This is a genomic window from Novosphingobium nitrogenifigens DSM 19370 (genome assembly GCF_000192575.1).
GTDB classification, from domain to species: Bacteria; Pseudomonadota; Alphaproteobacteria; order Sphingomonadales; family Sphingomonadaceae; genus Novosphingobium; species Novosphingobium nitrogenifigens.
The window spans coordinates 401796-515083 of record NZ_GL876933.1 but is presented as its reverse complement, the minus strand read 5'-3'; the positions used below and the strand labels follow the sequence as shown (position 1 = coordinate 515083).

106 protein-coding genes, 1 tRNA gene and 1 riboswitch (1 of these 108 only partly in view) are annotated in these 113288 nt (G+C 63.4%); of the genes, 47 read left to right on the top strand and 60 right to left on the bottom strand.

Translation table 11 applies throughout. The annotated features are described in order from the left end of the window. From Y88_RS12340 to hisN, 10 genes are all read right to left on the bottom strand, one after another. Nucleotides 1-1061, bottom strand: partial view of a peptide chain release factor 3 gene (locus Y88_RS12340; protein ID WP_008069760.1) — the 5' portion only. The gene continues 466 nt to the left of window position 1, outside the view; only the first 1061 of its 1527 coding nucleotides appear in the window; its start codon is at nucleotides 1059-1061; the stop codon falls past the left edge of the window. Nucleotides 1062-1114: 53 nt separating this feature from the next. Further along, nucleotides 1115-1444, bottom strand: a complete 330-nt coding sequence (locus tag Y88_RS12335; protein ID WP_018075519.1) for a hypothetical protein — start codon at nucleotides 1442-1444, stop codon at nucleotides 1115-1117. Continuing rightward, entirely contained in the window at nucleotides 1441-2325 is an 885-nt protein-coding gene (locus tag Y88_RS12330) for an aldose 1-epimerase family protein (protein WP_008069758.1), read from the bottom strand. The genes Y88_RS12335 and Y88_RS12330 overlap by 4 nt, the downstream gene beginning before the upstream one ends. An 11-nt stretch (nucleotides 2326-2336) precedes the next feature. Next, nucleotides 2337-4736 carry a phenylalanine--tRNA ligase subunit beta gene (gene pheT / locus Y88_RS12325; RefSeq protein ID WP_008069757.1) on the bottom strand — a complete coding sequence of 800 codons (2400 nt, stop codon included), beginning with the start codon at nucleotides 4734-4736 and terminating at the stop codon, nucleotides 2337-2339. Further along, nucleotides 4733-5821, bottom strand: a complete 1089-nt coding sequence (gene pheS / locus Y88_RS12320) for a phenylalanine--tRNA ligase subunit alpha (RefSeq protein ID WP_008069748.1) — start codon at nucleotides 5819-5821, stop codon at nucleotides 4733-4735. Before pheS ends, pheT begins: the two co-directional genes overlap by 4 nt. Before the next feature lie 159 nt (nucleotides 5822-5980). Then, entirely contained in the window at nucleotides 5981-6343 is a 363-nt protein-coding gene (gene rplT, locus Y88_RS12315; RefSeq protein ID WP_008069746.1) for a 50S ribosomal protein L20, read from the bottom strand. Between the two features lie 12 nt (nucleotides 6344-6355). Next, on the bottom strand, nucleotides 6356-6559 hold the full coding sequence (gene rpmI, locus Y88_RS12310; protein ID WP_008069742.1) for a 50S ribosomal protein L35: 204 nt from the start codon (nucleotides 6557-6559) through the stop codon (nucleotides 6356-6358). A 152-nt stretch (nucleotides 6560-6711) separates the two neighbouring features. Then, the gene (locus Y88_RS12305) at nucleotides 6712-7629 is read right to left on the bottom strand and encodes a homoserine O-succinyltransferase (RefSeq protein WP_026166866.1); all 918 of its coding nucleotides are present in this window, start codon (nucleotides 7627-7629) and stop codon (nucleotides 6712-6714) included. Nucleotides 7630-7707: 78 nt separating this feature from the next. After that, nucleotides 7708-7826: riboswitch (SAM-I-IV-variant riboswitch) on the bottom strand. 60 nt (nucleotides 7827-7886) lie between these two features. Next, nucleotides 7887-9173 (bottom strand): Xaa-Pro dipeptidase, encoded by a 1287-nt coding sequence (locus Y88_RS12300; RefSeq protein ID WP_008069738.1) that lies wholly within the window; start codon nucleotides 9171-9173, stop codon nucleotides 7887-7889. Between the two features lie 107 nt (nucleotides 9174-9280). Next, nucleotides 9281-10060 carry a histidinol-phosphatase gene (gene hisN / locus Y88_RS12295; protein WP_018075521.1) on the bottom strand — a complete coding sequence of 260 codons (780 nt, stop codon included), beginning with the start codon at nucleotides 10058-10060 and terminating at the stop codon, nucleotides 9281-9283. 149 nt (nucleotides 10061-10209) lie between these two features. Here hisN and Y88_RS12290 point away from each other — a divergent pair, with 149 nt between their 5' ends. Continuing rightward, nucleotides 10210-11235 (top strand): helix-turn-helix domain-containing protein, encoded by a 1026-nt coding sequence (locus Y88_RS12290; protein ID WP_018075522.1) that lies wholly within the window; start codon nucleotides 10210-10212, stop codon nucleotides 11233-11235. Here Y88_RS12290 and Y88_RS12285 read toward each other — a convergent pair. Then, the gene (locus Y88_RS12285; protein ID WP_008069731.1) at nucleotides 11216-12151 is read right to left on the bottom strand and encodes a ribose-phosphate pyrophosphokinase; all 936 of its coding nucleotides are present in this window, start codon (nucleotides 12149-12151) and stop codon (nucleotides 11216-11218) included. The genes Y88_RS12290 and Y88_RS12285 overlap by 20 nt on opposite strands. 277 nt (nucleotides 12152-12428) lie before the next feature. Here Y88_RS12285 and Y88_RS12280 point away from each other — a divergent pair, with 277 nt between their 5' ends. The 3 genes from Y88_RS12280 to gltX all read left to right on the top strand — a co-directional run bounded on the left by Y88_RS12280 (nucleotide 12429) and on the right by gltX (nucleotide 16094). Then, complete coding sequence (locus tag Y88_RS12280) at nucleotides 12429-14096, top strand: NAD+ synthase (protein ID WP_008069729.1); 1668 nt, start codon at nucleotides 12429-12431, stop codon at nucleotides 14094-14096. 114 nt (nucleotides 14097-14210) lie between these two features. Continuing rightward, a complete protein-coding gene (locus Y88_RS12275; protein ID WP_008069728.1) occupies nucleotides 14211-14720 on the top strand; it encodes a hypothetical protein in 510 nt (169 codons plus the stop codon). A 36-nt stretch (nucleotides 14721-14756) separates the two neighbouring features. Continuing rightward, nucleotides 14757-16094: a glutamate--tRNA ligase gene (gene gltX, locus Y88_RS12270; protein WP_008069727.1), complete on the top strand. Its 1338-nt coding sequence runs from the start codon at nucleotides 14757-14759 to the stop codon at nucleotides 16092-16094. A gap of 37 nt (nucleotides 16095-16131) precedes the next feature. On the opposite strand, the gene Y88_RS12265 is transcribed toward gltX, so the two are convergent. From Y88_RS12265 to Y88_RS12255, 3 genes are read right to left on the bottom strand one after another with little or no spacing between them, the layout of a single operon-like run. Continuing rightward, on the bottom strand, nucleotides 16132-16692 hold the full coding sequence (locus Y88_RS12265) for a YqgE/AlgH family protein (RefSeq protein WP_008069726.1): 561 nt from the start codon (nucleotides 16690-16692) through the stop codon (nucleotides 16132-16134). A 58-nt stretch (nucleotides 16693-16750) separates the two neighbouring features. Next, nucleotides 16751-19501 carry a [protein-PII] uridylyltransferase gene (locus Y88_RS12260; RefSeq protein WP_008069725.1) on the bottom strand — a complete coding sequence of 917 codons (2751 nt, stop codon included), beginning with the start codon at nucleotides 19499-19501 and terminating at the stop codon, nucleotides 16751-16753. Nucleotides 19502-19521: 20 nt separating this feature from the next. After that, nucleotides 19522-21231: a class I adenylate-forming enzyme family protein gene (locus Y88_RS12255; RefSeq protein WP_008069723.1), complete on the bottom strand. Its 1710-nt coding sequence runs from the start codon at nucleotides 21229-21231 to the stop codon at nucleotides 19522-19524. A gap of 279 nt (nucleotides 21232-21510) precedes the next feature. On the opposite strand from Y88_RS12255, the gene lgt reads away from it, so the two are divergent. The 7 genes from lgt (at nucleotide 21511) to Y88_RS12220 (ending at nucleotide 27404) form a co-directional block, all read left to right on the top strand. After that, nucleotides 21511-22398 carry a prolipoprotein diacylglyceryl transferase gene (gene lgt / locus Y88_RS12250; protein ID WP_232281084.1) on the top strand — a complete coding sequence of 296 codons (888 nt, stop codon included), beginning with the start codon at nucleotides 21511-21513 and terminating at the stop codon, nucleotides 22396-22398. A gap of 53 nt (nucleotides 22399-22451) precedes the next feature. Then, the gene (locus Y88_RS12245; protein ID WP_050805633.1) at nucleotides 22452-23534 is read left to right on the top strand and encodes a class I SAM-dependent methyltransferase; all 1083 of its coding nucleotides are present in this window, start codon (nucleotides 22452-22454) and stop codon (nucleotides 23532-23534) included. Nucleotides 23535-23821: 287 nt separating this feature from the next. Then, complete coding sequence (gene petA, locus Y88_RS12240) at nucleotides 23822-24385, top strand: ubiquinol-cytochrome c reductase iron-sulfur subunit (protein WP_008069715.1); 564 nt, start codon at nucleotides 23822-23824, stop codon at nucleotides 24383-24385. 10 nt (nucleotides 24386-24395) lie between these two features. Next, nucleotides 24396-25685 carry a cytochrome b gene (locus Y88_RS12235; RefSeq protein ID WP_008069714.1) on the top strand — a complete coding sequence of 430 codons (1290 nt, stop codon included), beginning with the start codon at nucleotides 24396-24398 and terminating at the stop codon, nucleotides 25683-25685. Between the two features lie 30 nt (nucleotides 25686-25715). Further along, a complete protein-coding gene (locus Y88_RS12230; RefSeq protein ID WP_008069713.1) occupies nucleotides 25716-26531 on the top strand; it encodes a cytochrome c1 in 816 nt (271 codons plus the stop codon). Nucleotides 26532-26715: 184 nt separating this feature from the next. Beyond that, on the top strand, nucleotides 26716-27252 hold the full coding sequence (locus Y88_RS12225; RefSeq protein ID WP_008069712.1) for an adenine phosphoribosyltransferase: 537 nt from the start codon (nucleotides 26716-26718) through the stop codon (nucleotides 27250-27252). A gap of 78 nt (nucleotides 27253-27330) precedes the next feature. Beyond that, nucleotides 27331-27404: transfer RNA gene (locus Y88_RS12220), tRNA-Gly, on the top strand. Here the strand turns inward: Y88_RS12220 and Y88_RS18985 are convergent. The 3 genes from Y88_RS18985 to Y88_RS12210 all read right to left on the bottom strand — a co-directional run bounded on the left by Y88_RS18985 (nucleotide 27356) and on the right by Y88_RS12210 (nucleotide 29585). Further along, the gene (locus Y88_RS18985; RefSeq protein WP_008069711.1) at nucleotides 27356-28990 is read right to left on the bottom strand and encodes a recombinase family protein; all 1635 of its coding nucleotides are present in this window, start codon (nucleotides 28988-28990) and stop codon (nucleotides 27356-27358) included. The genes Y88_RS12220 and Y88_RS18985 overlap by 49 nt on opposite strands. Before the next feature lie 108 nt (nucleotides 28991-29098). Next, nucleotides 29099-29257, bottom strand: a complete 159-nt coding sequence (locus Y88_RS19220) for a hypothetical protein (protein ID WP_157132648.1) — start codon at nucleotides 29255-29257, stop codon at nucleotides 29099-29101. After that, nucleotides 29250-29585, bottom strand: a complete 336-nt coding sequence (locus Y88_RS12210; RefSeq protein WP_157132647.1) for a hypothetical protein — start codon at nucleotides 29583-29585, stop codon at nucleotides 29250-29252. The genes Y88_RS19220 and Y88_RS12210 overlap by 8 nt, the downstream gene beginning before the upstream one ends. Nucleotides 29586-29623: 38 nt before the next feature. On the opposite strand from Y88_RS12210, the gene Y88_RS12205 reads away from it, so the two are divergent. Further along, nucleotides 29624-30544 carry a hypothetical protein gene (locus tag Y88_RS12205; protein WP_157132646.1) on the top strand — a complete coding sequence of 307 codons (921 nt, stop codon included), beginning with the start codon at nucleotides 29624-29626 and terminating at the stop codon, nucleotides 30542-30544. Between the two features lie 147 nt (nucleotides 30545-30691). Here the strand turns inward: Y88_RS12205 and Y88_RS19215 are convergent, their stop codons facing one another. Together Y88_RS19215 and Y88_RS12200 are read right to left on the bottom strand one after the other, a co-directional pair. Next, nucleotides 30692-31204 (bottom strand): hypothetical protein, encoded by a 513-nt coding sequence (locus Y88_RS19215; protein ID WP_157132645.1) that lies wholly within the window; start codon nucleotides 31202-31204, stop codon nucleotides 30692-30694. 82 nt (nucleotides 31205-31286) lie between these two features. Beyond that, entirely contained in the window at nucleotides 31287-32687 is a 1401-nt protein-coding gene (locus tag Y88_RS12200; RefSeq protein WP_008069703.1) for a hypothetical protein, read from the bottom strand. 120 nt (nucleotides 32688-32807) lie between these two features. Between Y88_RS12200 and Y88_RS12195 the strand changes: the two genes are divergently transcribed. From Y88_RS12195 to Y88_RS12165, 7 genes are all read left to right on the top strand, one after another. Then, nucleotides 32808-33398 (top strand): restriction endonuclease subunit S domain-containing protein, encoded by a 591-nt coding sequence (locus tag Y88_RS12195; RefSeq protein ID WP_008069701.1) that lies wholly within the window; start codon nucleotides 32808-32810, stop codon nucleotides 33396-33398. A 2-nt stretch (nucleotides 33399-33400) separates the two neighbouring features. Next, on the top strand, nucleotides 33401-34918 hold the full coding sequence (locus Y88_RS12190) for a type I restriction-modification system subunit M (RefSeq protein ID WP_008069699.1): 1518 nt from the start codon (nucleotides 33401-33403) through the stop codon (nucleotides 34916-34918). Next, the gene (locus tag Y88_RS12185) at nucleotides 34911-36134 is read left to right on the top strand and encodes a restriction endonuclease subunit S (protein ID WP_081458665.1); all 1224 of its coding nucleotides are present in this window, start codon (nucleotides 34911-34913) and stop codon (nucleotides 36132-36134) included. Before Y88_RS12190 ends, Y88_RS12185 begins: the two co-directional genes overlap by 8 nt. Beyond that, the gene (locus Y88_RS12180; protein ID WP_008069691.1) at nucleotides 36127-36963 is read left to right on the top strand and encodes an HAD family hydrolase; all 837 of its coding nucleotides are present in this window, start codon (nucleotides 36127-36129) and stop codon (nucleotides 36961-36963) included. The genes Y88_RS12185 and Y88_RS12180 overlap by 8 nt, the downstream gene beginning before the upstream one ends. Then, nucleotides 36956-37687 carry a DUF3800 domain-containing protein gene (locus Y88_RS12175; RefSeq protein ID WP_008069685.1) on the top strand — a complete coding sequence of 244 codons (732 nt, stop codon included), beginning with the start codon at nucleotides 36956-36958 and terminating at the stop codon, nucleotides 37685-37687. The genes Y88_RS12180 and Y88_RS12175 overlap by 8 nt, the downstream gene beginning before the upstream one ends. 141 nt (nucleotides 37688-37828) lie before the next feature. After that, the gene (locus tag Y88_RS12170; RefSeq protein WP_008069683.1) at nucleotides 37829-41044 is read left to right on the top strand and encodes a type I restriction endonuclease subunit R; all 3216 of its coding nucleotides are present in this window, start codon (nucleotides 37829-37831) and stop codon (nucleotides 41042-41044) included. Next, nucleotides 41041-41760 (top strand): M48 family metallopeptidase, encoded by a 720-nt coding sequence (locus tag Y88_RS12165; protein ID WP_008069682.1) that lies wholly within the window; start codon nucleotides 41041-41043, stop codon nucleotides 41758-41760. The genes Y88_RS12170 and Y88_RS12165 overlap by 4 nt, the downstream gene beginning before the upstream one ends. Before the next feature lie 235 nt (nucleotides 41761-41995). Here Y88_RS12165 and Y88_RS12160 read toward each other — a convergent pair whose 3' ends face one another. Genes Y88_RS12160 through Y88_RS12145 form a run of 4 tightly spaced genes read right to left on the bottom strand, consistent with a single transcriptional unit; the run spans nucleotide 41996 to nucleotide 48338 of the window. Further along, complete coding sequence (locus tag Y88_RS12160) at nucleotides 41996-43120, bottom strand: ABC transporter permease (RefSeq protein ID WP_008069681.1); 1125 nt, start codon at nucleotides 43118-43120, stop codon at nucleotides 41996-41998. A gap of 3 nt (nucleotides 43121-43123) precedes the next feature. Continuing rightward, nucleotides 43124-45865, bottom strand: coding sequence for a ribosome-associated ATPase/putative transporter RbbA (gene rbbA, locus Y88_RS12155; protein WP_008069679.1), 2742 nt, complete (start codon nucleotides 45863-45865; stop codon nucleotides 43124-43126). Then, the gene (locus Y88_RS12150; RefSeq protein WP_008069677.1) at nucleotides 45862-46935 is read right to left on the bottom strand and encodes an HlyD family secretion protein; all 1074 of its coding nucleotides are present in this window, start codon (nucleotides 46933-46935) and stop codon (nucleotides 45862-45864) included. Before Y88_RS12150 ends, rbbA begins: the two co-directional genes overlap by 4 nt. After that, the gene (locus tag Y88_RS12145) at nucleotides 46932-48338 is read right to left on the bottom strand and encodes an efflux transporter outer membrane subunit (protein ID WP_008069676.1); all 1407 of its coding nucleotides are present in this window, start codon (nucleotides 48336-48338) and stop codon (nucleotides 46932-46934) included. The genes Y88_RS12150 and Y88_RS12145 overlap by 4 nt, the downstream gene beginning before the upstream one ends. Before the next feature lie 209 nt (nucleotides 48339-48547). On the opposite strand from Y88_RS12145, the gene Y88_RS18795 reads away from it, so the two are divergent. Then, nucleotides 48548-49285, top strand: coding sequence for a TetR/AcrR family transcriptional regulator (locus Y88_RS18795; protein ID WP_008069674.1), 738 nt, complete (start codon nucleotides 48548-48550; stop codon nucleotides 49283-49285). A 60-nt stretch (nucleotides 49286-49345) separates the two neighbouring features. Here Y88_RS18795 and Y88_RS12135 read toward each other — a convergent pair whose 3' ends face one another. Both Y88_RS12135 and Y88_RS12130 read right to left on the bottom strand, forming a co-directional pair. After that, nucleotides 49346-49795 (bottom strand): alpha/beta hydrolase family protein, encoded by a 450-nt coding sequence (locus Y88_RS12135; protein WP_050805630.1) that lies wholly within the window; start codon nucleotides 49793-49795, stop codon nucleotides 49346-49348. A gap of 296 nt (nucleotides 49796-50091) precedes the next feature. Then, nucleotides 50092-51063 carry a hypothetical protein gene (locus tag Y88_RS12130; RefSeq protein ID WP_232281053.1) on the bottom strand — a complete coding sequence of 324 codons (972 nt, stop codon included), beginning with the start codon at nucleotides 51061-51063 and terminating at the stop codon, nucleotides 50092-50094. On the opposite strand from Y88_RS12130, the gene Y88_RS19210 reads away from it, so the two are divergent. From Y88_RS19210 to Y88_RS12115, 3 genes are all read left to right on the top strand, one after another. Next, entirely contained in the window at nucleotides 51062-51379 is a 318-nt protein-coding gene (locus tag Y88_RS19210; protein ID WP_232281052.1) for a hypothetical protein, read from the top strand. The genes Y88_RS12130 and Y88_RS19210 overlap by 2 nt on opposite strands. A gap of 137 nt (nucleotides 51380-51516) precedes the next feature. Further along, nucleotides 51517-52317: an AraC family transcriptional regulator gene (locus tag Y88_RS12120; protein ID WP_008069663.1), complete on the top strand. Its 801-nt coding sequence runs from the start codon at nucleotides 51517-51519 to the stop codon at nucleotides 52315-52317. Between the two features lie 71 nt (nucleotides 52318-52388). Beyond that, the gene (locus Y88_RS12115) at nucleotides 52389-52946 is read left to right on the top strand and encodes a GNAT family N-acetyltransferase (protein ID WP_050805629.1); all 558 of its coding nucleotides are present in this window, start codon (nucleotides 52389-52391) and stop codon (nucleotides 52944-52946) included. A gap of 150 nt (nucleotides 52947-53096) precedes the next feature. On the opposite strand, the gene Y88_RS12110 is transcribed toward Y88_RS12115, so the two are convergent. From Y88_RS12110 to Y88_RS12080, 9 genes are all read right to left on the bottom strand, one after another. Continuing rightward, nucleotides 53097-56636: an AAA family ATPase gene (locus Y88_RS12110; RefSeq protein WP_081458663.1), complete on the bottom strand. Its 3540-nt coding sequence runs from the start codon at nucleotides 56634-56636 to the stop codon at nucleotides 53097-53099. Between the two features lie 24 nt (nucleotides 56637-56660). Next, nucleotides 56661-57005, bottom strand: coding sequence for a hypothetical protein (locus tag Y88_RS19405; RefSeq protein ID WP_008069657.1), 345 nt, complete (start codon nucleotides 57003-57005; stop codon nucleotides 56661-56663). A gap of 167 nt (nucleotides 57006-57172) precedes the next feature. Then, nucleotides 57173-57400: a hypothetical protein gene (locus Y88_RS19205; protein WP_157132642.1), complete on the bottom strand. Its 228-nt coding sequence runs from the start codon at nucleotides 57398-57400 to the stop codon at nucleotides 57173-57175. 345 nt (nucleotides 57401-57745) lie between these two features. Beyond that, entirely contained in the window at nucleotides 57746-57949 is a 204-nt protein-coding gene (locus Y88_RS18975) for a ribbon-helix-helix domain-containing protein (protein ID WP_008069650.1), read from the bottom strand. Between the two features lie 56 nt (nucleotides 57950-58005). Beyond that, on the bottom strand, nucleotides 58006-58662 hold the full coding sequence (gene parA, locus Y88_RS12105; RefSeq protein ID WP_040702568.1) for a ParA family partition ATPase: 657 nt from the start codon (nucleotides 58660-58662) through the stop codon (nucleotides 58006-58008). Nucleotides 58663-58744: 82 nt separating this feature from the next. Further along, nucleotides 58745-61726, bottom strand: coding sequence for a MobF family relaxase (gene mobF, locus Y88_RS12100; RefSeq protein WP_050805628.1), 2982 nt, complete (start codon nucleotides 61724-61726; stop codon nucleotides 58745-58747). Then, entirely contained in the window at nucleotides 61723-62520 is a 798-nt protein-coding gene (locus Y88_RS12095; RefSeq protein WP_040702547.1) for a hypothetical protein, read from the bottom strand. Before Y88_RS12095 ends, mobF begins: the two co-directional genes overlap by 4 nt. Nucleotides 62521-63047: 527 nt before the next feature. Next, nucleotides 63048-64265: a helix-turn-helix domain-containing protein gene (locus Y88_RS12085; RefSeq protein WP_008069637.1), complete on the bottom strand. Its 1218-nt coding sequence runs from the start codon at nucleotides 64263-64265 to the stop codon at nucleotides 63048-63050. Between the two features lie 341 nt (nucleotides 64266-64606). Beyond that, on the bottom strand, nucleotides 64607-66115 hold the full coding sequence (locus tag Y88_RS12080; RefSeq protein WP_232281051.1) for a GGDEF domain-containing protein: 1509 nt from the start codon (nucleotides 66113-66115) through the stop codon (nucleotides 64607-64609). A gap of 435 nt (nucleotides 66116-66550) precedes the next feature. Here Y88_RS12080 and Y88_RS12075 point away from each other — a divergent pair, with 435 nt between their 5' ends. Both Y88_RS12075 and Y88_RS12070 read left to right on the top strand, forming a co-directional pair. Then, complete coding sequence (locus tag Y88_RS12075) at nucleotides 66551-67678, top strand: AI-2E family transporter (RefSeq protein WP_008069631.1); 1128 nt, start codon at nucleotides 66551-66553, stop codon at nucleotides 67676-67678. A 339-nt stretch (nucleotides 67679-68017) separates the two neighbouring features. Beyond that, nucleotides 68018-68200, top strand: a complete 183-nt coding sequence (locus Y88_RS12070) for a Flp family type IVb pilin (RefSeq protein WP_008069630.1) — start codon at nucleotides 68018-68020, stop codon at nucleotides 68198-68200. A gap of 81 nt (nucleotides 68201-68281) precedes the next feature. Here the strand turns inward: Y88_RS12070 and mutM are convergent, their stop codons facing one another. Then, nucleotides 68282-69094, bottom strand: coding sequence for a bifunctional DNA-formamidopyrimidine glycosylase/DNA-(apurinic or apyrimidinic site) lyase (mutM, locus tag Y88_RS12065; RefSeq protein ID WP_018075526.1), 813 nt, complete (start codon nucleotides 69092-69094; stop codon nucleotides 68282-68284). A gap of 118 nt (nucleotides 69095-69212) precedes the next feature. Here mutM and Y88_RS12060 point away from each other — a divergent pair, with 118 nt between their 5' ends. The 3 genes from Y88_RS12060 to Y88_RS12050 are packed head-to-tail and all read left to right on the top strand — an operon-like array spanning nucleotide 69213 to nucleotide 72734. Next, nucleotides 69213-69986, top strand: coding sequence for a class I SAM-dependent methyltransferase (locus tag Y88_RS12060; RefSeq protein WP_008069624.1), 774 nt, complete (start codon nucleotides 69213-69215; stop codon nucleotides 69984-69986). A 13-nt stretch (nucleotides 69987-69999) separates the two neighbouring features. Further along, nucleotides 70000-71577 carry a 2-polyprenylphenol 6-hydroxylase gene (gene ubiB / locus Y88_RS12055; RefSeq protein ID WP_008069623.1) on the top strand — a complete coding sequence of 526 codons (1578 nt, stop codon included), beginning with the start codon at nucleotides 70000-70002 and terminating at the stop codon, nucleotides 71575-71577. Beyond that, nucleotides 71574-72734, top strand: coding sequence for an acyltransferase family protein (locus Y88_RS12050; RefSeq protein WP_008069621.1), 1161 nt, complete (start codon nucleotides 71574-71576; stop codon nucleotides 72732-72734). Before ubiB ends, Y88_RS12050 begins: the two co-directional genes overlap by 4 nt. A gap of 46 nt (nucleotides 72735-72780) precedes the next feature. Here Y88_RS12050 and Y88_RS12045 read toward each other — a convergent pair whose 3' ends face one another. Next, nucleotides 72781-73179, bottom strand: coding sequence for a hypothetical protein (locus Y88_RS12045; protein WP_008069619.1), 399 nt, complete (start codon nucleotides 73177-73179; stop codon nucleotides 72781-72783). Nucleotides 73180-73259: 80 nt separating this feature from the next. On the opposite strand from Y88_RS12045, the gene coaBC reads away from it, so the two are divergent. Both coaBC and dut read left to right on the top strand, forming a co-directional pair. After that, nucleotides 73260-74468: a bifunctional phosphopantothenoylcysteine decarboxylase/phosphopantothenate--cysteine ligase CoaBC gene (gene coaBC / locus Y88_RS12040; RefSeq protein ID WP_018075527.1), complete on the top strand. Its 1209-nt coding sequence runs from the start codon at nucleotides 73260-73262 to the stop codon at nucleotides 74466-74468. Continuing rightward, entirely contained in the window at nucleotides 74440-74925 is a 486-nt protein-coding gene (gene dut / locus Y88_RS12035) for a dUTP diphosphatase (protein ID WP_008069616.1), read from the top strand. The genes coaBC and dut overlap by 29 nt, the downstream gene beginning before the upstream one ends. 103 nt (nucleotides 74926-75028) lie before the next feature. Here the strand turns inward: dut and Y88_RS12030 are convergent, their stop codons facing one another. The 4 genes from Y88_RS12030 to secB form a co-directional block, all read right to left on the bottom strand. Next, complete coding sequence (locus Y88_RS12030; protein ID WP_036500172.1) at nucleotides 75029-75715, bottom strand: DUF4136 domain-containing protein; 687 nt, start codon at nucleotides 75713-75715, stop codon at nucleotides 75029-75031. A gap of 163 nt (nucleotides 75716-75878) precedes the next feature. Further along, entirely contained in the window at nucleotides 75879-76898 is a 1020-nt protein-coding gene (trpS, locus tag Y88_RS12025; RefSeq protein WP_008069614.1) for a tryptophan--tRNA ligase, read from the bottom strand. Between the two features lie 9 nt (nucleotides 76899-76907). After that, a complete protein-coding gene (murJ, locus tag Y88_RS12020) occupies nucleotides 76908-78497 on the bottom strand; it encodes a murein biosynthesis integral membrane protein MurJ (RefSeq protein WP_018075529.1) in 1590 nt (529 codons plus the stop codon). Between the two features lie 117 nt (nucleotides 78498-78614). Continuing rightward, on the bottom strand, nucleotides 78615-79166 hold the full coding sequence (gene secB, locus Y88_RS12015; protein WP_008069612.1) for a protein-export chaperone SecB: 552 nt from the start codon (nucleotides 79164-79166) through the stop codon (nucleotides 78615-78617). 343 nt (nucleotides 79167-79509) lie between these two features. Here secB and Y88_RS12010 point away from each other — a divergent pair, with 343 nt between their 5' ends. Genes Y88_RS12010 through Y88_RS12000 form a run of 3 tightly spaced genes read left to right on the top strand, consistent with a single transcriptional unit; the run spans nucleotide 79510 to nucleotide 81982 of the window. After that, entirely contained in the window at nucleotides 79510-80187 is a 678-nt protein-coding gene (locus Y88_RS12010; protein ID WP_018075530.1) for a Tim44/TimA family putative adaptor protein, read from the top strand. Between the two features lie 8 nt (nucleotides 80188-80195). Continuing rightward, nucleotides 80196-81392, top strand: coding sequence for a murein transglycosylase A (gene mltA, locus Y88_RS12005; protein ID WP_008069609.1), 1197 nt, complete (start codon nucleotides 80196-80198; stop codon nucleotides 81390-81392). Next, nucleotides 81389-81982 (top strand): Smr/MutS family protein, encoded by a 594-nt coding sequence (locus Y88_RS12000; protein ID WP_008069607.1) that lies wholly within the window; start codon nucleotides 81389-81391, stop codon nucleotides 81980-81982. The genes mltA and Y88_RS12000 overlap by 4 nt, the downstream gene beginning before the upstream one ends. A gap of 33 nt (nucleotides 81983-82015) precedes the next feature. Here Y88_RS12000 and dapE read toward each other — a convergent pair whose 3' ends face one another. From dapE to Y88_RS11960, 9 genes are all read right to left on the bottom strand, one after another. After that, on the bottom strand, nucleotides 82016-83158 hold the full coding sequence (dapE, locus tag Y88_RS11995) for a succinyl-diaminopimelate desuccinylase (protein ID WP_008069604.1): 1143 nt from the start codon (nucleotides 83156-83158) through the stop codon (nucleotides 82016-82018). Nucleotides 83159-83160: 2 nt separating this feature from the next. Beyond that, nucleotides 83161-83832, bottom strand: coding sequence for a glutathione S-transferase family protein (locus Y88_RS11990; protein WP_008069602.1), 672 nt, complete (start codon nucleotides 83830-83832; stop codon nucleotides 83161-83163). An 80-nt stretch (nucleotides 83833-83912) separates the two neighbouring features. Next, nucleotides 83913-84578 (bottom strand): ribosome biogenesis GTP-binding protein YihA/YsxC, encoded by a 666-nt coding sequence (gene yihA, locus Y88_RS11985; protein ID WP_008069601.1) that lies wholly within the window; start codon nucleotides 84576-84578, stop codon nucleotides 83913-83915. A gap of 17 nt (nucleotides 84579-84595) precedes the next feature. Beyond that, nucleotides 84596-86416: a membrane protein insertase YidC gene (gene yidC, locus Y88_RS11980; protein ID WP_008069600.1), complete on the bottom strand. Its 1821-nt coding sequence runs from the start codon at nucleotides 86414-86416 to the stop codon at nucleotides 84596-84598. 86 nt (nucleotides 86417-86502) lie between these two features. Continuing rightward, nucleotides 86503-86712, bottom strand: coding sequence for a membrane protein insertion efficiency factor YidD (gene yidD / locus Y88_RS18970; RefSeq protein WP_081458660.1), 210 nt, complete (start codon nucleotides 86710-86712; stop codon nucleotides 86503-86505). Next, a complete protein-coding gene (gene rnpA, locus Y88_RS11975; RefSeq protein WP_232281050.1) occupies nucleotides 86709-87146 on the bottom strand; it encodes a ribonuclease P protein component in 438 nt (145 codons plus the stop codon). The genes yidD and rnpA overlap by 4 nt, the downstream gene beginning before the upstream one ends. A 50-nt stretch (nucleotides 87147-87196) precedes the next feature. After that, a complete protein-coding gene (gene rpmH / locus Y88_RS11970) occupies nucleotides 87197-87331 on the bottom strand; it encodes a 50S ribosomal protein L34 (protein WP_018075531.1) in 135 nt (44 codons plus the stop codon). A gap of 434 nt (nucleotides 87332-87765) precedes the next feature. Next, nucleotides 87766-88545: a methyltransferase domain-containing protein gene (locus Y88_RS11965; protein ID WP_008069592.1), complete on the bottom strand. Its 780-nt coding sequence runs from the start codon at nucleotides 88543-88545 to the stop codon at nucleotides 87766-87768. A 138-nt stretch (nucleotides 88546-88683) separates the two neighbouring features. Further along, nucleotides 88684-89463 carry a universal stress protein gene (locus Y88_RS11960; protein ID WP_008069591.1) on the bottom strand — a complete coding sequence of 260 codons (780 nt, stop codon included), beginning with the start codon at nucleotides 89461-89463 and terminating at the stop codon, nucleotides 88684-88686. A gap of 165 nt (nucleotides 89464-89628) precedes the next feature. Here Y88_RS11960 and Y88_RS11955 point away from each other — a divergent pair, with 165 nt between their 5' ends. Next, nucleotides 89629-90291, top strand: coding sequence for an HAD-IA family hydrolase (locus Y88_RS11955; RefSeq protein WP_008069585.1), 663 nt, complete (start codon nucleotides 89629-89631; stop codon nucleotides 90289-90291). A 39-nt stretch (nucleotides 90292-90330) separates the two neighbouring features. On the opposite strand, the gene Y88_RS11950 is transcribed toward Y88_RS11955, so the two are convergent. Next, complete coding sequence (locus tag Y88_RS11950) at nucleotides 90331-91230, bottom strand: LysR family transcriptional regulator (protein WP_008069584.1); 900 nt, start codon at nucleotides 91228-91230, stop codon at nucleotides 90331-90333. A gap of 90 nt (nucleotides 91231-91320) precedes the next feature. Between Y88_RS11950 and Y88_RS11945 the strand changes: the two genes are divergently transcribed. From Y88_RS11945 to Y88_RS11935, 3 genes are all read left to right on the top strand, one after another. Next, nucleotides 91321-92031 (top strand): CoA transferase subunit A, encoded by a 711-nt coding sequence (locus Y88_RS11945; protein ID WP_008069583.1) that lies wholly within the window; start codon nucleotides 91321-91323, stop codon nucleotides 92029-92031. Then, the gene (locus Y88_RS11940) at nucleotides 92031-92666 is read left to right on the top strand and encodes a CoA transferase subunit B (protein WP_018075532.1); all 636 of its coding nucleotides are present in this window, start codon (nucleotides 92031-92033) and stop codon (nucleotides 92664-92666) included. The genes Y88_RS11945 and Y88_RS11940 overlap by 1 nt, the downstream gene beginning before the upstream one ends. 202 nt (nucleotides 92667-92868) lie before the next feature. Then, the gene (locus tag Y88_RS11935) at nucleotides 92869-93552 is read left to right on the top strand and encodes a glutathione S-transferase family protein (RefSeq protein WP_008069581.1); all 684 of its coding nucleotides are present in this window, start codon (nucleotides 92869-92871) and stop codon (nucleotides 93550-93552) included. Here the strand turns inward: Y88_RS11935 and Y88_RS11930 are convergent. From Y88_RS11930 to Y88_RS11905, 6 genes are all read right to left on the bottom strand, one after another. Beyond that, a complete protein-coding gene (locus Y88_RS11930; protein ID WP_008069580.1) occupies nucleotides 93537-93953 on the bottom strand; it encodes a DUF983 domain-containing protein in 417 nt (138 codons plus the stop codon). The two genes, Y88_RS11935 and Y88_RS11930, sit on opposite strands and share 16 nt — an antisense overlap. Before the next feature lie 122 nt (nucleotides 93954-94075). Continuing rightward, nucleotides 94076-95854, bottom strand: coding sequence for a bifunctional metallophosphatase/5'-nucleotidase (locus tag Y88_RS11925; RefSeq protein WP_008069579.1), 1779 nt, complete (start codon nucleotides 95852-95854; stop codon nucleotides 94076-94078). An 86-nt stretch (nucleotides 95855-95940) separates the two neighbouring features. Continuing rightward, the gene (locus tag Y88_RS11920; RefSeq protein ID WP_018075534.1) at nucleotides 95941-96354 is read right to left on the bottom strand and encodes a (2Fe-2S) ferredoxin domain-containing protein; all 414 of its coding nucleotides are present in this window, start codon (nucleotides 96352-96354) and stop codon (nucleotides 95941-95943) included. Next, nucleotides 96354-96902 (bottom strand): DUF2497 domain-containing protein, encoded by a 549-nt coding sequence (locus Y88_RS11915; protein ID WP_008069576.1) that lies wholly within the window; start codon nucleotides 96900-96902, stop codon nucleotides 96354-96356. The genes Y88_RS11920 and Y88_RS11915 overlap by 1 nt, the downstream gene beginning before the upstream one ends. Nucleotides 96903-97038: 136 nt before the next feature. Continuing rightward, entirely contained in the window at nucleotides 97039-98511 is a 1473-nt protein-coding gene (locus Y88_RS11910) for a TolC family outer membrane protein (protein ID WP_008069574.1), read from the bottom strand. A 6-nt stretch (nucleotides 98512-98517) separates the two neighbouring features. Next, complete coding sequence (locus tag Y88_RS11905; protein WP_008069572.1) at nucleotides 98518-99117, bottom strand: protein-L-isoaspartate O-methyltransferase family protein; 600 nt, start codon at nucleotides 99115-99117, stop codon at nucleotides 98518-98520. Between the two features lie 210 nt (nucleotides 99118-99327). On the opposite strand from Y88_RS11905, the gene Y88_RS11900 reads away from it, so the two are divergent. From Y88_RS11900 to Y88_RS11890, 3 genes are all read left to right on the top strand, one after another. Continuing rightward, nucleotides 99328-100851: a fumarate hydratase gene (locus Y88_RS11900; RefSeq protein ID WP_018075537.1), complete on the top strand. Its 1524-nt coding sequence runs from the start codon at nucleotides 99328-99330 to the stop codon at nucleotides 100849-100851. A gap of 90 nt (nucleotides 100852-100941) precedes the next feature. After that, the gene (locus Y88_RS11895; RefSeq protein ID WP_008069562.1) at nucleotides 100942-102270 is read left to right on the top strand and encodes a sensor histidine kinase; all 1329 of its coding nucleotides are present in this window, start codon (nucleotides 100942-100944) and stop codon (nucleotides 102268-102270) included. Then, nucleotides 102267-103040, top strand: a complete 774-nt coding sequence (locus Y88_RS11890) for a LytR/AlgR family response regulator transcription factor (RefSeq protein ID WP_008069560.1) — start codon at nucleotides 102267-102269, stop codon at nucleotides 103038-103040. The genes Y88_RS11895 and Y88_RS11890 overlap by 4 nt, the downstream gene beginning before the upstream one ends. A gap of 15 nt (nucleotides 103041-103055) precedes the next feature. On the opposite strand, the gene Y88_RS11885 is transcribed toward Y88_RS11890, so the two are convergent. After that, nucleotides 103056-103754 carry a superoxide dismutase gene (locus tag Y88_RS11885; RefSeq protein WP_008069559.1) on the bottom strand — a complete coding sequence of 233 codons (699 nt, stop codon included), beginning with the start codon at nucleotides 103752-103754 and terminating at the stop codon, nucleotides 103056-103058. Between the two features lie 157 nt (nucleotides 103755-103911). Here Y88_RS11885 and Y88_RS11880 point away from each other — a divergent pair, with 157 nt between their 5' ends. Next, nucleotides 103912-105207, top strand: a complete 1296-nt coding sequence (locus tag Y88_RS11880; RefSeq protein WP_018075538.1) for a chloride channel protein — start codon at nucleotides 103912-103914, stop codon at nucleotides 105205-105207. Nucleotides 105208-105213: 6 nt separating this feature from the next. On the opposite strand, the gene Y88_RS11875 is transcribed toward Y88_RS11880, so the two are convergent. Together Y88_RS11875 and Y88_RS11870 are read right to left on the bottom strand one after the other, a co-directional pair. Beyond that, nucleotides 105214-107133 carry an NAD(P)-binding protein gene (locus Y88_RS11875; protein WP_232281049.1) on the bottom strand — a complete coding sequence of 640 codons (1920 nt, stop codon included), beginning with the start codon at nucleotides 107131-107133 and terminating at the stop codon, nucleotides 105214-105216. An 81-nt stretch (nucleotides 107134-107214) separates the two neighbouring features. After that, on the bottom strand, nucleotides 107215-108720 hold the full coding sequence (locus tag Y88_RS11870; protein WP_008069556.1) for a YifB family Mg chelatase-like AAA ATPase: 1506 nt from the start codon (nucleotides 108718-108720) through the stop codon (nucleotides 107215-107217). A 169-nt stretch (nucleotides 108721-108889) separates the two neighbouring features. Between Y88_RS11870 and Y88_RS11865 the strand changes: the two genes are divergently transcribed. The 6 genes from Y88_RS11865 to Y88_RS11845 all read left to right on the top strand — a co-directional run bounded on the left by Y88_RS11865 (nucleotide 108890) and on the right by Y88_RS11845 (nucleotide 112596). Continuing rightward, a complete protein-coding gene (locus Y88_RS11865; RefSeq protein ID WP_008069554.1) occupies nucleotides 108890-109678 on the top strand; it encodes a hypothetical protein in 789 nt (262 codons plus the stop codon). Between the two features lie 183 nt (nucleotides 109679-109861). After that, complete coding sequence (locus tag Y88_RS11860) at nucleotides 109862-110293, top strand: CBS domain-containing protein (protein ID WP_026166873.1); 432 nt, start codon at nucleotides 109862-109864, stop codon at nucleotides 110291-110293. A gap of 86 nt (nucleotides 110294-110379) precedes the next feature. Beyond that, complete coding sequence (gene erpA / locus Y88_RS11855; RefSeq protein WP_008069550.1) at nucleotides 110380-110712, top strand: iron-sulfur cluster insertion protein ErpA; 333 nt, start codon at nucleotides 110380-110382, stop codon at nucleotides 110710-110712. Continuing rightward, complete coding sequence (gene xth, locus Y88_RS11850; protein ID WP_008069548.1) at nucleotides 110709-111512, top strand: exodeoxyribonuclease III; 804 nt, start codon at nucleotides 110709-110711, stop codon at nucleotides 111510-111512. Before erpA ends, xth begins: the two co-directional genes overlap by 4 nt. 332 nt (nucleotides 111513-111844) lie before the next feature. Next, entirely contained in the window at nucleotides 111845-111988 is a 144-nt protein-coding gene (locus Y88_RS19400; RefSeq protein ID WP_008069546.1) for a hypothetical protein, read from the top strand. A 143-nt stretch (nucleotides 111989-112131) separates the two neighbouring features. Next, complete coding sequence (locus Y88_RS11845; protein ID WP_008069545.1) at nucleotides 112132-112596, top strand: Fur family transcriptional regulator; 465 nt, start codon at nucleotides 112132-112134, stop codon at nucleotides 112594-112596. 23 nt (nucleotides 112597-112619) lie between these two features. Here Y88_RS11845 and Y88_RS11840 read toward each other — a convergent pair whose 3' ends face one another. Then, entirely contained in the window at nucleotides 112620-113153 is a 534-nt protein-coding gene (locus tag Y88_RS11840; protein WP_008069544.1) for a GNAT family N-acetyltransferase, read from the bottom strand. Nucleotides 113154-113288 lie beyond the last annotated feature (135 nt).

The following is a 113288-nucleotide window of genomic DNA, read 5'->3' as shown; positions in this document are numbered from 1 at the left end:
CGCAGCGTGCCGTGGTTGGGAATGCCGATGATGTCGCCCGCCTCGGCGGTATCGGCGATCTCGCGGTCCTGCGCAAAGAACAGGATCGGCGAATGGACCGCGATCGGCTTGCCCAGTCCCGACGGGATCAGCTTCATGCCGCGACGGAACGTACCCGAAACGAGGCGCATGAACGCGATGCGGTCGCGGTGCTGCGGGTCCATGTTGGCCTGCACCTTGAACACGAAGCCGGTCACGTCGCTGCGCTCGGGATCGATGATCCCCTGTTCCGAAGGCTGCGGACGCGGCGGCGGTGCAAAGCGGGCAATCGCGTCGATCAGCGCCTCGACACCGAAATTCTTGAGTGCCGAACCGAAATAGACCGGTGTCAGGTCACCGTTGCGATAGGCTTCGAGGTCGAAAGCGGGATACCCGGCCTCGCCCAGTTCCATTTCCTCGGCGATGTCGTCGGGAATGGCGCCTTCGGTCAACGGCTCGACTTTGCCGAGGAATTCGCGGCCATCGCCTTCGGGACGGCTGATCGTGCGGGTGGCAAAGTCGTAGACGCCCTGGAACACACCGCCCATGCCGACCGGCCAGGACATCGGCACCACGTCGAGCGCAAGCGCATCGGCCACTTCGTCGAGCGTCTCGAACACGCTGCGGCCTTCGCGGTCGACCTTGTTGACGAACGTGATGATCGGCACCGAGCGCATGCGGCACACTTCGAACAGCTTGCGCGTCTGCGGCTCGATCCCCTTGGCCGCGTCGATCACCATGATCGCCGAATCGACCGCGGTCAGCGTGCGGTAGGTATCTTCGGAAAAGTCCTCGTGGCCCGGCGTGTCGAGCAGGTTGAAGACGATCCCGTCCTTCTGGAACGTCATGACCGAGCTGGTCACCGAAATCCCGCGCTGCTGCTCGATCTTCATCCAGTCCGAGCGCGCGCGCCGCGCCGCGCCGCGTGCCTTGACTTCACCGGCAAGGTGGATCGCCCCCCCCTGAAGCAGCAGCTTTTCGGTGAGCGTCGTCTTACCCGCGTCGGGGTGCGAAATGATGGCAAAGGTGCGGCGATTGGACATGATCCAAGCCCCCTAATGCATCGCACAAGCCCGAGGGAACCGGTTTTTTCACTTCAACCGCCGCGCAGGCACGCCTGAACCGCCTCGCTTTCGCCCGAAGAGAGCGGACGCCCCCCTTCGGTCAGCAGGGAAAGGTGGCGGGACGCCCCCTTGTCGGCGAGTTCGGCACGCAATCCGGCGCCCTTGTTCCCGGCCACTTGCGGGTTGCCCTTCCACGGGCCGAGCCCGAGCCGGGCGGCAAGACAGGGGCCAAGCCGCGCGGCGGGAAGCGCGCTGTCGGCACGCACCACTTGCCGCAATCCCGTGCGCGGGGTCAGCAGCGCAACCGCCGTCATCGCCGACAGGGCAATGACCGGCCAGATCCATTTCACACGCGTCTTCACGACACCCTCACCGTCACATCCATGCGGAAATCGCGCGAAGCCCCCGGCGCCAGCGTGACGATGCCGGGTTTTTCGACGAATTCGCCCGTGAACCCTTCGGGATCGGCATGGCCCTGCCAGGGTTCGATGCAGATATAGCGCGCGCCGGGCACCTGCCAGAGCCCGAGCATGGGCATGTCGGGAAAATCGATGTCGAGCCAGGTGCCGCCTGGCGCCCCATAGGAGAGGCTCCGCCCGGCAAGCTCGGTCCAGATCACGGCATCGGCGCGGAACAGGGCTTCGTCGAGCGCCAGTTCGCGCCCCTTGACCGGCGTTGCCTCGGCTTGCGGCAAGAGCAGCCCGGCGTCACGGCTCACGCGCCGGATCGGCTGTGGCTCATCCTGCGCAAAGACCAGCTTGTGCGCGGCCTTGTCGGCACCGCCCGGCAGAGGCCAGGCAAAGGCGGGATGATAGCCGAAACTGAACGGGAGCGGCCGGTCACCGGGATTGCCGACCGTTGCGGTCATGGCAAGGCGCCAACCCTCGACGCGAAAGGTCATGTCGAGCGTGAACGCGAAAGGATAGACCGCGCGGGTCTCATCACTGTCGGCAAGGTGAAAACGGACGTGATCCGCGCCCTGCTCCACGCACGTGAAAAGGCTGCGCCGGGCAAAGCCGTGACGCGGCAGGGAATAGGCCTTGCCCTCGACCACCAGCCGGTCGTCGACGAGCGAGCCGACCACCGGGAACAGCAACGGGGCATGCCCGCTCCAGAACGCCGGGTCGGCATCGGTCATGTAGTCCCGGCCTTCCGCATCGCGGAGCGACCAGAGTTCGGCACCCAGCGGATGAATCTGCGCGGTCAGCCTGTCCGAGCCGATTGCAACCAGTTCATCCGCCATAGCCACTCCCTTTACCCTCGCAAGGTCGCTCCGACCTTGGCAGCCGCCGCGACGATTCGATCCGAAATCGCCTTGAGCGCGGCTTCGTCATAGCTCTTGTCGACGGGTTGCAGCGTGACTTCAAGCGCGAGACTGCGCATGCCCTCGGCCACGCCCTGTCCGCGGAAGTCGTCGAACACGCGCACTGCGACGATGTTCGCCTTGTCCGCGCCGCGAACCGACCGCACGACATCGCCCGCCGGACGATCGGTCGGGACCAGGAACGCGAAGTCGCGCGTCACCCCCTGAAGCACGGGCGGCGCATAAGGCGCACGCGCAAACGTCGAGGCGCCCTTCTTTCCCGGCAGGCGTTCGAGGAACAGTTCGACCACCGCAACCGGCGCGGACAAGTCGAAAGCCTTGAGCGTCGAGGGGTGAAGCATGCCGAAGCGCGCCAGCACCGTCTTGGGGCCAAGGCGCAATGTCGCCGACTGGCCGGGGTGGAACTGCGGTCCCGCCTCGCCCATGACTTGCAGGTTGTCGACCGGCGCGCCGGCTTCGGCCAGAAGCGCGAGAGCCTCCGCCTTGGCATCGAACGCGTCGAACGCCACCGCTTTGCCCGTCGCCCAGCCGCGCGCGCTGCGTTCACCGGCCAGAACCACGGCAAGGCTTGGCGCCTCGTTGCTCGCACCACCTTCGCCGCGCAGATAGCGACGGCCGATTTCGAACAGGCGCACGCTGGTGGCGCCACGGTCGAGATTGCGGCGTGCCGCCGACAGCAGGCCCGGCAAGAGCGAGGGCCGCATGGCCTTCAGGTCTTCCGAAATCGGATTGGCCAGAACCCAGGGCGCATCGGCACCATCGGCAAACCGCGCCGCTTCCGCTTCGGGCAGGAACGACCACGTCACCGCTTCATGCGCGCCGCGCGCGGCAGCGGCACGACGCAGGCGCCGCTCGAGCGACTGGGCCGCAGTCGCGGTCGGCTTGGCAACGCCCGCCGCACGCGGCAGCGGCGTCGAAGGCACGGCATCGAGCCCGTGAACGCGAATCACTTCCTCGACAATGTCGGGGGCGCCGTCGATGTCCGGACGCCAGCCGGGAACGGCGACTTTCCAGACGCCCTCGCCGCTGACCGCAAAGCCGAGCGCCGCCAGAATACGGCGCTGTTCGTCGTCGGGCAGGTCGACCCCGCCAAGCCGCGCAGCCAGCGTCGGGGCATAATCAACGACCTTGTCCGCGACCGGAGCCTTGCCCGCCCGCACGACATGGCTTGCTTCCCCGCCACAGATGTCGAGGATCAGACCGGTCAGGAGATCGAGCCCGGTATCGAGGAAACCGGTATCGACACCGCGCTCGAAACGGCCGCGTGCATCCGACGTCAGCGCCAGCGCCTGCCCGGTACGGGCAATCCCGGCTGGATCGAAATAGGCGACTTCGAGCAGGACGTCGGTGGTCGTCTCGCTGCATCCCGAATGTTCGCCGCCCATGATCCCGGCGATGTCATGCACCCCGGCATCGTCGGCAATGACGGTCATCCACGGTTCGAGCGCATATTCGCGACCGTTGAGCGCGAGAACCTTTTCGCCGTCCCTCGCCTTGCGCGCGACGACCGCGCCCGAAAGCGTGGCAAGGTCATAGGCATGGGCCGGACGCCCGTAGCCGAGCATCACATAGTTGGTGATGTCGACCAGAGCCGAAATCGGGCGCTGGCCCGCGCTCTTGAGAGCGTCCTGCAGCCACTGCGGGCTGGGACCGTTCTTCACGCCGCGAATGACGCGTCCGAAGAACGCCGGACACCCTTCGGCGTCCTCGGTGCGGATCTCGACCGGGCAGGGATAGCTGCCTTCGACCGGCGTCGTCGCAATCGGCTTGAGACGGCCGATCCCGGCGGCGGCAAGGTCGCGCGCAATGCCGTAGACACCCATGCAATCGGGCCGGTTGGGCGTGATCGCCACGTCAAAGACCGGGTCGGAACCGAGATAGTCGGCATAGCTGACACCCGGCGTCGCATCGGCGGGAAGCTCGATGATCCCGTCATGCTCTTCGCCAAGACCCAGTTCGCGGGTCGAGCACATCATGCCGTTCGATTCGACGCCACGGATCGCGCTCTTGCGCAGTTCCATGCCGTTGGCCGGAACCACCGCGCCGGGCAAGCCGAGCACGCCGATGAGGCCCGCACGGGCATTGGGGGCGCCGCACACGACCTGCAACGGATTGCCGTCGCCCAGATCGACCGACAGCACTTGCAGCTTGTCCGCCTGCGGATGCTTGTCCGCCGTCAGGACACGCGCAACGCGGAACTTGGTGAGAGCGGCCGCAACGTCGGTGACGCTTTCGATTTCAAGGCCGAGACCGTTGAGCGCGCGGGCGATCGTCGCCGCATCGGCATCGGTGTCGAGGAAGGCCTTGAGCCAGGACAGCGCGAACTTCATGCCCGCACTCCCACGCCACCCGACAGCGTCGGTACATCGAGCGCGGCAAAGCCATAGTGCGACAGCCAGCGAATATCGCCGTCAAAGAACGCGCGCAAATCGTCCATCCCGTATTTGAGCATGGCAAGGCGATCGACGCCGGTGCCGAATGCGAAACCCTGCCACTCATCGGGGTCGAGCCCGCCCGCCTCGATCACGCGGCGATTGACCATGCCCGAGCCGAGCACTTCCATCCAGCCGCCGTCGGGAACGTCCCCGCCCCCGCCGATCACCCGCTTGCCGTTGACCAGCGTATAGCCCACGTCCACTTCGACCGAAGGCTCGGTGAAGGGGAAATAGCTCGGGCGCAGGCGCAGGACGATGTCGTCCCGCTCGAAGAAGGCCTTGAGGAAGGTTTCCAGCGTCCACTTGAGGTGGCCGAGGTGAATCCCCTTGTCGATCACCAGGCCTTCGATCTGGTGGAACATCGGCGTGTGCGTCGCGTCGCTGTCCGAGCGATAGACCCGGCCTGGCGCGATGATGCGCAAGGGCGCGCCCTGCGCCAGCATCGAGCGGATCTGCACCGGCGAGGTATGGGTGCGCAACAGCATCGAACGCCCCTGCGCATCGCGGTCGGGGAAATAGAACGTGTCGTGCATCGCGCGCGCCGGATGCGTTTCAGGCATGTTGAGCGCGGTAAAATTGTGCCAGTCGTCCTCGATCTCGGGACCGCTGGCGACGGCAAAGCCCATGTCCGCGAAAATCTCGGCGAGTTCGTCCATGACCTGGCTGACCGGATGGACGCTGCCCTTGGGAAGCGCGGGCGCGGGCAGGGAAAGGTCGACCGTTTCAGCAGCAAGGCGCGCGTCGAGAACAGCCGCCTCGATCCCCGCGCGACGATCGGCAAGAGCAGCCGTCACCGCTTCGCGAGCGGCGTGGATGCGCGGGCCTTCGCTCTGGCGTTCCTCGGGGCTCATCTGCCCCAGAGTCTTCAGCAGGGCCGAAACCCACCCCTGCTTGCCGAGCGCGGCCACGCGGATCGCTTCCACGGCATCGAGCGTGTCGGCAGCGGCAATCGCCGCGAGTGTCTGATCGAGCTGTTCCATGGGGCCGAGCCGCTAGCGCCAAATGCGGCAAATTCCAAGCGGGTCGGCGTTTTTGGTGCAATTCCGGCCCTCTCGCCGAACTGCGACGGGAACACGCATAACAAAAAAGCGCCGCCCCGACGGGACGACGCCTTTTTGTTGTCGGCAAATGCCGCGCGATCAGGCAGCCGGAAGGGCAGCCTTGGCCTGAGCGATGATCGCGGTGAACACGCCACCTTCGTTCATCGCCAGATCGGCGAGCGACTTGCGGTCCAGTTCGATCCCGGCAAGCTTGGTGCCGTGGATGAACTGCGAATAGGTGAGGCCTTCCGCACGGACCGCAGCGTTGATGCGCTGGATCCACAGAGCGCGGAAGTTCCGCTTCTTGATCTTGCGGTCGCGGTAAGCGTACTGGCCAGCCTTTTCGACGGCCTGACGGGCAACGCGGATCGTATTCTTGCGGCGACCGCGGTAACCCTTGGCGGCGTCAAGAATGCGCTTGTGCTTCGCACGAGTAGTCGTGCCGCGCTTGATACGGGACATCTGTCAGTCTCCTCAGTTCAGCCCGTAGGGCGCCCACTTCTTGATCACCCGTGCGTCTGCATCGGAGATCACGTCGGTACCGCGGTTCTGACGGATGTACTTGGCGTTGTGGCTGATCAGGCGGTGGCGCTTGCCGGCCACGCCGTGCTTGACCTTGCCGGTAGCGGTGATCTTGAAGCGCTTCTTCACACCGCTCTTGGTCTTGAGCTTGGGCATTTTCGTCTCCTTGGGTTTCGGCTCTGCCTCGACCCGCCGTGGCAGCCCTTGTGGCCAGGCGAATCTCATGCGGCATGCCGGATGAAGGTGCGGCCCTTAGTCACCGGGGCGACAAAAGGCAAGTCATGTCGCGCAAGACCCGCGCGGCCGGTTCAGGCTCCCACCAGTTCCCCGATATCAGCCAGATCGAACGGCGTCGTCTGGTAGACCTGATTAATCCAGTTGCCGAACAGGATGTGCCCGTGCCCGCGCCAGGTGTTGAGCGGATTGGCCTTTGGATCGTCACCCGGGAAATAGTGGCGGGGGACATAGGCGCCTTCGTCGCGCGCGAATTCGCGGGCGAGCGTCAGCGTGTCATATTCGAGATGGTTGAACATGTGGAGCGCACGGTGCGCCGGATCGGCCAAGAGGCTGAGCCCGGTTTCATCGCTTTCGGCCAGTACGGTCAGTCCCGCTGACGCCGGAACATCCGCGCTCCGCACTTCGCTCCAGCGCGAGACGGGCACGTCGAACACGTCAGGGAGCCCGCGCATCCACGGCGTCGCCGGAGCGCGGTTCCAGTGCGGGAACACGCCCGAGGCCTTTTCCTCCAGCGGATGCTTGTCGACGCCGTGGAAGTGATAGAGCGCAGCCATCGCGCCCCAGCAGATCGTCAGCGTGTGATGGACGTGCGTCTGGCTCCAGTCAAAGATCTGGCGCAGTTCGTCCCAATAAGTCACTTCGGTATAGGCAATGGTTTCGACCGGCGCCCCGGTCACGATCAGGCCGTCGAATTTCTCGGTGCGGACTTCGTCCCAGGGGCGATAGAATTCGGCGAGATGCCCCGCCGAGGTATTCTTGCTGACATGCCCGGAAATCCGCAGCAGTTCGAGCTCCACCTGCAAGGGTGTCGCGCCGAGCAGGCGTGCGATCTGCGTCTCGGTGGTGATCTTATCGGGCATCAGGTTGAGCAGCGCGATGCGCAAGGGCCGGATGTCCTGCCGCGCCGCCTCGCTTTCGCCCATCACGATCACGCCTTCGGATTCGAGCGTGCGGCGGGCGGGCAGGTTGTCGGCAATGCGAATGGGCACGAGGCAGGTTTCCTTGACTGGCGCATGAGCCAAAACTGCGACGCGCCGCGACCGGAGAAAGAGACGGGAATGGGGGCATTGGCTCCGCTTGGTTGCCGCTGCGGCCACATCCCTTCCCCTTTTGCGGAAGGCGCCACCTTGCCCGGTTGCCGGCAGGTTGGCGTCGGAGCGTCGCACTCCAACTCTTGATGCTGCGCACGATTTAGGCGCGCGCTCGCCCAATTGCAACCGCCCCCACTCTCATCCCAAAGACCCGATCAACCGGCCGTTTTTACGACTTCGCCGCCCTTCATCACGAACGTCACATGTTCAAGCTGCCGCACATCGGCCAACGGATCGCCGTCGACCGCGATCAGGTCGCCATAGCGGCCCGTCGCGATCGCGCCGACATCGGCGGTGCGGTCGAGATATTTCGCTGCCGTCGTCGTCGCGGCCTGGATCGCCTCGATCGGGGTCATGCCCCATTCGACCATCTTGGCGAACTGACGCGCATTGTCGCCGTTGGGATAGACCCCGCCGTCCGTCCCGAACAGCAGCGTGACGCCCGCCGCGTGAGCCGCGCGGAACGTCTCGCGCTGCTTGCGACCGATCAGGCGTTCCTTTTCGAGGCTTTCGGGAAACACGCCGTTCTTCGCGCCTTCGGACAGGATGTAGTCGTCGTTGTAGATGTCCATGTCGAGCGCGGCGCCCATCTGCCTTGCCAGCCGGAAGCTCTCGGCGTCGGCAAGGCTTGCATGTTCGATGGTGTCGATCCCGGCGCGAAGGGCCGTGTTGATCCCCTGCGTCCCGTGGGCATGGGCCGCGACCCGAAGGCCGAGCATGTGCGCTTCGTCCGCGACGGCTTTCATTTCCTCGAACGTCATCTGCTGCGCGCCGACCGCGTCGGTCTTGGAAAGCACGCCCCCGGTCGCGCAGATCTTGATCACTTGTGCGCCGTACTTGTGCATCTTGCGCACCAGAGCGCGGAATTCCTCGGGCGAATTGGCAATGTTGGGCCAGGTGCGGTCGAGCGCGGGCGGCAGTTCGGTGGTGTCGCAATGGCCGCCGGTCGTGCCCAGCGCGTACGTCGCCGTAACGATGCGCGGTCCGGGGATTTCATCGATGTCGATCGCCTGACGCAAGGCGACGTCGCCGAACCCGTCCGAACCGACGTTGCGCACGGTGGTAAAGCCCGCCTCCAGCGTCCGACGGGCATTGGCGACGCCGACGACCGTCGCGAACTGATCGGTGAACTGAAGGCTGGTATAACCGCTGAACCGCGGGTCCCCGGTCAGGTGGACGTGCATGTCGATAAGACCGGGCAGCAACGTGCGCCCGCCCAGATCGATCACTTGCGCATCGGCGGGAACCGCGTCGCCCTTGTGCCCGACGGCGGTGATCCGCCCATCGGCAATGACGACTTGCGCGTCATCGACCCGCTTGCCGCCCATGACGTCGATCATGTGCGCGGCGCGAACGACCACTGTCTTTGCCATCGCGCCGGGGGCCAATGCGACCAGTGCAGTCGTGGCAAGAACGGCAATCGCGCGGCGCAATTTCGACATGGACTTTCCTCTCGCTCGAATTCGAGCGGGGCTGGTTGCACATGAAACCAGCCCGGGACAAGTTCCTATTGGTGCGCGTGGTCTTGAGGACCCAGGCGCCCAGACGCTCAATGCCCGCAGGCGAGCGCCTCGACCACGTCGTCGAGCCGGGCAGGATCGCCCAGCGCAATCACATGACCGCTCGAACCCTGGCGCAGCGGTTCGCCGTTCCAGTCGGCCATGGTCCCGCCCGCGCCTTCAACCACCGGCACCAGCGCCGCCCAGTCGTAAAGCTTGAGGTTGGATTCGCACACGATATCGAGATGGCCGCTCGCCAACATGGCGTAGTTATAGCAGTCGCCGCCCATGACCATGCGCTTGTGGTCGGTTTGCGCTGCCAGCGCCATGAAATGTTCGCCGTCATGGTCGCTGAAATAGTGCGGGCCGGTCGTGGCGATCGAGGCTTCCGCCAACGCGGAACAGGCACGGGTCCGCACCGGACGACCATTGAGCAAAGTCGGCCGGCCGATCACTCCGACCCAGCGTTCCTTGAGGATGGGCTGATCGATCACGCCCAGAACCGGGAAGCCGTCGACCACCAGCGCGATCAGCGTACCGAACAACGGACGCCCGGCGACGAAACCGGTGGTACCGTCGATGGGATCGAGCACCCATTCGCGCCCCGAAGTCCCGGTGGAAATCCCGAATTCCTCGCCGATCACGCCATCGGTCGGCATTTCGGCGGCAAGAACCGCGCGCATCGCTTCTTCGGCGGCACGGTCGGCGGCCGTCACCGGGGTCTTGTCCCCCTTGCGCTCGAAACCGACGGCGCGGAACCAGGGACGGATCGCTTCGCCGGCAGCGTCGGCAAGGCGATGGGCGAGAGCAATTTCGGCGTCGAGCTTCATGTCCGATTCCCTGACAAGGCCCCGCGCCAAGGTCAAGCGAAGCGAAGTCCCGTCGGGAAAAAGACGCCCGCCCTTGACCGGCGCCCTCGATAACGCCCATGAATTGACAAGACAGCCATGGCGACGCGAGGGGGGAAACGCGTAAGGACATGCGACGATCGCCTGCGATCGACCCACGACTTGCACCGGGCAGCGCGGTTGCCCGTGACGGCCAGCCTTTGTCGTACAGCCGGGCGCCTGCCTGCGACCTCGCGCCCTGGGTGGCGCGCCTATACGTCTCGATCATCGATGCGCCGCCCGACTACCGGCTCGATTGTGGGGTGTTCAGCGAAAACGCGATGGTTCGCGCCCAACTCGACGGCGAATGGCACGCGCGAAGCGCCGGAGACCTTGTCCAGCGCGGCCGCGCGCTGATCCTGTTCGGCCCGCAGACCCGCCGGATGCCGGTCAGTGTGCGGGGCGGCTTTACCAGCGTCGGATTCGCCCTGCGCCCCGGATCCTGCCGCGCCCTGGGCGGTCCGGGCGAAGGCGACATCGTCGATCGCCTGTCCGATCCGGGCCTCATCGGGCTGACGCCGGGACCATGGCTCGACAGCCTGGACCTCGACGCGACGCCCGAAGACTGGTGCCGTGCCATGGAGGCGACCTTGCGCAGGCTGATTGCCCAACGGGTTCCGCCGCCGCCCGATCCGGTCTCGGTCTGGTTCGAACGCGCGAGTTACGAAGAACCCGCGACACCGGTCCACGATCTTGCCGAGCGGCACGGGATCGAACTGCGCAGGCTCGAACGCATTGTCCGGCGCGATTTCGGGATGACGCCGAAACAGGTTCTGCGGCGGGCCCGCACGCTCGACATGGCAAGCTGCCTGCGCGGGGTCGTCGACCGCAGCGAGGTCGAGGCGCTGATGCTTCGCTATTATGACCAGAGCCACCTGATCCGCGATTTCACCGCGCTGATCGGGATGAGCCCGCGTCAATTCGTGTCGCAACCGCAACCCTTGATGACGCTGTCGCTGGAAACGCGGCAGGCACGGCGGCTGGAACTGCTCGCCCGCATCGGTCCGGGCGAAGCACCGCCCTGGCTCGATCACGTCATGTGCGAGGGGAAGGCGGAAACAGGAGGGCGGCACCCGATCGGCACCGCCCTTCCCGAATTCAGTCGAAAAGCGAGCTGACCGAGCTTTCGTCGGCAATACGACGCATCGCTTCGCCGATCAGCGGCGCGATGGTCAGCACGCGGATGCGGCTGCATTCGCGGGTCGCTTCGGTGGGCAGGATGCTGTCGGTGATGACCAGTTCCTTGAGCGCGGAATTGCCGACGCGCGCCACTGCACCGCCCGAAAGGACGCCGTGAGTGATGTAGGCGGCAACGCCCTTGGCCCCGGCATCCATCAGCGCCTGCGCAGCGTTGCACAGCGTGCCGCCCGAATCGATGATGTCATCGATCAGGATGCACATGCGATCCTTCACTTCACCGATGATGTTCATCACTTCGGACTGGCCGGGACGGTCGCGACGCTTGTCGACGATGGCGAGCGGCGCGTTGTCGAGCCGCTTGGCCAGCGCACGGGCGCGCACGACGCCGCCGACGTCGGGCGACACCACCATCAGCGGCTCGCCGCCGTAACGGGTCTGGATGTCCGCAGCCATGGTCGGCGCGGCAAACAGGTTGTCGGTCGGGATGTCGAAGAAGCCCTGGATCTGCCCTGCGTGAAGATCGACCGCCAGAACGCGGTCAGCACCTGCCGTCGTGATCAGGTTGGCAACCAGCTTGGCCGAGATCGGCGTGCGCGGGCCGGGCTTCCGGTCCTGGCGGGCATAGCCGAAATAGGGGATCACCGCGGTGATGCGGCGTGCCGACGCGCGACGCAGCGCATCGATGCAGATCAGCAGTTCCATGAGGTTGTCATTGGTCGGGAAGCTGGTCGACTGGACGATGAAGACGTCCTCGCCACGCACGTTCTCGTGGATTTCGACGAAGACTTCCTCGTCGGCAAAGCGCCGGACCGCAGCCTCGGTCAGCGGCAGTTCGAGATAGGCAGCGACTGCCCGTGCAAGCGGCAGGTTGCCGTTCCCCGACATGATTTTCATGACGTGCTCTAGTCCTTCCTGACGATCGTTCCGCCGTCCTGTCCCGGACGGTCCAACAGCAATCATGGTCGGCCGTTGACAAGTCTCGCACGCGCGAGTCGGGCCGCCGAGTTCCTGCGCGGCGCCTTAGCTTATGGCGACAGCTTTGCAACTTTTGCAGACCATCGTCGATGTGGACATGTCCCGTCCGGGCACCACCCCCGTGGACAGTCTTTGACGAATGGCCCCCATGCCGCCTAGGGTCCGGCGCGAACGCCAAACCGGACCTGAAATTGATATGGCTGACAAACTGATCATCACGCTTGCCCAGCTCAACCAGAATGTCGGCGATCTTGCCGCGAATGCGGAATCGGTGCGCAAGGTGCGCGCGGCAGCGATGCACAGCGACCTCATCGTCTTTCCCGAAATGCATCTCATCGGCTATCCGCCCGAGGACCTGATCCAGAAGCCTGCCCTGATCGAGCGCGCCGCGCACGAGATGCAGGAACTGGCGAAACTGACCGCAGACGGCGGCCCCGCGCTGCTGGTCGGCAGCGTGTTCGTCCGCGACGGCGCGCTGCACAACGGTGTCGCCCTGCTCGAAGGCGGCCGCATCGCGGCGGTGCGGTTCAAGTACGAGCTGCCCAATTACGGCACGTTCGATGAAAAGCGCTATTTCCTGCCCGGCCCGCTGCCCGAACCGGTCCTGTTCAAGGGGGCAATGCTCGGCCTGCCGATCTGCGAGGACATCTGGCACCCGGACGTGTGCCGCCATCTCGCGCAGCTGGGCGCGGAAATCTTCATCTGCGTCAACGGCAGCCCCTATGAAATCGACAAGGACGTGCTGCGCATCGACGGCGTTGCCAAGCGTCGCGCGATCGATACCGGCATTCCGCTGGCCTATCTCAACCGCGTCGGCGGGCAGGACGAGATCGTGTTCGACGGCGCGAGCTTTGTCGTCGGCCCCGAAGGCGCGCTGTGGATCCAGGCACCCGATTGGGAAGAGGCGGTGATCCACACCGAATGGAACCGGGTGAAAGTGGGCAACGGCCACCGCTGGCGCTGTCAGGCAGGCGATGTCCACGAACCGACCGAACACCCCGAAGACATCTATTGCGCCATGGTTCTGGCCCTGCGCGACTATGTGAACAAGAACCGCTTCCCCGGCGTGGTGCTCGGCCTGTCGGGCGGGATCGATTCGGCGATCACCGCCGCCATCGCCGTCGATGCGCTCGGCCCCGAACGGGTGTGGTGCGTCATGCTGCCCAGCCGGTACACCAGCCAGGAAAGCCTCGACGATGCCGAAGGCTGCGCGCGGATGCTGGGCGTCCGGCTCGACACCATCCCGATCGAACCGGCCGTCGATGGCTTTGCCGAAATGCTTGCCCCGGTCTTTGCCGACCGCAAGCCCGACCTGACCGAGGAAAACCTGCAGTCGCGCATTCGCGGGACGACGCTGATGGCGCTTTCCAACAAGTTCGGGCCGATGCTGCTGACCACCGGCAACAAGAGCGAGATGAGCGTGGGCTATGCCACGATCTACGGCGACATGAACGGCGGCTACAACCCGCTCAAGGACGCCTACAAGACCACCGTCTTTGCCATTTCCGAATGGCGCAACCGCGCAAGGCCCAAGATCGGGCTCGGCCCCGACGGCCCGGTGATGCCCGAACGCATCCTGACCAAGCCGCCGAGCGCGGAACTGCGCCCGGATCAGAAGGATTCGGATTCTCTGCCCGATTATCCGGTGCTCGACGCGATCCTCATGGATCTGGTCGAACAGGAACGCAGCGTCGATCAGATCGTTGCCGAGGGCTATGACCGCGCGACCGTCGAACGCATCGAACGGCTTTTGCACATTGCCGAATACAAGCGGCGGCAGGCGCCTCCGGGCGTGAAGCTGGGCATGCGCAATTTCGGCCGCGACCGGCGCTATCCGATCACCCACGCCTTCCGCACGGCCTGAACCGAGGGCCTAAACAGGCGGGATTGGCCGGCATCTATTATTGAGAATGATTCGCATTGACGGGGCGCACGAAGCGCCCTAGCCTGCGAACCATTCTCAATAAGGAGATCGCCGATGCAGACCCCCGACCGCACTCCCCGCACGATCCCTTCTCCCGACGCGATCGCGACCGCCCAGGCGACTATCGCCGCGCTATCCCGTCCCGCCGACATCCGCGCGCTCTCGCTCGTCAGCCTCGAGATGGTCATGGCCATGCGGGTCTGTGCGATTTTCCGCCATGCCGGGCGCGATCCGGTTCCCGACCTTGCCCGCCGCTATCGCAATGTCGAAACGGCTGGCGCCATCGACGGTTTCGTGCGCACGGTGCTGCGCTGCTGGCCCGAACGCTTCACAGTCAATCGCCCCTGTTGCCGCGCGCTCACGCCCGATGAAGCGACGCTCGTCGCCCTGTCCCGCGCCGCGCGTTCGGGCGACCGGGACGGCTTTTCAGCCGCCGTCGACGGTTTCGTCCGCGCCGACCGCCACGACGGGCTCTACAATGCCACCGTCCACGCCGTCGCCCTCCTTCCGGCATGGGCCCACGCCACGGTGCCTTCCCGACGGGGGAAAGCACCCCAACCTTGAACTGGTATCGCCCTCCCCAGTCGCTATAGGACGGGCATGACTGTCGTCACCCGCTTCGCTCCGTCCCCGACCGGCCGCCTTCATGTCGGCAACATCCGCACCGCGCTCCACAACTGGCTTTTGGCCAAGCGGCAGGGCGGGCGTTTCCTTCTGCGCATCGACGACACCGATGCCGAGCGCAGCCGGGAAGAGCATGTCGAGGCGATCCACGCCGATCTCGCCTGGCTCGGGCTCGATTACGATGCCGAGGAACGCCAGTCGGCCCGCTTCGCAATCTATGAAGCCGCGTTCGAACGCCTGATCGCGGCGGGACGCGTCTATCGCTGCTATGAAACGCAGCAGGAACTCGATCTCAAGCGCAAGATCCTGCTCTCGCGCGGATTGCCGCCGATCTACGACCGCTCCGCCCTGTCCCTGACCGAAGCCGACCATGCCGAGCGGGCGGCTGCGGGCGAACACCCACACTGGCGCTTCCTGCTCGACCACGACAGCCCGATCGCGTGGCAGGACGGCGTGCGCGGCGCGGCTCATTTCGACCCGCGCCAGATGTCGGACCCCGTGGTTCGCCGCGCCGACGGATCGTGGCTCTATATGCTGCCGAGCGTCATCGACGACATCGACATGGGCGTCACCGATGTCCTGCGCGGAGAGGACCATGTGTCCAACACCGCCACGCAAGTGCAGATGTTCACCGCACTTGGCGCCCAGCCGCCGCGCTTTGCCCATGCGGCTCTCCTGACCGGCAGCGAAGGCAAGCTCTCGAAGCGGCTCGGCGCTCTCGGTGTCGCCGACTTGCGCGAAAGCGGGATCGAACCCGAAGCGATCATTGCCCTGCTGGCGCGCCTCGGCACGTCCGACCCGGTCGATCCGGCGCTCGATGCCGATGATCTTGCCGCGACGTTCGACTTGTCGCGCTTCGGCCGCGCACCGGCCCGTTTCGACGAAGCCGAACTCGATCGCGTCAATGTCGCGGTGATCCACCGCCTGCCGTTCGCGCGCGTCGCCGACCGCCTGCCCGAGGGCATGACCGAAACTGCGTGGGAAGCGATCCGCCCCAACCTGTCGCGCGTCGCACAGGCCGCCGAATGGTGGCAAGTCGTGACCGGTCCGGTCACAGCGCCCGTCGCAGATGCCGAAACGCAAGCCTTCCTTGACGAAGCCGCCGGTGTTGCCGCCACGCTCGACTGGAGCGCCGATCCCTGGAGCGCGCTGACCACCGCACTCAAGGATGCGACCGGCCGCAAGGGCAAGGCCCTGTTCCTGCCGCTGCGTCAGGCGCTGACCGGCATGGACCATGGCCCGGACATGAAGGCGCTGCTCCCGCTCATCGGACAGGACGAAAGCGTCGCCCGTCTGCGCGCGGGTGCTGCCTGACCTTCAAACGGGCCTGATCGCCAAACGGGCCTGATCGTCAGGCGCGGCCCGTCGCGGCGACGAGGTGCGAGGGGTCGATCCCCTCGGCACGCCACGTCGCGTGCCAGCGCGATTCGGCGGGCGTATCGAACAGGATCGAGGCCCGCCCCTGCGCCGCGTACCAGCCGTGCTGGCGCATTTCACTTTCGAGCTGGCCTTCGCCCCATCCGGCATAGCCGAGCGAGACGAGCCAGTGCGCAGGCCCGGCACCTTCGGCAATCGCACGCAGGATGTCGAGCGAGGCACTGAGGCTCCACTGGTCCGAAACCGGCAGCGATCCGGGCTCTTCCCAATCAGTGCTGTGCAGGACGAAGCCGCGCTGGGGCTCGACCGGACCGCCTACGTGAATGGGCACATCGGGCGCCACCCCGATCTCGATCCCCACATCCGTCAGCAGTCCGTGCAGGCTGACGCCGCTGTGAAGCGCACCGATACCGATGCCGAGTGCCCCGTTTTCGTCATGGACACACATGGCGATCACGGCATGGGCAAATCGCGGATCGCCCATTCCGGGCATCGCCAGCAGGATGTTGCCGGCAAGGTAACGAGCTTCGGTCATGCCCCCATGATACCCCCCGCGCACGGGAAGGGAAGCATGTCGAAGGCACATGCCCCGATCATGCCGCGACCTTGCTGCGGCGGTTCTGCGCGCCTTCGATCAAACGCCGTTCGATCGAGCGCAGGCGGCTTTCCGACGTGATCTTTTCGCCAAGGATGTCCGTCACATAGAACGTGTCGACCGCGCGCTCGCCATAAGTCGCGATATGGGCGGAATAGACGATCAGCCGCGCTTCGAACAAGGCACGGGCAAGGCTGCTGAGCAGGGCCGGGCGATCGAGCGCGCCGACCTCGATCACGGTGAAGCGATCCGATGCCTTGTTGTCGAAAATGACGATGGGGTGGATCTCGAACGCTTCGGCACGTGGCCGGGCCAGCGGTCGTGCGGCGAGCTGGGGCTGCAACTTCACCTTGTTGGCAAGCGCGTCGGCAATCGCGACCTTGAGCCGCTTGATCTGGTTCTCTTCGTTGAGCGGGCGCCCGAGCGGGTCCTGCACAAGGAAGTTGTCGAGCGCGACGCCCGCGCGCGTGGTGTGGATGCGCGCGTCGATGATGTTACCGCCCGCCAGATGGATACCCCCGGCAATGCGGTAGAACAGCCCCGGATGGTCCGCCGCAATCACCGTCACCAGCGTGGCGCCGCGCGCAGGGTAATAGCGTGCCTCGACCGACAAGGGCTCGTCGAGTGCCATGTCGAGTTGCTGGAGATTCATCGCGATGATGTCCTCGGGCTCGGCGATCCAGTACGAATCGCCGAGTTGGCGCCCGACCGTGCCGATCAGCGCGTCGCGTTCCTTGAGGATTTCGGCGACCGCCTTCTTCTTGGCGGCAATGCGCTCGACCCGGCCATGCTGCTTGTGGCCGAGACGGAGCATTTCATGCGTGGCGGTATAAAGATCGCCCAGCAGCTGCCGCTTCCACGAATTCCAGATGCCCGGCCCGACCGCGCGAATATCGACCACGGTCAACAGGAACAGCAGGCGCAGGCGCTCGACGCTTTGCACTTGCCCGGCAAATGTCGCGATCGTCCGGTAGTCGGTGAGGTCACGCTTGAACGCGGTCGCGCTCATCATCAGGTGCCAGCGCACCAGCCAAGCGACCATTTCGGTTTCCGCCGGACTCAATCCCAGGCGCGGACACAGTTTCATCGCCACTTCCGCGCCCAGGATCGAATGGTCCCCACGCCGTCCCTTGGCAATGTCGTGCAACATCGTCGCGACATAGAGCACGCGACGCGAGGCGACCTTGGCAATGATTTCGGTGGCGAGCGGATGCTGCTCCTTTTCCTCGCCCTTTTCGAACCGGGCGAGCAGGCCGATCGCGCGAATGGTGTGCTCATCGACCGTGTAGTGGTGGTACATGTCGAACTGCATCTGCGCGATGACGCGGGCGAAATCGGGAATGAAGCGCCCGAATACCCCTGCTTCGCTCATCCAGCGCAGGACCGTTTCCGGATCGTTGTGGCTGGTCAGGATGTCCATGAACAACTGGTTGGCGCGCGGGTCCTTGCGCACGGCGGCATCAATCAGCCCGGCATCGCGATGGGCCTGGCGCATGGTCTCGGGATGGATTTCCATCCCCTCGCGATCGGCCACTGCAAACAGTTCGATCAGGCGCACGGGGTCTTGCGCAAAGAAATCGTCTCCGCTCGCCGCAATCTTGTCCGCAACGACCGAAAAGCCCGCAATCTTGCGCTTGCGCAGCTTGCGGGCGCGCAGCTTGGCGAAAAAGCCCATCTTCTGCGCCGCCCACTGCTCGTCAAGCTGGGCAAGGAAGACCCCGGTCAGCGAGCCGACCTGCTTGGCGTGGAGGAAGAAGAGCTGCATGAACCGCTCGACCGCACTCTTGCCCGGACGATCGGCAAAATTCATGCGCAGCGCCACCTCGCGCTGAAGATCGAAAGTCAGGCGATCCTCGGGACGCTTGGTGATGAGGTGCAAATGGCACCGCACCGCCCAGAAGAAGTTCTCCGCGCGGCGGAACGCGCGATATTCCTGCGCCGTCAGCAGCCCAACATTGACCAGTTCGGAAGGGACGCGGACCTTGTGGATGTACTTGCCGATCCAATAGAGCGTGTGGAGGTCGCGCAAACCGCCCTTGCCCTCTTTCACATTGGGTTCGACGACATAGCGGCTGTCGCCCAGCCGCTTGTGCCGCTCGTTGCGTTCGGCGAGCTTTTCGGCGACGAACTGCCGCTCCGTCCCGGCCGCGACATCGACCCAGAACCGGCGTGAGGCTTCCTCATAGATCCCGCGGTCGCCCCAGACATAGCGCCCTTCGAGCAAGGCGGTGCGGATGGTGAGGTCCGATTTCGCCATGCGGACGAGTTCGTCGAGCGAACGGCTGGAATGGCCGACCTTGAGCCCAAGGTCCCACAGAAAATAGAGAATCGCCTCGATCACCTGCTCACACCACGACGTCGGCTTGATCGGGGTGACAAAGGCGATGTCGACGTCCGACTGCGGCGCCATTTCGCCGCGCCCGTATCCGCCGACCGCCAGCACCGCGATGCGTTCGCCGGTCGAACGGTTGCTGGCGCGATAGACGTGGGTGACGATGTGATCGTGAATCACCCGGACGAGCTGGTCCATCAGGAACGAATGGCCCTGCGCGCATTCGGTCCCGTGCGAGGGATGCAGGGCAAGCCGCCGGGCCAGTTCCGCACGGCCCGACGCGAGACTTTGACGCAGGAGTTCGACCACCGCCGGACGTGCCTTTGCGCCGTTTTCGGCAACGGCGGCGGCAATGGCGTCGGCAAGCTGACGACGGTCGATGATGGCGCGCTGGTTGGGGATCCGGGGCTGTATCATGCCCCCCTCTTACCCCAGGATCATTTTACAGTCTCTGCCCAACGATGCCTGTACTGTTCACGAACTGCCCGCTTGTCGACTTTTTCGGTCCCCAATCGCGGCAAAGGCTCGAAAACCTGCCAGATTTGCACCGGAATCTTGAACGGTGCGATATGGTCGCCAAGAAAGACCCGCAAGTCCTCGTCCGACAGCGCGGCATCGGGCTTGGCCAGGAAAACCGCGCCCGGAACTTCCCCATAGGTCTCGTGCGGCAGGCCGAATACGGTCGCCTCGACCACGTCGGGGTGGCCATAGATCGCGCTTTCGACCTCGATGCAGCTGATGTTCTCGCCGCCGCGGATGATGATGTCCTTTTTCCGGTCGACGATGAAAAGATACCCCGCCTCGTCGAGATAGCCGAGGTCGCCGGTGCGGAAATAGCCGTCCGACGTGATCGCCGCGCGGGTAGCGTCGGGGTTGTCCCAATAGCCGAGGAAATTACCGATGCTGCGGATCGAAATTTCCCCCATCGTGCCGGTCGGCAAAGCACGGCCTTCCTCGTCGAGGATCGCCAGATCGACGAGCGGGCGCGACGCGCTGCCGGTGCTGCCGGGCTTGGCCATGTAGTTCTCGTTGAAATTGCCGCAGCCGATCGCGTTCGTCTCGGTCAGGCCGTAGCCCAGCACCGGAAAGGCATGGGGGATTTCCCGGCGAATGCGTTCGACATGCTCGATCGGACGCGGCGCGCCCCCGGCGGCGAACGTGACACAACTGGTCAAGTCAAACCGATCGCGCTCGGGATGCGTCGCAATCTCGAAACTCATCAGCGGCACACCCACAAAATAGGTGACGCGCTCCCGCTCGATCAGCTCCATCGCCCGGACCGCGTCCCACTTGGGCATCATCACCAGCTTGCGCCCGATCGCGAAGGATTGCAGCAGCAGCGGCACTTCCCCGGTGACATGAAACAGCGGCACATTGACCATGGCGCAAGGCTGGGACGCAGGATCGGGCGCCTCGCCCCGTTCGGTGAGGACACCCAGCACCATCACCGTCTGGGCGATGTAGTTGAACGTCGCCTGCACCACGCCGCGATGATCGGAATAGGCCCCTTTCGACATGCCGGTGGACCCGGACGTGAACAGCACCGTCGCAAGATCGTCACCGGCCAGCTCGGGCAGCGGCGTCCGCGCGTCGCCCCCGCGCGCGCCCATCGACGCAAGGCCGATCGAGGGCAGGCAGTCGTGCACCAGCGGCAGGACTTGCGCCCCGTGGCCATGCCCGACCAGCCGCTCGGCCCGCTGGCGGTCGGCCAGAACCAGCCTGCACCCGACCAGATCGATCCCGTGCGCCAGTTCCTCGCCCGTCCACCAGCCGTTGAGCAGCGTCGCCACTCCGCCGGCCATCAGCACCGCCATATAGGCAATCACCCAGTTGGCCGAATTGCGCGCAGCGATCCCCACCCGGTCGCCCTTTTCAAGGCCATAGCCCGTGACGAGTCCGCCTGCGAGTTCGCGCGCGGCGGCATAGGCCTGCGCGAACGTGACGCGCTGATCCCCGTCGACAAGGAATTCGCGATCCCCGTGCATCGCGCAGAAATGGCCGAAATAATGCGCCAGACTGGGCGGCGCGGCGGCGATCGTCGGCAAGTCGCGGTCGAATTTGCGAAACGGGGTGAGCCGGAACATCCCCTCGTCCGAAACCAGACCATCCATCACGCGCGACAGGCACAGATCGAGCTGCGTTTTCATCGTTGGCACCACTCTCCATCCGGGATCGCATTGCCCGAACGGTCGCCGTGCGCCGATGCGGGAACGATCCTCGTTTATTCGTCTTTCACAGGACCCGATCGCTGTGCCAGAAGGCCGCTCGCGAAGCGGGGTCTGGCGCAAGGAAAGGTCCCGATTCGAAACTTTTAAGGAGTTCGCGCAGTGCTGTCACTATGGGTTGCAACGTCTCTGGTCGCCGGTCAGACGACCGAAATGCTGCATACGCACAGTTCGCTGCTCGCCTCCCTTGCCCATGCGACCATGGTTGACGCTGCGGCACCCTCGGGCCCGGGTTCGGCAACGATGGCCCATGCCCCGCTCCATTTCGAACAGCTAGGCTTGTCCCCAATTGCGTTGGATCTGGGCTTTTTTACGATAAAATGGTATTCGCTGGCTTATCTGGTCGGGATCATCTTTGGCTACTGGCACCTTTCGCGGATGATTCGCCAACCCGGCGCCCCGCTTGCACAGCGCCATGCCGAGGACCTGTTCTTCTACGCGACGCTCGGCATCATTCTGGGCGGACGGCTGGGCTACGCGATCTTCTACGGGCCTGAACTCTTCGCCCATCCGCAGGATCTGCTGAAACTGTGGCAGGGGGGCATGAGCTTTCACGGCGGGCTCATCGGCACGGTCTTGGCCATTGCCTTTGTCTCGTGGCGCAACCGCCTCGATTTCCTCCGGGTCTGTGACTACATCGCCCCTTGCGCCCCGATCGGCCTGTTCCTGGGCCGCTGCGCCAATTTCGTGAACGGCGAACTGTGGGGCCGCGCAGCCGATCCCTCGCTGCCCTGGGCCATGGTCTTTCCCGGCGGCGGCGCAGTCGCCCGCCATCCCAGCCAGCTTTACGAAGCCGGGCTCGAAGGGATCATCCTCGGCACCATCCTGTTCGTACTGTTCTGGAAAACACGCGCGCGCTGGCGCCCGGGCCTGCTCATGGGCACCTTCGCCTGCGGTTATGGCATGGCCCGCTTCATCGTCGAATGGTTCCGCGAACCCGATGCCCAGCTTGAGGATTTCGCCCATGCGACGGGGCTTTCCATGGGCCAGTGGCTGACCGTGCCGATGATCGCGATCGGCGTCCTCCTGATCGTGCGTGCGCTGCGCCGTCCGCAAGTCGGCGTCACCGTGCAATCGCTGCCCCAATGAACGAGGGCCCAGTGAACGAGGCCCCGGTGAACAAAGCCCCGGTGAACAAGGCCATGACCGACACTGCCCCGGGCCTTCCGTCCGACATGCGCCTCAAAGACCGCTTCGTCCGGCTGATCGCTGCGACCGGCCCGATCAGCGTGGCGCAATTCGTGGCCGAATCGAACGCGCGCTATTACGACAGCCGCGATCCGCTCGGCAGCGCGGGCGACTTCATCACTGCCCCGGAAATCAGCCAGATGTTCGGCGAACTCATCGGACTGTGGCTGGCCGACATGTGGGACCGTGCCGGACGCCCCGGCCCGATCCACTATGTCGAGCTGGGTCCCGGACGCGGCACGCTGGCGCGCGACGCCCTTGGCGCCGCGCGCCGCTTCGGCCTCTCCCCGGAAATCCATTTCGTCGAAGGCAGCACCGCCCTGCGCGCCGTGCAGCAGAGCCATTTCCCGAAGGCTCACTGGCACGACGACCTTGCCTCGCTCCCCGAAACCGGCCCGCTGCTGATCGTCGCCAACGAATTTCTCGATGCGCTGCCGATCCGGCAACTGGTCATGACCGCCTCGGGCTGGCGCGAACGCATGGTCGGGATCGAAGGCGACCGGCTGGTTCCGATCGCCGGAACGCAGCCGATGGATGCGGCCGTCCCAGCCGAGCTTGCCTCTGCCCATGAAGGCGCGATTCTCGAAACCTCGCCCGCTGCTGCTGCGGTCACGCGCGAAATCGCCCGGCGACTTGCCACGCAGGGCGGGGCCGCGCTCGTCATCGACTATGGCCGCGCGGAACCCGCCTATGGCAGCTCGCTTCAGGCCTTGCGCGCCCACACCAAGGTCAATCCGTTCGAATGCCCCGGTGAAGCAGACCTCACCGCCCATGTCGACTTCTCGGTCCTTCGCCCCGTGGTCGAAGCCGAAGGAGCCCGGTGGCTCGGCACCGTCGAACAGGGCGCATTCCTGATCTCGCTCGGCCTTGGTCCCCGCATGGAGGCCTTGTGCCGCGCCGCGCCGGACAAGGCGCAGGCGGTCCGCGCCGCCGCGCACCGCCTCGCCGCGCCCGAAGCGATGGGTTCGCTGTTCAAGGTCATGGGCCTTGCCGCGCCCGGATGGCCCACCGGCGCGGGGTTTCCCGCCGGCGGCTGACGCTGCGGCCTGCGCCGCCCCAACCTCTTGCGAACCAGTCGCAAATCCGTTCACGGATGATTAAGAGTAAGCCCTGCCGACCCAAAATGTGTGTTGGCAAATGGGCGAAATTGTGGCTATCAGGCCTTTGAGATCGGGGACGCGCAAAGCGAAGAAGCAATCATTCGCAGCCGATACCCCGCGATGAAGAGGGACGTCCGCCACCAAGGATGATCCCACTTGGGGAGCGAAAGCAACTGTTGGACCGCTCCCGCACCTCGGCGGGCGGCATCAATCAAGGACTTTCAATGGCTGACGAGGCAAGCATCGACACCACGGTTCCGGCCGGGGAAGGCGTCAGGCGACGCGATTTCATCAATGTTGCAGCAGTGAGCGTCGCCGGTGTCGGCGGGCTGGCTACTCTTGTTCCCCTGATTTCGCAGATGAGTGCATCGGCCGACGTGCTGGCCGAAAGCTCGACCGAAATCGACATCTCGGCGATCGAGCCGGGACAGGCGATCAAGGCGGTTTTCCGCAAGCAGCCGGTTTTCATCCGCAATCTGACGCAACAGGAAATCGCCGAGGCGAACGCCGTCAATCCGACAACGCTGCGCGACCCCCAGTCGCTGGCCGACCGGACCAAACCGGGCAAAAGCAACTGGCTGATCACCATGGGCGTATGCACCCACCTGGGTTGCGTCCCGCTCGGCGCAGGCCAGGGCGAAGTAAAGGGCGAATTCGGCGGATATTTCTGTCCGTGCCACGGGTCGGTCTACGACACCGCAGCGCGCATCCGCAAAGGCCCGGCACCCAAGAATCTCGAGGTGCCGCCTTATGAATTCACATCCGCCACTGTCGTGAAGATCGGCTGAGGATACCCCCATGAGCTTTCCCTGGGCCAAGCACTACAAGCCTAGCCATCCGCTGATGGTCTGGCTGGACGAAAAGCTGCCCCTGCCGCGCTTTGTCTACAATGCGATCGGCGGCGGCTATCCCGTTCCCCGCAATCTCAACTATTTCTGGAACTTCGGCGTGCTCGCCGGGTTCTGCCTCGTGCTGCAGATCCTCACCGGGGTTATCCTGGCGATGCATTATGCGGCCAATTCGGGCGTGGCGTTCGACAGCGTCGAACACATCATGCGCGACGTGAACTGGGGCTGGCTGCTGCGCTATGCGCACGCCAACGGCGCCTCAGCCTTCTTCGTCGTGGTCTACATCCACATCTTCCGCGGCTTCTTCTACTCGTCGTACAAGGCCCCGCGTGAGATGATCTGGCTTTTGGGCGTGGTCATCTTCCTCCTGATGATGGCAACCGCGTTCATGGGCTACGTGCTCCCCTGGGGGCAGATGAGCTTCTGGGGCGCCAAGGTCATCACCGGCCTGTTCTCGGCGATCCCGATCGTGGGCGAACCTCTCCAGCAGTGGCTGCTTGGCGGCTTTTCGCCGGACAACGCTGCGCTCAACCGCTTCTTCTCGCTGCACTTCCTGCTGCCCTTCGTGATCGCGGCCGTCATCGTCCTGCACATCTGGGCGCTGCACATTCCCGGCTCGTCGAACCCGACCGGCGTTGAAGTGAAGCAGGAATCGGACACCGTGCCGTTCCACCCCTACTACACCGCCAAGGACGGCTTCGGACTGGGCGTGTTCCTGCTCGGCTACTTCGCGATGGTGTTCTTCTTCCCCAACGCGCTCGGCCACCCGGACAACTACATCGCGGCCAACCCGCTTTCGACGCCCGCCCACATCGTTCCCGAATGGTACTTCTGGCCGTTCTACGCGATCCTGCGCGCCTTCACTGCGGACTTCCTGTTCATCCCGGCCAAGCTCATGGGCGTGCTGGCGATGTTCTCGGCGATCCTCGTCTGGTTCTTCCTGCCCTGGCTCGACACCTCGCCGGTGCGCTCGGGCAATTACCGGCCGCTGTTCCGCAAGTTCTTCTATCTCCTCGTCATCGACGTGCTCGTTCTCGGGTACTGTGGCGGTTCGCCGGCGGAAACCAAGTACGTGCTGATCTCGCAGATCGCCGCCACGTACTACTTCCTCCATTTCCTCGTCATCCTGCCGATCGTCGCCTCGGTCGAGAAGCCGCAGCCGCTGCCGTTCTCGATCACCGAAGCCGTCCTCGGCACCGATGAAGCAGCCACCCTTTCCGGCGCCTCCACGGCAGCCTGATCGGCCAGGAAAAGAAAGCGAGATACCGCCATGGTTCGCATTTTCGGCCCTATCGTCGGGCTTTTCTTCGCGGTCGCGCTGCTCTGGTCGTTCGGCCTCGGCGCGTACCAGATCATTCGTGAGCCCGAACCCTCGACGGCGGTCAAGGATTTCCACCTTGCCCCCAAGGAAGCCAAGTTCTCGTTCGAAGGCCCTTTCGGCCGGTTCGACAACCGCCAGCTTCAGCGCGGCTTCGAGGTCTACAGCCAGGTGTGCAGCAACTGCCACTCGCTCAAGCAGATCGCGTTCCGCAATTTCGCCGATCTCGGCTATAACGAAGCCCAGGTGAAGGCGATCGCCAAGGCCTGGCCGACCAAGGCCAAGACTTTCGACGCCAAGACCGGTGAAGCGGGCGAACGCGACAACGTGCCTGCCGACCACATCCCGCCGGTCTACTATGCCGGAACCGGCAGTCCGCCGGACCTGTCGCTGATCACCAAGGCGCGTCACGAAGGTCCGCAGTACGTCTATTCGCTGCTGACCGGCTATGCCGACCAGCCTGCCGAACTGCTCAAGAAGTATCCGGAATCCAAGACCCCGGACGGATTGTTCTACAACCCCTACTTCGCCAACCTCAACATCGCCATGCCGCCGCCGCTGACCACCGATGGGCAAGTCACCTATTCGGACGGCACCCCTGCGACGGTCGACCAGATGTCCAAGGACGTCGCCGCGTTCCTGACCTGGACCGCCGAACCCAAGCTCGTGAAGCGCAAGCAGACGGGCTGGGCCGTACTCGGCTTCCTCGTTGCAGCGACGGCGCTGGCTTATCTGTCCAAGCGTAACATCTGGGCCGACAAGCACTGAGGAACACGCACGAGCCTGATCGGCTCGATACAAAATTCGGACGAAATTCGGGCAGGGATCGGCTCGCAGGGTGAAAGCCCTCTTGCCGACCGCCCCCCGGACGATAGAAGGCCACCGGCAACGGTGGCCTTTTTCGTTGGTGCTGCCGTCTTTCCCTCTCCCCCGTTTTCTCCCGGATGCCCGCATGACTCTCGACCAGATCAAGGCCCTCGTTCGCACCGTTCACGATTTTCCCGCGCCGGGGATCCAGTTCCGCGATGTCACGACCCTGATCAGCCATGGCGAAGGCCTTGCCGCCGCCGTCCGCCACTTGTCCGAACGCGCTGCCGCCTCGGGCGCAGCGATGATCGCGGGCATGGAAGCACGGGGCTTCATTTTCGGCGCCGCCGTCGCGGCGCAACTCGGCCTGGGCTTCATTCCGGTGCGCAAGCCCGGCAAGTTGCCGGTGCCCACGATCGGCGTCGATTATGCGCTGGAATATGGCCGCGACCGGCTCGAAATCGATCCGGGCGCCATTCGTCCGGGCGAACGCGTCGTCATCATCGACGACCTGATCGCGACCGGGGGCACTGCCCTTGCCGCGACCGAACTGCTTCGCCAGGCGGGCGCGGACGTTTCCCATGCCCTGTTCGTGATCGACCTTCCCGACCTTCACGGCGCGGACCGCCTGCGCGGCGCGGGACTGACGGTCGATGCCCTGCTCAGCTATCCGGGTCATTGAACGGCACGATCGCCGAGACGCATTGACGGAGGGGCCCGTTTCATGCCATGGGCCTCTTCCCACGCAGTGGCGTACCGAGCGGGTATAGCTTAGTGGTAAAGTCCTAGCCTTCCAAGCTAGTCAGGCGGGTTCGATTCCCGCTACCCGCTCCATCACCAGCATACATGTTTGCTGGGACTGGCTTGCCAGAGGCAAGGGAGAGGATGGTCGCAAGACGACCTGAAACTTCAATGTCTACGCCGCGTTCGCCACCACTTGGGGTCATGGTGACCCGCTCGATCAGTCCGCGAACGATGTTATGTGCCTGGCGACGGCTTTCCTCGTCCCGCGACAAGGTCTGCGCCAGATCCCGAACTTGCATCCTGTAACTTTCGGCAATGCCGGGGTGCAGGGCAACGACCGGGATGGCATCGATCTCCATCATCTCGGCCTCAATCCGGGCTTGTTCCGCTTTGGCTCTCGCTAGCCCATCCTTCAACTCCTTTGTGTAACCATCGTCAGCGATGGCTTCGACAAGATTGGCGATCCGATTCGCCGCGTCAAGCCGACGTTTCTCTAGCCGGTTGCGCTGCCGAGTCTGATCAGCCGAGCGACGAACATACTCAGCATGATACTCTTTCACAAATGCGCTCAACAATGCCGGGTCAAGCATACGCTCTTGGAGGCCGCTTAGCACGCGTTCCTGGTAGCGCTTGGTGGTGATGGTTCGGTTGTTGGCGCAGCCATGCCCGTTCCGAAAATTGGTACAGCCCCAACGTTCATCACCAATGACAATCCATTGGCCACCGCAGACCCCACACACGCCGATCCCGGAAAGCAATTGCTTTGGGCGTCGCTGTGCCCGAAAATGATGGCCATCAAATTTCTGCCGGCGCTCTTGCACCGTTTGCCATAAATCGTCTGGCACGATGCGAAGGTCCGGCTTTTCCTGGATAATCCACTCGGACTCAGGCAGAGGCTGGATCACATAATTTCTCGTATCAGGATGCCTGACCTTCGTTGTCCGACGGATAATCAATTGGCCAATGTACAGCCGATTATTGAGCATGCCATTCTTGCGCTTTCTATCGCCCGTGATCGTACTGGCTTTCCACTTTCCACCTCTGGGGCTCGGAACTCCCTCCGCATTCAGTCGCTCGGCAATTTGCCGTGGGCTCAGATCCTGCGCATATTCGGTGAAAATGCGAATTACGATCGCAGCCTCGACGGTATCAATGATTCTACGTCCGCGCTCTGGACGGCCATTTTCGGCAATTTTGTTATCGGTGGCATAGCCATATGCTACCCCGCACGGACTCCGGCCGTCCTTTACTGAACCAGCTTGGCCGCGCCGGACGTGGTGCCCCGTTGTCCTGCTGAATTCAGCATCCATGAGGCCGTGGATGGTGGCGGTTACTTCCGTAATTTCACCTTGGCCGGTCGTAAAAAGACGCGCACCAACAAATGTGATCCATTCATGGACCTTATGAAGGTCACCCCGATGCCGTGCGATGCGACTTGTCGTTTCTGCCAGGACCTGATCAACACCACCTTGCTTCACATGTTGCAGCAAGCGATGCATGCCGGGACGAGCACTTTCGTCGATTCCAGCTGCGCCACGGGTGTCTTCATCCGCATAAGTTCCGACAATTTCCCAGCCTTCGCGCTGGCATCGCTCGGTGAGCTCGGTGATCTGATCTTCGCATGATTTGGGATTTTGAAGATCAGTGCTGAAACGGGCGTAGATGATTGTGCGCATTTTCAGTGCCCTTTCGTGATTTCCAGCTACCCTTTGAGCCCTTGCAGCATGACTCGACTCACGTGACGCGTGACCATCATGATACTTCGGCCGAAATTGGTCGAACGCTCATACGCTGACGTCGGGAGGGGCCTGACGAATTTGCTCATTTGGTGTTTTGCCGCGTTTGGGCGCAAACCGCTCAGCGACATCCTTGGCAGCCGCAGTTCGTGCCAGAAGCTTCGCAAGCTCAATCAGCGCAGGATCGGGTTCTGGAAGATCAGCCATGCTGACCTCGCCGCTCAAGCCACGCGATGTAGTCCGACGTTAGCGCGTAAACACCCTTCCGCCCTTCGATCTTGAACGTCTTAACGCCCAGCGCACCTCGCCGCCGCGCCTGATCGAAGGCTTTGGTGTTCGAAAAGCCCATCAGCCTGGCGAGTGCGTCCCGCGCCAGCAATGGGCCATGATCTTTGAAAATCTGCGCAAGCAATGCATCGGCGGTATTGCTTCCGTTAAGCGCATGAGGTTGCATGTGGTCGGCTTCCGAGCGATCTGGTGACCGCCAGTTGCTGCGTGATTCGGAGCCGCCATCAAAGGAACTGCAAGCGCGCATTGCGGTTCCTTTCGGTAAATTATTGAAAGATATGAGTTATGGGAAGGGAACGAAAGAAGCCGATTTCTGCAGCCAAGCGACTGGCATTGCCGATTTGGGTTTTTGGAATGATGCAGATGGCTGGCGTGCAAACCACCGCCGGTTTGGTCGGTGTGATCGAGGGGCCTTGGCACGATAATCGCAGGACAGATCCTCGTGAGAGCCAGCGCACACTGATCGACCAGTATTCAAGGGCGGAAAAATATCCCTCGAATGCTGAGCTCTCCTCTTCATTCATAAGCCGGATCGAGAGCAATTTGCCTGGCAGCCGCCGCTATCTTCTGAGCCGGATGTGGGCGCTCATGGATGGCGAAGAGGTGCCGACAGAGGACCTGTTGGCGTCGCTTAAAACTTGCCCTGCCCTCGATGACTGCGAGGCAATTGTCGCGGTCGGCGATGGCTCGCAGGCTATTGCCGACTTCGGGGCGACGATACAGCCACGCCTTGAGCGCGATCGTTCGCTCTGGCGGCTCGAAGCGCTCGTCCTTTTGGCGGCCTATGCCCAGCAGATTGGTGATGAAGGCTCCGGGCGCAAAATCGCATCGTACTATCAAGCCGTTGAGGCCGATATCGTTCTGCCGCCGTTTGCCGAGCATTGCCGCCGCGAGCTGTCCGCACTCAGTTTCAGCTTCATATTTAGATCGTGGCTCAAGCCAGACGATGTTTCTACGCATGGGCTGGCGGGCACAAAGCCATCGCCAGTGCTGTGGCGGGGCGGGAAGTATCCTGTGTGGGCGACGGGAACACTATGCCTCATTATGCTTGTGCGCTTTGCATATGCGCCTGATTACCCTTTGGAAAACCCGATACTCTTTGCTGGTGCCGCCGCGTTGGTGGCTGCAGTTACTGCATTTCCCCAGCTTGGCCGTTTAACAGGCTGCAGAATGGCGTTACAGCAAGGTGGCTTGCACAAAGTTTAGGTTTCACAACATCATCCATTTGATTGCAGGGCGATTCTGTGATGCATCATTTCTTATCAATCAAACGCTTTGATGCAACTCAGCCTCGTGAAGTGACTAGCCCAAGGATAAGGCTAACATTCGAGAAACTAGAGCGATTATGCCGGGTTAGCCGCCGATGGCAACCGGCGGCCACGCAATGCCCTGCAAATCGCCCGCCATTAGTGCGCGCCGTTCGAAGTTGATCCGCTGCTTTGACGTCATGATATTGGCTTGCAAGGGCGCTCTGTTTTTCAAATCATAGCCCATCGCCAATAACTTCTGTGCCCAGCGAGTTTCAGCAAAGCAACTTGAGATCCGGCTATCGCAAAACTGCACGACCTGCACAAAGGGAGGATTTCCGGCCTCGATCAGGGAAGCCAATGCCTCTTTCAGCGAACCTTGGCCGCCACGGTAAACCAGCGCATCGATCAAATGATCTTTGGTTCGACCGTAAATTCTGCCAGTTTGCCCGACATACAAGGGTGTACCTGTAAAACGTACATGGGGATCAGGCCGGGTGCGGTCGAGGATCAGGTATACAACATACGTTGCTCCAACAGCCTGAGCCTCCGCCGTCCGCGCGACGGCCTCGATTTGGTCTCCATAAATTTTACGCACTTCCTCATGCGTTTGGGCCACTGGTCTTTCCTTTCGTTCGAACACTCTGTTCGAACCGAAAAGACCCCCTCTTCTCTGGCCGTTGGCATCCTACTGACCTCAGTCAGCAGGCGCTGTTCCAATTGCCCGCATCGTCCCAGAAGATCGTGCCGGGGCTGATCCTGGTGTCGGCATAGGGATAATTGGCCAGTTCAGCGTGGAAGTTGCGCAATGACGCAGCGCGCAGTTGAAGCCTGGTGGCACTGCGATCCTCCACATAGGCGCGGAACTGGTAGTTCTCGCCGTTTTCATAAATGATTCGGCAAACAGTTTGGCCTTTGACCCCAAGTCGTGCTGCGGCCTGCTGGTTGGTGGCTGCCACCTCGTTTTGCTGTGCCTGGATCTTCTGCCTAAGGGCCAGCGCTGCTGCATCATTCGCCGCTATCCGTGAAGCCGCCAAGGCTTTGACCCGCTGCCAATCGCCGGGGGAAAACAGGTCATGAAGGCGCCAAATAGACGGTGTGGGGGAAGACGCGAGTGCGTTTGCAGTCAGCTCTATATCATTGGCGGAATGCGGGTGATATCCGTTGCGCTCAAGCACAGCCAACGTCTGTAAGAAGGGGCGATTAGTCCATCCTTCACCTGGGACATTGGTGCTCGAGTTGTCGGCATTTATGTAGAAATTGATACAGCTGAACCGCGGCGCAGAGCCAGAACCCGAATTATCGCAGATTTTAGCGCCGTGATCGAATAGCCATTGAACTATCTCCGGCGCCCCATCGTTTGTGTAGGCCACCAACTCACCCAAGGAAACCATGCTGCCTTGCCAATAGGACACAAGGTGGTTCAGGACTTCTGGCGTCGGGCTCTTCTGAATTTCGAACCCGACACCGAGATGTTTGCGCAGCGCGATTTCCAGCCTGGCCGCAGGAGTTTGCGCCCCTTCGAACTGCTTCTCGTAAACTCCAAGGGCTTCGGCCGCTTGCGGCAACTCTCGCGAAGAGGGGTATAGGAAAAGCTCGCACCCCAGCGAGCCGCTGGAAGCAGAATGAGGGTTGGCGCCATACTCAAGGCAAGCGGCCAATGCCTTTTTAGGCTCCCACAGCCGGATATCCTGCCGCCAGACGCCGCCCATTTTTATGTCATAGACCCCCACACTACCGCCAAATGCGGTGATACGCTTCCAGCCATCTTCGATCGGGGGAAGTCGTGGCGGCGATTGAGTTTTGGCGCTCAGCCCGACCGGAATCGCGCTCAGCATAATCCCGACTAGGGCCAAAGCCTGCATTACTTTCAGTTTTCGATTTTCCGTCATGCCCTTGCCCACCTCAATGCTGAGAGCCGGGCCGTGGTAACACCGAGACGGAGTCCAGTGCGCCGCCGGCTTTAAGCTTGCGCTCTGGACATGACCGACGGCGACCCGGCCAGCATAGCTGACCAAGGTTCCGTCGCAGTCGGGGTTACCACGCCCCGCTGCCGCCTTTTTCGCGGCAATGCGGAGAGCATGGCAGATTTGGCGGCGCATGTCACGCGGCGAGCCATCAGATTTGAAAAAATATCGCTGTAGATCGCTCTACAGCATTTCAAACTTGCGCCTGCGCCACGAATCATTCATACGCTGTGGCGGGTTCTACAGAGGAATTTTATGCGCCTCGATGCCATCTGCCAATTCCAATCCGGGTTCACGGTTCGAGGCAAACTCGATCCGCAGCCCGATGTGGGGCAACTGGCCATGCAGTTGCGCGATCTGCGTGAGGATGGCTCCATCGACATGGCGGGGGTGCAGCGCTTCAATCTGGATTTGCAGGTTGACCGTTATGCGTTGCAGCCCGGCGATGTCGTGTTCCGGTCTCGGGGGCAGCCGAATTTTGGCTATGTTGTCAGCGGGGAAATGGCTGAGCCCATCGTGGCGCTGCTGCCCTTGATCATCCTGCGCCCATCTCTTGACCTTGTTACGCCAGACTATCTCGCCTGGGCGATCAACCAGCCCGATGCCCAGCGCCAGATCGATGCCGAAGCGCAGGGGCAAAGCCTGCGCATGATCCCCAAGGGCAGCCTTGAGGGCATCACGATCCCCGTCCCCGACCTCTCAACGCAGCGCGCCATTGTCGAAATCGCCCGATTGGCGAACAAGGAAGCGGCGCTGCTTCATCAGCTTGCCGAAAGGCGAACCCAATTCACCGGCCGTGTGCTTGCCGATCTTGCGCAAGCCGGTGCCCAGCAGAAAGGCCTTTGACCATGACCGACCAACAGATTCAACAGCAGGTCAACCAGACGGCCTGGGCGGCGTGCGACACGTTTCGTGGCGCGGTCGATGCCGGGCAGTACAAGGATTACATCCTTGTGATGCTGTTCCTGAAATACATCTCGGACCAATGGAACGAGCATGTGGAAAGCTATCGCCAGCAGTTTGGCGGCGATGAAGCCCGCATTCGCCGCCGGCTTGAGCGCGAACGCTTCGTCCTGCCCGAAGGCGCCAGCTTCTATGACCTGCACGAGCGCCGCAACGAGGCGAACATCGGGGAGCTGATCAACGAGGCGCTCGAAGCCATCGAAAGCACCAATATCGCAAAGCTGGAAGGCGTGTTCCGTAACATCGACTTCAACTCGGAATCCAATCTGGGCCGGGTGAAAGATCGCAACCGCCGCCTGAAAAACCTGCTGGAAGATTTCGCCAAGCCCGCGCTCGACCTGCGCCCCTCGCGCGTGTCGGAAGACATCATTGGCGAATGCTACATCTACCTGATTTCGCGCTTTGCGTCGGACGCGGGCAAGAAGGCGGGAGAGTTCTACACCCCGTCCGCCGTGTCGGGCCTGTTGGCGCGGCTCGCCAATCCGCAGCCTGGCAACACGATCTGCGATCCGGCCTGTGGTTCCGGCTCGCTGCTCATTCAGGCGTCGCAGCAGGTGGGGTCTGACAATTTCGCGCTCTATGGGCAGGAAGTGAACGGGGCGACCTGGGCGCTGGCGCGGATGAACATGTTCTTGCACGCCAAGGATGCCGCGCGCATCGAATGGTGCGACACGCTCAACAGCCCGGCGCTGGTCGAGGGCGACCACCTGATGAAGTTTGACGTGGTGCTGGCCAACCCGCCGTTCAGCCTCGACAAGTGGGGCGCGGAACATGCGGGCGACGATCCGTTCAAGCGGTTCTGGCGCGGCATTCCGCCCAAGTCCAAGGGCGACTATGGCTTTATCAGCCACATGATCGAGATCGCCAAGCGCCAGACCGGGCGCGTGGCCGTGATCGTGCCGCATGGCGTGCTGTTCCGTGGCGGCGGCGAAGGGACGATCCGCAAGGCACTGATCGAGGAAAACCTGCTCGACGCGGTGATCGGCCTGCCCGCCAATCTGTTCACTACCACCGGCATTCCTGTGGCCATTCTGGTGTTTGACCGCAGCCGCGAGGAAGGCGGCGCGAACGCGGATCGGCGCGATGTGCTGTTCATCGATGCAAGCCGCGATTGCACCCCCGGCAAGACCCAGAACCTGCTGGACGAGGGGCACATCGATCATATCGTCGAGACCTATCGCGCCCGCGCCGAGGAGCCGAAATATTCCCACCGCGCAAGCCTGCAGGAGATTGCCGAGAACGACTTCAATCTGAACATCCCTCGCTATGTCGATACGTTCGAGGCCGAGGAGGAGATTGATGTCGCGGCGGTGCAGGCGGACATTGACCGGATCGAGGGCGAACTGGCCACGGTGCGCGCGCAGATGCAGGCTTATCTGAAGGAGCTGGGCGTCAATGCGTGATGCGGATCGGAGATGGCCGCAAATCGCGCTTGGTAAGATCGCGACTATCAAGTCTGGTGGGACGCCGGACCGAAAAACTCCTGCATATTGGGTTGATGGTACGATCCCGTGGGTGACAACTTCAGAGGTCAATTATTCAAGAATCACTGGCTCTAAAGAGCGCATTACACATATTGGCTTGGAAAACTCCGCAGCGAAAATTTTCCCGGCGGGGACGCTGCTGATGGCCCTATACGGCCAAGGTAAGACAAGGGGGCAGGTGGGCATCCTTCAAATGGATGCTGCAACGAATCAAGCATGCGCTGCAATTCTGCCGGACCCGAGCTATTCGGTTGATTTTTTGTTCTATTCGCTGCAATACGATTACGAAAAAATTCGAGCGCTTTCTAACTCCGGAGGACAAGACAACCTTAGCGCTGAGCTTGTTCGTGAAATCCGCATTCCCCGAATGCCGCTCCCCGAGCAGCGCAAGATCGCGGCGATCCTGCGGACTTGGGACTTGGGCCTAGAAAAGCTCTCCGCCCTGCGCAAGGCCAAGGAAAGGCTGCGCAACTGGCTGCGAACACAGGTTGTGACCGGCAAGCGGCGTCTACCCGGCTTTGCCGGACATTGGCGCGAAGTTCAGCTGTCCGATGTTCTGACCGAGCATGGTGAGGCCAGCACCGGCACCGAAGAGGTTTATTCCGTCTCGGTCCACAAGGGGTTGATCAACCAGATTGAACATTTGGGCCGCTCTTTCGCGGCGGCCAGCACTGACCACTACAATCGGGTGCTACCAGGGGACATCGTCTATACCAAGAGTCCGACAGGCGATTTCCCTCTGGGCATCATCAAACAGAGCCAGGTCAAGCATCCCGTGATCGTGTCACCGCTCTATGGCGTGTTCACCCCGATCAGGCGCGAACTCGGTGTGCTGCTGGAAGCGCATTTCGAAGCACCACTGGCGGTGAAAAACTACCTCAACCCGCTGGTACAAAAAGGCGCGAAAAACACAATCGCCATCACCAACAAGCGCTTTCTGGAAGGCAAGTTGCATCTGCCACTCGACCCGAAAGAGCAGAAGGCGATCGCAGCCATCATCGAAACCTCGCGCCGGGAACTCGACGCCATCGACCGCGAAATCGCCGCCCTCACGCGCCAAAAGCGCGGCCTGATGCAGAAGCTGCTGACGGGCGAGTGGGCCGTGCAACCTGATCTGGAGACTGCCAATGTCTGAGCTGAAACGCACTGCGATCATCTATGATTTCGATGGCACGCTGGCGCGGGGCAACCTGCAGGAAACCACCTTCATCCCCAATATCGGTATGTCGACTTCCGAGTTTTGGGACGAGGTGAAGGCGCGGACCAAGGCCCACGATGCTGATGAAATCCTCGTTTACATGCACCTGATGCTCGAAAAGGCGCGGGAATGTGGCGTCGAGATCAAGGGCAATGACCTGAAGGCCCATGGAAAAGAGGCCCCGCTGTTTCCGGGCCTGGCCAATGGCGAATGGTTCAGCCGCATCAATGCCCATGCCGCCGATCGAGGTCTCGCTCTGGAGCACTACATCATTTCGTCCGGCATTCAGGAGATGATTGACGGCTGCCAGATCCGAGATGCCTTCCGGCAGGTTTTCGCCTCCAAGTTCATCTATATCGATGGGGTGGCGAAGTGGCCCGGTGTGGGCATCAACTACACCACCAAAACCCAGTACCTGTTTCGCATCAACAAGGGGATCGACAACCACTGGGACAACGCTTCGATCAACAAGTTCATGCCGCTGAATGAGCGCCCTGTGCCGTTCGACCGCATGATCTTTCTGGGCGATGGCGACACCGATATCCCGACGATGAAAATGCTGAGCTATCAGGGTGGGCATCCTGTCGCGGTCTATGATCCGAACCGTACCGACCGTGACCTGAACAAGATCCACTCGCTGATTTCCGATAGCCGGGTCGAGTTTGTGGCACCTGCGGATTATCAGGAAAAGTCGCAGCTCGACATCATCGTCAAGGGCATCATCGGCCGGATCGCCCGGAAATACGGGTATCGTCCGAATGCCTGATTTTTCGGACTTCATCGTCTATGCCGACGAAAGCGGCGACCACGGGATGGTCAATATCGACGCGCAATATCCCGTGTTTGCGCTGTCGTTCTGTGTTGTCCGCAAGGCGGATTACATGGCGCAAGTCGTGCCGGCGATGCAGGCCTTCAAGTTCGATATCTGGGGGCATGATGCGGTCGTGTTGCACGAGCACGAGATCCGCAAGACCACCGGGCCTTTCGGCCTTTTGCGCACGGATCGCGATTTGCGCCAAAGGTTTATGGATGGGCTCAATACCCTGATCGAGACCGCCCCGATCGGCATTTTCGCCGCCGTGATCGACAAACAGCGCCACCGCGAGCGCTATGCCGATCCGTGGAACCCGTATGAAATCGCGATGCATTTTTGCATGGAGCGGCTGCACCGGATGCTCACCCGTTATGGCGAGCACGGCAAGACCATCCATGTGGTGTTTGAAAGCCGGGGGCCGAAAGAAGACGGCGAACTGGAGTTGGAGTTCCGCCGGATCGCAACCAACGGCAAGCAATGGGGGCATCAGCGCTGCGATTTCAGCCGCTTCGACTTCCAGCCTGTGTTTATGTCCAAGGCAGCCAATTCGACCGGGTTGCAACTGGCCGAGTTGACGGCGCGGCCCATCGGCCTGTCGGTGCTCCGCCCGGACCAGGCCAACCGCGCGTTCGACATCATCAAACCGAAGCTGGGAGGGTTGAAATGCTTCCCGTAACGCTTTGTCCTGCAGGCAAAACAAAAGGGCTCCGGAAGCTCCAGAACCCTTTCGTCGACCGGGAAAAGCCCAATCCTTGGGTGAGCATATGGCCCAGACTCATGAAAATTTCAATCACTTTCCCGCTTCGGAGTTTTTGCCGTGAGTTTTGAGGCCGCCGAAAAGCATCAATCGCAGATCCCCGCCCTGCAAATGCTGGTGGCGCTGGGCTTTGCTCCGCTGTCGCAGGCTCGCGCGCTGGAATTGCGCGGGGATCGGCTGCGCAATGTCGTGCTGGATGACATCGCGGTGGAAAGCCTGATGCGGATCAACCGGTTTAGCCATCGGGGGCGGGAATATCCGTTTGACCTGGAAGATGCGCATGAAGCTTTGCGCCGGTTGAAGCCCACACCCGACCGTATCCGGGGTCTGAAAGCGACCAACCAGGACATTTATGACACGCTGGTGCTGGGCACCACGATCACCAAGGCGATCGATGGCGATTCCAAAAGCTATTCGTTCCGCTTCATCGACTGGGACAATCCGGCTAACAACGCGCTGCACGTCACCGCCGAATTTTCCGTGGAACGCAGCGGCAGCACCCAGACCAAGCGATGCGACATCGTGGCCTTCGTCAACGGCATCCCGCTGCTGGTAATTGAGAACAAGCGCCCGACCGAGAGCCTGAAAAAGGCCGGCAGTCAGCTGATCGGCTATCAGAGCGAAGACAATATCCCGCAGCTTTTCCACTTCGCGCAATTGCTGCTGACGATGAACCGGGTCGATGCGCGCTATGCCACCGTGGGGACGCCGCAGAAGTTTTGGGGCACCTGGCGCGATGAGGAGGACAGCGACGAAGCCGTAGCTGCCTATGCCAACCGGCCGCTGACCGATGTGGAAAAGGCTGCGGTGTTCTCGGGCGATTTTGCCGGGGCGCGGCGCTATTTCGATGCCATGGCCGCCGAAGGGCCGCGCGCGGTATCGGCGCAAGACCGGGCGCTGTTTGCCTTGTGTCGGCCGGAGCGGATGTTGGACCTGATCCGCCGTTTTACCGTGTTTGATGGCGGGGTGCGCAAAGTGGCCCGGCACCAGCAGTTTTTCGGCATTCGCAAGGCGGTCGAGCGGGTCAAGCAGCGCGAAATTGATGATGTGCGGCGCAAGGGCGGGGTGATCTGGCACACGCAGGGTTCGGGCAAATCGCTGACCATGGTGATGCTGGGCCGCGCGCTGGCGCTGGACAAGGCGATCGTAAATCCGCGCATCATCATAGTGACCGACCGGGATGACCTCGACAAGCAGATCAAGGGCACGTTCAAATCTTGCGACATGGAACCGGTGCGGGCTACGACCGGCGCCAACCTGCTGGAACTGATCGAGCACAAGACACCGCTGATCACCACCATCATCAACAAGTTTGACACCGCATTGCGCGGCAGCACACAGCCGGACGAGGATGCGAATATCTTTGTGCTGGTGGATGAAAGCCACCGCACCCAGACCGGCAAACTGGGCGGGCACAGCCAGTTTGCCACAAAGATGCGGCGTCTGATCCCCAATGCCTGTTATCTGGGCTTTACCGGCACGCCGCTGCTGAAGAAGGACAAGAACACCCTTTCGACCTTTGGCGGCTTGATCCACAAATATGCCATCAACGAGGCCGTGGCCGACGAGGCGGTTGTGCCGCTGCTCTATGAAGGCCGCATGGTCGAGCAGCAGATTTCCGGCACCGTGATCGACAAGTGGTTCGAAAAGATCAGCGAGGGGCTGACCGATCAGCAAAAGGCCGACCTGAAGCGGAAATTCTCGCGCATGGACGCGCTGGCCAAGACGGGCCAGGCGATCCGGGCGAAGGCCTATGACATTTCGGAACACTATCGCCAGCACTGGCAAGGAACCGGCTTCAAGGCCCAGTTGGTCGCGCCGTCAAAGGCTGCGGCTATCCGGTTCAAGGAGATGCTGGACGATATCGGCCATGTCACCAGCGAGATCATCATGTCGCCCCCCAACGACAACGAGGGCAACGAGGAGGTCGACAAGGAATCGAAGGATCTGGTCCGCAAATTCTGGGACCAGCAGATGGCCCAGCACAAGACCGAAGAGGAATATAACCGGCAGATCATCGATGCCTTCAAGGGCTCGGGCGATCCGGAAGTCCTGATTGTCGTGTCAAAGCTGCTGACCGGCTTTGATGCCCCGCGCAACACGGTGCTCTATGTCTGCAAGCCGCTGAAAGAGCACAATCTGCTTCAGGCGATCGCGCGCGTGAACCGCCTGTTTGAAGAAGATGGCGTTGAAAAGCAGTTCGGCTTCATCATCGATTATGAAGGCCTGCTGGGCGAGTTGGACAGCGCGCTGACCACCTATAGCGCGTTTGATGGCTACGAGGACGGCGATCTGGCGGGCACCGTGCACGATGTGCGTGAGGAGATCCGCCGGCTACCGCAATTGCATGATCAGCTTTGGGATCTGTTCAAATCCGTCCGCAACAAGAAGGACATGGAGGAATTCGAACGCTTCCTGGCCGATGAGGCGATCCGGCATGATTTCTATGAGCGGCTCAAGGCCTATGGCCGGTGCCTGCACATCGCCATGTCGTCGGACAAGTTCCTCGATGTGTTTGATGACGCCAAGATCGACACGATGAAGCGCGACTGGAAGCAGTTTTCGGAACTGCGGCGCTCGGTCCAGCTGCGGTACCAGGAAATCGTCGACATCAAGGAATTCGAGCCGAAGATCCAGAAGCTGCTCGATGATCATGTGGTGGCCCTGCCCGCCGAAACTATCATCGAGGTGGTGAACATCAACGATCCCGAGGCGCTGAAGGCGGTGGTTGAGGAAAACGGAGTGTCGGAAGGATCGAAGGCGGACCGGATCGCCAGCGCAACCCGGCGCACCATCACCGAGAAAATGGACGAAGATCCGGCATTTTACCGCCAGTTCTCCGATTTGCTGGAAGAGACGATCCGCGCCTATCGCGAACGGCGGTTGTCGGAGCGCGAATACCTGGGCAGTGTCGTCGATCTGGCCAGCAAGGTGGCGCGCAAGGATCGTGGTCGGCTGGTGCCCAACGCGGTTAAGGGTGATGACGACGGGCAGGCCTTTTTCGGCTTGCTCGATGGCCAATTGTCCAGCGAGGATGGCGAGGCGATCGATCAGGACGCCGCGGCGCAAGTGGCGCTCGACATCATCGCGATCGTCAAAGCCCATCACATCGTTGGCGTTTGGACCAACGATGTGGCCCAGAACAATATGCGCAACGCGATCGACGACTATTTCTTCGACGTGCTGCGCGACGAAAAGGGCATCGGCGTTCCGGTCGAAAAGCTTGACGATCTGGAGCAGAAGGTCCTCGATCTAGCTCGGGCGCGCTTTCCATGACCGAAGATGCCCTGCTCAGTGTTGAATACGGCGCCACCCGCATAGACTGTCGTGTCGTCCACCGAGCGCGCAAAACGCTCGAGATCGCCGTCGAACCCGACATGTCGGTGGTCGTTGCCGCCCCACTGGACGCGACATGCGAGGCCATAGAGGCCAAGATCCGCAAACGGGCGGCGTGGATCATCCGCCAGCAACGCTTTTTTGCTCAATTCATGCCTCGTATGCCCGAACGCCAGTTCATCGCGGGCGAAACCCATCGTTACCTCGGCCGCCAATACCGGCTTAAAGTCGTACCTCATGTGCAACAGGCCGTAAAAATGACGCGCGGATATATCGTCGTGCAAACCCATCGGCCGCTAAGCCCGGATACGACCCGCGAACTGGTCGAGGCGTGGTATCGCGACAAAGCCCAAGCCAAGTTTGCCGAGCGCATCGACGCGAATCTGCAGCGGTTTCCTGACGGAGAGCTACGACGCCCCAAAGGGCTGATCATCCGCCAACTGAAGCAGCGGTGGGGCTCGATGTCGCCAGGATCACGCCTGATGCTGAACCGCCGCCTGATCGAGGCGCCGCTGGATGCGATCGATTACGTCATCACGCACGAGCTTTGCCATGTGACCGAAGCGCACCACGGGCAGGCATTCTACGACCTTCTTGCAAAGGTTTTGCCCGACTGGGAGCGGCGGAAACAGAGGCTTGAGCAGGCGATGGTGTAAGCGGAGCGTGAACCAGCAATCTTGCATTTTATTGGAAAGTGGGCAGGGTGAAGGGTGAATGTGGAGGCCATTTATGCCCCATAGAAATGCTGCCGCGCGTCATGTCGGGAGCTTTACTATTGGCTTTGAGGCTCGTCATTGGCTCGATCATAACGCTAACACGGTGAAAGGCGAACTTGGCGGACACTCCGGAACGGCCGCTGTGGATGCTCGATTAGGCTTAGCCGCCCTTCCTTCACGCCATGGTGCTGATGGTCCGACGAAAACGGGTCAGGGCCACGGTGAAGAAGATTCCGCCGATCACGATGATCGCGAGAAACTGGGGCCATACGACATCAAATCCGGCCCCTCGGTATAGGATAGCCTGGGCCATTTTCACGAAATGCGTGGTTGGCGCCGCGAGCATGGCGATCTGGACAAACCCGGGCATGCTTTCCCTAGGCGTCATCCCGCCCGATAGCAGTTGCAGCGGCAGCAGCACCAGCATCATCAGCAGGCCAAATTGCGGCATAGAGCGTGCAATCGTCCCCAGGAAAATGCCCATCGACGTCGTGGCAAACAAATGGAGCCCCGCGCCCGCCAGGAACAGCGCAATCGATCCCTCGATCGGAACCTGAAGCGTGCCCTGAACGACGATGACCAGAGCGAAGGCGCAGGCCAACAGGACGACCAGCCCCATCGCCCACACCTTGCTCGCCATGATTTCAAACGGCGTGATCGGCATCACCAGCAGATGTTCGATGGTGCCATGTTCGCGCTCGCGGATCAGGGCGGCCCCGGTCAGCACGATCGACAGCATCGTCACATTGTTGATGATTTCCATCAGCGAGGCAAACCAGCTCTGTGTCAGATTGGGGTTGAACCGGGCGCGCAGCGCGAGATCGACCGGGGATGGCGCAGCCGACCGGGTTCCCGCGGCAAAGTCGGCGACCTCACCCTGGACGATCTGCTGGATATAGCCGCCGCCGGTAAAGGCCTGGGTCATGCTGGTCGCATCGACATTGAGCTGAATCGTCGGGTGGCGGTTGGCCAGCATGTCGCGTTGAAAATCGGGCGGGATGTCGAGCGCAAACGTGTAGCTGCCGCTGTCCATGCCCTTGTCAACCTCATGCAGCCCGACCATCGCGGGCCGGGTGAAATGGGGCGGGTAAAACGCGCTGGTGATCCGGTTGGACAAGGGGGACTGGTCTTCATCCACGATTGCGATCGGGGCCTTGTACAAAGTTTCGGGAATGCCGGTCGCGGCCACATAGACGTCGAGCGAAAAGGCATAGACAATCAGCATCAGCATCATCGGGTCGCGCAGAAGGCTGCGCAGTTCCTTGATCCCGAGCCGGAAAATGTTGAAGACATGCTCCATCGCTCAGCTCTCCTGCTTGCGCAGCAGGGCCACGCAGATCACCAGCAGGAATGGAAAGGTGATCGCCAGCGCCAGCAACGGACTGGCCAGATCGGCAAAACCCAGCCCCTTGGAAAAGACGCCGCGACAGATCGTGACGAAATGGGTCGCCGGGAAAATTGCGCCGATCAGCCTGCCCGGCCCTTCGAGCGAGGAAACAGGGTTGATAAGGCCTGAGAACTGGACCGCAGGCAGGATCGTGCCGATCGCGGTGGCAAACATCGCCGCAATCTGGCTGCGCATGAAGATCGAGAACAGCAACCCGATCGCGGTCGAGGACAGGGTGTAAAGAAAGGCGCCCAGTGTCATGGCCAGAATGTTGCCGGTCACCGGCACGCGAAAGATCGCGATCGCCACGATCACCAGCATGACATAGTTGATCATGGCAAGCAGAACATAGGGAAGCTGCTTGCCCAGCAGGAATTCCAGCCGGGTGATCGGCGTCACATAGAAATTGATGATCGACCCCAGTTCCTTTTCGCGCACCACGCTGAGCGCGGTCAGGATCGCGGGAAACAGCAGCAGCAGGATCGGGACAACGGCCGGAGCGATGGCGACCAGGCTTTTCACATCGGGGTTGTAGCGATAGCGCAGATCGATGTTCACAAGCCCTGCCGCCGGGCGATACCCAAAGTTTTGCGCGGCCATGTCGCTCAGCCACTGGGCGTGCATCGCCACAAGATAGCCCTCGATGGTTTCGGCCCGTGTCGGCATCGCGCCGTCCAGCCAGACGCCAATCTGAACCGGAACACCCCGGCGCAAATCGCGCGCGAAATTGGGCGGAATTTCCAGCGCGACGCCGACCTCCCCCGTCCTCATGCGGCGGTCAAGCTGCGCATAATCGGTAATCGGTGGTCGCTCGACGAAATAGCGCGATCCGGCAAGATTGAGGGTGTAGTTCTCGCTCGTCGTCGTTCCGTCATGATCGAGCACGGCGAAAGGCAGCTTTTCAACATCTAGGCTGATGCCATAGCCCATGATGAGCATCAGGATCACACTGCCCAGCAGGGCCAGTGTCGCCCGGATCGGATCGCGCTGCAACTCCAACCCCTCGCGCCGGGCATAGCTCATCATGCGCCGCGGACTGAACCATGATGAGGCGCCTGCGGTGGAGGGGGAGGCTGGATATTGGGGGCTGGCTTCGGCGGGCGCCTCATTATCTATTTCGCCTGTAGCATCCTTCAGGCAGGCGATGAACGCGGCTTCCAGTCCGCTGCTGCCGCGCTTTTGGATGATCGCCTGCGGCGTATCGCTGATCAGCACTTTTCCGGCATGCATCAACGAGATGCGATCGCATCGTTCCGCCTCGTTCATGAAATGGGTGGAGATGAAGATCGTCACCTTGTCGTTGCGCGACAGGTCGATCATCATCTGCCAGAATTGATCGCGCGCGATCGGGTCCACGCCAGAGGTGGGCTCGTCGAGGATTAGCATCTCAGGCTTGTGGATCATCGCCACGGCTAGGCTCAGTCGCTGGCGCTGGCCAAGAGGCAGCGCGTCAGGCAGCGCGCCCATGATGCCGGTCAGGCCAAAGCGCAGCGCCATTTCCTCCACGCGGCCCGCGATTTCAGCCGCCGGGACGTGAAAGAGTTGGGCGTGAAGTTCCAGATTCTGGCTCACCGTCAGTTCGGAATAGAGCGAGAAGGCCTGCGACATGTACCCGACGCGCCGACGGGTGGCCATGTCATCATTCTCGACTTCCTTGCCAAACAGCCACGCCTGCCCTTCGGTCGCCTTGAGCAGCCCGGTCAGCATTTTCATGGTGGTCGATTTGCCGCAGCCATTGGAGCCGAGAAAACCGAAGATCTCGCCGCGTTCGATCCGGAAATCGACATGATCGACGGCGGTGAAATCGCCAAAGCGCATCGTCAGACCGCGCGCTTCGATGGCGACTTCGCTGTCCGTGCCGCGTGGTGGAATGACGACCGGATGGTAGGCGTTCCGCATGGCCTCTGGCAAAAGCGCGATGAAGGCGCGTTCGAGATTGCGTTCGCCGGTGCGCTCAAAGAAGTCCTGCGGCGTGCCGGTGGCCAGAATTCGCCCCGCGTTCATGGCCACCAGCCAGTCGAAGCGCTCGGCCTCCTCCATATAGGCGGTGGCGACCAGCACGCTCATTCCGGAGCGCCCGGCACGAATATGATCGATCAGGTCCCAGAACTGCGCACGCGACAGGGGATCGACGCCGGTCGTCGGCTCATCAAGCAGCAGGAAATCGGGATCGTGAATCAGCGCGCAGCACAGGCCCAGCTTCTGCTTCATGCCACCCGACAACTGGCCAACCGCCCGCTTGCGGAATGGCGCGAGCCCGGTGCTTTCGGTCAGTTCGGCAATGCGGCGCTCGCGCTCGGCCTTGTCCTGCCCGAACAGTCGCCCGAAAAATTCCAGATTCTCGTCAATCGACAGCGTCGGATAGAGATTTTTGCCAAGACCCTGCGGCATATAGGCGATGCGCGGACAAACCGTATCGCGGTGCTGTCGGTCGGCCATGTCGCCACCCAGCACGTCAACCCGCCCTTCATGAATGGCCCGCGCGCCCGCGATCAGGGAGAACAGGCTGGATTTGCCCACCCCGTCCGGCCCGATCATCGCCACGGCCCGGCCAGCGGGAATGGCCAGATCCACCCGGTCCAGCGCCAGGGTTTTGCCATAGCGCAGGCTGACGCCCGACACGCGCGCGGCCAATCCGGCGGGGGTATCGGCCATCATTGCGGAACTTTGACGGCCAGCTTGTCAGGCCATGCAACCTTGGGGTCGATCCGCACATAGGCCAGACCGGGCAGGCCGGTCTTGACCTGGGTGATATAGCGTTCCAGCAACCGGCGGTCGATCTGCGCCTTGACCCGGAACATCAGCTTCTGCCGCTCACTGGCGGTTTCGACCGTCTTGGGCGTGAACTGCGCCACGTCGGAGACAAAGCTGACTTTGGCCGGAATCACCATGTCCTGCGCCGCATCGAGCACAATCCGCACATCGCTGCCGATCGCCACTTTGCCCACCGCCGTTTCGGGCAGGAAGAAGGTCATGTAGACATCGCCCAGATTGACGAGATTGAGCACACGGCCCCCGCCAGCAACCACTTCGCCGGGCTGGGCAACGCGATACTGAACCCGCCCGTCGATGGGCGCCTTCAGCTCGCTGTCGCGAATGTCGGCCTCGATTCGCTGAATCGTGGCGCGCACGGCATCAACATTGGCGTGTGCGCCGATCACTTGGTTGCGCGCGGTGGTCATGGCAGCGTCTGCCGCCGCAACCTGCGCGCGCGCCGCTTCGACCGCGGCCACGGCGCCTTTGACTTGCGCTTCGTTGTCATCGCGTTCCTGGACCGGGGTGGCGCCCTCTTTCGCAAGCGTCGCCGAACGCGCGAGCCGCTTGCGCGCCGCGCCGAGTTCGGCCTCGCGCTGGCGGGTGGCGGCCTGCGCGGCGGCGCGGTTGGCTTGCTGCTGCACCACCTGACTTTCGGTGATCTGGATCGCGTTGATGGCCTGCGCCAGTTTCGCCTCCGCCTCGGCCTGCTGGGCCAGTAGCACGTCGGTGTCCATATGCGCGACCACCTGGCCCGCTTTGACGAACGCGCCTTCATCCACCAGAATGGCGCTGATCCGGCCCGGTGACTTGGCCGAAACATCGACCTCAACCGCCTCGATCCGACCGTTGCCGCTGACAATCCCGGCGGAAAGCGCGGCAGGCTTCAACAGCCACCACAGCGCGAGCGCGATAGCCAGCGCCGCGAGGGTAACGCCGCCCCTGACGAGCCAGGTTTTCCCGGAGGGGGTCATCGTTTCTCTACTCCTGCCTTCTGTCTGGTGGGGGCCTGCGGGTCGAACGTCGGCGCGTCGGCAAAACCGCCGCCGAGGCTGGCGTAGAGCGCGATACCGCTCGCCAGATAGGCGCGGCGCAGTTCGACAAGCGCCTGCTCGGTCTCGAACAGATCCCGCTGCGCGTCGAGCACCTCGAGATAGGCCGACCGGCCATTATCGAACCGCAGCTGGGCAAGGCGGGTCCGCTCGCGCAGGGCGTCGAGCACGGTGCGGGTTGAAGCGATCTGTAGCGCCAATTGCCGCCGCCTGATCAGCGCGTCGGACACATCCCTGAAGGCCGACTGCACCGTCTTTTCATATTGCGCCACCACGCCAACCCGACGCGCCTTGGCAACGTCGAGATTGGCGGCAAGCGCCCCCGCGTTGAAGAGCGGAACGGAAATGGTCGGATTGAAAGCCCAGACCTGGCTGCCCGACTGGAACAAACCGTTCAGATCCACGCTGCCGGTGCCATAGGCGCCAGTCAGGCTGATGTTGGGGAAAAAGGCCGCCCGCGCGGCGCCGATATTGGCCTCTGCCGCCCGTAATTGCCATTCGGCGGCCATGATATCGGGCCGGTTGATCAACAGTTCCGATGGCAGACCTGCTGGCAAGGCAATCTCCTGCGCACCGCCGACCGGGCCGAGGGCGCCAGACGTGATCTCGACCGGCCGCCCGACCAGCAGATCCAGCGCGTTGCGATTGACGCCTTGCTCCTGGCCGAGCGCCTGAAGCGCAGCCTGCGCCTGGCCGAGCAACATCTGCGCCTGGGTCATCTCCAGCTTGGAGCCAGAGCCAACCTCATAGCGGCGACGCATGATGCGCAGCGCTTCCTCGCGCGTGGCAATGGTCTGCCGCGCGAGCGCCTCGCGCTCCTCATATGCGCGTTCGAGGAGATAGCCGTTGGCGACTTGCGCGATCAGGTCGATCGCTACCGCCCGCTGCGCCTGTTCCGTGGCCAGAAATTGGTCCCGCGCGGCGGCCCTGACATTGCGCAAACTCCCCCAGAAATCCAATTCCCATTTGGCGCTCAATTGGGCGGACCACAGCTTGATATCATAGGCCTCGTTGCCAAAGCCGGGGAAGCTAATGATCGATCGGCCCAGCGCGTCGGTCCCGGCGGCATTCACCTGAGGATAGAGCGCCGCCCCCTGGATCCGCCACGTCGCGCGCGCCTCTTCTACCCGCGCAGCCGCGATGCGGATGTCACGGTTGTTTGCCAAGGCCGTAGCGATGAGGGCCCGCAGTTGAGCGTCCTGGAAAAAATCCCGCCATCCGATACGGGCGATGGATCCGGAGCCCGTATCGCCCGGCGCATAGGTTTCGGGCACGGGTTGCGCCGGTCGCACGTGCGGCGGCGCGAACGAACAGGCGCTCGCCATCAGCGCCAGCGGCAGGGCAGCCCACCGGGTCCACCATCGAGTAGAGCCTTGCCCTGAAAACACACAGCTACTCCCAAAACCCTTGCGACATTCCCCGCATCCGCCACCACGGACTTATATATACTAACAAGTATCGTTATTGCGGCGGTGCTCACAACAATCAAGGCAAATCTGGGCAGGTCCGCTAATGCCTGCTAGATCCACCGGCTGTGACCACGCCAATTCCAGCCAGCCCCGCCCGCAGCCTCTCGCCACGCCCCCAAAAGGGCGGACGCCCTCCACAAGGGGTCGCAGCCCTGCTGGGGCCGCAGATCCTTGCCGCGGCGCTGGAAGAGTTTCTTGAAAGGGGATTTGAAAGCGCAAACATGGATCGCATTGCCGCGGCGGCCCAGGTCACCAAGCGAACGATTTATACCCGGTTCGAATCCAAACAGGGACTCTTCTTCGCGGCGATCGAGCATGGGGTGGAACGACACGCGCGATCGGTCGTGATTTCCGTGCCTTGCGGAAGCCTGAAAGATCGCGTGCTCCATATCGGCCGCAAAGCCCTCGACCTCTCCCTCCAGCCAGAAGTCATTCGCCTCGAACGGTTGATGCAATGGGTCGCCGATCAGCGGTTGCGCGCACCGCAAACGAAATTGCCGATCGTCTCCGACGGCGCGGTTGAAATGTTCCGTTCAGTTCTGCGTGGGCACAAGGATGCCAGCCTAGCGCAGGACGATCTGGAGTTTCTGGCAAACTATCTCTGCGATATGCTCATCCTCGCGCCGCGCAATCAGATCCTCATCCGGGGCTCGATGGAAAACTCATGCCAGGCAAAGGCGAACTATTTCGAGCGCGCCATCGGCATGATCACAAAATCGTTTCCCTTCGCGATCGACTGGTACGCACAGAATTTGCCCGAAGAAAATCTTGAAGAGATGATCAAAGACCCGCTTTCAACATGACTTTCCTGAGGCTTGAAGGCCAGATATTGGGGCGCCGATTGCCTTAGGGTCTGACCATGTTCACTGCCCATGTTGTTCGATGAAACGCACTACGGTTTCAACCACATCTGGTGCAAGCGGCAGATTCGGATCCGCGTAAGTGGCATAATTGGCTCGTCGATCATCCGATGTGACCTGCTTCAAGATATGATTGGTATCAGGAAGTTGCTTAATCATAGCTGAGGGATTCGCTGCCACGAGACGCCGCGCGTCTGACACACTGACCTGAAGGTCTCGTTCTCCCTGGATCACAAGCACTGATTTTCCGGCCTTGGCGATGAGATCCGCTGGATCCACTGCAATCTCACTGATCAAGAAGCCTTGAATTTCCGGCCTGAACAGGGGGACCAGAGGCGGCGGAAGGCTCGCCGTATCGACCCGCCGCCCCGCCAATAGCGTGTCGATCGCCTGATTTGCGACATCGAGAAGGGGGGCGTTGGCAGGGTTGGCCCGAAGCTGTTCCTTGAGCACGACACCGATCGGCCGCCCTGGGGCGGACACGAGAATCAATCCACACACATGCTCTGCCCCGGATGCTGCCGTGGCCACCTTACGGGGCCGTCTATAGCGATCGTAGGCGAAAGTATGAAGTCGGAGAACGTGGCCAGCCAACTGAACAAATGGCAGGTTCTAACGAGCTAGTTTTGATTGGCGAATGGCCGCATTTGGGGCGGCCTTTATCTTATCTCACTTCGTCACACGGGCACGCCAGACACCGACCCTGCGGGCCTCCGTGGCGCGCGGGCCTTTGCAGTGACCGGTAGGCCTCATTCGCATTCCTGCGCGCTTGCTAATATACCGTTGATCGCATCGGCGGCCATGGCAGCGGCGGTGGCCGGGGGCTTGCCGAGGTTGGCCTGATATGACGCGGCAAGTTCGCGGCGGGCGGCGGCGATGTCGGCGGGCGTGACCCCGCGGCGGCTAGGGGCGCGGGCATTTTCATCACGCGGCGCCATGCCAAGCCGCGCCGCATCGAGTGCGGTTGCGTAAATGCGATAGGCGGCAAAGCGTATGGTGCCCTCGCACTGGGGCCAGGCGTGGTTGAGTTTGGCATCAAGCGCGGCAAGCTGCGGCATGGGCGGTAGCGTTTGGGCGCAATCGGTATCGAGGACGAAATTGTCTAGCGTCGAGCCAAAGGCTGATGCCGTCGCGGCGAGCAGGGCTGGATGGCGGATGATTGCCGCACACGACAGGCTGCGTCGCGACTTGCCGCTAGTTACCGGCCCGTCATCCTCGGGCATGAACGGCCCCAGCACATTGAGGAACATGGCGAAACGATTCTCGGAGACAAATATGTCGTCGACCCCCTTCACCGTCTGCGCCCCGGTTTCCGGATCGGAGAGCATAGTCCGGCCGCTGTCCGTGGAGAGAAGGTTAGCCATCAACGGTGTCAGAAGCGCGGTGATACGCTGGCGCTTACCGTTGAGGGCAGGATCCGCCCAATTGGCGCCCGCCGGCTCGGCCGCCCAGATCGAAACAGCCTCGAACACCGGCGCAAAGGCCGGATCGGTTCTGCGCAACACTGGCAGCGCCACATCGGGTGCGCGCATCAGGGCCGCAATCGCCAAATCATTGTTGCGCTGCTCATACCGCCCGCGTAGGCAGTCGGCGATGGCGCTGCTGGATGCGGGACGCGCGCAGTCACGCATCTGCTTCAACACCTCACGCTGGGCGGCCAATTCGTTGGACTGGCCGGATCCGAAAGCACTCACCCGGCTCAATGCGAAAAGCGATGCCATGGTGTTGTCGCTGTCGGCAAGGTCGGTGATGTTGCAGATCACTCGCTCGATGTCTGTGCTGGTGGCCGAGCAGGAGAAGCTGGGTTTGATGGGCGCACTGGGGGGCGGATTAGCCTTGGCGGATGTCACGGCGCCGAGCACGACCAACATCGCGGTAAGCCATCGCCAATTACAGGCCCTGATCATTGCCAATTTCTCCAATGCTCTCATTCAGGACGGTTTTATGGTGTTTCATCAGGATCGGATAGCTGGAAATCGCGAGGTAAAGTGCAGGTCAAACAACGGCCAACTGGCGGTGAACGAAAGACAGCTTTGAGAGAACACGTGCTGGGCGGCGAACGTCAGTTTTTGGCGGCGTACGTGTCCACTCTCGGCAAAAGCTCGGCCCAGCCAGCAACCTTCTGGTTGATTACCGAACTGTTCTAAACCTTGCGACGCATGGAGCCGTGGCCCATGATGACAGCCATGCCTAGCAATGCTTTCTCCATTCAGTCGATGGCCGGTCGAGGCGTGGTGGCCGTGAAGGCGAGGTCTGGGAAGACTTTTGTTCGCCACACCCACGAGGAATATGGCATCGGCATCCTTCTTGCTGGCGCCCAGCGTTCATGGAGCGGTCGCGGGACGGTCGAGGCCGGTGTCGGCGATCTTATCACCGTAAACCCCGGCGAGGTACACGATGGCGCACCCATCGGTGATAGCCGGACCTGGGCGATGCTCTATCTCGCGCCAGAGAAGGTGAGTGAGGTGACGCGCGACATCCGTGAAGGAAAATCAGCGGAGATGGAGTTTGCCAGCCCCGTTATCCGCGATCCGCTTACCATAGACCGCTTTATCGCCGCGCATGCCGCGTTTCGATGTGGGGATGAAGAGACCGCCAACGAACAGTTCATCCTGATGATTGCCGGACTTTTGCAGGATGCGCCCGAGAAATCGCGCGAAATGCCGTGCTTACGCCAAGTTCGGGCGTGGATCGATGATGCCCCGGCCGCGCGGCACACGCTAGAGGATTTGGCGAACCAAGCTGGACTGAGTCGTTTTCAACTCTTGCGTGGGTTCGCCAAATATACCGGTTTGACACCGCATGGCTATGTGACGCAGCGTCGGCTGGACATCGCACGGTCAATGATCCGTCATGGGGCCGACCTTGCCGACGCTGCCATCGACACCGGATTTGCCGATCAGAGCCATTTCCACCGCAGCTTCACCCGCCGCTATGGGCTGACCCCAGGAGCCTATGCCGCCGCAATGCGCTGATCCATTGCAATATCGTTCAAGACGGTCCCGGACGCCTTCTGCATGATCGCCGGATCACAGGAAGGTGCCTTATGAACCCGACAAACGAAAATGCTCCGACAGATACGATCCGGCTATGCGATGCAGACGATGTGTCGACGATCCTGCGGATCATTAACCTCGCGGCTGAGGCCTACCGAGGCGTGATTCCCCCGGATCGCTGGCATGAACCCTATATGCCGCTTGGCGAACTCCAGTCGGAAATGGCCGAGGGCGTGGCCTTTTCTGGCTTTGCGGTGCAAGATGAACTGGTCGGCGTGATGGGCATCCAGCATGTCAAGAATGTCCGCCTGATCCGTCACGCCTATGTCCTGCCCGAATGGCAAGGCCATGGGGTCGGATCCCGGCTTATCGCCCATCTGCGCGGCGCAGACGAGACGCCGGTTTTGATCGGCACTTGGGCGGCAGCCAACTGGGCGATCCGGTTCTATCAGCGCCATGGCTTCGAATTGGTGCCCGAAGCCGCAACAGGCCCGCTGCTCAAGACGTATTGGCATGTGCCGGAACGACAGATCGCCACCTCCGTCGTCCTGGCTTTGCCAGCATTATCGGAAGGTGGCGCGGCGCGATTGATGGCAGAGATCGCATGAGATCGGTCTGGAAAGGGCCGCTGGACTTTGGCACACTCACCTGAATGAAGGGGCGGTTTCGACGAGCCTAAAGGAGCCGCCAAACGGCGGCTTTTAGGGCGTCTTAAGCCATCCACGCCATTCCGTCCTCCTGTTGCCGCTCGCTTATTTCTAGCCTGAGTCGTAGAGGACGCCGATCACGCGACGCGCCGAGATCATGAGCGGCACGTCGTCACCGCTGCCAACCGCTTCCGTCGCGACGACCATTGAGGCGCCAAGACCACCGATAGTCTCGAACTGCCGTAGATGGCCGAGCCCGCCGGGCAGCCGACTGCCGACGCGTTTGAAGATACTAGCCCCGTCCTCCAGCGTCACTGCCACAAGCCTACCGACCCAACCGTCGAGCTCGCCAGGCGTCAGTTCAGCACCGCCGAGGATGATCTGTCCCGGCAGCGCCAGCGGGATCGCACTGTCCTCCTTCACTCGATATGCGACCTGCACAGTGTGGAGTTCCGCCACGTCGTCGATGGGAGTGGCCTCGCCACCGCCAGCCGGCGGTGCCATGTTCGTGAAGACGGCGCCAACGATGCGGTACAGGCGGATCTTGCTTTCGTCGAAAGTCAGCGTAGGTCGGCTGTTGCGAGGGTCGGGCATCTGTGCTGACAGCGAAATTCCGATCGATCCGGGTGACCTGGCGAGCCGCCGCGCAAAGGTCTTTCCCTTGTTCCGCGCGATCACCAGATTGTGGTCGCGACCCGGATAGGGCTCCGCCTCGACGATGGCGACCGAGCCAGAAGGGATCGCGAAGCCCAGGCTGTCGCCGCGGACGAAATACAGCGACTTCTCTTCGAACCAGGCACCTTCAAGCGTCTCCTCCGACACGTCCTGCGAGCCGCCCGATGGGGACGATCCCATGAAAGCCGCGATGTCCGGGCAGATGGGGACACTGATGGTTGGCGCTATAAATGGCCGGAGCGCAACTACGTTCGTCGTATCGATATTCGTCTCCTCCAGCGGCTCGCGCCAGCGATGAAGACGGAACTGCTGGTGCACCTTTTCGACGTTTGTCCTCAGACGAGCAAAGATCGGGTCGAGTCGCTTGACGTCCATATAGGTGATCGACGCCTTATCGTGATGCGACTCGTTCAGCACCCGTCGCGCTTCGGCACCTTCTGCGAAGGCACTATCGTCCACGAACTGCTTTACCAGCGGATGTCTGAAGAGTTCGCCGGAGCCGCCCGTCACCAACCCGCGAAGCCGATCGACCAGCGGGATGAGTGTGAGCGCCTTGGTCGCAGTGGTGTAGGCGGGATGCGCGATGCTGTCGAAGAGGTCGCCGAGGCGCGCCTCCAGAAATACCCGCAAATCCGATGCATAATCTTGCGCGGCACAGTGGTTGTCGTCGGACTCGAGGAATATCACCCGCTTGCGATCCACTTCCTCCTGCGCAGGCGCGACGAATACTGTGGGATGTACAGAGTTTACCGGATGCACTGAAAGGTGCTCCGCCCGGTCGCGCCTTTCGGCAACCAGGCAGCGCGCGAATTTGCGATCGTGTGTAGTGATGAGTAACTGCGCATTGGCGGCTAGCCCAGATAGCCCTCGCGCGAGCCGCTCGCGGTTGTCATTGTCGAGCAGTTCCTGCGGATCGTCGAGCACCAGCGTGAGCAGGCCTCCGCGCTGTTTGAGAACATGCTCGCGGAAGGCTAGAAAGAAGCCCAGCAGTGCGCCCCGAAGTGCCGACGCGTTGGAAATGTGCTGGGCCGGAGCGTTCACACCGTCGCGACCGACCTGCAATCCGAGAATTCCTTTGGCGTCCATTACCGTGCCGGTCAGATCGGGCGCGTAGGTGGTCGCGTTTTGGTACATATGGTTGCGCCAGTGGTCGCATCGCGTCTGCAGGATCGAGCGAAGGCTATCGACCTGCGCTTGCGCGAGCGTGCCGAGAGGCATCAGTGCTTGCAGACCTGCGGCTGCCCGGCCGCACAGCACCAAACGATCGAACTTCTTCGCCCGCTCGGAGCGAGCGGCCTCCATGCGAACGATGCAAGTGCCCGCCGTGTTCAGCGGCGCAACGCTTTCCACGATCTTCAGCAGGGTCTTGAGGCGACGTCCGATCGCTCTCTCTGCATTCTGCCCGCAGCTATCGCCCTTCCGAATTGCTAGGATGAACCCAAGCAGTTCGGCGGTATGGGCCGTGCGCCACTTCGCGAACGCGATGGCCCTATCGACCCGTTTCATCAGGGTTAGGAGCGTGCCCGCGTGGCCCGCTACGCTTGCCGGTAGCGAACGGGTTGACGGCTCCTCGAACGGCGGAAGGTTGGCGGCCATCTCGGCGACGAGCATGTTGCTGTCCTCCGCCAGAGCGGAAAGGGAACCGCTGAACCCCTCTGTGGCATACAGTTCGGCGGTCATGCCGGTCACCAGCAGTTCGGCGGGTAGGGAGGGAAGATCGGCACGGGCCTCGCCGATGATCGCCTCTGGCAGTTGCTGAAGCAACTGACCGTGCCACCGTGAGGCCCACTGCGCGACGGTTTGGGCGATCAGTTCTCGGCTCGTCTCCGCTTCGACCAGATGGTCGGCCACAGCCAATCCGGTTACTGGATCGCACGCACCCCGCAGGTCCGCGGTGCAAACGGGACAACGGCCGTCGGCGGCGTGATCGTGCTGATGGATCCAGGTCGATACGAGCGCATAAAGCTGCGCCCGCTTCGCGCGGTCGGGGCTCTCCGCCAGTTCTGCCAATTTCGCCGCCTCGGCGTGCACCTGCTCGAACCAGCCATCCACGGCCGCCACCTGCGCCGCCTCGAGCGAGAGACGCGACAGCCGGGCGATGGACGGAAGATTCCCGACCTGAGCTAACTGCTCGATCGCCGGTCGGATGCTGCGTTCGAGATCGTCCCGGGCCGCCTTTTGCTGCGGATCGAACCCGGCACCGAGGACGCTCTGTGCCGTGGCCAAGCCGTTCGCCTTGGCCTGGGCGAAGTGTATCGCGATGTCCGCAAGGCGCTGGCCGGCATCCTCCGCATTGATCTCCGGCACATCGCCGGCAAACCCAATGTCAGGATTCTCCGAGATCACCGACGCGAGGTCGGCGACATGCTGGGCATATCGATCGCCGATCTGGTCGATCTCAGCCTCGATTTCCTTGGTCGACCGCTTGGTTATCCGTTCGGCTGCCTTCTCTGCGTGCTTGGCAAGATCGACCAGGTCCGCAAGGCCGGTCAGTCGCGCGACGGCGGTGCCGAGCTGCGATGTCGATCCAACCGCCAGGAACGGTAGCATCGCGGGCATAGTAGTCGCGATGCGCCATGCAATCGGATCGACGCCCAGCGCATCAAGGTTCGGTTCCGATTCCTGCAGCTTGCCACGCGAGTTGCGCGTCTGATGGCGACGGATCGGCGGCAGTTCGGTGCCTTCGCGATCGGCGAAGATCAGCTCTACCCAAGTATCGGCGGGAATCGGCTTCCCGTCTTCGGGCAGTTCGCTCCCGGCGTTGGGCATCGGCGTGACGGAGGACATCGGGTGTACGGTCACGTTCCCGTCCGCTCGCGTGACCTCGCACGGGAATTCGGTCATCCCCGATTCGGGTGTGCGCTGGGAACGGATCAGATGCCCAGTGATGCACCAGATGATGGCGTTGAGGATCGACGTCTTCCCCGATCCGTTCGCCCCCTCGAACAACGTCACGTCCGAACTGGGTCTGAACACGAAGGGATCCGGGGTATCAGTAGGTTACCCATGCACATGCAGCCCGGCGAACCGATGTGCGACCATCCGGACCAGCTTTAGCGACCGCTTCGTCGCGACCGTCCCGACGTTCGCCGCCTCCTCCAAAGCAGGCGGCGGCGTCGCGACCGCGTCGATGATGGCCTCGATGTCGTCGGCCCTTTGATTTGCCGCCCATCTGCCCCCATTGTCGCGGTACCAGCCCAGCACTGCGCGGCTATCGTCCGTGGGGAGCGAGAACGAGCCTTTACCGCTGACCAATATCTCGCGGCCGCTGATGAGATCGACGAGCACGCCCTCGGTCGTCAGCAGATGGATATCGCGCGCAGGTCGCGCGCCATCGTCGGTCATATTCAACCCCCGGTTAAGCGGCTTACCTTTCACGACGGACCGCTATTAGTCCAGAAGAACCATTGTTGCAGTCCCGTCAGCCACTCGATCAAAGTCATTTGCTTCTTCGATCGTACGGAACTCAGATGCCCCATTGCCGAACGCGATCAGTCCGCAATCGGCCAGAGTTAACCGTTTGGAAGCTTCAAAACCGCATGAACAAAATGCAGTTTCTGACAAGCCGACTTCGAGCCGTGAACGTCGGTAATTAGGGCGCATTGGGGCACCAGGAAGCCACTTTGTTCATGCCAGTGCCCATGAATATGCGATGCGGCGGCCGCCATCAATTTGATATCAGCCGCCGTCGACTGCCAGACCGACCCATCAACAACCGACTTGGCTGCCGGCGCGCGCATTGTGCGTCGCCTATCCGCCCGGCTCGTTTGAGGAGCAGGATATAATAGTCGTGCTTCATGATGACACGATGCGGTTTGCCGGCTCGCAGAATGATGATTTTGTCGTGCTCGGCGCGGTTGGCTATCGCCAAGGGGTGGCTCTGCAAATACTCGACAGCAATCCGCACGGTCCGTCGAGGGTAGTTAGGTGGTGTACGCTTCATACCTGTTGTCCTTGAGGCAGAGGGCTAGTTTGCTTGATCGGGTTAGAATTTTTGGCCGCAACAGTTGGGCCCGCTTGCCGCACGGGGTGCAATAGAACGCCCTGGGCTGCTTCTTTCAACAGGCCTTTGCCGCCAACCCCAGTCATTCCCCGACCGGGCTTTCACCATGCTTGCGCAGCACATCGTTGAAGGCCTCAGCCATTAAGGCCTGTAAACTGATCCCTGCGCGGCGGGCGCACATGTGCAGCGCTAGCGACATTTCCGGACTGAAGTAGCCCGATATAACCTTGCGCCCGGCACGGCTCGGCGCAGGTCCGGCTGCCGGTACCTCGACAGCAGGCTTCATTGGTGTCGTTTCCACAATGCCACTGCTCGGTCTGTCGGCGAGATTTCCAAACCGGCTCATGCCTTGCCACTCCCCACATGTGCACCTGTGCACATGTCCACTTGCGCACAGGCCCACATATGGATCTGTGCGATCTCGCCAGCGGCTTTACTGTCAGCCTCGGCCTCCATCACGGTTTGCCCAGCGGCACTGGCATGGCGGTAAATGGCGCGGTCGGGGATGGTGTAGGGGCAGACATCGACCCCAAAGCCAAGGATCAACTCGGCCGCCTCGGCATACATTTTGGCCGCATGGGCCGGACCGGCGGTGAACACCACAAAGGCTGGCTTGCCCAAGAGCCGCACCAACTGGATGGTGGTCCTGATCGCAGCCAGATCAAAGGCGCTGGGGCGACAAGGGATCAGCACCAGATCAGCCACCTCAACGGCGCGCGTGGCCGCCGTGTCGGCATGGGGCGGCGTGTCGACCACGATGAATGTGGCCCCTTGCGCTTTGGCCGCCTCAACCTTGGCCGCAATGCGCGGCGGCGCGCTGTCGATGACTTCAGGGGCAGCGCCATTGCGCCACGCGGCCCATTGGCTGGCCGTGGCCTGTGGATCGACATCAATGACGAGCGCTGTCTCTCCCGCAAGCTCTGCGGCGGCGGCAAGATGGATAGCCAATGTGGTTTTCCCAGCGCCGCCTTTTTGGCTGACAATCGCGATTGTGGGCATGTGCACATCCTTACATGGCCACATGTGCGCGTGTGCACATGTGGGAATTGGTGGGTCGAACGGAACCAAAGGGGGGGGGGCGCTAAAGGCCGCGTTCCTTCGTCTTTTCCGGAACATCAGGGCGCTGTGGTCCCTTGTGTTCATCGGGATAGGCCCGCAGATTTTCTGGTTGCATGGCCGGGCTGCTCATCACGGCGCGCCAACGGGCGGCGGATTCAGCCCTGATCTGTTGGTTGAAGCCGCTTTGCTCGCGATAGATTTCGAGCGCCGACGTCTTGGTTGCGGGGTTGCGCTCAACGGCCCGCTCGAGGCCCGTGCCACTATCCACAAACAGCTTGGGGTTCTCGGCGATACGGGTCAGCGCGACATGGAGATTGCGCGAAGAAGCCAGCATTTTGTCCTTGCTGTCCATCACGACGATGCCATTGGGCGTGGTCAGGCCCTGCACGGCATAGGCATTGATGGCATAGGCTAGGTCAGATTTGCGCATCGTCAGGCTATCGAGCGCAAGATCGAGTTTGCGGTCATCGCCAAGCCGGACCGTGACATCGTTCCCCTTTAGCTGCTCGATCACCGCCTGCTGGGAATTGAGCACGCCGGCCTGATGGTCATTGGCGGTAAAGCGGATTTTGTCACCGGGATGGAGCCGGATCTGCCGCTCGTCATAGACCGATATGGCATCCTCGCTGAGGTTGCGGGCCAGTTTGCCCGGAACCAAGGTTAGCTTCTTGCCTTCGGCGTCAAGCTGCACCTTGTCGCAATCCACACCGACGATCTTGGCCAAGGTGCCCTTGGCCAGGCCCTGACGGATGAGATCGGCCCTGATCTCGACAACCCGCCCTTCTTTATAAGGCAGCATGGTCCGCGCTTCTTCACGGCTCATGTTCACACGGTCATAAATGGTGTGGATGCGAGCCCGACCGGTGAATTCTTGGTTGAACTGTCGGATGCTCTGCGCCTCGGTGTTCAGTTCAGCGGTCAGCTTTCGCCCAGCGGCGATCAGCAGGGTCTGATCACGGGCCTCCTTGGGCAAGCAACCCCACTCGGATACGGCCCGCGCGGCGAGTTCATGGCGCGGATATTCTTTCGTGACAGGGGCCAGAACCTCAAGGGCGCGTTTCACTTCACCACCATCAAGCGCGGTGGCTACCTCGCGCATGACGGCGGATTTAGCGCGGACATTTTCGGTCACCTCGGCCGTCTGCATTCCAGCTTTTTGCGCGTCGATGAAGGGCTTGCCCGCTGACACCGCACCATGCTGGCGGACATCCCCGACCTGGGCCAGTCGCGCCACCTTTGCGGTGTTGGCGATCTGGAGCAAATCGGCGGCCTGCTTCGAGCCGACGGTGGAAGCTTCATCCAGCAGCACCACTGCGCCGCGCAATTCGGTCAGCGACCTGTCGCGCAGAAACTGGGAGGCCGATGGATCCAGCAAGGCCCGATGGCGGCCAATGAAGGAGGCGACCGACAAGGATGGCACCTTAAGGTCGTCGCCCAGTTTTCTGGCGATCTCGGTTCCGACCGCCAGCGCGATGACGGCATGACCTTTGGCCTCCGCTATGCGCGCCACCGGCAAAAGCATGGTCGATTTGCCCGCGCCGGCCACACCCTGCACGCCAATTGTGCGATTAGTTGAGGAAAGAATGAGCGATGCCGCTGACTCTTGTCTGGGCGACAAACGCCGCAGGCCAAGATCACGCGCCACCCTTTGAACTTCCGGGCCAGCCCCCTTGGCGATTATCGGGCGAACTTGCCCGACGCCTTCATTATGAAGCGCTAGCACTTGACGTTCCAGCGCGACGGCCGCCTGGGTGGTGACCATCTGACCGTCAGCGTCGGCAATCAGTAATCCGCGCGATGCCAGCGAAGCGATCCGCGCCTCGACCTCGCCCACTTTGACCGGCCCGCCAAGGCTAAGACTGGCCCGAACAAGATCGAGGCGATTGAAAGCAGCTTGATTCTCCGACAAGTGCCTCGCACCCGCCGCAACGGCCTGCGCCGCAGCCCATTCCTGCGGCGAAAGACGGCCGGGCCGCTCTGGTACCAGCGGGTCGGCCTCATGTGCTTTGATCCCCATCGCCTCGACGAACGCGACGCCGCGGGCGGCAACTCCCCGAACCTGATCCACAATCGTCGACCACAAGGTTTCTCCGCGCTCAGCCCGCGCCATGGCAGCCTCGACGATGGGGCGAGGATCAAAGCCAATCGCTTCGGCGCGGGCCGCCCATTCGGCGCGATCTGCGTCACGTGACTGGCCCGGATCTTTGGCTGCCCGTGTCGCTTTGGCTGCAACATCCCGTTCTGCAGCCGTGCCTTCTCTGCCTGTCGCTTCGATGTGAGCCTCAATTTCCGCAGACCTCGTAGAGAATGCCATGATGGCTTCTCTAGAAACGCCGGCGATTTCAAATTGGCCAAAGGATGGGGTGGCCGCAGGTACCACTTGATAACCCAGCGCTTCGACCCGCGCTCTCAAATCGGCATTATGGACCGCGCCGATGGTGGTGAGGCGTTCGTAAATTTGATCATTATGCACTGCCCGCCATTGGCCATCCGGCCTGAGCGTGGCATTGGCGATCACGCTGTGAACATGGGCTTGAGGGTCGCGATTTCGGCTCAAATCGTGGGTAAAAAGGGCCGCGACCATGCTACCGGTTTTAATGGGGATTTGTTGGCCGGTTTGCGGGTCATACCGCCGCGCCTCCAACAAATTGGCCTGAACCCAATCGAGCGTAGCCCTGGCGCTTTCCTGTAGCGCGGTGATCAATCGCTCATCGCCGCCCATCATCGCCAAAAGACTAAGGCTTTTCGGAGACGAGAAAACGAGATCAAGACCCGCCCTGCGGTCCTGGCCGTCCGGGGTTTTGATCTGCGCGCCATTCGGCAAACGGCCTGCCAGCACCGCCTCGAAGCTGGCATTTTCGACGGCGCCGCGCAGGCCGAGCGCTTCGGCCCCCGCGCCATGCCATTGGCCGACTGCTTCAGCTTCGGCGCCGCTGTAGTAATTGTCTTTGGTATAATAGGCAGCAGCGCCTGCCGGGCTGGAAATGGCTCCAAGGCTGATCATTTGCGGTGCCCCCGGCTCGTATCGATCTCGGTAAATGTGAAAGAAGGGCAGGACCTCACGCCGTTGGCCTGCTCGTAGAGAGCGCAGATGGCGTTGCTCGTGCTGCCAAACATGCCGACGGTTATGGGGTTGGCCAGCCACGAGTCAGGGAGTATTTTAGCCGCCAGCAGCAGCGAAAATGCGCTGAACACGAAGCCTATGGATGCAAGGCCAAGCAGTTCCCACCAGGCAAACGCGATGTCATCAAAGCGGTAGGTAATATGCGGACGGGCCTTTTTGACCGCGTCGGCAAGCGTGGTGAGGCGGGTGCTGATTTCGGTAAGCCTCGGATGCTCAGCCACGCTGGCATCCAGTGCATCCAATCGTCCGATGAGCGCAGACTGGAGCCCGTTCACATAATCGTGGAATGGCTGGTAGCAATGCTGAAGCTGCTCGCGCAGTTGCAGCACCAGGCGTTCGTAAGCCGCTTGGGTAGCTTCCTCGCCCGCGTTCCAGCGGCGCTCCAGTTTGCCGACCCTGCGGTCATGGTCGCGCAAGGCGCGGTCCAGCTCTATGTTAAGCGCCGCCAGTTGCGCGGCCAGTTCGCCGAGGCTTGCGAGGTCTGTCGGGGCGGTGGAGTGGGTGAAGAGCGGGCGGCCATCGCGGTGGGCGGTGACAGCCTCGACTGCCAGCTGGCGCAATAGGTTTGAGCGGTGGATACCCTGTGCATCGGCCAGGTCGTCAATCGCGCCCACCAGTTCAGGACCGTATTTGACGTTGATCGAGTCTGTCTTGCCGACCGGTGGCTTACTCATGCCCACCTCCTGCGGCTAGAGCGCAAGTGGCTGTTATAGATAGAAAATATCCAAAGCGGCTAGCGCAACCCACGCGCGCACTTAACTTGTTTCGCGAGAGTTGCGCGCTAGCTAGAGGGTAGAACCGCCAAAATCCGCCATTCTCGCCACCTTCCAACAAGGCTGGAGACCAGCGTTTTGTGTGCCCCTTCCTTTCGTGATCATGGGTATGGGATTGCCCCGACACTTTCGCATGCGAGCCGATTTTGGGGCCTGTAAGGCCATAGCACCCCACGGGGCGCAGGGGGTGGACCGATGTCATATATGATCCTCATGAGAGCTGACTGGCTGCGACCGCACGGGCGGAAGCTCGGCGTAGATCGCCGCAATGTCCGCCCAGGTGATGGGGGTTGGTGGAGCAGGCCGGGTGTAAAACGGCGCGTGGTGTTGGAAGCGGACGTAGAAGTAGCTGCCGGCCCAGCTCATGGCTGGTGCATCGCTGTAGACTGCGCCGTACATCAGGGGTGCTGCCGATTTAGCCTCTAAAGTCATAGATCCTCCCGATGGTACTGTCGGGAAAACTCTCGCCGGCCGCGCGCAAGGCGATGGAACGCTTGTGCGAAAGGATTGGCGGAAGCCGCCTGGGCACCGAAGCCATCTGGCAGGCTCGCATTCGCTGGCAGATCGTCGACCGACATCAGCAGGCCGCGCATGTTGGTCGCCCCTTTGGCTAGGTGTCTAGTGAGCCCATGCCAGCAGCCGAGCGCGGATCGCGCTCGATACGGATGGTCATCGGCAAGCCGCGCGTTGCGGTCGATGATCAGCACGCAGAGCGCGGACGCCTCCCTGCCGAGCAACGCGCAAGCAGTTCCCCATTGTCGGGGCTTGATGCCGAGGCGCCGAGAGCTGAGTTCGGCCGCTCGCACAATGTTCGGCCAGCTGGGGCCGCCTTGCGTTGCAACCAGCAGTTGGAAGTCCTCACTGGCCACCCTGACGGCCGCCTGGGCCGTGGCCACATCCGATTGCAAGCCACGCGCCGGCCTACAGTTATGAAGAAGGTTGCTTGAGGAAGTATCTGGTCGGGTGAAATCTTCCGACCGGTCGGCGGTTTCCTGCTCACCGGACGGTGTGGAAATCGCGACCAACACCGCTTCCAGATCGGCCTTGATCTGCTCCAGCCGCTCGATGCTGGTGATGCACGAGGTGCGCCCGCCGGGCAGGACATGCTCTGCCTGCGCCATAGCGGCGGGCGAGGCCTGACGGATCGCCTGACGCAGTGCCCCGATCTCGGCGCGGAGGGCGGTGCGGGCCTTCTGCGCCAACGCTTGCGCCTGGCGCTTGGCGAGGATTTTCTCGTAGCCGTTCACCATCGGCGCGAGGCTGATGCCGAACAGCGTGATGATCTTGTCATTCTCGCCGCGTTGCCCGAAGCGGCGGCCCTTGCCGGTGGTCGTGCGTGCGATCAGCCCGGCCTTGATCAGCTGGTTCTCGGCGTTATTGAGCACCCGCGTGCTGACGCCGATTGCTTCGGCCAATCGGCAGGGACTTTCCCAGACGCCGCAGAGGCTACCTGGTTCGAAGTCGCTGACACGGCATTTGTCGATCAGTGTTTCGAGCAAAACCAGCGCGGTCTGCGAAAGCTTGTATTCGCTCCGCATCCCCTTAACCCAGCGGTGTAGGGTCTTGGCGGAAACCTTTTCTGGCAGGGTGACATGGATGCGCAGCCCCAGTGAGGGCGCGGGGGATTTGGCAACCGCGGCGCTCATGCGGCACCGCCCGAGCGGTTTACACTTGCATGGTTGACAGAGCTACCGTAAAAAATCCCACGATACGCCGCCAAGCTATCGACAGGACCGCTGGTAAGGGTTGCCGCCCTTCCAGCGGTTTTTCGTTTTGGCGGTGGTATCCCGGGATCAGGCGGTAACGCCTCCAGTCCGCAGCTGTCGGCGCATATGAAGCAGAAAGTGGGAATCGAATTGACGGAACGGTCCTTGCCGCTTCCGTCCGAAGCACCCCAGCGCTTCGCCAAAACATTATCAAATTCAGAGATATAATCTATCTCTACGACCTGATGGACGATGCCTGTCCACATACTATACGCCTACTCTCAGGAATATGTATGTTTCAGGCTGACTCGCTCTACCCGCTCCAACTCCCTTTCCATCGACGCCGGCAAGATCCCGTCCCCACCCGGACGTCCCGCGCTCATCACGCAATTGCGTCCCGCCTGCTTCGCGCGATAGAGCGCTTCATCGGCAAGGCGATAAAGGCTCTGGAAATCGGCCGCCCCGCGCGCTTCGGCGATGCCGATGCTGACCGTCACGGCCCTGAGCGCGGGCCCGTGGTCGCATTCCGCCACTTCCTGCCGCACGCGATCGGCAAATTGGGTGAGGACCGGACCGGACAGCCCCACTACCACCATCGCGAATTCCTCGCCGCCGAAACGGGCGACCGCGCACATGGCGCCGTCCCAGCGGCTCAATCGTCCGGCCAGTCGGCACAGGACCTGATCCCCGACTTCGTGCCCATGCGTGTCGTTGATCGTCTTGAACTTGTCGACATCGACAAGCAGCAGGGCGAACGGACTGTGTTCATCCTCGCCTTGCCCGATCATGGCGTCGACTGCCTCGACCAATCCGCGCCGGTTGCGCAATCCCGTCAGGGGATCGCGACGCGCCAGTTCGTGGGCCGTCGCTTCGGCCTGACGCGCCCGGTCGCGTTCGAGCCTGATCCGGGTCAGACGATGCGTTGCCGCGACCGAGATCCACAGTGTCTGCCAGGTGGCGCCGAGCAGGACCAGCATCTGCGCCCCGCCGCCCCAGAACAGCGAGGCGGTATCGACCACTTGTGTGGTCGCCAACACCACCATCGGCACTGCCCAGGCCCCGGCAAAGGCCCGTGCCTCGCCGCTGCCGCGCCGCCATGCAATGCCAAGGCACAGCGCGACCGCAACGAGATCGGCAAGAGTCGCGATCCCCAGCACTGCGCCCCAGGCGTCGATGGAACTGCCCCGGACCAAACTCGCCGGAATGCCCAGAGCACCCGTGGCCAGACCGCATCCGATCGTGACTCGGCGAAGCGCCACCGGCACCGTGTCGCGCGCGAGTGCAGTCACCGCCCCCTGCGTCGCCAGAGTCACCGCGAGGCAGGCGAGCGCCGTGCAAATCTGGGAGGATGGCGCGCCCGCCAGCGCGCCATTCATCAGGAGATCGAACTGGGACCAGAAAAAGCCCCAGAGCACCATGCAGGCAGCCCACGCGCCGAGCCAGGCCGGAAACTGCCGTCGGACGGCAATGGCCAGCGCGGTATTATAGATCGCCCCCAGAAACAGCAGCGTCAGAGCACAACCGACGGCAGCGGCCAGCACGTTCGCCTGAAGATTGGCTTCGTCCACTCCAAGCAAACGCATGCGCAAGAGGTGGACGCTCGCCAGCCGGTCGAACCGCAGCACCAGCGCGACAGGCGCAACGCGACGATCGGGCGCGGAGAACAGGATCTGCCCCCCCGCCCGCCAATGGGCACCGAATGCCCCGGTCGCGACCTGCTGCCACTGCGTCAGACCATCGGCATAGACAAAACCGACACGCAGACGGTCGAAGCGAGTGTTGTGCAACATGAGCGCCACCCCGTCTCGAGCAGGCCCAACCCGATCAGACCGGGCGAGATCGACGCGCAACCACAAGGTGCCTTGCTGATACCCCTGCGGCTCGCCGCTGCACCGGAAGTCCGGAACGACCGCATCGGGCGTTCCCGGCGCCCCCGCTACCGCATGGCACAAGCCGGAGCCGAGAGTCCGGGCAACCGCACGTGCGGACGGAAAAACAGCCCCACCCATGATCGACAAAAACAGAAACAGCAGTCCCAGAGGCGCGTATGAACGCCCCCTTCGCGATTCTGCCATACCCGTCCCGTTAACCATCACAGTGCTATCGCACGATTCCGTCAGCAAATGTTTACTGCATTGCACTGCGTCCGCGAAAAATCGTCCGGCATCATGTCCGATCGACGGACCGATGTGGCGCCCGCGACGACGCTAGGCTACCCACGAGGCATGACCGAAGACACCGAGAATGCGGCTCCCGGCAGCTGGATAGCGACCACACCCCACCGATGGTCGCAAGGACAGCGAATCGCCGGGATGTGTGCCGTCGCGGTTCTCGTTTTGGCCGGGATCTGGACATTGCATCCGTTCCTGCCTGCCTTGGGCTGGGGCGGGATCTTCGCGATATCGCTGTGGCCGATCCACGAACGCTGCGCCGCCCACTGGCCGTCAGGGCGCGGGCTCGCGTTGCCGATCCTGTTCACACTGCTGGTCCTGCTGATCTTCGTCGTGCCGATGGTCATGGTCGCAAGCGCGGTCATCCACGACAGCATGGCCGCGACGCAATGGTTGGCCACCGCCAATACGCAAGGGGTGCCGGTGCCGGACTTCGTGGCACATTTGCCCTATGGCGATCACCTGGCCGCCTGGTGGCAATCCTACCTCGGGACACCCGAAAGCATCAGCCGCCTTTCGCACCGGGCGACCGACATGCATCTCCAGACCGGCGAAAAGATCCTGGGGGGCCTCGCCCATCGGTTGATTCTCTTGTTTTTCATGCTGTTGACGCTGTTCTTCCTCCTGCGCGACGGGACGAGCGTGGCACAGGCCTTGCGCATCGGCAGCCGTCGCGCGTTCGGCGAGGCGGGCGAGCGAGTCGCGCATCAGGCGGCACAAGCGATTCGCGGCACCGTGAACGGCCTCGTCATCGTCGGCTTTGGCGAAGGCGTCCTGCTGGGATTCGCCTATGAGCTTTCCGGCGTTACCCATGCGGCCTTGCTCGGCCTTCTGACCGGGCTCCTCTCGGCCATTCCCTTCGGCGCCATGGTTGCGGTCGCTGCGGCAGCAGGCCTGCTCGTTGCCGACGGCTCCATCCTTGCGGCGGGAATCGTGCTGGTCATCGGTATCGTCGTCATTTTCGTCGCCGACCATTTCGTGCGCCCGGCCTTCATCGGCGGAGCGACTCGCCTGCCGTTCCTGTGGGTCCTGCTCGGCATTCTCGGCGGCATCGAGACATGGGGTTTGATCGGCCTCGTCATGGGGCCTGCGATCATTGCCGTGCTGATGCTGTTGTGGCGGGAATGGGTCGGCATGGTCAAAGGACCGTTGAACCCCGTCGAGGAAACTGCCGCCGACTGATTCGACGCGGCACCACCGACTGCGCAGGGCGCACGGAAAACCTGCCCCCCAAGCGCTTCCTGCGAAGAATCCCCTAGCGAGTGTCGACGGAGCCTTAGCCTTCCTGCCCCATAGAGAGAGGCAGACATTCGGCAAACGGTTCCCGGTTAAACGTCCTCTGGCCGCCCTTTGGTTAGGCTTACGAGGCCGTTAAGCGACTCCTGCCCGGGAAAACCGCCACAAATCTCCATCGCGCCCGCGAATCCCGCCCCGAATTTAACCGCTGCTTTACGACCTGTGGTTAGAAATGCCCTTGCCACTCAGGGGACGTCGAGAGGCATCATTTAGGGGATTAAAGTCATGAAGCTTATCAATCGTATTCTCAAGGACGAAGCCGGCGCCACCGCGATCGAATACGGCCTGATCGCCGCTCTCATCGCCGTTGCCGCCATCACCGCCATGGGCGCTCTGGGCAACTCGCTCTCGAACACCTTCAGCCTGGTGTCGGGCGACATGACCAAGGCTCAGTCGGGCAAGTACTAAGCGTTTCGCGAAAGCGAAGACGTTTGAGGGGGCGGGGAAACCTGCCCCCTTTTCATTTGCCCATCCCGTTTCTGACCCGCCCTATTTCTGACAACGGGGGCAGAAGAACGTGGACCGGCCGCCCTGCACGATGCGCCGGACCGTTCCGCCACAGCCGCACGGCTTGCCTTCGCGCCCGTAAACCCGCCATTCCTTGGCGAAATAGCCCAGTTCCCCATCGGGTCGCGCGTAATCGCGCAAAGTCGATCCGCCCGCCTCGATCGCTTCTTCAAGCACCGCGCGAATCTCGAGCACCAGCCGCGACAAGGCCGCCCGCGATACAGCCCCTGCCGCACGCTCGGGATGGATCCGCGCCCGGTGCAAGGCTTCGCAGACATAGATATTGCCGAGCCCGGCCACCACGCCCTGATCGAGCAGCACCAGTTTTACCGCAGCGACTCGCCCGTCGAAGGCCTGAGCCAGATGCGCGACGGTCAGCCCTGGCCCAAGCGGTTCGGGACCAAGCGCGGCAAACGGGCCGAACGCGTCGAGCGCAGCGGTATCGACCAGATCGACCGAACCGAATCGGCGCGCGTCGTTGAGCGCAAGCACGCGTCCCCTGGCCGTCTCGAGCACGAGATGATCGTGCTTGCCGATCTCGCCCGGATCGATTCGCCAGCGCCCCGACATGCCCAGGTGAAAGACCATGGTCCGCCCCCGGTCGGTCTGGATCAGACCGTATTTGGCCCGGCGCCCCAGCGCGACGACTCGCGCGCCGGTCAGGGCCTGAACCAGATCAGGCGGAAATGGGCGCCGCAGGTCGGGACGACGGACCATGACACGGGTCAGCCGCTCTCCGGCCAGCACGGTTGCCAGACCACGGACAGTGGTTTCGACTTCAGGGAGTTCGGGCATCTGCTCTCGACGGAAGACGGCCACTTTCGACCGCGTGTGAAGGAAAGGCGGCGCAAGGCCTGCACGCAATGTCCTATCAGGCTTTGCCGCGCGGACAATTGGCACTAAAGCGCCTGCCATGACGACCAGCCCCGAAGCGCAATCTGCCCCTCAGCCGGGCGAAGCCGAAACCGTTTCCTTCGGCTACGAGGAAATCCCCGCCGAGGAAAAGACGGCACGCGTGGGCGCGGTCTTTTCCAACGTTGCCAAGAAATACGACATCATGAACGATGCCATGTCGGGCGGCATGCACCGTTTGTGGAAGGATCGTTTCGTGTCGCGGGTCAAGCCGCGCGCGGGCGAGCGGATTCTCGACATGGCGGGCGGCACCGGCGACATCGCCTTCCGCCTTGCCCGTTCGGGTGCGGACATCACCGTCTGCGACATCAATCAGGACATGCTCGACGTCGGCATGGAACGTGCGGAAAAGCGCGGGATCACCGGCCTTGAATGGTCGTGCCAGAACGCGGAACAGATCTCGTTCCCCGACCGCGGTTTCGACGCCTACACGATCGCCTTCGGCATCCGTAACGTCACCCACATCGACCGCGCGCTGGCCGAAGCCTATCGCGTGCTCAAGTTCGGCGGGCGTTTCTTCTGCCTCGAATTCTCGACGACCGAATGGCCCGGCTTTTCGGAAGTCTACGACCTCTATTCCCATCGCGTCGTGCCGCAGATCGGCAAGATGCTCGCCAACGATGCCGATTCGTACCGCTATCTGATCGAATCGATTCGCCGGTTTCCGACGATGCCCGCGTTCGAGGCGATGATTCGCGACGCGGGCTTCCGCCATACCAAGGTCGAACCGATCTTGGGCGGGCTGGTCGCGATCCATTCCGGGTGGAAGGTCTGACGGGGCGCGTCTCTTGGCTTTTTCTGACCTTGTCCATATCCGCCGCCTGCTCGGCTGGGGCCGCACTCTTGCCCGCCACGGCGCGCTGAGGGGGATCGAGCGCGATCCCAACACCCCCGGCCCGGTGCGGCGGCTGTTCCGCATCGCGCGGTTCGGCACGATCCAGCCCGCCGATCCCGACTATGCCGGGGCCTTTCGCGCGATCGGCCCGGCTGCGATCAAGCTGGGGCAGACGCTGGCAACGCGCCCCGACCTGGTCGGAGAAAGCGCCGCGCACAATCTGCTCGCGCTGCAGGACAAGCTGCCGCCGGTCGATTTCGCCGCGATCCGCCACGAAATCGAATCGAGCTTCGAGCGTCCGCTCGAAAGCCTCTTTGCCAGCTTCGACCCCGAACCGGTCGGTGCGGCCTCGATCGCGCAAGTCCACCGCGCGACGACCGTCGACGGGCGCAAGGTCGCCGTCAAAGTTCTGCGCCCCGGCGTGCGCGAGAAATTCGCTGCCGACATCGCCACGTATGAATGGGCCGCCGCCCATCTCGAGGCTTTCGGGACCGAGGCCCATCGCCTGCGCCCGCGCCTTGTCATCGCCAATTTCCGTCGCTGGTCGATGCGCGAGCTCGACTTGCGGCGCGAGGCCGCCTCGGCGTCCGAACTCGCCGACCTGATGCATGCCTTCCCCGGCTATCGCGTGCCCACGATCGACTGGGACCGCACCAACGGCCGGGTCATGACGCTCGACTGGATCGACGGGGTCAAGATCAGCGAGATCGACCAGATCGAAGCGGCCGGGCATGACCGCAAGGAACTGGCCCAGCGTCTCGTCCTCGCTTTCCTGACCCAGGCGATCAGCGGCGGCTATTTCCATGCCGACATGCACCAGGGCAATCTCTTCGTCGATCCGGCGGGGGACATCGTTGCCATCGATTTCGGCATCATGGGCCGCATCGACCGCCGCGCGCGACAGTGGCTGGCCGAAATTCTCTATGGCCTGACCACCGGCAACTATCACCGCGTCGCCGAGATCCATTTCGAAGCGCAATATGTCCCGAGCTATCACTCGCTCGAGGAATTCGCGACCGCCCTGCGCGCGGTGGGCGAACCCATGCGCGGCAAGCCGGTCAAGGACCTGTCGGTCGGGCAGATGCTCGACGGCCTCTTTGCGATCACCCGCGATTTCGACATGCAGACCCAGCCGCACCTGCTGCTGCTGCAAAAAACCATGGTCATGGTCGAAGGCATCGCGACCCAGCTCGATCCCGACATCAACATGTGGGACACCGCCGCGCCGTTCGTGCGCAACTGGCTGCGCGACGAACTCGGCCCCGAAGCCGCGATTGCCGAGCGCATGCGCGTGGACGCGCGGACGCTGATACGCATTCCCGACCTCGTCCGCCGGATCGAGGACAAGTTCCCGCCCAAGGGCGGCGCTCCCGAGGAACCGCCCCTGCCCGAAATCCCGCTGATGTGGGACAGGAAGGACGGCCACGGGGGAAGCTGCTGGGTCGGCACGGTCGCTACCCATCTCCTCGCCGCGGGTTGTGGCGCCGCGATCTTCGTCCTGGGCGTCACGTCGGGGTGGTGGGCCCTGTGACACAGGAACAGGCGGCGCGTACCCCACGGGCGACTCGCCCGGGTCTGCGGCTGCCCAAACGCCATTTCAACGCGCTCGACTTCTCGCGCCTGATCGCTGCGTGCGGCGTTCTGTTCTGGCATTACCAGCATTTCTTCGTGCCGCCGGTGGACTACGAATTCCACGTAAGGCGCTCGATCTCGCCGTTCTATCACCAGCTGGCGTGGATCTACGACTACGGTCACGTCGCCGTGCAGTATTTCTGGGCGGTGTCCGGCTTCGTCTTCGCGCATGTCTACCTTGCCGACATGAGCGGCAGGGGCCGGTTCTGGCTGGCGCGCGTTGCCCGGCTCTGGCCGCTCCATGTGCTGACCCTGTGCCTCGTCGCCGTGCTGCAGGCCGTCTATACCGGCCTTCACGGAACCGGCTTTATCTACCACCATCAGGATCTGCGGCATTTCCTGCTGAATCTGGTCATGGCCAATTACTGGGGGTTTCAGGACAACCAGTCGTTCAACGGCCCGTCGTGGTCGCTGTCGACCGAGATGGTGGCCTATGCGGTGTTCTGGCTGCTTCTGCCCGCCTTGCGCCGCCTGCCGATCGCGATGGCGTTGCCCGTCGCTCTCGCCATGTTCACGCTCGTGTTCGACGACATTCTTTCCCCGACGGCGCCTGCGGATTCGCTGCCAGCGAAAATGGTCCCGGTGGTCAGCTGCATCGGCTATTTCTTCGGCGGCGCGATGGTCTACGGCGCCACGCTCAAGGGATGGCTGCGCGCGCCGGTCCTTGCCGCCCTGTCACCCGTGCTCGCGCTCGTCGCATGGCATGTGTCGGGCATGAAGAGCCATGGCCATGATGCCGCGATCCTGACCGGAACCTTTGCCGTGCTGTTCCTGATGGTGGCGATCGACCTTTCCGACCACGACGACCGGTTGCGGCTCGGCCGCAAGCTCGGCGACGCATCTTACGGCATCTACCTCTGGCATTTCCCGCTGCAACTCGCGCTGGTCCTGCTGGTCGATGCGACGATCGGCACGCGCGCGGTCTTCCGCGAAGGGTGGATGCTGAACGTGTTCATCGTGGTCGCGATCCTGGCAGGTTTTGCCTCGCACCGCTGGATCGAGCGCCCGGCCCAGCGCGTGATCCTGCGGCTGGCCGAACGCTTGAAGGCATCCTGAGAAGGAGGTTGGAAATTCCGGCCGAGCCGGAATTTCCAATCAGACCTCAAGCCGCGATTTCCTCGATCTTGTGGTGGGGCAGGATGCGCCAGCCGCCCAAGAGCAGCACGACGTGGATCGCTTCGATCGCCATCGGCACCTGCCATCCGGCATAGCTGCCGCTTACGACCAGATCGACCGCGCGGCCCAGGAATGCGACCGCGAACAGCAGCATCGGCACCAGCATCAGGTCGGCATTGCGACGCCATGCCCCCCACAGCATGGCAAAGCCGCCAACCCCGAAAAAGGCCGTGAAATCGGAGCGCAGAGTCGAAATCCCGACCGTCGCCACCGGCACGACGCCAAGCGCCTGCGACACTTCGAGCGGTTGGAACAGAAACGAGGCGGCCATGAACAGATCGAACAGGCCAACGAGGAAAATCAGTGCAGTAAGCGCGAAGCGCATGGGACAAATCCCTTTTGTCAGACGGGGTTCCTGCCAAAAGGATTGCGCCTGTGCACGCGCCATTGCAAGAAGCGGCTGAGATGCAGGCACCCCGGATCCTTCTTGTCATCGGTGGCGGCATAGCCGCCTACAAATCCTGTGAGCTTGTGCGGCTGATCCGCAAGGGCGGCGGCAGCGTGACTTGCGTCCTGACCGAGGCGGCCTCGCATTTCGTCACCGCGATGACCCTTGCCGCCTTGAGCGAGAACCCCGTCCACACGACGCTCTGGGATCTGCGCAACGAAGTCGAGATGGGCCACATCCAGCTTTCGCGCGAAGCCGACCTCGTCGTCGTCTGCCCGGCGACGGCGGACCTGCTGGCCCGCATGGCCGGAGGTCATGCCGACGATCTGGCAACGACGCTGCTGCTCGCGACCGACAAACCGGTACTGGCGGTTCCGGCGATGAACGTGCGCATGTGGGGCCATGCCGCCACCCGTGCCAATGTCGCGACCCTGCGCACGCGCGGCGTCACGGTAATGGAACCGGACGAAGGCGTGATGGCCTGTGGCGAATTCGGTCCTGGACGCCTCCCCGAACCCGAAGCGATCTGGGCGCAGATCCAGAGCCTGCTTGCCCCGCCGGCCCCCGGCCCGCTTGCCGGACAGCACGTGGTGATCACTGCCGGGCCGACTCACGAACCGATCGACCCGGTGCGCTACATCGCCAACCGGTCGAGCGGGAAACAGGGCTTTGCCCTTGCCGCGGCCGCCGCAGAAGCGGGTGCGCAAGTCACGCTGATCGCAGGCCCCGTGCAATTGCCGACGCCGCCGGGCGTTCGCCGCGTCGATGTCGAGACCGCGCGCGAAATGGCCGAGGCCGTCGATGCGGCGCTTCCCTGCGACGTCGCGATCATGGTCGCCGCCGTTGCCGACTGGCGCGTGGCCGAGGCCGCCGGGCAAAAACGCAAAAAGGACGGCAGCGGGCACATTCCCCCGCTCGAACTCGTCGAAAACCCCGACATTCTCGCTAGCCTCGGCCATGCGATGCTGCGCCCACCCCTGCTGATCGGCTTTGCCGCCGAGACCGAGCATGTGATCGAACATGCCAAGGCCAAGCTGGCCCGCAAGGGCGCCGACTGGATCATCGCCAACGACGTTTCGGGCGATGTCATGGGCGGGGCAAACAATACGGTTCACATCGTTTCGGCAATGGGCGTCGAAAGCCTGTCGGAAATGCCCAAGGCCGATGTGGCGCGCGCAATCATTGCAAAGGTGGCCGATGTCCTTCACCAACCCTACGACGCATGAACCCGTTCCCGTCCGCGTCAAGCGACTGCCGGGCAACGAGGATCTTCCCCTTCCCGCCTATGCGACCCAAGGCGCCGCCGGGATGGACGTCGTCGCATCCGAAGACGTGGCGCTGAGCCCGGGCGGGCGGCATGCGGTCGCAACCGGCCTTGCCCTTGCCATCCCCCCCGGCTTCGAAATCCAGGTCCGCCCGCGCTCTGGCCTTGCGCTCAAGCACGGGGTGACGGTTCCCAACACGCCCGGCACGATCGACAGCGACTATCGCGGCGAGCTCAAGATCATCATGATCAATCTGGGCGACACGCCGTTCGTGATCCGGCGCGGCGACCGCGTGGCGCAGCTGGTGCTCGCCCCGGTCGTCCAGGCGAGCTGGCTCGAAGTCGACCATCTTGACGAAACCGAGCGCGGGATCGGCGGCTTCGGCTCGACCGGGGGGTTGTCGGCCCTTCCGGGCTGACCCCGCACACTCACACAAAGCCCCCCCCCTTCCGATCTCGATCCCCCACAGCCGCGCGCAGCGTCGGGAATTTCGATCGCAAGGGGATCGCTGGAAGAAGAAATTACTTCTTCTTGGCCTTCTTTTCCGGCTGGATGGAGATGCGCACGGTTTCGCCGGTGTGTCCGGGGAAGCCGGTGAACAGCGCCTCGATCAGCTTGGGCACGACATAGGACAGGCGATTCGACGGCGAGACCGCTTCGGCGCGGCCTTCGAAGACGCGCTGGCCGTCGCTGCGACGCTTGATCTTCACCGAGACGCCGCTCGTATAGACGGTCGTCACGTCGATGTCGTTGAACCAGGGATCATACCAGCCGTAGCCCCAGCCGCGACGACCATAGAACCCGCCGCCCGGACCCCAGCCACCATAGCCGTATCCGCGCCACGGACCCCAGAACGGGTCATAGCCGCCGCCGGTCGAGCTGATCTTGTCCCGGCCCTTGTCGACGCCATAGTCGAATTCGACGACCAGGTCGGACGTCGCCGGATCGCCGGGAACATAACCGATCTTGTGCAGCTGATCCCCGACCAGCGACGCATATTGGGCAAATTCCAGGCCGCCGGAATTGCGCGGATCCTCCGCGACGACCGCAAAGGTCTGTCCGGCGGGCGCGGGCAATTCGTGCTGGAAACGCGAAACATTCGTGTCGAACGATCCCGCGCATCCCGCCAGAGCGAAAGCGAGCGGCAGGGCAAGCAAGGCGGCGCGACCGACGAACGCACGGCGCGCAAAGGTTGTGGTCAACGGCATCACATCCAACTCCATTAGGCCCCGGCGTCCCCTGCCGAACCGGACCCACTGCAAACGGTGCCTCGCGGCACGATCCTGTGCGGGAAGGGCTGAATGCCGGTTGAACGCAGCGACCCTGCTTCGCCCTTCGTGCCCTTCCCGAAAAGGAGGAATGCCCTGTTTCCTAGCCCCTTACCAGCCCCAGCGCGCCATAGGCCGCCTCAAGGGTGGGCGTGGCCAGAACTCGCGCCTTTTCCGCTCCCTTGGCGAGAATCGCATCGAGCGCGCTGCGGTCGATGCGCAAGGCGCGATAGCGTTCCGCAATCGGCTCGAGCTTGTCCACCAGCAGATCGCCCAGAGCAGGCTTGAACGAACCGAAACCCTGCCCACCGAACTCGGCGAGGATCGAGGCGACATCGCGCCCCGAAAAGGCTGCATAGATGCCGACGAGATTGCGCGCCTCGGGCCGACCTTCGAGCCCGGCGGCTTCCGAAGGCAGCGGTTCGGGATCAGTCTTGGCCTTCTTCACCTTCTGCATGATCGCGTCGGCGTCGTCGGTCAGGTTGATGCGGCTCATGTCCGAGGGATCGGACTTGCTCATCTTCGCACTGCCGTCGCGCAGGCTCATGATCCGCGCGGCTTCGGGCGGGATGATCGGGTCAGGCAGAGTGAAGACCGGCGCTTCCTCGCTGGCGAAGTCGTTGTTGAACTTCTGCGCGATGTCACGGGCCAGTTCGAGATGCTGCTTCTGGTCCTCGCCCACGGGCACGTGCGTTGCCTGATAAAGGAGCACGTCGGCAGCCTGCAGCACGGGATAGGTGAACAGCGCGACCGAAGCGCCTTCACGGTTCTTGCCCGCCTTGTCCTTCCACTGCGTCATGCGGTTGAGCCAGCCCATGCGCGCGGTTCCGTTGAGCAGCCATTGCAGTTCGGCATGGGCGGGAACCTGCGCCTGGTTGAACAGGATCGACTTGTCCGGATCGATCCCGCACGAAACCAGCGCGGCGACCATCTCGCGGGTATTCTCGGCCAGCGTAGCGGGCTGATGCGGCATCGAGATCGCGTGAAGATCGGCCAGGAAATAGAGGCAGGTCGCCCCCTTGGCCGTCCACTCGTCCTGCATCAGCACCCAGTTCCGGATCGCCCCGAGATAGTTCCCGAGATGAAGATTGCCGGTGGGCTGAATGCCGGAGACGATACGCATGAAAGAACCTTACTTGTTGGAAGGTGTGGGTGAAGTGCGGCGACGCCGCACGAGAAGCACCAGATCGTTACGGGAAAAAGCACCCATGACGACGGTGGCGATCCCATAGACCACCATGCCCGACGAAACCAGCGCGACGAGCGCGCCGAAACGTACCGGCCACGAACCGTGGACATAGGGCATGATCAGTTCCTGTCCGCGCCAGAGCACCCCGCCCATGGCGAGCGCGGCCAGCGTGAGACGCGGAGCCCGGCGCCGCAACCGGCGGTCGGCAATGAAATGCCCCCGCCGCACCAGCGTCGAATAGAGCATCCACACATTGATCGTCGAGGCGATCGCAGTCGCGAGCGGCGGCCCCATGTGCTGCAAGGGCAGGATCAGGACGAGATTGCCGACAAGGTTCACCGCCATCGAGATCATCGCGAAACGCACCGGCGTCCTGGTGTCCTGCCGCGCATAGAAGCCGGGAGTAAGCACCTTGACCAGAATGTAGCTGGGCAAGCCGATGGAAAAGGCGGCAAGCGCCTGTGCGGTGAAATGACTGTCGGCCGGAGTGTAGCGGCCGTACCCGAACAGGGCGACCGCGATCGGCTCGCCACAAACGACCAGAGCCATGGTCGCAGGCAGCGTCAGCAACAGCGCCAGCTCCATCCCCCGGTTCTGCGTCTCGAGCGCGTCGAGTTCGTCACCTGCGCCCAGTTGCCGCGAAATCGTGGGCAGGAGCACGGTACCGAGCCCGATGCCGATGAGCCCCAGCGGCAACTGGTTCAACCGGTCGGCCATGTAGATATAGGTGACCGACCCGTGCGAAAGCAGCGAAGCGGCGAGCGCTGTCGAAACGACCAGATTGATCTGCGCCGCCCCGGCCCCGGCGGCGGCCGGCAGGATCAGCTTCATCAGCCGCATGACATCGGGATTGAGCTGCGGCCAGCGCAGGCGCAGGCTGATCCCGTTCTTCCAGCAGGCCCAGGCGAGCCAGGCAAGCTGCAAGGCCCCCGAGACCGACACCGCGATCGCCTGATTGCGGGCGGTCGCCATCGGGTCGCGATTGTGGAAGAGGACAAGCGCCGCGATCAGCGTCAGGTTGAGCAGGATCGGGGCTGCCGCATTGACCCAGAATTTCTGCAGCGAATTGAGAATGCCGCCGAACAGCGAAACCAGGCTGATCAGCATGAGATAGGGCACGGTATAGCGCGAGAGCGTCACCGCAAAGGCGAACTCGTGCTCCGACACCCCGTGGAACTTGCCCGACAGCAAAAGCGTGACCGGCCATGCGAAGACTTCGAGCAGGACCGTCATCGCCAGAAGGACCGGCAGCAGGACCGCCAGCGCGCGTTCGGCGAATTCGAGCCCGTCGGCAAGGCCCTGCCCTTCGGGATCGGCCACCTTCTGGTTGAACATCGGGATGAAGGCCGAGGCGAAAGCGCCTTCCGCGAACAGCGCGCGGAACATGTTGGGCAGGCGGAACGCGACGAGAAAGGCGTCGGACGCAAAGCTCGCACCGACATAGCGGGCGAACAGGCTGTCGCGCACCAGCCCGAGCACACGGCTGACAAGAGTGAGTCCACCGATCGTTCCGGTGGCCTTCAGCAGGTTCATGAAGCCGTTACCCGCAAAGATGACCCGGCGGCACAATCGCACCGCCGGGAAAAAACATCAGGGTCGGATCATCCGCCCCCAGGAAATCAGATGGCCAAAAATCAGATGGCCCGAAAATCAGGCCTGACCGACCGGCTCACCGAAAGCCGCCGCAGCCGCTTCGGCCTGCTGCTGCTGCAACTGGGCGAAGTAGAGGCCGTTGAAATCGATGGGCTCAAGCATCAGCGGCGCGAAACCGGCGTCCCGGACGGCATCGGCGACGACGCGACGCGCGAACGGGAACAGCAGGCGCGGCGCTTCGGCAAAGAGGAACGGATGGGCCTGATCCTCGGGGATGTTGCGCATCGCGACCAGGCCACAGAAAGCCAGCTCGACGATATAGGCAACGCCCTGCGAGGTCTTCGCGCTGGCCTTCATCTTCAGCTCGACTTCATGGACATCGGTGCCCAGCGTACGGGCCGCAATGTTGAAATCGACCTGCATTTCGGGCGTTTCCTGCCACTGGAAGCATTCCGGGGCATTGGGATTTTCGACCGACAGGTCCTTCACGTATTGCGACAGGAAACCGATCGCGGGAGCCGTATCTTCGCCGTTGGCTGCCTGCCCCGCGTTGTCCGCCCCCTGCGGATCGAGGTTGAGATTGCTGATGATGTTGCCTTCGTCGGCCATGGATCCTGCTTTCGTCGTGATGGCGTCGGGATTGGCGGACGCGCTTTGCCCCGCCCTGCCCGCGGCGCCTAGCATCTCGCCGTTTTGTCGGCAACCGCCGCCACTTCTCCCTTCTCCTTCAACCGGCCCATCGGGGCCCGCCCGCCCCGAAACGGCCCGAAACGGTCAAAAGGTGCCCGAACAGGTAATTTCTGCCTCGGAACCGCAACAATGGTCCATCCATCGGTTGTTCATTTGTAAAACGTATCTATCTCAGGCACAGTAAGGGTTGGCTGTTCGGGCGCGGCTTTCGAGTCTTGTCTCCCGGGCCGCCTCCCCGGGCTTCCATGCGGGAAATTGGCGCGTGACTGTTGAAATTGTCATCTTGGCGATGATCGCCTTGTTCCTCGGCCTTCGGCTTTACGCCGTTCTGGGCCGCCGTGCCGAAGGGAGCGACGAGCCCTTGCGCCGCCGGGTCGAACAGCCCGACCCGCAGGCCGCTTTGCGCGCGATGCCGTCCAAGCTTCCCGAAAAGCCCGCCATGACCGGACGTCCCAGCCTGCCGACCGCCGAACCTTCGGCCTTCGACGCGGGCGCGGAAACCGGCATTCGCGCCATCATTGCCGCAGACCGCCGGTTCGATGTCGCGCTGTTCCTGACCGGTGCCAAGGCCGCCTACGGCATGGTGCTCGACGCGTTCTGGCGCGGGGACAAGGATGCCCTTGCCCAGCTTTGTGAACGTTCGGTCTATGAAAGCTTTGCCGCTGCCATCGACGCGCGAAAGCAGGCCGGCGAAACTGTCGACGCCCGCCTGATCCGCGTCGACGACGCCCGGATCGTTTCGGCCGACTTCAATGCTCCGGTCGCGCGCATCGCGGTCCGCTTCGTAGCCGACGTCGCGACCGTGACCCGCAATACCGAAGGCACTGTGGTCGCCGGATCGCTCGACGATGCGATCGAAAGCCGCGATCTGTGGACTTTCTCGCGCGACCTCACTTCGCGCGATCCCGACTGGCAGCTCGACGAAACCGATCAGGGTTGATCCCTTCCATGCGTTTGCGTGTCGCAGGGCTGGTCGCAGCCCTCGCCCTGCTGTCGGCTTGCGGCCGGGTCGTTCCCCCTTCGACGGCGGGACGCCCCGGCGCCCGTCCGCCTGCGACCGCGCTTCAGATCGGTGTCCATCCGGGCCCTCCGATCGGCACGCTCCGCTTCACCCCGACCAATGCCCGCAAGGCTCTGGCCGCCTTTGCCGCGAGTTGCTCGCGGCTGTCGCTGCGCACCGACAATAGCGGCCTGACCCAGCCGCAGGACTGGGCCGCCCCCTGTCAGGCCGCCAGCGGCTGGCCTGCCGAAGACGCGCAGCGCTTTTTCCTCACCTGGTTCGATACCGCGCAAGTCGGCGAAGGCACGACTTATGTGACCGGCTACTTCGAGCCCGAGATTTCGGGCAGCCGCACGCACCAGCCAGGCTTTGACGTTCCCATCTATCGCCTGCCTCCCGATCTCGTCCGTGCCAAACCCGGCGACGCGCCGCCCGGACCGGACGGCAAGCAACCGCTCGGACGCTATGACGCCAACGGCCTGTTCGTGCCCTATTGGGATCGCGAACAGATCGAGGATGGCGCCCTGGCGGGCAAGGGGCTGGAAATCGGCTGGGCATCCGATCCGGCCGAATTCTTCTTCCTGCAAGTGCAGGGGTCCGGGCGCCTGCGTGCGCCGGACGGTTCGATCATGCGTATCGGCTATGCCGGGGAAAACGGCTGGGCCTATACCGGGATCGGCAGCGTTATGAACAGCCAGGGACTGATCGGCACCGGACCGGGCCAATACCCCGGCTCGATGCAGGGCATCCTGCGCTATATCCGCGAGCATCCCGACGAAGGCCGCGCGCTGATGCGGCAGAACCGCAGCTTCATCTTCTTCCGCGACACCACCGGGATTGCCAGCGATCCCGGCGCGGGTCCCGTCGGCGCCCTGAGCGTTCCGGTAACCCCCCGTGTCACGCTCGCCGCCGATCCCGCCTTCGTCACGCTGGGGGCGCCGGTGTGGCTGTCCACCGACCGCCCGGAAGTGGGCGGATTGTGGGTCGCACAGGACACCGGCGGCGCGATCAAGGGCGCCAACCGGTTCGACAGTTTCTGGGGCGCGGGGGCCGAAGCCCGCCGCATTGCCGGGGGAATGAGCGCACGGGGCCATGCGCTGATCCTCCTGCCCCGTAGCGCACTGGCCCGGTTGCCCCGCAAATGAGGCGCCCGCCGCGCGGGCTGAGCGCGGAAGAGACGGCGCTCTGGCGCAAGGTCGCCGCCACCGTCACACCGATTCACCAGCCCCCGCCAGCCCAGCCCCTGACAGCCAAGGCTTCGGCCCCGGAGGCCCTGCCGGTCGAAACGGCACCCCCGGCGCCTGCGCCCAAACGCGTCCGTGGGCGCGTACCGCCGCCTCTGCCCGTTCCGGCTCCGCCGCCACCCACGACACGTCCCCTGACGCGTAACGGGCTCGATTCGAGCTGGGACCGCAAGCTGGCACGCGGAGCGATCGATCCCGACATCACCATCGACCTGCACGGGATGAATCTGGACACGGCGCATAGCCGCCTGCTCGGTGGATTGACGCAAGGGCTCGCCATGGGGGCCCGCGTGATCCTGTTGATCGCAGGCAAGTCGCGTCCGCACGGGGAGCACGACATGCGCGGCGAGCGACGCGGGGCGATTCGCGCCAAGTTGCTCGACTGGCTCGCCCACAGTCCGCACGCGAGCCAGATCGCGGCCGTACGCCCGGCCCAGCAACGCCACGGCGGCAGCGGCGCAGTCTACATCATCCTGCGCCGTACCCGTTAGGAGGCGGCTTTCCGGCCACCCTCTCCCGAAAACTCAGTGACCCAGCGCCGCCAGCGTGACACGGCGGTAGATCCGGCTCAGGACGACCAGATCCTCCATCGCCACCGCTTCGTCCTTCTTGTGCATGGTCGCATTGGAGAGGCCGAATTCAATAACCGGGCAGACAGCGCGCAGGAACCGCGCGTCGGACGTACCACCGGTGGTCGAGAGTTCCGGGGTGAGCCCGGTCTCGGCTTCGACCGCATCGACCAGCAGAGCGGAGAAATCGCCCGGCATGGTGAGGAACGCCTCGCCCGAAATGATCGCCCGTGTCTCGACCTTATGCGCCTGCGCAAGCTCCGTGACTTTCGCCACGAGATCCTCGCCGCGATGGAGATCGTTGAAACGGATCGAAATGCGCGCCCGCGCTTCGGCAGGAATGACGTTCGTCGCCGGATTGCCGACCGCGAGATCGGTGATTTCCAGATTGGACGGCTGGAACCAGTCGCTGCCGTCGTCGAGCACGAGTGCGTCGAGATCGGCGAGCAGCGCGACAAGCCGGGGAATCGGATTGTCGGCGAGATGCGGATAGGCGACGTGCCCTTGCGCGCCCTTGGCCGTCAGCCAGATATTGACCGAGCCCCGGCGCCCGATCTTGGCCATGTCGCCCAGACGATGGACCGAGGTCGGCTCGCCCACGAGGCACAAGTCGGGCAAGTCCCCGGTCGCGCGGATATGATCGATGATCGCAACCGTGCCGAAGCGTGCCGGCCCTTCCTCGTCCCCGGTGATGAGGAAGCTGATCGTCCCGGCCTCACGCGGGACCTGCGCGACGGCGGCGACCATCGAGGCAATCGAGCCCTTCATGTCGACTGCGCCGCGCCCGTAGAGCAGCTCTCCGCGCCGTTCGGGAGCAAAGGGCGCACTGGTCCAGCCTTCGCCCGGCGGGACCACGTCGAGATGCCCGGCAAAGGCGAAATGACGGCTGCCTTCCGGCCCCTGTCGAATGGCGACGAGATTTTCGACCGGCCCGTCGGGGGCCTCGCCCGCCACGAAGCGGTGGACTGCAAAGCCGAGCAGTTCGAGCATGGCGGACAATTCGGCAAAGACCGCTCCCATGGCCGGCGTCACGCTGTCGCAGGCCATTAGCCGCTCGGCCAGAACGACGGGATCGAGAGCGGGAACGGGATCGGTCATGGTCAGTCGTTGCTTTCCGGCTTTTCGTATTGGGGGATGCGCCATGTCTCGGCGGCAGCTTCAGCCCGCCATGCCGCGATCCACGGATGATCGGCAAGGGCGGTCAGGTAACTCTGGGCGAAACCCGGCAGCGGCACGCCATAGCTTTCAAAGCGCAAGGCAATCGGCGCATAGGCAATATCGGCGGCACCGAACGTGCCGAACAGGAACGGCCCACCATCGCCGAAACGCGCCCGCGCTTCGGCCCAGAGCGTCAGGATGCGGCGAATGTCCGCCTCGACCGCATCGGAGATCGGCAAGGGTTTGCCATCGCGGCCGAGATTGAACGAGAATGCCCCGCGCAAGGCGGAAAAGCCCGCGTGCATTTCCGCGACTATCGACCGGGCGAGACCGGCCGCTGCCGGATCGCGCGGCCAGAACCGGTCGCGTCCGACTTTGTCGGCGAGGTAGTCGAGGATGGCAAGGCTGTCCCAGACGACAGCGCCGTCGTCCCACAGGACCGGCACTTTCCCGGCCGAAGGCGCAAGAACGGGATGGCTGCGTCGCACGTCGTCCCAGTCGGGACCGAACAAGGGCACCACTTCGGTATCGAAAGCCAGTCCCGATTGCCGACATGCGAGCCAGCCACGCAACGACCAGCTCGAATATCGCCGGTTTCCAATGACAAGTTTCATCGTCTCTCCACCCGTGCGCCCGCCAAGCCGGGCGAGGGTCTAGAGACAAGCGTGATCCTTGTCGAGAATCACTCTCGATTTCAGGTTTCGGCGTCTTCCAGAATCGCCGCGCGCAAGGCGGCAATGCCGCTGCGCTTTTCCGCCGAGGTCACCAGCACGCCGGGATAGGCGGCAATGTGCTTGCGCGCGACCGCTTCGGTCGCGGCATGGACGGCGGCCAGTTCCTCGGCCTTGATCTTGTCCGCCTTGGTCAGGACGAGGCGGTAGCCGACCGCCGCTTCGTCGAGCATCTGCATCATCTCGACATCGACCGGCTTCACCCCATGGCGTGCGTCGATCAGCAGCAAGGTACGCTTGAGCACCGTGCGCCCGCGCAGGAAGTCGCGGACGAGACGGCGCCACTGCTCAACCACCTTTGGCGGCGCCTTGGCAAAGCCGTAGCCGGGCATGTCGACCAGCCGGATCGATGTGGGGTTGCCCACTTCGAACCAGTTCAGTTCCTGGGTCCGGCCGGGCGTCACCGAGGCGCGGGCAATCGACTTGCGCCCGGTGATCGCGTTGATGAGCGAGGATTTGCCCACGTTCGACCGCCCGGCAAAGGCGATCTCGGGTTCCTCGGGATCGGGGATGAATTGCAACGAAGGCGCAGACTTGAGAAACTCCACCCGCCCAGAGAAAAGCTGGCGGGCGCGCTCCTCCAGCGCCATCAGGCGCAGGCCTTCCGCGTCGGGTCCGGTGGCGCTCATGTGTCTCCTGACGCCTCTCAGCGCTTCTTGGGGCGGTTCGGGGCGGGCTTGCGCTCGCGCTTCACTTGCCGGTCGATGTCCACCTGGTCCTTGGTCGCCTGCGCCTTGAGCTGCGGGTGGCGGCTGTAGAGGTAGCGCTGCTGTGCAATGGTGAGCAGGTTCGAGGTGATCCAGTAGATCAGGAGGCCCGACGCGAACGTCGACATCACGAACATCATCATCCACGGCATGATCGCCATGACCTGCTGCTGCGAGGGGTCCATCGCGGCGGGCTGCAGCTTGAACTGAAGCCACATCGTCGCCCCGAGCAGCAGAGCCAGAACGCCGATCCCGAACATGCCCGTCGGCGTGAACGGAAGCAGGCCGAAGAGGTTGAGCAGGTGCGTCGGATCAGGCGAGGACAAGTCGTGGATCCACAGCGCAAAGGGCTGGTGACGCATTTCGATCGTCAGCACGAGCACCTTGTAGAGCGCGAAGAACACCGGGATCTGCAGGAACATGGGAAGGCACCCGGCAAGCGGATTGACGCCTTCTTCCTTGTAGAGCGCCATGATTTCCTGCTGCTGGCGCGGCTTGTCGTCCTTGTAGCGTTCCTGGATCGCCTTCATCTTGGGCTGGATCGCGCGCATCGCCGCCATCGAGGCGAACTGGCGCTGCGCCACCGGGAACATGATGCCGCGCACGATCAGCGTCAGCAGGATGATCGCGATGCCGAAGTTCTTGACCGCATGGAACAGCGAATCGAGCAGCCAGAAGATCGGCTTTTCAAACCAGCGGAACCAGCCCCAGTCGATCGCCAGCGAGAAATTGCTGATGCCCTGCGCCTCATAGGCTTCGAGCACGCGGTTTTCCTTGGCCCCGGCAAAGAGGCGCAGGCTCTGGCTGACCGTCTGGCCCGGAGCGACCGTAGCCGCCGGATAGATGAGGTCGGCGCGGAAGAAACCGTTGCCCAGCGCGCGGAAGCTGCCGCTCGGCTTGGTCCCGGCGTCGGGAACGAGCGCGGAAAGCCAGTAGATGTCGGTAAAGCCGATCCAGTTGGTCTGACCCGCCGGAGCGACTTCGCCCGCGGCGTTGACGTCCTTGTAGTGGCTGGCGAAATCGACCGAACCGTCGAAGGCGCCGATCGGACCGGAGTGGACCTGCCAGGTGTCGAGGCTGGCGGTACGGTCGGTGCGGTTGATCAGGGCGAACGGCTTGACCGAGACGGGCGCGGTGCCCGCATTGGTCACGCTCTGCTGCGCGCTGATCATGTAATTCTCGTCGATCGCATAGCGGATCGCGAAAGTCTGACCGGTGGCGTTGGTCCAGCGCAGCGTGACCGGCGTCGTCGGGGTCAGACGCGTGCGATCGGCCTGCCACACGGTATTGCCCTGCGGCGTCTGCACACCGTTGTCACCCGTCCAGCCCAGCTGCGCATAATGCTGCGCGGGGGTCCCGGCGGGCGAGAACAGGCGCACGGGCGGGCTGCCCGCATCGCTGGTTTCGCGGTGACGGTTGAGCGTCAGGTCGTCGATGAGGCCGCCGACGAGATTGATCGAGCCCGAAACCCCGGGCGCGGCGATCGCGACGCGCGTCGGCGCGGCCAGAGCCGTCTTGAGGTCCTGCGCTTCGATCGCGATGTCGGCAGGCGACTGCAATCCGCCTTCGCGAGTCGGCTTGGCCGGAGCGGCATCGCCCGAGGCAGGCGCCGTCCCCGACGCGGAAGTCGCGGTGCTGCTTGCCGCCGCATGCGGATGCTCGCCCGCATGGGGGTAGAAATAGCGGAGACCCAGATCCCACCCGATAAGAATGATCCCCATCAGGACCACGGCCCAGATCAGATTGCGCTGCTTTTCCACTCTGCCTCGCGTCAGTTATGCCAGTATGTGCAGTCGAAGCCGGGCCTATTGGGAATAAGCGCCCGAAAACCGCGCCGAAAAAACCCTCAGGGCACCGGATCGTATCCGCTGCCCCCCCACGGGTGGCAGCGCAATAGCCGCTTCAACGCCAGCCAACTACCCCGAATCGCACCATGACGTTCAACCGCCACGATCGCGTATTCCGAACAGCTGGGCATATAGCGGCAGCTGGGCGGAAGAACGCGCGAAGGGCCCCATTGCCACAGCCGGGCCATGAAGATGAGAATTCGCTTCACCGCGCATCTCCAGACTTCTGGCCGCCGCTCTTCGGGCCGCCCGAATTATGGCTGCCGGGCTTTTTCCCGCGATCGCGGGGACGGCGCGGCGGATCGCCCTTGCCCGCAACGGCGCGGGCCAGGGCCTGTTCCAGTTCCTGGCGCAAAAGGGTGAAGTCTCGCTCGACCCCGCCTTCGCGACCGATCAGCACGTGATCGGCCCCGGCAAGACCGCGGGTCGGCAGGATTTCACGCAAGAGAGCGCGAAAACGCCGTTTCATGCGATTGCGAAAAACCGCATTGCCGATCTTGCGGGTGACGGTGACGCCGAAGCGGGCCTGAGCCGGAGCCCGAACGCCCGGCTTGACCAAAAGCACGAAGCCGGGCCTTGCGACCCGGACTCCATGATTGGCGGCAACGAAGTCCGCCCTTTTCCTGATGACCTCGAGTCGCAAGGGCGCGACAGGCGCCCCTTCGACCTCGGCCTGACCGGTATCGGTCAGGTTCAGGCCGACAGGTTCTTGCGGCCGCGGGCGCGACGGGCGCGCAGGACCTTGCGGCCACCGACAGTGGCCGTGCGGGCACGGAAGCCGTGACGACGGGCGCGGACGAGGCGGCTGGGCTGAAAGGTGCGCTTCATGGTTGTGCTCTGCTCTAGTTCGAAATGGATCGCGAAAAGCGCCCGGACATGACGGAAAGACTCCGACACTGTCCCGTGCCACCGCGGGAATCAGGGGGCGGCGGATACTTAAAGACCGCCGATCCGTCAAGGTTGTGCGTGGAAGTGTTTGCGCCAGCCCCTGTTCGACATGGAAGAAACCATGGGCGATGGCGAAAAAGACACCGACACGAACGGAGCCCGAGCCCCCAGGAAGCCTGCCCCCAAGAAAAAAGCCCGACCGTTGCCGGCCGGGCTGAAAGTTTTGGGAGAGGATGCCTGAAAGGCAGTTTCTATATGCGCTGCGTCAGGTTTTTGTGCAAGTGCGAAATGATACAGAACGATTGCAATTCTTGCACCGATGGTAAACGCTACGGAAAGCGAGCCTTCGGCGCCGACCCGCCATGGATTTGCGATCAACCGCGCTTGACGAACCGCAGGACGAAGCGGTCGGTATGCCCGCGAATCGCGGGATCGAAGACCAGCGTGTTGTGGGGATCTTCTTCGCGATGCAGCGTGGAACTCTCCCCATCGAGCACGAACCCGGCCCGGGCGAAGTCGGCCTTGACCCGTTCGGGATCGATGCGGTGGAACTTGTCGGCGATCTGGCGCGGATCCCCACCCGCAGGACCGACATGGTCGATCACCACGACACGCCCGCCGGGACGCAGGGCCGCGTACCAGTTGCGCAGAACTGCATCGACATCCCGTACCGGGTAATGGAACTTCACCGAGCTCCAATAGAGATCGTGATATTCGAGATGGGCGAAAATCAGGTCGAGACTCGCCGGAGCCAGCGCCTGCACCCCCGCGCTGACGAACAGGGGGCGGATATTGGGGTGGCGGGCGAGAATCGGCGACCATTTGGCCACATCGACATTCTCGACGGTTCCAACCGCATAGACCATGCCCTTGGGCCCGACCACATCGGCGAACAGTTCCGAATAGTACCCGCCGCCCGCGCCCCAGTCGGCAACGACATCGCCGGGATGGACCTGCGCAAAGGCAATGATTTCGGCAGGCTTGCGCCCTTCGTCGAGCGCCCGGCGGTCCGCGTCGCGCCCCGGATCGGCAATCGCGGCCGCGATCGGATCGGCGTGAACAGGGGAATGGGCGGGAGGGCGGGCATGGACCGGCGCGGCCAACGCGAAAGCGAGCGTCGCGGCACAGGCCGCGACGGAAGAACGGGACACCATGACGAACTCCCCCAAAAAGAAATCAGGCCCAAAAAGAAATCAGGCCCAAAAGGAACAGGGCCGCGCAAGTTTCCCTGCGCAGCCCCGTCACTTTCGTCAGTCAGCCCTGCTCCCGTCAAGCAGCATGCAGGGCAAGCATCAGTGTGCCAGCAGCAGCGGCACCATCGACCGATCGAGCAGCGCGCGCGAAACGCCGCCCAGAAGCAGTTCGCGCAGGCGGCTCTTGCCGAACAGCCCCATCACGACGAGCCCGGCATCCTTTTCGCGAGCAAAGTCCTCGATCGTGGCGGCAATCGTGCCCTTGCGTTCGACTTCATGGCATTCGGCGTGAATGTCGTGGCGCGAGAGATAAGTTGCAGCCTCGGCCGCCGGATAATCGTCGCCCTTTTCGCGAACGGTCAGCAGGTGGACCGAGCTTGCCATGCGCAGCAGCGGCAGAGCCGCACGCACGGCCGCCGCACCTTCATGACCGCCGTCCCAGCAGATCACCGCAGGCTTGTCGAAAGCGAGCATCGGCACGCCCTTGGGCACGGCCAGAATCGGCGAACGCACGCCAAGGCCGATCTCCTCGAGCGTCGGATCTTCAAGGCTGGTGACGACGACGTCGGTAAAGCGCGAGGCTCCGGCCACACCTTCGATCGGGCCTTCATCGACGATCACCACGTCGAACGGCACATCCTGCGGCGCGAGGCGGGCGTCGAGCTGGCTTGCCAGCTTTTCATCGGCAGCGCGGACCTGGTTGATGGCTTCGGCCGAGAGCGCGGCCCCCCCAAAGGGTTCCCACAGCGCGAGTTCGGCAAAAGGCGTGGCGATCTGGAACGTGACATGTCCCTTGGTCGCACGAGCCAGGGCGAGAGCGGTCTCGACCCGGTCATCAAGCGTGGCGGAATTGTCGACCGGGCACAGAATGGAGCGCATGTGGGATCCTCCTTCTTAGAATTGCAGGGAAAATCGCTCCCCGGCCGCGAGTCGGCCATGATCCACGTCAATTTGTCACGATAACGGCTTGCTCGCTTTAATCGATCCCTTAAGGATTGAAACCAACCCCGATGGAAAACGGGAACCGGGAGTGGGTACCATATCATGCAAAATGCGACTGTAGACCGGTTCGAAGCCGTGATCTTCGATTTCGGCGGGGTCATCACCGCCTCCCCGTTCGAAGCATTCAACCATCTGGAAGTCGAGCGAAATCTGCCTCGGGATTTCATTCGGACGGTCAATGCCGCCAACCCCGACGACAATGCCTGGGCGCGATTCGAGCGGGCCGAGATCGACGCCGCGACGTTCGACGCCCTCTTTGGCGAAGAAGCGCGGGCCTTGGGGCATGATCTCGACGGGGCGTCGGTGCTTGCCGTGCTGGCAGGAGCGGTGCGTCCGGCCATGGTTGCGGCGCTCGACCGGTTGACGGCTGCGGGATACCGCATCGCCTGCATCACCAACAACGTGCCCACCGGCCATGGCGCGGGCATGGCACGCACCCTTGCGCCCGACGACGCGCTGGAAGCGGTGTTCGCCCGGTTCGAGCATGTGATCGAGAGTTCCAAAGCCGGCCTGCGCAAGCCCGATCCGCGCATCTACACGATGATGTGCGATCGTCTCGGCCTTCCTCCGCGAGCCTGCGTCTATCTCGATGACCTCGGCATCAACTGCAAACCCGCCGCCGCGCTCGGCATGCATGCGATCAAGGTTTCGAGCGGGGAACAGGCGCTGTCCGACCTGTCGAAGGCGCTCGGGTTGCCGCTTTGACGCGCATGTCGTCCCGCGAGGCATTGGCGGCCAGGCCGATCACGCCGGGTCGATCTGCAACTGCGACGCGCGCCGGAACAGTTCGAGTATCAGCGGATCGCGCTCGGTTTCGCGGATCGCGGCCTCGAATTGCAGGTGCCGCGTCGGGCGGGGCAGCAATTCGACAAGAGCGCCTCGCGCCAGATCCTCGCGGACCATGGTTTCGGGCATGACCGCCGCCCCGCGCCCGGCAAGGACGATGTCGATCAACGTGCGGACATTGTTGCAGGTCGCGACCGCACGAGCCTGGATATCGGTCCCCGAAACATTCGAGCCCGACAGGCATTCGCGTGTCACCGCATGAAGCGGTGACGTGGGCGGCAGGGCCCAGACCGGGATCGCGCCCGCCGCATCCCCGTCGCGCAAGCTGCGGGCCGTTTCCGCACTGGCCGCAAAGACAAGCCCGACCGTGCCGATCGCCGCCGTGCGGATGCCGGGACTGGCCACCGGTCCTGCCAGAAAGACAAGATCGCTGCGCCCGCCAAGCAGATGCTGGACCATGCGCGCGGTGAGATCGAGTTCCACTTCGAGCGTGACGCCGGGCAAGTCGCGCTCCACGTCGCGGACGAAGCCGGGCAGGCACCCGGCCGCCGCGATTTCACCGGCCCCGACGCGGACCATGCCCGCCGCCCCTGAAAAATCGCTGGCCTTGTGGAGCGCGCGTTCGAACCCGGCCCAGAGCGGTTCCACTTCGCGCACCAGGTCGCGCCCCCGCGCGGTCAGGACCATCATGCGCCCTTCGCGCCGGAACAGCGCGACGCCCAGTTGCTCCTCGATCTCGCGCACCCGGGCCGAGATCGCGGGCTGGGTGGTGTTGAGCCGCTCCGCCGCCGCCCGGAACGTGCCGAGGCGTGCAATCCAGAGCAGCGTTTCGAGGTGATAGATGGCAAGGCGTTTCATAACCCCTGTCTATCAAATTCCATAAAAAAGTATCGCTATTGCCGATTGATCAAAGCAGTTAGCCTCTCCTCGTCTGAATGGGAGAGATTCATGGCCAACAAGCTCTATCCCGATGCTGCCTCCGCCCTCGACGGCCTTCTCGTCGATGGCCTGCTGATCGCTTGCGGCGGCTTCGGGCTCTGCGGCGTTCCCGAGCGCCTGCTCGACGCGGTGCGCGATTCGGGTGTCAAAGACCTGACCTTTGCCTCGAACAACGCGGGGATCGACAACGAAGGGATCGGCAAGCTTTTGCGCACGCGGCAGGTGCGCAAGATGATCTCGTCCTATGTGGGCGAGAACAAGGAATTCGAACGCCAGTACCTGTCGGGAGAGCTTGAGGTCGAATTCTGCCCGCAAGGGACCCTGGCCGAGCGCATGCGCGCGGGCGGAGCGGGCATTCCGGGCTTCTACACCAAGACCGGCGTCGGAACGCTCGTCGCCGAAGGCAAGGAAATCAAGACCTTCGACGGGCAGGACTATATCCTCGAGCGCGGGATCTTTGCCGATCTCAGCCTCGTCAAAGGCTGGAAAGCGGACGAAAGCGGCAATGTCGTGTTCCGCAAGACTGCCCGCAATTTCAACGTGCCCGCAGCCACCTGCGGCAAGGTCTGTGTGGTCGAAGTCGAGGAAGTGGTGCCGACCGGCAGCCTCGACGCCGATGCGATCCACCTGCCCGGGGTCTATGTCCAGCGCATGATCGTGGGCAGCCCTTACGACAAGAAGATCGAATTCCGCACCACCCGCGCACGGGAGAACGCATGATGGGCTGGACCCGCGACGAGATGGCGGCGCGCGCCGCCCGCGAGTTGAAGGACGGTTTCTACGTCAATCTGGGCATCGGCATTCCGACGCTGGTGGCCAATCACATTCCCCAAGGCATGACCGTCACGCTCCAGTCGGAAAACGGGATGCTCGGCATCGGCCCCTTTCCCTATGACGACGAAGTCGATCCCGACCTCATCAACGCGGGCAAGCAGACGATCAGCCAGGTGCCGCAGTCGGCCTTTTTCGACAGCGCAGCCAGCTTCGCGATGATCCGCGGCGGGCATATCGACCTGACCGTGCTGGGCGCGATGGAAGTTTCCGAAGGCGGCGACATCGCCAACTGGATGGTGCCGGGCAAGATGATCAAGGGCATGGGCGGCGCCATGGACCTGGTCGCCGGGGTCAAGAAGATCATCGTCGTCATGGAACATTGCGCCAAGGACGGCAGTTCCAAGTTCATCCCGGCCTGCACCCTGCCGCTGACCGGCCAGAACGTCGTCGACATGATCGTCACCGACCTTGCCGTGTTTCAGCGCCCCGATCACCAGAGCCCGTTCTATCTGGTCGAACTGGCGCCGGGCGTGTCGGCCGACGAAGTGGCCGCCAAGACGACCGCCCGTTATGAAGGCTGATACCAACCTGCGATGAGTTGGGCTCATCGCAGGTTGGTATAAGGCCGCGCGCCGTCTGAGCGAAACGACCTGCAATGAGGTCTTCTCATTGCAGGTCCGTATGACACGGCGCGCCTGACGAGGTGAGGCCGAAGGGGACTTGCCGAAATTCCGGTTTTGCCGGAGTTTCGGCCTCCTCTGACACCTTGCCGGAAAGCCCGCCTTGTATACCCTGATCACTGCCAACCGGAACTATTCGAGCTGGTCGCTGCGCCCCTGGCTGCTGATGAAGGCACTGGGCATTCCCTTTGTCGACCGCATCGAACCCTTTACGCAGCCCGTGAACTGGGCTTCGTTCCGGGCCTTTTCCCCGACGGGCCAGGTGCCTGCCCTGATCGACGGGGAAACGACGGTCTGGGATTCGCTGGGCATCGCGCTCTATCTCGCGGACCGGCATGGCGGCATCTGGCCACAGGATCCTGCCGCACGGGCCTTCGCCCAGTCGATCGTCACCGAAATGCACGGCGGCTTCGGTGCCTTGCGCAACCGTTGCACGATGAACGTCGGCGTCCGCGCCCGGATCGCCGGGATCAGCGCCGACCTTGAGCGGGACATCGCCCGCGTCGCCGAGATTTTCGAGCAAGGGCTCGACCGTTTCGGCGGCCCCTGGCTCACGGGCGAGGCGTTCACCATTGCCGATGCGTTCTATGCCCCGGTCGCCTTCCGCATCCGCACTTATGGCCTCGACGTCGGAGAACGCGCGGGCGAATGGGTCGAGCAGGTTTTAAGCCATCCCGCCACGCGCGAATGGGAACAGGCCGCGCTCGCCGAAACCTGGCGCGAGGCCGAGCACGAGGCCGATCTTGCCCGGTGCGGCGCGATCATTGCCGACTATCGCGCGTCCTGATCCCCATCGTCGCGCGCGTCGAGCCGGTGCCACGCGGTTTCGGTTCCGGCCTCGACCGCGCGGTTCAGGTATTGCGAGGCCACCAGCCACCCCTTGAACGGGCGCAAGGACCCCAGGCACCCGACGGCCACGATGGGCAGCGACACCAATGCGTGGACCCACCAGGGCGGATCGAACTGCACCTGTACCCAGACGGCCACGAACGTCAGCGGAAAGGCCGTGATGCACAGCGCGAAAAAGGCCGGGCCATCGTCGGCATGGGCGAACCGGTAATCGAGCCCACAGACCGGGCACCGCTCGACCAGTTTCAGCCATCCGGCAAACATCGGCCCCTTGCCGCATTCGGGACATGTCCCGCGCCAGCCGGACCGGAAAATCCGCCGCAGCTTGTCATTCGCCATGACACCCTCGTCCCTTTCGCTTCCGACCTTCGCGGTCCGGCACAAGTCTGGACCCGGCAGGGATCGAGGGCAAGCGTCAGCCTTATATCGGGTTGGCTTGCATCGCGATGGAGCGTCCGAACCTAGCGAACACCTTCGCGCAGGACGCGATGCTCGGCCGGAACCGTGCGCACGGGGACCGCGCCGACCCAGGCTTCGAACGCGTCGATGTCGGCGCCGCCGTTGACCGCATCGGCCTTGCCCGCAAAACCGGTGAAGCCGTCACCGCCCTGGGCGAGGAAATTGTTGATCGTCACGCGATAATGCGCGGCCGGGTCGACCGGTTTCCCCTCGAACGTCATCGCCACGACCCGGTCGCCTTCCGCCCGGCTGCGGTCGAAACGCCATGCAAAGCCCGCAGAGGGGCTGAGCACTTCGAACGGGCCGCGATCGTCGATCCCCTGTTCAAGCGTCGCCTTGAGTTCGGCTCCGGTCAGCGTTTCGGTGACGAGCAGATTGCCGAAAGGCTGACTGGCATAAAGATCGCCGAACGTGACCGCGCCGTCGCTGCCCGGCACGATCTGCGCACGGATCCCGAGCGGACCGGTCAGGGCGATTTGCGCTCCGGCCACTCTGGTTGCGGCGAGATGAGCATCGGCGATCAGATTGCCGAGCCCGGCGCCATCCCAGATGTCGCCCCCTTCGCCGCGTGTCGCAGGACCCGACAGATGACCGACGACCCGTGTGATCGCGCCATGGGCCGCCGTGACATAGCGCCCGACATAGGCCGCGATCGCCGGATCGGGCTGAAACTGCGGATAGACCGTGGTGGGGGCAACCGAGCCCTTGGCCGAAGTATAGCCGACCGACTGCACGATCACGTTGTGGGCATGACGCGCCACGACCCGATGGCGGCGCGGATCGATGGAAAGGGCGATGTCGGTCACTTCTTCGCCATAGTGCCCCGCACTGGTCAGCAGGAGCGTGCCCGCGCGCCCGGGAACCGGATAGTCGCAGACATAATCGCGATGGGTATGGCCCGAGACGACCAGATCGACTTGCGGATCGAGCCGGTCGAGAATCGGGCGAATGTCTCCGGTCAGGCCTTTGCACCCGTTGGGATCGTCCCCCGTGGCGGCGCCCCCCTGATGGATCAGGACCACGACCGCATCGGCACCTGCGGCTTTGAGCTTGCGCGTCTCGGCATTGATCGTCTCGACCTCATCGCGAAAGGCAAGCCCGGTGACGCCGCCCGCGCTGACCAGGCTCGGCACGTCCTTGAGCGCAAGACCGATCACCCCGACGCTCACCCGAGCACGTCCCTTGCCGAACCAGCGCAAGTCCGAGGCGGGGAACAGCGTCTTGCCCGTCGCAACGTCGACCGTGCTGGCGGCAAGGTAGTGGTACGAAGCGCCCGCGAAAGGTTCCAGCGCGCAAGGCTGATGGACCGTGTATTTCGCGCAGCCCCCGTTCTGAAGCCGCAACAGTTCGGCGCGGCCACGATCGAATTCGTGATTGCCGACCGCGTTGTAATCGACGCCCAGCCGGTTCATCACCCCGACAGTCGGCTCGTCGAGATAGAGCGATGAGGCAAGCTGCGACGCGCTGGTCATGTCGCCCGCTGCGACGGTCAGGTGATAACGATATTTCGCGCGGATCTGCTCGACCGCGCTCGCGAACCAGGCAGCACCGCCTGCGGGTACGGCAACCGTTCCCCCTTTGCCGTCGGGCGCGGCGACCGACTGGCGGGGCGGTTCGAGATTGCCGTGAAAGTCGTTGAACGCGACGATACCGATTTCGACGGGCCCGATTGCAACCGGGCCCACAGCCGCGTGGTGGTGGCGCGTCGCCGCCTCGGCCGGAGCGATAGCCAGAAACGGGAGGACCAGCGAGGCGAAAGCGGCAAGGTTCTGGCGCGGCAAGGCAATTTCCCCGTTTGCAGGAGTCCGTTTGCCCCATGCCTACCCGGCGCGAATGACCGAATGAAGGCGTTTTCGTCCCGCGATCGTCAGCTCTCGGGCGGGGTGAGGCGGTATTCCTCTACCGGCACGCCACCGATGATATGTTCGACGAGAATGCGCTCGATCACCGGCGGAGTGCAGGAATGGTACCAGATGCCGTCGGGATAGACGACCGCCACCGGCCCGGCCATGCACACGCGCAGGCACCCGGCCTTGCTGCGCAGGACGCCCGTCGATCCGCCAAGCTTGAGCTCTCCCAGCCGCCGCTTGAGATAGTCCCAGCTTTCGCGACCGACTTCGCGCGGGCAGCACTTGTCCTTTTCGGGATCGACGCAAAGGAAGATGTGATGCCGGGGCGCGAACCCGCCGAGCATCTCGACGGCCCGGCCAGCTTGCATGATCTCGTTCTGCACGATTTTTGGGGCCGCGCCTGCGTCCGCCCGGTCTTCGGGTACGGCCATCAGCCCTTCTTGCGCACGATCCGGGCGATTTCGGCGGCGACCATGCGTTCGACCATCGCGGGCAGGTTCTTGTCCAGCCATTCGGCCAGCATCGGACGCAGCATATCGCGCACGAGCCCTTCAAGCGAGGTTTCGCCCGAACGCACGATCTGCGGCTGAGCTCCCGGGCCAGACAGGGCCGCCAATGCTTCGAGCGATTCGCGCATAGCGGCGGCCGACGCCGCCGTCAGCAGCGATTCGGTGGTTTCTTCATTGCTGCCGCCCGATCGCGGGAAATCGGCCATGTCTTCGTCCTTCGCCATCGCAGCAGTGGTGGTCGAGCCCCTGACGGGCGTTTCGCAGGCAGATGCCGGGCGTTCGGCGGCCAGAATCTGTGCCGCGACTTCGCCCAGATCCAGCACGTCACTGATCCGGTCGCGCACGAGCGTATCGCCCGACGATTGCCAGCCGGTATCGCGGCGCGGAGCATCGAGCCGGTTGTCGCGCGCGATCACTTTCTTGATCGACGCGAGGATTTCCTCGACCGAGGGTTCGCCAGCCTGACGCATCTCTTACCCGATCCCCTGTGCTTCACATACGGAAGCGTCAAACCCTGAACCGATTCCGCCTCTGGCCGAATCGATATGATACGCCCGGCTCCTGAAGCACCCTGCCCCTAACCGAATCAGCGCAATGATTGCACTATCATGGCATGGGCTGGGGAGGAACCTTTGCATCTTGCGCTGAGGTATTCACCGTACGCGTCGCATCGGGCTCCGGCTTGGGATCCTCGTGCCAGTCCCATCGGTCGCTCCGGACATGTTCGTAGTGAACATTGGGATCATAAAGCGCCACGCCCTGTTCGTTGTCGAGCGCAAGATCCTTGGCCTGCGCCTTGCCCATCGCGGCCAGGAGGTTGAAACCCGCGACATAGGCATTGCGCCGCGCCGTCACCAGCTTGACCTGCGCGTTGAGCAGTTCCTGCTCGGCGTCGAGGATGTTGAGAATCGTGCGGTTGCCGACCGTGTTTTCCGCCCGCACGCCTTCAAGGCTGAGCGCGGCGGCTTCGACGGCGGTCTGGTTCATCGCGATATTGTCGTTGGCCGCCTGCAACGAGGCATAGTCGGCGCGCACGGTCGCGATGACCTGACGCTCGACCGAGATTTCCTTGTCCTGCGCGGCGCCTTCGTTGGCTTGCGCCTGACGGATCTGCGCGCTGGGACCGCCGCCCTGATAGATCGGGATGGTTGCCTGCAACCCCACTTGCGCCGTGCTGACATGGGGGAGACTGCCGATCGCCTGCGCCAGCGGCGAAAGCGTGCCGAGATAGTCGGTGTAGTTGTACGATCCGACCACCGCGATCTTGGGCATCCGCGCGGACGAGGCCGAGCGCACGTCGTAATCGGCGGCCTTGGTCGCATAATGCGCAGCGGCAAGGTCGGGATTGGAATCGAGCGCGATCTGCACCGCTTCGTCGGGCGAAGCGGGCAGCCCTGCCAACGGCGGCGCGGGATCGAGATCGCCCGGCGCATGGCCGACGACCTGAATGTAATGTTCGCGCGCGGAAATCAGGTTGGCTTCGGCCGTGCGCAGATCCGCCCGCGCGAGCGCAAGGCGCGAATTGGACTGCGCAACGTCGGTACGGGTCACGTCGCCGATTTCGAAGCGGTCGGTCGTCGCCTTGAGGTTGACTTCCAGAACCTGCACGTTGTTGCGATTGAGACCGACGATCGCGGTGTTGAGCGTGACGTCGAGATAGGCGGCAACGACCGAGGAAAAGACCCCGCTTTCGGTGCTGCGCAAGCTCGCTTGCCCCGCTTCGACCCGAGTCTTGGCCGCGCGCACCGAATTGCGCACGCCCCCACCGGAATAGACCGGCGCATTGAGCGAGGTGGACGCACTGGCCGTGTCGCTGGGATAGAAATCGAGATCGCCGTTGGCCTGCTTCTCGATCGTGTGAGCATAATAGACCGAGCCGGAGAGGCTGGGGAGGCCGGAAGCCTGTGCGATCGGAACGTTCTCGTCCGTCGCACGCTGGCTGGCGCGCGCGCCCTGCAGATCAGGATTGCCCTGATAGGCAGCAACGAGCGCGTCGCGCAGGCTTTCTGCCCGGCTTGCCGCCGACGTGGCGCACAAGGCCACGCCGATCAGCAACCGGCTCCATCCCCGCCCCCCCATGGCGGATCAGAAGCTCCAGGTCTTCTTCGCAGCGAATTCGCCGAGCGCGGCAAAGTCGGCTTCGCCCAGAACCGTGAACGAGAGTTCGCCCGCGACCTTGCGACCGATGGCAAGGCGCGGAACGCCACGTTCGATAAGACCGGTAACGATGCGGCCGCCGTCGGCCAGAACCGCGCCCAGCTTGGCCGGGGCTTCCTCGATCGCGCCGTCGATCAGGACGAGCGAATAGGGCGCACCCGCATTCCAGTCAGCATCGGGAGCGGCAACGGTCACCTTGCCGGCCACCTTCGCGGTGACGGCAGCAAGATAGGCGCCGGGCTTTCCGATCACGAGCACGCGATCTTCGGCCACCGGTTCAGCCGCCGTCAGCATCTGCCCATGGGTGAGAGCCGGTGCAAGCACCGTACCGTCGCCCAGCGGAACCGCGCGGTCCATATAGGCAATGGCGCGCTTTTCGGCGGGGACATAATCTTCGCGTGCGATCGCGGCAAAAGCCGAAAGGATCGCCAGATCGTTGACGCCGCTGACCCGCAGTTGGCTCTCGATCATTGCACGGCGTGCAACCGCCAGTTCTTCACTCGCCACGCGTTCTTCCACCAAGGTCATGAATTCCCTCGTCTCTTGACGTCCCGGCGCGAACGCGCCGACAAATCGGCAGCCCCATGGGGCAACCGGCGCATGACCTGATCCTCTAGATTATCGTCTAGCCCGCGCCAAGTTATTTGCATGTCGTCCGTCGAGGCGTAATGGGCGTGCACCGATTTGGCCGCGCGCAGCCCGTTTGGCGCCCGGCCGAACCCATGGAGGTTGAGCGAAATGGCAGAGATGGTGACCATCCGCGAGGCGGATCTGGTGGAAAGCGTCGCGGACGCACTGCAGTACATCAGCTATTTTCACCCGATGGACTACATTCGTGCGCTGGGCGAAGCCTACAAGGCCGAACAAGGCCCGGCGGCCAAGGACGCGATCGCGCAGATCCTGACCAACAGCCGGATGTGCGCCGAAGGGCATCGCCCGATCTGCCAGGACACCGGCATCGTCAACGTCTTCATCCAGTGGGGCCAGGACTGCCGACTCGAAAGCGACAAGAGCCTGCAGGACGTCGTCGATGAAGGCGTTCGTCGCGCCTATCTCAATCCCGACAACAAGCTGCGCGCCTCGGTCCTGACCGACCCGGCCTTTACCCGCCGCAACACCCGCGACAACACGCCCTGCGTGCTGCATGTCGACATGGTGAAAGGCAACAAGATCGTCGTCGACGTCGCGGCCAAGGGCGGCGGCAGCGAAAACAAGTCGAAGTTCAAGATGATGAACCCGAGCGATTCGATCGTCGACTGGGTTCTGGAAATGCTGCCCCAGATGGGTGCCGGCTGGTGCCCGCCGGGCATGCTCGGCATCGGTATCGGCGGCACGGCCGAACATTGCGTCCTCTTGGCCAAGAAGGCCCTGATGGAGCCGATCGACATGGCCCAGCTCAAGGAACGCGGGCCCCAGACCGACATCGAACGCCTGCGCATCGAGATCTTCGACAAGGTCAATGCGCTCGGCATCGGCGCGCAGGGTCTTGGCGGCCTTTCGACCATTCTCGACGTCAAGATCATGGACGCACCCTGCCACGCGGCGGGCAAGCCGGTCGCGATGATCCCCAACTGCGCCGCGACGCGCCACGCGCACTTCGTGCTCGACGGTTCGGGACCGAGCTTCCTTGAACGTCCCAAGCTCGACGAATGGCCGCAAGTCCACTGGGCTCCCGACGCCGCGGCCAAGCGCGTCGATCTCGACACGCTGACGGCCCAAGACGTCCAGAGCTGGAAGCAGGGCGACCGCCTGCTGCTCAACGGCAAGATGCTGACCGGCCGCGACGCCGCGCACAAGCGCATCCAGGACATGCTGGCCAAGGGCGAACCCCTGCCGGTCGAATTCAAGGGCCGCGTGATCTATTACGTCGGTCCGGTCGATCCGGTCCGTGACGAAGTCGTCGGCCCGGCCGGTCCGACCACCGCGACCCGCATGGACAAGTTCATGGACATGATGCTCGACCAGGGCCTGCTCGCCTGCGTCGGCAAGGCCGAACGCGGTCCGGCCGCGACCCAGTCGATCGCCAATCACAAGTCGGCCTACCTCATGGCCGTGGGCGGCGCTGCCTATCTCGTCTCGCACGCGATCAAGGCGGCCAAGGTCGTCGGCTTTGAAGACCTGGGCATGGAAGCGATCTATGAATTCACGGTCGAGGACATGCCGGTGACGGTGGCCGTCGATTCGGAAGGCAACAACGTGCACCAGCTCGCCCCGCTGGTGTGGAAGAAGAAGATCGCCGAGGAACACCTGCTTCCGCTCTGAAGCGGGAACGGGTCTTCATCGACCAACGCATGACAGGCCCCGACCGCCGCTCTGGCGCGGTCGGGGCCTTTCTTCTTATAGTCCGGGCCCATGGGGACCCCGACCGATACCGATCCGAACGCGGACCTGCCGCGCGTGCCGCATGTTCCCGCGCGGCAAGTGCTGGCTTCGGCCGTTGCGCTCTGGCTGTGCTATTTCGCGCTCATCACCTTGCGCGCGATGGTGGTCGAACTGGGCGAATTCACCGACTTGCTCTGGCGGCGGGCACTCGTCTCGCTGGCGGGGATCGTCGTCACCATGATCGCCTGGCCGCTGCTGCGCCGTTGCGACGGCAAGCCGATCGCGCTGCGCCTCGCTGCCGCTCTCGTCATCATGCTTCCCGCCGCACTGGTGCTGGCGATCATCAACCAGCAGGCCTTTGCCCCGGTCGAAGCGCGCATCGTCGCCCATCTCACCGATGAAGCGACGCATGGGGCTCCCGCGCCTCGTCTCCCGCACGGGGATTCCTCGAAAATCAGCGTGCGGCACGACCTTTCCGGCAATCTCCTGATCGATATCGATTCCGCGCCGACCTCGGCAGCGTCTCCGCTGCCCCCGCCTCCCCCCCTCCCGCCCCCGACGGCTGCTGCCGAGCGCGACATTCTGGGCCTGGTGAAGGACGAGGGCGTGTGGCGGCAGCTGACCGATGTCGCGCTTGGCCGCTATTTCCTGCTGATCGCGTGGGCTGCGCTCTATCTCGCGCTCGGCAATGCGGAAATGGTGCGCGCGGCCGAACGGCGCGAGGGCGAATATCGCCGCGCCGCCAAGGCCGCCGAACTGCGGTCGCTACGTTATCAGGTCAATCCGCATTTCCTGTTCAACACGCTCAATTCGCTGTCCGCGCTGGTCATGACCGGCCGGAGCGAGGCGGCCGAGCGCATGATCCAGACGATGTCGGATTTCTATCGCCACAGCCTGACCGCCGATCCCACTGCCGACGTCCCACTGGCCGACGAGATCGCCCTGCAACGCCATTACCTCGAGATCGAGGCAGTGCGCTTTCCCGAACGACTGCGGACCCGATTCGACATTCCTGCTGACCTTGCCTGCGCGACCGTGCCGGGGATGATCCTGCAACCGCTGGTCGAAAACTCGATCAAATATGCAGTGGCGGCAACGACCCGCCCGGTCACCATCAGCATCGTCGCGCGCTCGGAAGGCGGTCGGCTGATCCTCACCGTATCCGACGATGGCCCGGGCAAGCCCGCCGACGCCTCGGGCACGGGCATTGGCCTTGCCAATGTCCGCAGCCGCCTCGCCGCCCGGTTCGGGCATGACGCCAGCGTCGAAAGCGGCCCTCTCTCCGGCAGGGACGAGAGCGGCTACGCCACCCGTCTCATCCTTCCCATGGCCCAAGGCGAAAGCACGTCCCACCCATGACCGACACCTTGCGCACCCTGATCGTTGATGACGAACCGCTGGCCGTCGAACGGCTCCAGATCCTCGCCGCCCGCATTCCGGCCCTTGCGGTCGTCGGCGCGGCCAACGACGGCGCGCAGGCACTGCGCCTGGTCGAGGCGCTGGCCCCGGACCTGCTGCTGCTCGACATGACCATGCCCGAGGCGGACGGGCTTGCCGTCGCGCGGCGGCTGCTGAGCGGCCCCCTGACCGGCCCCAGCCGCCCGGCGGTGATCTTCGTTACCGCCCACGATCACTTCGCGGTCGAGGCTTTCGACTGCGACGCGGTCGACTATGTCCTCAAGCCCGTGGCGCAGGACCGGCTCGAACGCGCGGTCGAACGCGCCCTTGCGCGCCGGGGGATGCCCGCACCGACCGAAACGCCTGCCCCGGCGCCCTCCGAAAACACATCGGAAAGCGAATGGATCGAGGAATTCTGGGTCCCCCATCGCAGCGAACTCGTGCGCCTTGCCGCCGGGGACATCGACCGCATCGATGCCGAGCGCGACTATGTCCGGCTCCACGTCGGGTCGCGCTCTTACCTGATGCTGCACACCATTCAGGGACTGGAAGACCGCCTCGATCCCACGCGGTTCATCCGCCTGCACCGCTCGACCATCGTGCGCCGAGACCGTATCACCGGCCTGCGCCACGACGGCCTCGGCGTGTGGTCGGCGGAACTCGCCGATGGCAATGCCCTGCGCATCGGTCGCACCTACCTTCCCCGCGCCAAGGCCATGGCCGGACGTTGACCCGGACGCATCCCGTCAGAAGCGCAACGAGGCCCCCGCCCAGTCGAGCAAAGGCAGGATCGCCGTCAGATAGTCTGCCCGGCGGTTCTGTTCGTCGAGATAATAGGCGTGTTCCCACACGTCGATGACGAGCAGCGGGGTCATCCCCTGCGTCAGCGGTGTGTCAGCGTTCATCGTCGCGAGAACCTTGAGCTTGCCCGCATCCGCCGCGAGCCAGGCCCAGCCGCTGCCGAACTGACCGACGGCAGCCTTGGTCAGTTCCCCCTCCAGCGCTGCCTTGCTGCCGAAATCGCGGATGATCGCGGCGGCCAGCGCATCGGACGGGGCGCTCCCTTTGGGCGTCAGGCTCTGCCAGTAAAGGTTGTGATTGAGCGCCTGTGCCGCATTGTTGAAGACGGCTTTCATCTCGGCCTTGCCCGCGCTTGCCAGCACGACCTCTTCGAGCGAGGCCGAGGCGAGCGGGGTTCCGGTCACCAGCTTGGCAAGGTTGGTGAAGTAGCCCTTGTGATGCTTGTTGTAATGGAAATCGACCGTCCGCGCCGAAATGGCGGGGGCGAGCGCATCGGGGGCATAGGGCAGCGGCGGCTGGGTCTGCGGCGAACGGCTGCGCGGCGCCGTCGCCTGTGCGGTCTCGCTGCCGACGGCAAGAGCCGCACCGACGCTCCCCGCAACGGCCATGGCCCGCAGGACCTCGCGACGATTGCTGGTCGACATATCCTTGTTCCTCCAAAGACTTGGGATCTCGGTCGGGGCAAACGACACGCGCGGCCGACCTCTGTTCCCATCATGCCACGGCCACCCCCGCGAGGAAAGGCGACGAAACGTTGCCGCAAAGAGTGCATTTGGTGCGACAAGCGGTTAAAGGCCCGCCATGTCAGCCGGAACCGCCCTCGCCGCCCGGAAGCTCCGATCCCCCGCCGCCTTGCGCGAAGCCCTGCGCTCGCGACTCGCGGCCCTGACCGGGGCGATCGTCCTTGCCGTCGTTGCCATCGTCTTTGCCCGTTGCGGCGAAGTGGCGCAGGACCTGTTCCGCCATGTCGACAGCGATCATCCGCTGCTGGCACTGCTGCTTCCCCCCGGCCTCTTCATGTCAGTGGTCTGGCTGACCCGCACGAGCGCGCCGCTCGCACGGGGATCGGGCATTCCCCAGGTCATGGCGGCAGCCGAACACCTCCATTCGCCCACTGCGGAAAAGTCGCTCTCGCTCGGCACCGCAACGATGAAATTCGTCGGCACGCTTGCCGTGCTGGTCGGTGGCGGATCGGCCGGACGCGAAGGCCCGAGCGTACAGATCAGCGCGGCGATCATGCGTGCGGTCCATCGCCTGTTCGGTGCGCGCGTCACCAGCGGGATCGTCATTGCCGGGGGCGCGGCCGGGGTTGCCGCCGCGTTCAACACGCCTTTGGCGGGAATCGCCTTTGCGGTCGAGGAACTGGCCTCCGCGTTCGAACAGAAAGTGGCGATGACGGTCATGGCCGCGGTCATGGTCTCGGGGCTCGTCAGCCTCAGCCTTGCCGGGGATTACGTCTACTTCGGGGCGATGAACGCACAGATCAACGGCCCTGCCATGCTGCTGGCAGCGCCTCTCGCCGGGGTGATCGGCGGGCTCATGGGTGGCATTTTCGCCCGTGTGCTGGTGATGTTCGCCTGGTCGCGGGCCAACTGGCTCACCCCGGTCCGCGCACATCCCGTCCTCTTTGCCGGGCTGTGCGGCGTGATCGTGGCCGTGACCGGCTATCTCAGCGGCGGACTGTCATGGGGCACCGGATATGGCACGACCAAGGCGCTGCTGACCGGCCAGACCGCCCCGCTCGCCTTTGCCCCGGCCAAGCTGATCGCGACGACGGCCACCGCGCTCAGCGGCGCACCGGGCGGCATTTTCGCGCCCTCGCTCTCGGTCGGCGCGGGCCTTGGACAATGGATGGCGCTTGCGGTTCAGGCGATTTTTCCCGGCGTCCCCTCGGGCGCGATCATCCTGCTCGGCATTGCCGGCTATTTCACCGGCGTCACCCGCGCGCCCCTGACGGCGGTCATCATCGTCATGGAAATGTCGGCCGACCGGGGCATGATCCTGCCGCTGATGGCGACAGCCCTGGTCGCCGACACCGTCAGCACCATGGTCTGCCGCCGCAAGCTCTATCACGCCCAGTCGCTGCAGTTCCGGTAAAGTCGCTCAGCCCAGTTCGGCAATCGCGCGGGCGGCCATGTCGATGGCGAGTTCGGTCGTGTCGGTTCCGCCCGAATCGGTATTGGCAATCGCGATCGCGCCACAAGGCCGACGCGCCAGCAAGTGCGGCGGCGGCGCCCCGGTCTTGAGAAAATCGTCGTAAAGCGCCGAGTACCAATAGGAATAGCCGTGGCCCCAACGGTTGACGGTCAATCCGGCAATGTCGCGTGCGGGATCGAAACCATAGGGCCCGAGCGCACGGCCGAGCTGTTCGCGGGTGTTGCGCTCGAACGTCTCGAACGAAGTCGCGTACAATTCGGCGCGACCGATGCGGAACTGGTCCTTGATCGGCAGGCCCGGCGTCTCGAACCCGTGCAGCATGGTAAGGACGGTCGGATCATCGGGCGTCTGCGAATGGCGATAGCCGCCGATCGAGACCGGCTGTTCGAGAATGAGCGAAGCGTAATAGCTGCCCGGCGCATTCATGTAGCACGTCCCCGCCTTGTGGAACGCGCGCCAGTTGTTGAGCCAGACATTGACCCACAAGTTGGGCGTTTTCACGTTGTAGGACAGCGCCTCGCGCTGTTCGGCGGGCAATTCGGGGCAGATATAGGGGATCACATAGTTCCAGCAGGCGAGCACGCATTGCCTGGCCCGCGTCTTGAGGAACTGCCCGGCAACACCCCCGCGCGTATAGTGGACTTCCACCCCGCCCGGGACGTTGGCGACATGGACCGCCGTGCTGTTGAGGCGCAGGCGCGTCGCATTGGCCGCGTCATCAAGGCGACTGTAATCGACGCGTTCGAGCATGACCCCTTCGGCCGTACGCCCCTTGAGCGCGCCGGGGATCAGCCGCCCGACCAGAAGCCGGGCCACCGTCGCGTTGCCTTCGGGGAAATGATAGCTCGTCCCCGCCTCGTCGGTTTCATAGGCGGCGGGAAGACCGAGCCCGGCAAAGCCCGGCAAGCCGAAACGCTGATGCGCCGACAGGGCCGTGGTCGAATGCAGCCCCCGCCCACTGCCGAATGTGCGGTCGCGCAGATAAGTGACGACCATGGGGTCGCACCCGGCCGGACCGGTCAGGTAATCGGCATAGCTCATGGTATCGAGACGGCGGACTTTCTCTTCGACCGTCATGCCCGCCATGTAGTCGGTCGCGGCATGATAGAGCCGATGCACATCAGCCCGTGCACGCGGCGACAGCGGCGCATCGGCCATGAACCGCGCCCACCGCGCCTCTGCATCGGCAGGCGTCGTCGGCGCGTAGAGATAAGTAAAATCGGTCCAGGGCGCCGGATCGGGCAAAAGCACATCACGTCCGAACGTCTCGCGGTCGAAGAACACGCCCTGCCCCATGCCGTGGCGGTGATAGAAACCGGGATCGACCGTTTCGGCGGCCAGCTTGCCGATGTCGATGCCCAGCGCGCGATAGAGATCGGCATGGGCACCGCCGGTCTCGCCGTCCTCGGCGAAAATATTGAAGCTGCCCGCATTGGACAGACGCATGGACGCGCCTTCGCCGAACTCGTTGCGCTTGGCATGACCCCCGAAATCGTCGTGATTGTCGAGGATCAGCACGCGCTTGGAGCCGCCATGACGCTGCTGATAGAACCACGCCGCGGCCAGACCGCTGATCCCGCCGCCCACGACGATCAGGTCATAGCTGTCGGCGGTTTCCTGCGGCGCGCCCGTCGGCATGAAGACATGATCGCGCAGCGCGTGGCCGGTCGAATAGGCCGTGGGATACCCGCTGCCCCGCATCCCCGTCAGCGCGGGGGGATAGGGCATCGGGTCGGCGGCGCGGGCGGATGTGCCGGGGACGAGACCCGAGAGAGCGGCACCCGACATGAGCGCACCGTTGAGGAAGTCACGCCGCGCGATCGGCATGCCCATGCCCATGCCCAGGTCCCGATCGCTGCTCTTCATGTCCTTGCGCCCTTTTTCTGTCCGTTGGGACGTCGTCATACTCCGGCAAGGCGGCAAGGCATCCGCTTTGTTGGAAAAATCCTATGCTCTGGGCGCGACCCGGCGATAGCTCAGCGCCTCGGCCACGTGAACGCGACCGACCGTTTCCGCCCCGGCCAGATCGGCAATCGTGCGCGCCACGCGCAGGATGCGGGTATAGCCCCGCGCCGACAGCTTCATCGACGTGGCCGCGCGCGTCAGCAGATCATGTCCCGCCGCATCGGGCATGGCGAACCGCTCGATGAGGTCGCCGTCGAGTTCGGCATTGCTGCGTCGCCCGCTGCCCGCAAGGCGTCCGGTCTGGACCGTCCGGGCCGCCGCGACGCGGGCTGCCACTTGCGCCGAGCCTTCCTTGGGCGGAGGCAGCGACAGGTCGGTCGCCGAAACCGGATCGACTTCGACATGAAGGTCGATGCGATCGAGCAGCGGCCCGGAAATCTTCGCCTGATAGTCCGCCGCGCAGCGGGGCGCCCGGCTGCACGCCAGCGCCGGATCGGCAAGATGCCCGCAACGGCACGGGTTCATCGCGGCGATGAGCTGGACCCGCGCGGGAAAGGTCACGTGGGCATTGGCGCGCGCAACGGTGACTTCGCCGGTTTCCAGCGGCTGACGCAGCGAATCGAGAACGGTCCGCTGGAATTCGGGCAATTCGTCGAGGAACAGGACGCCCAGATGGGCCATGCTGACTTCGCCCGGTCGCGCCTTGTGCCCGCCGCCGGTCAAGGCCGCCATCGAGGCGGAATGGTGGGGCGCGCGGAACGGGCGAGCCCGGCTGATCCGCCCTTCCTCCAGCGTTCCGGCCACCGAAGCCACCATCGAGACTTCGAGCGCCTCGGCAGGTGTCAAAGGCGGCAGGATCCCCGGCAGGCAAGCCGCCATCAGTGACTTGCCCGCCCCCGGAGGCCCGACCATGAGCAGGTTGTGCCCGCCCGCCGCCGCGATTTCGAGCGCGCGCCGGGCGGTCTCCTGCCCTTTGACCTGACGCAGGTCGGGACCGGGCGGGGGCAGCGCGGGTTCGCCCGGCTGCGGCGGGGACAAGGATTGCGTCCCTTTGAGATGGTTGAGCAGCGAGATGAGATCGGGCGCGCCGATCACGCTTGCCCCGGCCCAGCTCGCCTCGCTCCCTTGCGCGGCGGGACAGATCAGCCCCTTGTCCTGTCCGGCGGCATGGAGCGCGGCCAGAAGCACGCCGGGGCTCGGGATGATCCGCCCGTCCAGCGCGAGCTCGCCGACCGCGACATGCTCGGCAATCACTTCGCGATCGACGATCCCCATCGCCGCCAGCAGCGCGAGCGCGATCGGCAGATCGTAATGCGACCCTTCCTTGGGCAAGTCGGCGGGCGAGAGATTGACCGTGATCCGCTTGGGCGGCAGCGACAGGCCCATAGCGGCCAGCGCGGAATGGACCCGCTCGCGGCTTTCCCCCACCGCCTTGTCCGGCAGGCCGACGACGCGAAAGCTCGGCAGCCCGGCCGAAAGCTGGCATTGCACCTCGACCGAACGGGCATCCAGCCCGAGGTAGGCGACCGTGGCGACGACCGCGACCATCAGCGCGCGTCCTTCTGCTTGCAAAATCCAGCCATAAGGAAAAACACTTAACCCGCAGCGCCCTTCGCCCCATCCCGGAACTGCGCCGATTTGGCGGCAACTGCGCCCAGCCCCTTAAGCGTCGTTAACCAATTGCATTTGCGATTGAGCAAGAGGACAACGGCGATGCATGCTGCCCATGCGTCGCCACGCCTTCCTTGCTCCCCTTGCGCTCGCCGCGTCCCTCGTCGGGGTGCCGGTGGATGCCCGGGTGCCGGAAGCGACGACATCCGCAGCGACCACCCATGCGACTGCGGCCCACCCGACACCGACCCGCACGACGACGACCCGGACCTGGACCGATGCCTCGGGCGTGCGCTGGACCGAAACGCGCACCGTCGAAACCGGTACGAGCGCCGGGGCCGATCGCATGGTCGAAACCTCGGACCAGCCCCGCGTCAAGGGCATTGCCCGGTTTGGCCCCTTCGTCGTCATCGACGCCGGTCATGCCGCACTCGTTGATGCCACCGACGAAACCTCGCCCGCCCGGTTTGCCGGGATGCTGCACGCTTTTCCCGGCATTCGCGTGCTCGAAATGATCGACTGCCCCGGAACGTTCGATGACACGGCCAACTTGCGTCTCGGCCGGATGATCCATGCCAGCGGGATCGCCACCGACATCCCGACCGGCGGGTCGGTGCGTTCGGGGGCGGTGGAACTGTTCCTTGCCGGTGTCACGCGCCACGCCGCGCCCGACGCGGAATTCGCGGTTCATGCCTGGGAAGACGATGCCGGGCACGGCCCCCGTGATTTCGCTCCCGATGCGCCCGTCAACCGGGCCTATCTCGATTACTATCGCGCCATGGGCATGACGCCCGAACATGCCGGGGCGTTCTATGCCCTGACCAATTCGGTGCCCAATGCCGGGGTCTTGTGGCTCCATGTCGCCGATATTGCACGTTACGTCCCGCTGGACTGAAAACGGCGCCGTCAAGACGCGGGCAATCAAGGCGAAATGCCCCTCGGCACACGTTTCGACGCATTCGAAACACCGCGCAGAAAGTTTTCCAACAGACCTCTTGCAGATTCGCGCTTTCGTGGCATCCTGTTCTGAGGAAGGCACAAAAAACCAAGCCTTCCGTAAGGGAAATTGGAGGATGCGATGACGATAGCAAGGCTTGTTGCCGGGCGAAGCGGCCCTGTCTGGAAAATTCATGCGGAAGATACGGTGGCCGATGCCGTCGAGCTTCTGGCAGAGCGCCGTATTGGTGCACTGCCGGTCGAGGATGTCGGCGCGGAAGTCGCCGGGATCTTTTCCGAACGCGACGTTCTCTATTCACTCCAGACCAACGGTGCGGACATCCTGCGCCGCAAGGTGCGCGATGTGATGACCACTCCCGTCATCACGGCCTCTCCGGACCAATCCGTGCTTGAAGCTCTCGCCCTCATGACCCAGCGTCGCATCCGTCACTTGCCGGTGATGGAAGACGGCCGGATGATCGCCTTCATCTCGATCGGCGACCTTGTGAAATACCGCATCGAACGGATCGAAGCCGAAGCCGATGCGATGCGCCATTATATCCAGTCTGCCTGAGCGCGCGGTCCGGGATTCACCCTTCAGAATCCCGGACCGGAGTGTGACTGCTTGAGGTTCATCGGGCGACACCCTATCTTCAGGTCATGAACGCCTCGACCGTCACTTTGTCCCCCAGCGCCGCCGCGCGCATTTCCGCCATCGCCGAGCGTCAGGCAAAGCCTGCGATTCTGCGTCTTTCGGTCGAAGGGGGCGGCTGTTCGGGCTTTCAGTACAAGTTCGATCTGGCCGATGCGCCGGAAACCGACGACATCGTGACCGAAACCGACGGCGTTCGTCTGGTCATCGATCCGGTCAGCATCGACCTTCTGGGCGGTGCGGTCGTCGAATATGTCGAATCGCTGGGCGGTTCGGCCTTTCGCGTCAGCAATCCCAATGCGGCCTCGGGCTGCGGTTGCGGCGCGAGCTTCAGCGTATGAGCGAAAAGCGCGCGTCTTCCATCAAGGTCGCTTCGTTCAATATCAACGGGATCAAGGCCCGCCTTCCTCGCCTGATCGAATGGCTCGAGGAAACGCAGCCCGACATCGCCTGTCTCCAGGAAATCAAGACCCAGGACGAAGGCTTCCCGGCCGCCGATTTCGCCGCGATCGGCTATGAAGCGATCTGGCACGGGCAAAAGGGCTTCAACGGCGTCGCGATCCTCGCGCGCGGGGAACGCCCGGTCGAAGTCCAGCGCGGCCTTGCCGGCGAACCCGAGGACGAACATTCCCGCTATCTCGAAGCCGACGTCATGGGACTTCGGGTGGTGTGCATCTACCTGCCCAACGGCAATCCGCAGCCCGGCCCCAAGTTCGATTACAAGCTGCGCTGGATGGAGCGGTTGAAGACCCGCATGGCCCAGATCGCCGCCGAGGAAGTCCCCGCGCTCGTCATCGGCGACTACAATGTCATTCCCCGCGACAACGACATCTGGTCGACGCGCGCGATGGCCGACGATGCGCTGATGCAACCCGAATCGCGCGCCGCCTATCGCCGCCTGCTTCATGCCGGCTGGACCGACGCGCTCGGGCTGCTCAACCCGCGTGGCGGAGTCTACACGTTCTGGGACTATCAGGCGGGCGCCTGGCAACGCGACCATGGTTTTCGCATCGATCATGCGCTGCTTTCGCCCGAGCTTGCCGACCGACTCGTCGCAGCCGGGGTCGACAAAACCTATCGCGGGCGGGAAAAGGCCAGCGACCACGCCCCGGTCTGGGTCTCCATCGCCGAGCACGCGTGATCCCACCGCCATCGAGGGATATGCCAACCATTTGAAATTGGCGCAAAACTCCCATTTCGACGAAGATCGTTATGGGGGTACCTACTTTTTGTTATACCTTTGTTACATCGCTTCATCTGGACATCGGGGAGCCTTGCGGATTAAGGCGCGCCTGCCCGCTGGTGCGCAATGCCCAAGGGCTTGGAATTGTGAAAGCCATACCTACTTTATGGCGCACATGCGAAAAGGGTTCCGCCCGTTTCGCACCGCTTCGGCCGGTGGCGTCCCCCCACACCGGTCAGGCACCGGCTCCTTCCCCCAAGGGGTCGGTGACATGGATTGAAAGACGTCTGATGAAGCCCTTTGGCAAGGAGTTTTATCGTGCGCTGCTGATCGGGTTCTTGCTCGGCAGCGCCGGGATGGCATTGACTGCGAACGGCATCGAAGTCTCCGCCAAGCCCACCACCGTTGCGAGCACTCCGGCGCAACCTCGCTGATCGCCTGGCGCAAGCGACGATTGCGCCTCCCCACACCATAGTGCGGCACGTCCACCCCATCGCCCGTCCCCACGGACACGCGATGGACAGGGATGCACGGCTTAGCCTTTGCATGCCGCCCTTCTCGGGCTTATCCTTTCACCATGGCCAGCCACCTGCATCACGATCTCGTCGGCGAAAACCTGATCGACGCGGCGCGCAATGCGCTGGTGGTGGCCGGTGAACAGTGGACCGACATGCGGGCCGACGTGTTCGAGGCCCTTGCCGCCCAGCACAAGCCCGCGTCCGCCTACGACATCGCCGAAAGCGTCGGGCAGCGCCGCGGCAAGCGGGTTGCCGCCAACAGTGTCTATCGCATTCTCGACCTGTTCGTGCGGACCAATCTGGCGCGCAGGGTCGAAAGCGCGAATGCCTATGTGGCCAACCCCCATCCCGGATGTCGCCACGACTGCATTTTCCTGATCTGCGATTCCTGCGGACAAGCCACGCACATCGACGATGACCGCCTGACCGATGCCTTGCGGGAGGCCGCCGTCCACGCCGGTTTTGCCGATGTGCGCCCGGTGGTCGAAATCCGGGGCGTTTGCAGCAACTGCGCCGGAGCCTGAAACCGGGTCCGGCGCTCCCGACTTCAAAGCGCCTTTCGCATCCGCTTCATCGGGACCGGCGCCCCGCCGCGATCGTCGACGATTTCCTCCACCACTTCGTATCCCGAGGCGAGATAGAGCGGTATGCCGGCCATCGTTCCCATCAATTCACACGCGGCAAAGCCTTCGTCGCGGGCAGCCGCTTCGCAATGAGCGAGCAGGGCACGACCAACGCCGCGTCGGGCGAAATCGGGATGGGTGTACATCGCCCGGATCCGCGCCGGTTCGCTCGCGGGATCGAGCAGGCGCGGTTCGCGCAAGCCGGCGCTGTGGTCCCCGCCGTAAAGCGTCGCGCGGCGGCTCCATCCCCCGCATCCGGCGATCGCGCCATCGAGTTCGGCCACGAAGTAAGTCCCGTCGACGACAAGCTGGCGATCGAGCCCCATCACCGCGCGGCTGGAAACGATCTGTTCGGGCGACAGGAACCCTTGCTGAAGATGCTCGATCGCGGCGTCCATCACGCCACGCAGAGTATCGAGATCGGCAATCGTTGCCGGACGGAATGCGATGCTGGTCATGGCTCGGATCCTTGGCGCGCGGGCCCCGTGACAGCAATCCCCTATTTGCCAGACCCCGACGACGAACCCTGCGTTCGCCGCCCAATTCGACATAAGGTGCGAAATCGTGCATAAGGATGGAATGTCCGTACCTCC

Bases quoted from the DNA above. Each gene is read 5' to 3' on its own strand.
- rpmH (WP_018075531.1), bottom strand. From the start codon at position 87,331: ATGAAGCGCACCTTTCAGCCCAGCCGCCTCGTCCGCGCCCGTCGTCAC.
- mobF (WP_050805628.1), bottom strand. From the start codon at position 61,726: ATGATCAGCCTTGGAGCCATTTCCAGCCCGGCAGGCGCTGCTGCCTAT.
- Y88_RS11890 (WP_008069560.1), top strand. From the start codon at position 102,267: ATGACCGACACCTTGCGCACCCTGATCGTTGATGACGAACCGCTGGCC.
- Y88_RS12230 (WP_008069713.1), top strand. From the start codon at position 25,716: ATGGTTCGCATTTTCGGCCCTATCGTCGGGCTTTTCTTCGCGGTCGCG.
- gltX (WP_008069727.1), top strand. From the start codon at position 14,757: ATGACTGTCGTCACCCGCTTCGCTCCGTCCCCGACCGGCCGCCTTCAT.
- coaBC (WP_018075527.1), top strand. From the start codon at position 73,260: ATGCAGGCACCCCGGATCCTTCTTGTCATCGGTGGCGGCATAGCCGCC.
- Y88_RS11905 (WP_008069572.1), bottom strand. From the start codon at position 99,117: ATGACCTTGGTGGAAGAACGCGTGGCGAGTGAAGAACTGGCGGTTGCA.
- Y88_RS19205 (WP_157132642.1), bottom strand. From the start codon at position 57,400: ATGCGCGCGCCGGCAGCCAAGTCGGTTGTTGATGGGTCGGTCTGGCAG.
- Y88_RS18975 (WP_008069650.1), bottom strand. From the start codon at position 57,949: ATGAAGCCTGCTGTCGAGGTACCGGCAGCCGGACCTGCGCCGAGCCGT.
- rplT (WP_008069746.1), bottom strand. From the start codon at position 6,343: ATGTCCCGTATCAAGCGCGGCACGACTACTCGTGCGAAGCACAAGCGC.
- Y88_RS19400 (WP_008069546.1), top strand. From the start codon at position 111,845: ATGAAGCCCTTTGGCAAGGAGTTTTATCGTGCGCTGCTGATCGGGTTC.
- Y88_RS12175 (WP_008069685.1), top strand. From the start codon at position 36,956: ATGCCTGATTTTTCGGACTTCATCGTCTATGCCGACGAAAGCGGCGAC.
- Y88_RS12080 (WP_232281051.1), bottom strand. From the start codon at position 66,115: ATGTTGCACAACACTCGCTTCGACCGTCTGCGTGTCGGTTTTGTCTAT.
- Y88_RS12260 (WP_008069725.1), bottom strand. From the start codon at position 19,501: ATGATACAGCCCCGGATCCCCAACCAGCGCGCCATCATCGACCGTCGT.
- Y88_RS19220 (WP_157132648.1), bottom strand. From the start codon at position 29,257: ATGGCTGATCTTCCAGAACCCGATCCTGCGCTGATTGAGCTTGCGAAG.
- Y88_RS11895 (WP_008069562.1), top strand. From the start codon at position 100,942: ATGGGGACCCCGACCGATACCGATCCGAACGCGGACCTGCCGCGCGTG.
- Y88_RS11880 (WP_018075538.1), top strand. From the start codon at position 103,912: ATGTCAGCCGGAACCGCCCTCGCCGCCCGGAAGCTCCGATCCCCCGCC.
- parA (WP_040702568.1), bottom strand. From the start codon at position 58,662: ATGCCCACAATCGCGATTGTCAGCCAAAAAGGCGGCGCTGGGAAAACC.
- Y88_RS12115 (WP_050805629.1), top strand. From the start codon at position 52,389: ATGAACCCGACAAACGAAAATGCTCCGACAGATACGATCCGGCTATGC.
- Y88_RS12245 (WP_050805633.1), top strand. From the start codon at position 22,452: ATGACCGACACTGCCCCGGGCCTTCCGTCCGACATGCGCCTCAAAGAC.
- Y88_RS11860 (WP_026166873.1), top strand. From the start codon at position 109,862: ATGACGATAGCAAGGCTTGTTGCCGGGCGAAGCGGCCCTGTCTGGAAA.
- dapE (WP_008069604.1), bottom strand. From the start codon at position 83,158: ATGACCGATCCCGTTCCCGCTCTCGATCCCGTCGTTCTGGCCGAGCGG.
- Y88_RS11885 (WP_008069559.1), bottom strand. From the start codon at position 103,754: ATGTCGACCAGCAATCGTCGCGAGGTCCTGCGGGCCATGGCCGTTGCG.
- Y88_RS11955 (WP_008069585.1), top strand. From the start codon at position 89,629: ATGCAAAATGCGACTGTAGACCGGTTCGAAGCCGTGATCTTCGATTTC.
- trpS (WP_008069614.1), bottom strand. From the start codon at position 76,898: ATGCGTATCGTCTCCGGCATTCAGCCCACCGGCAATCTTCATCTCGGG.
- Y88_RS11930 (WP_008069580.1), bottom strand. From the start codon at position 93,953: ATGGCGAATGACAAGCTGCGGCGGATTTTCCGGTCCGGCTGGCGCGGG.
- Y88_RS11965 (WP_008069592.1), bottom strand. From the start codon at position 88,545: ATGGTGTCCCGTTCTTCCGTCGCGGCCTGTGCCGCGACGCTCGCTTTC.
- Y88_RS12000 (WP_008069607.1), top strand. From the start codon at position 81,389: ATGAGGCGCCCGCCGCGCGGGCTGAGCGCGGAAGAGACGGCGCTCTGG.
- rpmI (WP_008069742.1), bottom strand. From the start codon at position 6,559: ATGCCCAAGCTCAAGACCAAGAGCGGTGTGAAGAAGCGCTTCAAGATC.
- dut (WP_008069616.1), top strand. From the start codon at position 74,440: ATGTCCTTCACCAACCCTACGACGCATGAACCCGTTCCCGTCCGCGTC.
- Y88_RS12150 (WP_008069677.1), bottom strand. From the start codon at position 46,935: ATGACCCCCTCCGGGAAAACCTGGCTCGTCAGGGGCGGCGTTACCCTC.
- petA (WP_008069715.1), top strand. From the start codon at position 23,822: ATGGCTGACGAGGCAAGCATCGACACCACGGTTCCGGCCGGGGAAGGC.
- Y88_RS18985 (WP_008069711.1), bottom strand. From the start codon at position 28,990: ATGCGCACAATCATCTACGCCCGTTTCAGCACTGATCTTCAAAATCCC.
- Y88_RS11915 (WP_008069576.1), bottom strand. From the start codon at position 96,902: ATGCGTCAGGCTGGCGAACCCTCGGTCGAGGAAATCCTCGCGTCGATC.
- Y88_RS11960 (WP_008069591.1), bottom strand. From the start codon at position 89,463: ATGCGCTCCATTCTGTGCCCGGTCGACAATTCCGCCACGCTTGATGAC.
- Y88_RS12275 (WP_008069728.1), top strand. From the start codon at position 14,211: ATGCAGACCCCCGACCGCACTCCCCGCACGATCCCTTCTCCCGACGCG.
- Y88_RS19210 (WP_232281052.1), top strand. From the start codon at position 51,062: ATGGTGTTGTCGCTGTCGGCAAGGTCGGTGATGTTGCAGATCACTCGC.
- hisN (WP_018075521.1), bottom strand. From the start codon at position 10,060: ATGAAGCTCGACGCCGAAATTGCTCTCGCCCATCGCCTTGCCGACGCT.
- Y88_RS12255 (WP_008069723.1), bottom strand. From the start codon at position 21,231: ATGAAAACGCAGCTCGATCTGTGCCTGTCGCGCGTGATGGATGGTCTG.
- xth (WP_008069548.1), top strand. From the start codon at position 110,709: ATGAGCGAAAAGCGCGCGTCTTCCATCAAGGTCGCTTCGTTCAATATC.
- Y88_RS11870 (WP_008069556.1), bottom strand. From the start codon at position 108,720: ATGGTCGCGGTCGTCGCCACGGTCGCCTACCTCGGGCTGGATGCCCGT.
- murJ (WP_018075529.1), bottom strand. From the start codon at position 78,497: ATGAACCTGCTGAAGGCCACCGGAACGATCGGTGGACTCACTCTTGTC.
- Y88_RS12165 (WP_008069682.1), top strand. From the start codon at position 41,041: ATGACCGAAGATGCCCTGCTCAGTGTTGAATACGGCGCCACCCGCATA.
- Y88_RS12280 (WP_008069729.1), top strand. From the start codon at position 12,429: ATGGCTGACAAACTGATCATCACGCTTGCCCAGCTCAACCAGAATGTC.
- Y88_RS12130 (WP_232281053.1), bottom strand. From the start codon at position 51,063: ATGGCATCGCTTTTCGCATTGAGCCGGGTGAGTGCTTTCGGATCCGGC.
- Y88_RS11840 (WP_008069544.1), bottom strand. From the start codon at position 113,153: ATGACCAGCATCGCATTCCGTCCGGCAACGATTGCCGATCTCGATACT.
- Y88_RS11940 (WP_018075532.1), top strand. From the start codon at position 92,031: ATGGGCTGGACCCGCGACGAGATGGCGGCGCGCGCCGCCCGCGAGTTG.
- Y88_RS12160 (WP_008069681.1), bottom strand. From the start codon at position 43,120: ATGGAGCATGTCTTCAACATTTTCCGGCTCGGGATCAAGGAACTGCGC.
- Y88_RS12265 (WP_008069726.1), bottom strand. From the start codon at position 16,692: ATGACCGAAGCTCGTTACCTTGCCGGCAACATCCTGCTGGCGATGCCC.
- Y88_RS12095 (WP_040702547.1), bottom strand. From the start codon at position 62,520: ATGAGTAAGCCACCGGTCGGCAAGACAGACTCGATCAACGTCAAATAC.
- Y88_RS12210 (WP_157132647.1), bottom strand. From the start codon at position 29,585: ATGCGCGCTTGCAGTTCCTTTGATGGCGGCTCCGAATCACGCAGCAAC.
- Y88_RS12045 (WP_008069619.1), bottom strand. From the start codon at position 73,179: ATGCGCTTCGCGCTTACTGCACTGATTTTCCTCGTTGGCCTGTTCGAT.
- Y88_RS12145 (WP_008069676.1), bottom strand. From the start codon at position 48,338: ATGGCGAGCGCCTGTTCGTTCGCGCCGCCGCACGTGCGACCGGCGCAA.
- Y88_RS11900 (WP_018075537.1), top strand. From the start codon at position 99,328: ATGGCAGAGATGGTGACCATCCGCGAGGCGGATCTGGTGGAAAGCGTC.
- Y88_RS11945 (WP_008069583.1), top strand. From the start codon at position 91,321: ATGGCCAACAAGCTCTATCCCGATGCTGCCTCCGCCCTCGACGGCCTT.
- Y88_RS12060 (WP_008069624.1), top strand. From the start codon at position 69,213: ATGACGACCAGCCCCGAAGCGCAATCTGCCCCTCAGCCGGGCGAAGCC.
- Y88_RS12190 (WP_008069699.1), top strand. From the start codon at position 33,401: ATGACCGACCAACAGATTCAACAGCAGGTCAACCAGACGGCCTGGGCG.
- erpA (WP_008069550.1), top strand. From the start codon at position 110,380: ATGAACGCCTCGACCGTCACTTTGTCCCCCAGCGCCGCCGCGCGCATT.
- Y88_RS12285 (WP_008069731.1), bottom strand. From the start codon at position 12,151: ATGAAAATCATGTCGGGGAACGGCAACCTGCCGCTTGCACGGGCAGTC.
- yihA (WP_008069601.1), bottom strand. From the start codon at position 84,578: ATGAGCGCCACCGGACCCGACGCGGAAGGCCTGCGCCTGATGGCGCTG.
- Y88_RS12205 (WP_157132646.1), top strand. From the start codon at position 29,624: ATGGGAAGGGAACGAAAGAAGCCGATTTCTGCAGCCAAGCGACTGGCA.
- Y88_RS12225 (WP_008069712.1), top strand. From the start codon at position 26,716: ATGACTCTCGACCAGATCAAGGCCCTCGTTCGCACCGTTCACGATTTT.
- Y88_RS11865 (WP_008069554.1), top strand. From the start codon at position 108,890: ATGCTGCCCATGCGTCGCCACGCCTTCCTTGCTCCCCTTGCGCTCGCC.
- Y88_RS12195 (WP_008069701.1), top strand. From the start codon at position 32,808: ATGCGCCTCGATGCCATCTGCCAATTCCAATCCGGGTTCACGGTTCGA.
- Y88_RS12030 (WP_036500172.1), bottom strand. From the start codon at position 75,715: ATGCCGTTGACCACAACCTTTGCGCGCCGTGCGTTCGTCGGTCGCGCC.
- pheT (WP_008069757.1), bottom strand. From the start codon at position 4,736: ATGAAGTTCGCGCTGTCCTGGCTCAAGGCCTTCCTCGACACCGATGCC.
- mltA (WP_008069609.1), top strand. From the start codon at position 80,196: ATGCGTTTGCGTGTCGCAGGGCTGGTCGCAGCCCTCGCCCTGCTGTCG.
- pheS (WP_008069748.1), bottom strand. From the start codon at position 5,821: ATGGAACAGCTCGATCAGACACTCGCGGCGATTGCCGCTGCCGACACG.
- Y88_RS12290 (WP_018075522.1), top strand. From the start codon at position 10,210: ATGCGACGATCGCCTGCGATCGACCCACGACTTGCACCGGGCAGCGCG.
- Y88_RS11845 (WP_008069545.1), top strand. From the start codon at position 112,132: ATGGCCAGCCACCTGCATCACGATCTCGTCGGCGAAAACCTGATCGAC.
- lgt (WP_232281084.1), top strand. From the start codon at position 21,511: ATGGTTGACGCTGCGGCACCCTCGGGCCCGGGTTCGGCAACGATGGCC.
- Y88_RS12200 (WP_008069703.1), bottom strand. From the start codon at position 32,687: ATGCGCCGCCAAATCTGCCATGCTCTCCGCATTGCCGCGAAAAAGGCG.
- Y88_RS12070 (WP_008069630.1), top strand. From the start codon at position 68,018: ATGAAGCTTATCAATCGTATTCTCAAGGACGAAGCCGGCGCCACCGCG.
- rbbA (WP_008069679.1), bottom strand. From the start codon at position 45,865: ATGATGGCCGATACCCCCGCCGGATTGGCCGCGCGCGTGTCGGGCGTC.
- Y88_RS12300 (WP_008069738.1), bottom strand. From the start codon at position 9,173: ATGTCGAAATTGCGCCGCGCGATTGCCGTTCTTGCCACGACTGCACTG.
- Y88_RS11950 (WP_008069584.1), bottom strand. From the start codon at position 91,230: ATGAAACGCCTTGCCATCTATCACCTCGAAACGCTGCTCTGGATTGCA.
- Y88_RS11920 (WP_018075534.1), bottom strand. From the start codon at position 96,354: ATGGCCGTACCCGAAGACCGGGCGGACGCAGGCGCGGCCCCAAAAATC.
- Y88_RS11990 (WP_008069602.1), bottom strand. From the start codon at position 83,832: ATGAAACTTGTCATTGGAAACCGGCGATATTCGAGCTGGTCGTTGCGT.
- Y88_RS12085 (WP_008069637.1), bottom strand. From the start codon at position 64,265: ATGAGCGCCGCGGTTGCCAAATCCCCCGCGCCCTCACTGGGGCTGCGC.
- Y88_RS12075 (WP_008069631.1), top strand. From the start codon at position 66,551: ATGACCGAAGACACCGAGAATGCGGCTCCCGGCAGCTGGATAGCGACC.
- Y88_RS11910 (WP_008069574.1), bottom strand. From the start codon at position 98,511: ATGGGGGGGCGGGGATGGAGCCGGTTGCTGATCGGCGTGGCCTTGTGC.
- Y88_RS12235 (WP_008069714.1), top strand. From the start codon at position 24,396: ATGAGCTTTCCCTGGGCCAAGCACTACAAGCCTAGCCATCCGCTGATG.
- Y88_RS11875 (WP_232281049.1), bottom strand. From the start codon at position 107,133: ATGAAGAGCAGCGATCGGGACCTGGGCATGGGCATGGGCATGCCGATC.
- Y88_RS12180 (WP_008069691.1), top strand. From the start codon at position 36,127: ATGTCTGAGCTGAAACGCACTGCGATCATCTATGATTTCGATGGCACG.
- Y88_RS12120 (WP_008069663.1), top strand. From the start codon at position 51,517: ATGATGACAGCCATGCCTAGCAATGCTTTCTCCATTCAGTCGATGGCC.
- Y88_RS12330 (WP_008069758.1), bottom strand. From the start codon at position 2,325: ATGGCGGATGAACTGGTTGCAATCGGCTCGGACAGGCTGACCGCGCAG.
- secB (WP_008069612.1), bottom strand. From the start codon at position 79,166: ATGGCCGACGAAGGCAACATCATCAGCAATCTCAACCTCGATCCGCAG.
- Y88_RS12185 (WP_081458665.1), top strand. From the start codon at position 34,911: ATGCGTGATGCGGATCGGAGATGGCCGCAAATCGCGCTTGGTAAGATC.
- mutM (WP_018075526.1), bottom strand. From the start codon at position 69,094: ATGCCCGAACTCCCTGAAGTCGAAACCACTGTCCGTGGTCTGGCAACC.
- Y88_RS19405 (WP_008069657.1), bottom strand. From the start codon at position 57,005: ATGACCGACGATGGCGCGCGACCTGCGCGCGATATCCATCTGCTGACG.